Genomic DNA, 106,527 nt, shown 5'->3' with positions numbered 1-106,527 from the left:
CGGCCCCGAACTCGGCGGCGTGGGTCACCTCGTGGAACGCGATCCAGCGGCGGAACCGATCGGCGTCGACGTCGAGTTTCTCGGCGGCGTTGAGGATGTTCGGCCGGACGAAGTACAGGGCGTGGTCGTTCGCGGGCGCGTCGGCGAGCAAGAGCGGATCGTACTGGCCGAGGACGTTCCGCCCGAGAAACGAGAGAAGGACGGTCATCGTTCCCGTGTTGATCGTCCGGGCGACGCCGGGGAACGCGCCGGTGTGGGTCTCGAGGGTGCTCATGACGCGCTCGAAGGTGGCGACGTTGGCGTCGATCCAGTGGTGGCGGTTCTGGATCTCGACGGTCTCGGGAACGTCGAACTCGACGCCGGAGACCGTTCGGACGGCCGCTCGCGCGTCACGGACGTCGCGTGCGTAGGCCTCGCGTTCGCCGGACTCGAGGGCGAGCGAGCCGGGATCGGTCGCCGCCTTGGCGGCGTCGGCGGCCGAGCGCCAGTCGATCGCGTCGTCACCGGACGCTCCGGCGACGGCCCGAGCGCTACGATAGAGGTTCACGACTACGGGTACGGGAAGGAAGCGCAAAAGCGTTCGGCTCGGTCGGGTCCCGGTGCCGTCGGCCGGTTGGCGGGCCGTCGCCGGACGGTCGGCGGTCAGTTGACGATGACGTCGGGCTCCTCTTCGGGCTCGAGTTCCGGCTCCTCGTCGTCGCCCCGGAACTTCCTGACGGCGGCGGCGATCCCGACGAGGACGACCAGTGCGATCAGTGCGCCGGCGGCGCTCTTTCCTTTGCCGCCGGATTCGTCCGCGGCCGCGCTCTCGTCCGGTTCGGTCTCCGTCTCGGCGTCCGTCTCCGCTGTCGAACTCGTTCCGCCGATCGGGAGCGCCTCGCCGATCGTTCCGGGTCCGAACTGCGTGTCGCCGTCGAAGTGCAACTCGATGATGGTGAATTTCTTGTCTCCCATGACCAGTCGGTCAACGAGTGTACACTTAGCCGTTTGGTTCGCCAGCGGGACGATACCGTCCCCTCGTCGTGGTCACGGACTCGAGATGACCGTCGAACGTCACCCCGTGTCTCGCCGGGCCACGGCAGGGAGTAGCGTCCTCTCGCCGTCAGACGACGGAGTCCGGACCGGTACGATTAAGTATCCATCTCCTGCGGTGTTGCGTATGAGTGGACGACCGCTGGACGTCCTCGAGGCGTCGCTCGGCGAACGCGTTTCGGTGCGGCTCAAAAGTGGCGACGAGTACGTCGGCGAACTCGCCGGCTACGATCAACACATGAACCTGGTCCTCGAGGACGTCACGATCCCCGTCGAGGGCGGCATCGACGACGAGGCCCCAGTCGAAGACACAACCATTATACGCGGCGATAACGTCGTCTCGATCACTCCATGACTGGTGCAGGAACCCCAAGCCAAGGAAAGAAGAACAAGACGACCCACACCAAGTGTCGTCGCTGCGGAGAGAAGTCCTATCACACGAAAAAGAAAGTTTGCTCGTCGTGTGGCTTCGGCAAGTCCGCCAAACGCCGCGACTACGAGTGGCAGTCGAAGACCGGCGACAACTGATCTCTTCGTTCTCTCGTTCGGGTCACCGACTCCGAGACTCACCGCTCGCTTCGATCGCGATCGATCGCTGATCCCCGCGTCGGACTGAGCCGTCGATGGACAACCCTTAGTTCGGAGCCGCGAACATCCCAGTATGAACCCGACAGCCGCCTTTGACGGCCTCGAGTGTGTCGACTGCGGGGCCACCGTCGACGCCGCCGAGTCACACCAGTGTCCGGCGTGTGGCGGGGCGCTCGATCCGACCTACGAGTACGACGCGATCGACCTCGATCGCGAGCGGCTCGCGTCTCGGCCGTTCGACTCGCAGTGGCGCTACGCGGAACTGCTGCCCTTCGCCCGCGAGTCCGCGGTGACGACGGCGGAAGGAGCCACGCCGCTGGTCGACTGTCCCGATCTTGCCGACGAACTCGGCGTCGGACGCGTCCTGATCAAAGACGAGGCCCGGAACCCGACGGGCTCGGTCACGGATCGCGGCGCGTCGGTGGCCGTGACGGCAGCACTCGAGGACGGCGCGACCGACGTCGCGCTCCCCTCGACGGGCAACGGCGGCCAGGCCGCCGCGGCCTACGCGGCCCGCGCGGGACTCGAGGCACACGCGTATCTCCCCTCGCGGTCCGGCTTTACGAACAAGGCGATGGTCAACGTCCACGGCGGCGACATGAACGTCGTCGGCGGTCGCTTCGACGACGCCGCCGCTGCGTTCGAGGAGGGGCTGGCCGAACACGACGACTGGTACTCGCTCCGGTCGTTCGACACTCCCTACCGTCACGAGGGCGCGAAGACGCTGTTCTACGAACTCGCCGAACAGCTCGAGTGGGCGGTGCCCGACGCGATCTGTTATCCGACGGGAACCGGCACCGGACTCGTCGGCCTCGCCAAGGCCACACGGGAGTTCCGAGAACTGGGCCTGATCGACGAGACGCCGGCGCTCTACGCCGCGCAAGCGTCCGGCTGTGCGCCGATCGTCGATGCCCTCGAGGACGGCCGCGACGAACACGAACCGGTCGACCACCCGGACACGATCTGTGGCGAACTGGAGGTACCGGACCCGACTGCGAGCGCGCGGGTGCTCGAGGCGATCCGCGAGACCGACGGCGGCGCGGTCGCGACCGACGACCCCGACATCCTCGAGGCCGCCGTCCGGGTGGCCCAGACGACGGGCCTCGAACTGATCCCCAGCGCAGGGGCGGCCGCGAGCGGCGCGTGGGAGCTCGCCGAACGCGGCGCGTTCGACGGCGACGAAACCGTCGTCATCGTCAACACCGGCTCCGGGAACAAGGAGGCCGACGTGTTGCGCAGCCATCTGATGAGTCAGGGCGTCTAGTGGCGGTCCACGCCCGCACTGCAGAGTCGAACCCACCCACGCCGTCACCTCGACCGTGCTGTCGGCGCTCGCGAACGTCTCGGTTCGAGCACCGTTAGTAGCCGGTGATATCCCCGAGTATGACGGGTCGAATCGATAGCACGGGTCCACTTCGACCGCGACGACCGAACTCTTTCACCGACAAAGTCTTGACCGGGAGACGAGTAGTTCAACCGAGTTCAAATGTGTGAACATTCACCAGAGTGTTCGAACGGGGGTACCTGCCAGCTCGTCCTCGAGAACGGAGAGACCGGTCTCGAGACCGCCGAATACTACTGCAAGGCCCACCTCGTGTTGCGGATCTGGGAAGTCGAAAACGACAGCTCGCTCCGCGCTGTCAGTGCCGAACAGCTGTGACCTGACGGCGTCATCGACGCGCCGACCCACTCTGGACCCCCGACCTCGCTGGCTCCGTCTCACGAGCACTGATCCCCGCCCTCGCGAGGCGTTTCGATCGGTCTCGGTCGTCGACCGTGGTCGGGGGCGGCTCCCCCTGCCCGTCGCCCCGAGACGATCGACGGATCGTTTCGACGCCCGTCTCGATGATGGGACTCGGAACGGGGCCGTTCCGTAGCGTTTTTGCTGGTTGTCGGGAAACGACGCGGTATGACTACCCCCTGGGATGACTGGAACCATATTCTCAAGCTCGATCCGGACAAGGAGTTACCGGATGGTGTGACCTATGGCGATCTCTGTGCGACGGGCACCGACGCGATCGAAGTCGGCGGCACCATGGGCATCACCGAAGAGAACATGAGCGCCGTCATCGAGGCCTGTGCCGAACACGACGTCGCGCTCTATCAGGAGCCCTCCAACCCCGAGGTCGTCCTCGAGGACGACGCGCTGGACGGCTATCTCATTCCGACCGTCTTCAACGCCGGCTCGCCGTTCTGGATCACCGAGGCCCACAAGGAATGGGTCCGCCTCGAGGGCGACCTCGACTGGGAACGGACGACGACGGAGGCCTACATCGTGATGAACCCCGAGGCCGACGTCGCGGAGCTAACGGAGGCCAACTGCGATCTCGGCGCGGACGACGTCGCCGCCTACGCGACGGTCGCCGAGCACATGTTCGGGCAGGAGATCGTCTACGTCGAGTACTCGGGCACCCTCGGCGACGAGGGCGTCGTCGAGGCCGCGGCTCACGCCACCGACGAATCGACGCTGTTCTACGGCGGCGGGATTCACGACTACGACTCCGCGTATTCGATGGCCCAGCACGCCGACGTGATCGTCGTCGGCGACCTCGCACACGACGAGGGCATCGAGGCGGTTCGGGAAACCGTCGAAGCGGCCAACGACGCCTGACGCACGCCTCCGATTCCGTCCGAGCGCATCCCTTCACCGGTTGCGACTGTTTTGCCACGACGCGACGGCGACGCCACTCTCCGTCGGGTGCGCGAGCGAGCGCCTCGAACGCTCCGTCACTCGAGGACGAGGTCCCGTAATCGAGGGAGGCTGTCCGTCACGTCTTCGCGAGAGACGACGTCCGCGATCCCGTCGACCGGCGTCGACTCGAGGTTGAGGATGCCGACGGTCGCGCCGGTCGATGCGGCGAGTCGCGGGAGCGAGGCGGCGGGCTCGACGACGAGCGAGGAGCCGATCGCGAGGAAGACGTCGCTCTCGCGGGCGAGCGACCGGGCCCGCTGGATGACCGCCCCCGGGAGCTGCTCGCCGAAGAGGACGACGTCGGGTTTGAACACGCCACCGCAGTCACAGGTCGGCGGCAGGTCGCCGTCGGCTGCCCGTTCGAAGATCGGATCGCCGTCCCGGCTGTTCCCGCAGTCGGTACAGCGGACCCGCTGGGAGTTGCCGTGAAGCTCGAGGACGGTCGGTTCCGCGTCGCGCGCAGTGTTGGGGTCGGTCGTCTCGTCGCCGACCGCCGCCGCTGCCTCGCCGTGTAATCCGTCCGTGTTCTGGGTGAGGATGGCCTCGAGGTCGCCGTCCCGTTCCATCGCGGCCAGCACTTCGTGAGCCGCGTTCGGTTCGAAATCGCCGTCGAACATCGTCCGCTGTAACTCGACGCGGTCTTCCCAGAACCCCTCGGGATCGCGCTGGAACCGGCCGTAGGCGAACTGTCTCTCGTCGAATCGTTCCCAGACGCCGTCGTCGCCCCGGAACGTCGGCACGCCCGAGGGAGCCGAGATACCGGCCCCGGTGAAGGCGACGACCGTGTCTGCCCGGCGGACGTCGTCGGCGAGTCGCTCGAGGTCGCCCATACTTCCAAACAGTGCGTGAGGCGACAAAAATAGGACGGACGAGGACATTTGTCGACCGATGTGGAGCCGCTGGTCGAACGCGTGGGATCGCTCGAGGAGTGAATCCGATCGGCGAGACGAGCGCGACTCCGAACGGCTGGGCTTAAGTTGCGCCTGCGTCAATCGGGTGGTATGCAGGATAGAACCTACACTGCCGACGCCGAGCCGGGCGACGACGTGACGGTCGCCGGCTGGGTCCACGAGATCCGCGATCTCGGGGGCATCGCCTTCCTGATTCTCCGGGATACCTCGGGTAAGATCCAGATCAAGTTCGAGAAAGACGAGATGGACGACGAGCTCGTCGAAACGGGGCTCGACGCCTCCCGCGAGAGCGTCGTCGAAGTCTCCGGTGCCGTCGAGGAAGAGCCGCGCGCACCGACGGGCGTCGAGGTCACGCCCGAGTCCGTCGAGGTCATCGCGCCCGCCGACCCCGAACTGCCGCTCGATCCCTCGGGCAAGGTCGACGCCGACCTCTCGACGCGACTCGACAACCGCACCCTCGACCTGCGCAAGGACGAGGTGCAGGCCGTCTTCGAGATCCGCTCGGAGATCCTGCGCGCCGTGCGCGAGCAGTTCCGCGAGTTCCGCTGTACGGAGATCAACACGCCGAAGATCGTCGCGACCGGCACCGAGGGCGGCACCGAACTCTTCCCGATCACCTACTTCGGCGAGGAGGCCTTCATGAACCAATCGCCCCAGCTGTTCAAGCAGCTGATCGCCGGATCGAACGTCGAGCGGGTCTTCGAAATCGGCCCGATCTTCCGCGCCGAGGAACACAACACGCCCCGCCACCTCAACGAGGCGACCTCGATCGACTTCGAGGGTGCCTTCTGCGACCAGAACGACGCCATGGACGTCGTCGAGGGCGTCGTCCGCGCCGCCTACGAAGCGGTGGCGGACAACTGCGCCGACGAACTCGAGGCGCTGGGCCTCGAAGACGAATTCAGCGCACCCGAGGAGTCGTTCCCACGTATCAGCTACGAGGACGCCATCGAGCGGATCAACGCGACGGGCGAACTCGACGAACAGCTCGTCTGGGGCGACGACCTCTCGACGGAGGCCGAGAAGGCGCTGGGCGACGACGTCGGCGGCCACTACTTCATCACGGACTGGCCAAGCGAGATCAAGCCCTTCTACATCAAGGATCACGACGACGATCCGCAGCTGTCGACCGGCTTCGACCTGATGCATCCGCGCATGGAACTGGTCTCGGGCGGCCAGCGCGAACACCGCCACGAGAAGCTCATCGAGGGCTTCGAACAGCAGGGGCTCGATCCCGATCAGTTCGAATACTACACGAAGATGTTCAAGTACGGCATGCCGCCCCACGCCGGCTTCGGGCTCGGCGGCGAACGCCTCATCATGACGATCCTCGGACTGGACAACATCCGAGAAGCGGTCCTCTTCCCGCGAGACCGGCAGCGGCTGAGCCCGTAGGGCGAACTCTGGGAGCAAGCAAGACGACTGCAAGGAGTCTTGGCTGATCGGCAACGTCTGAGTCGTAGACGAAGACGTTGAGAGCGAGCGAAACGAGTTTCGCGTGATCGTCAGCGTTTGTCGCCGTAGGCCACAAACCCGGGAGCCAGTTCAGACTCGCGGTCACTCGGTCGTAATCCAGAGCAGATACCAGAGCAACGCGCTCCCGGCGGCGACGCCACCGAGTATCGCCGCCCCGATGACTGGCGGGGAAGCGCCGCTCTGGAGGGCGATCGAGCCGCCTGAGAGTCCGACCAACAGGACGAAGACGGCCTTGAGTTGACCGGCCCCGTCAGTCACTCCGCTCGAGCGTGGGGGGCCACGTCCCGAACCGCGACCTCGGCTCATAGGTCGTGTGGTGCGCTGACGTGCATCGTGATAAAGGCCCAGTCGGTCTCGCTCGAGTCGTCCGGATCGCGTTCGACTACCGTGGCGCTCCAGCGGCTGTCGAACCGGTAGCGTTCGCCGGTCGTCGTCTCCGTCCAGGCCATCACCACCTCGTCGGCGACCGTCGCGAACCCGTCGCGTTCGGTGACGACGAGGTGGCCGCTCTCGACGACCCACTCGTCGGTCGTCTCGGTCTGTGTCTCGAGGGCCGCGGCGACGTCGTCACCGCCGAACAGGGACTCGCTGATGCCGAACTTGACGGTCGAGTCGGCGTCCGAAAAGTAGGGGGAAAGCGGGTCGCCATCGCGGAGTGCGTCGTAGTAGTCGCGGACGACGGCCTCGGCGCTTGCGCTCGGTGGCATGGCTTTACCGTCGAAGCCCGCTCTCAAAGAGTCATCGGACGCAGACGCAGGCGACGAGGGCGGTCGGGCGTCGCTGGCGACCTGCCGAGTCGGACCCCGCTCACATGAAGCCTCGATCGACCTCGTCGGTCTCGATCAGGTCCTCGAGTTCCGCGTTCAGCAGGTCGTCGGCCTCCTCGAATCGCTCGGCGAGTTCCTCGAGTTCGTCGGGCCGGTCGTACTGGTCGTACTCCATCGGCCCGAAGGCGGGGCTCTCGAGGGCGTCCATCACGTCGTCGAAGAGGTCCTGTGGGCGGGTCGGTGCGTCCGCGTGGGTCTCGAGGACGGTCTCGAGGCGCTTCCCGACCGTCTCGGCCTGCTCCTCGTCCTCGGGGGGCGACTGGACCGCAAAGCGCCCGCCGGAATCGCGTTCGGGCATGAACGAGCCGATCTCGTCGTCGAGGTTGCGGGCGACGTGCGTGCCGACGCCGCGAACCTCGAAGGGGTTCTTCGCGTACGTCTTCAGGAAGAAGACGCCGGCCCGAGGATGCGCGAGATACATGTCTTCGCCGACGCCGCCGGCACGGTCGCCGGCGACTGCACGCCAGTCCTCCGGATCGACGGTCCGTTCGGTGACGTCTTCGAGTATATCCTGCCACTCGCGAATCCGCATACACGAGGGTTGGACTGCCGGCAGAATGAACGTATCGATTGCACCGAACGGAACCGGACGTGGACTGTTCGGTCTTCCAACAGCCGATTCGAGCCACGCGAATCAAAAGGAATACGTTGGCTCCCCCGAAGTGAGCGTAACCGACGCTTTCCCTATGTCCGGTCGCCACTCACTCTCGTTCGTCGAACTGTTTCGGGCCACCCCCGCCAAGAGCGCGCTGCTGACGCTGGCCCCGCTCTCGCTGGCGCTCGGCCAGGTATGCAATAGTTACGTCAACGGCGTCTCGCCGGCGGTCTCGATTACCTTCGCCATCATCATGGTCGGCTTTTCCGTCGTCGCGATGGGTCACCACGCCGCCGAACACCGCGTCCAGCGCCTCGAGACCGAGTACGGGTTCTAAGCACCCGGTCCGGATTCGGTCGCGACGGTTCGGGCTTCGCGGGCCTCGTAGGCGTTGTACCCCGCCAGTCCGGCGATCAAGAGCCCGGTGGCGAGCGTACTCCAGAACAGCCCGCCGGTCATCCCGAGCAGTGCGGCTGAGACGATCACCCAGACCCCGACGAGAGCGAGCAGCGAGGCGATGCCGGCGCTGAGCGGGACGTCGTTTTTCACCCGGTAGTAGTTGTAGCCGGCGGCGACGACGACGACGAGGCCGACCAGGACGTTGTTCCACAGCGACGCGGCCCCGGCGTCGAAGACCAGCACCGAGAGGGCGATCCACGCGCCGAACACGGCGACGAGGAGGCTCAGGATCGACGTGCCGCGCCGGCGCTCCTCGTTTGCGACCTGGGTGGAGTCGTGGCGCGGGTCGCTCCCCGTCTCGGTCCGGTCCCCGACGCCGGTGCCGGAGTCGATATCGGCGGACGCTTCTTCCCGTCGGTTGGGCGGGCCGTCGGGAGCGTCGGTCCCGGTATCGACTCCCGGTTCGGACTCGTCGTTCGTCCGACGATCGTCGCCGTTCGGGTCACTCATGCCATCGAACGTAGGGTTCGCGATCCCAAAAGCGCCGTGTCCGTTCCGGCCACCGTAATCGCTCGAGCGAGATCGAAACCGTCGGTAAAGCGCTGTTACCGGGATCGAGCGCCGGGCGACGGACGGGTTCGAGCCGGTTGCTCGATCGGGATCCCGTGACCGATAGCGTTTTTGATCGCTCGACCGTTGACGATAGCTGTGCACGTACGCGGAACCGTCGCGGGCGAGGTCGACGTGCGGTCGGTAGCCACGAGCTACGGTGAGAGCGAACTCGCGGAGGTGCCGCTTCGGTCGGCCGACGACGCAGGGATCGGCGAGTCACCCGCTCGCGGCGACGGCGGGACGGCGACCGTCGCGGACGGCCGCGAGACGACGACGGTAACGCTGTGGAACAAGTGGACCGAATCGGCCGAGCTGCTCGAGCCGGGGATGGACCTGCTCGTGACGAACGCCAAAGCAGAGGAGTACCAGGGGGAGACGCAGTACGCGACGACGGGCGACTCCTACGTCGTCGTCGAACCCTCCTTTCTCGTGAGCGTGACGTCGATCCGTAACTGGGTCGAGTGTCCCCGACTCTACTACCTGAACAAGCTCTCGGGAGTGCCACTGAACTATCCCGTCGTCAAGGGGACCCTCGTCCACGAGGTCTTCGGCGACCTGCTTCGTGGCCGCGACCTCGAGGAATCGATCGACGCTCGCGTCGAGGAACGCGGGCTCCAGCTCGGCCTGCTCGGGGAGACGCCCGACGCCGTGAAAGAGGAGATCAGGGAGAACGCGACGGCCATCGAGGGCTGGCTCGAGCAGGGTCGGCTGACCGAAGAAGACAGCTGGCGGTCGGAACAGCTCCTGATCAGCGAGACGTTCGGCATCCGGGGCCGGGCCGACGCCGTTCGCCGCGGCGCGCCGGTCGAACTCAAGACGGGCAAGAACCTGAAGAAAGAGCCCCGCTTCAAGGACAAGGTACAGGCCGCCTGTTACGCGCTGTTGCTCGAGGAACACGGCGGCGACGTCGACATCGGCACCCTCCTCTACACGAAGAACTCGGCGCTGGATCGCAACGAGGAGACCGGCGACCTGACCCCCGCAAAGGAGTTCACGATGGGCGATGGCCTCCTGAAGTACGTCGTCCGCCTGCGCAACGAGATCGCGGCGATGGAGACGGCGGGCGAGATTCCGACCGGCTACGAGGCCGACGCGAAGTGCGAGTACTGCTTCGAGCAGGACACCTGCATGGTCGTCTCCGGTCGGCTGGATCAGGAGTCGAAGGCCGGCCAGATCGGCCAGTCGCTGCCCGACGAGGAACTCGAGTACTTCGATCGGTTCTATCGGGCGATCGAGGAGGAGCGTCGCGAGGTCCACCGCGAGTACGCCAAACTCTGGGAGCAGACGGCCGAGGAGCGGGCCGACGACGACCGCGCGCTGATCGATCTCGAGTTCCTCGAGAAGCGGCCCCTCGAGGGCGGCCGCTGGGAACTGCGGGCCCGCCGACCAGGCGGCGCGAACTCGAAACTTCGGGAGGGGGATCTGGTGCTGGCAAGCGACGGGGATCCGGTTCGTGGGAGCTCCGAACTCGCCCGAATCGAGCGGTTGGACGACGAAATCGTCCTCACGGCTGACGAACCCGTCGAGGTCACCCGGCTCGACGTCTATCCGTCGGAGCTGACGACCGATCGCCTGCTCGTCGCGATGCACGACGCGCTCCTGAAAGGCGACGAGCGGCGCAAGGATATCCTGTTCGGCCGCGCGGACTCCGAATTCGCGGAGATCGAGGAGACGTTCATCTCCAACAACGACCGCCAGAACGAGGCCGTCACGAAGGCGGTCAGCGCGAACGACTGCGCACTGATCCACGGGCCGCCGGGGACCGGGAAGACCTACACCATCGCTCGGGCCATCCGCGCGATGGTCGAGCGCGGCGAGCGGGTCCTGCTGTCGGCCTTTACCAATCGCGCCGTCGACAACGCGCTCGAGGCCTTGCTCGAGCAACTCGAGGACGCGGACGCCCTCGACGCGGACCGGGTCGTCCGCGTGGGGTCTGAGAGCGGGGTCAGCGACGGGATGGAGCCCTACCGGCTCGAGCGCGCTGGCGAGCCTGCGGATCGGGTCGCCGAACTCGAGGACGCGCAGGTGGTGGCGGCGACGACCGCGACCTGTGGCTCGCGGGTGATGAAAGAGCAGTCGTTCGACGCCGCGCTGGTCGACGAGGCCGCCCAGCTGACCGAACCCGGGACGTGTGCGGCGATCAACCTGGCCGAGCGGTTCGTTCTGGTCGGCGATCACGAACAGCTCCCGCCGGTCGTCCGCGCCGAAAACGACCTCACCGAGTCGCTGTTCGAGCGACTCGTCGACCTTCATCCCGAGGCCGGCGTCATGTTGACCCACCAGTACCGGATGAACCAGCGGATCCAGGCCTTCGCCTCGAACGAGTTCTACGACGGCCAACTCCGGCCCGCGACGCCCGACGTCGCGGCGCGGACCCTGGACGACCTCGAGGGCGTCTCCCGGGATCGCCTCCACGAGTCGCTGCAGGATCCGGTCTCGTTCGTCGACGTCGAGGGCGATCGAGGCCAGTACACCGACAGCGCGGAGGCCGCGCGGATCGCGGCGCTGATCGAGGCCTACGAGGCGGCGGGCCTCGAGCGCTCGGAGATCGGCGTCATCGCCCCCTTCCGCGCGCAGGTCTCGGAAATCTCGACGCACGTGCCCGACGACGTCGCCGTCGACACCGTCGATCGCTTTCAAGGCTCGAGCCAGGAAGTCATCGTCGTCTCCTTTACCGCGACCGGCTCGCTCGAGGGGCCGATCTTCGAGGACTACCGACGGATCAACGTCGCCCTCACCCGACCCAAGCGCGCGCTGGTGCTGGTCGGCGACGCGGCGGCGCTGGCGTCCGATCCGGTCTACGAACGAATGCTCGAGTGGGCTCGCCGCTAGCCGAGAATCGGTCTCTACTGTCAGTACCGGTATCGTTCGGTCGTCGTACGAGTGAACGACTCCCGCGAAGCGAGTACGGATTTAGTTCCGGCGCTTCATGATAGGCTATGAGCGATAGTGGCGCTGATGGCGAGCGTGTGTCTCCACAGCAGCAGTTGACGGTGGACTACATGCAGATGGCGGGACACCGGAGTAACGTTCACGGACTCGTCGAGGTCGACGTCACCGACGCCAGAGAGCGCATCCGGACGATCGAGGAAGCGACCGGAACGAAACTCTCGTTCACCGCCTTCGTCGTCTCGTGTCTGGCTACCTGTGTCGAGGAACAACCGCACATCCAACGGTACCGTGATTGGCGGGGGCGAATCCACGAATTCGAGGACGTCGATGTGAACGTCCTCATCGAACGGGAAACCGACGGCGAACGAATCGGCATCCCCCACGTCATTCGACAAGCGAATCAACGGACAGTTCGGTCGATTCACGACGAAATTCGACGCGTCGAAACAGACACGACGGATCACCCAGAGCCCGGGCCCGCCAGACTCGCACGCCGCCTTCCCGGCGTTCTACGCCGCCAAATCTGGCGGCTCCCCCAGTGGTTCCCGACACGGTGGAAGCGCCTCGCCGGCAGCGTCGCGGTCACCTCTGTCGGCATGTTCGGCACCGGAAACGGCTGGGCCATCAGTCCCACGAACTATACCCTCCAACTCACTGTCGGTGGCATCGGCACGAAACCGCGCCTGATCGACGGCGAACTCCGTTCCCGGGAGTTCCTGAGTCTGACCGTTACCTTCGACCACGACGTCGTTGACGGAGCGCCAGCCACACGGTTCGTCCAACGCCTCAGCGAACGCCTGGAAGCCAGTCACGGTCTCGATACTGCAGCTACTGAGTAACCAAGCGCCTATCCAGGACCACGATGATCTCGCCGCTCGCTACGCTTCACGATTCCCCTCTCTACTGAATGCAACGTCGACCTCTCGTACTGGTGGCGGCTCTCCGTCTTGTTGTCTGTTCGGCATCGTTACGACCCTCGTCTCTCAGACTACCGTTCTTCGATCCCGGATTCGTTTCGAAAGCTGAAATCCGTAGTATGTGCTACTACTCGCTTCGTGAGAACCGTTGGGGCGTTGGCGAGTCATCTCACTCGGAGACAGGAGACGCCGAACCGAGGCGACGAGGCGTTCGCTTCCCGACGCTAGAAACGAAACCACGGACAAAACAGCTACGCAGCCACTTCGCCGGCCGACTCAGAGCGGTGCCCGTTCGCGGATCTCGGGCTTCTCTTCGGTCTGTCTGAACTGCTCGAGCAGGGGCTTGATGTCGTCGAACCCGTCCGCAAGGACGATGTCACCGCTGCGCAGGTCGTACTCGATGATGTCGTAATCCGCGAGCCGCGGCAGGTGGTTGTGGACCAGCGAAACGTAGACGCGCTGTCGAACGCCTTTGTCGATCGCGTCGGCACGGGCGTCGCACTCCCAGGCTGCGACCTGCGTGACGACGTCTTCGAGGTTCACCGTTCGATCGTCGGCCAACTGGTAGAGCAGGAACCGGCGTTCGGATTCCGCGAGGAGCGCACAGGCCGCTTCCATCCGGCTGGCAGTCGTCTGGTTCATACACTCTCCAGGTACCGGGTGATATTACACCTACTGCCAACACAGATTGGGGGTCCGATCCCGGCCGATCCGACACCGTCCGCGAGTACCTCGGTTGTGAACGTCGAACCCATCGATTTCGTCGAATTCGGGACGTATACTCCGTCTCGAGACTGTTTCGATGCTCGATAATTGTCAGTCAGCGCTACGAATCGAGGCCGGTCGGTCGTCCGCTCGCGTCCGCGCTGTCAGACGCTCCGGTGGTGGCCGCCGGTCCGCGAGCGAGCGTTCACCGACGGACAGCGAGGCTCGTCCTCGAGGGCCGCGTGCTCGACGGGTCCGCCGAGACACAGCACGGTGGCGCGGTCGGGGACGTGGCGAATCCCGGTGTGGTCGTGGCCGATCGGGGAGTCGGGACGGTCGAACTCCTCGAACGGTCGTCGAGGAGCGCCTCTCGGGGCGAGTTCGTCGCACGGACCGAGTACTGGCATAACTTTAAGAAACCTACACCGCCTATTACTGGTATGGCCGCTCACGGCCGGCCCGCACTGCGGGACTTGTTCGACGAGTCGCCCACGCCCCACATCGCTCATCCCCCGCGGACCCACCATCGTGACTTCTACGTCGCTACCGACGGGTCCTTCCGGGGACCGGGCGGCGGACTGGGCGCCGTTATCGAAACGCGCGACGGCACCCGCGTCGCACGCGTCGCGACTGCGGACACGCCGCCGGACAACAACGTCGCGGAGTATCGGGCGCTCCACCTCGGACTGGACGTCCTCGCCGCGCGAGCGCCACGAGACGCCTCGGTCGGCGTCCTCATCGACCACGACGCGCTCGCCAGTAACGTCAACAGTGCCATCCTCGCGACGCGACATCCGGACGGGAAGCCGCCGCGTCCCGTCTCCATCCCGACCGCGACGCGGTATCACTGGCGCGGCATTCGGGCCCGACTCAACGGGTTCGACGAAGTGCGGGCCGCCCGGATCGACAGCGACCAAAACCCCGCCCACCCGCTCGCGAACGCGCCGGACCAGTACCGCCACGTCAACCGCGAACCCGACCGCTGTGTCCTCCCCGACGTACCGGAGCCGACTGCCGCCGAGTTCCCCCCACCGTCCCGGGCGGACCGAAACGGCGGTGGCGGCGGTCGCGCGTCCGACTGATCGCCACCCGTCGGCGCTCCGTTCGATCCCGAATCGACCGGAACCGCCATCGTTTTCTCACCGCTCGAGCAAGTCGTCTCCGATGAGCCTTCGCGTCGCGGTTGCCGCCCCGTTCATCCAGAACGGGACCCGTCGCCTCAAGGAAAACGAGTTCGTCGTCGCCCTCTCGCTCGATCGGGACTGGTTCTCCCCCGATCAGGCCAAGCGACTGATCGATATCGCGACCAAGGAGGGGCTCCTCGAGCGCGACGACGACGGCCTCGCGGTCACGTTCGATCCCGTCGGCGTATCGGTGCCCGAGGAGTTCGTCCCCGACGAGGACCTTCTGCGGGAACGGTCGGCGTTCGAACGGGTGCTCGATTCGCTGGTCGCCGAGGGGATGGAGAAACACGAGGCCGTCGGCGCGATTAACACCCTCCAGCGGGAACTCGGGCTGACGATCGAGGCCGCCGCGGTGGTCTACGCCCGCCGCGAAGGCATCGACGTCGACGATCTCGTCCCGATCGCCCGGTCGGCCGTCCGCGACACCGAAGACGGTTAATCCCGCGGGACCGAGCGACGGACATGGTCGAGGATCGGATCACCGACGGTCGCCGGATCGCCGAACTCCTCTCGAGCGAAGTCGACGGCCGCGAGGACGGCCAACTCGCGTCCTTCGACGTGAGGAACGCCGATCGAGACGTCGAACCGACGCCCGACGGCGCTCGCGCCTACGACATCGCTCGCCGCGACGACCGACTCGCTCGCGTGTTCGTCCACGAGGATCGCGCCCGCCTCGAGTTCGAGGCCGGGCAGGAGACAGCGGCCGAGACGGCCAGGGAACTCGATCTTCGGGTACGACCGACGGCGACGACCCCGCCACGAACGCTCGTCTTCGTCGAACGCGGTGCCGACGTCAAACGCGCGACCGACGTCTTACAGCGAGTGAGCCGCCGACTCGAGGACGACGACGCGTAGCGAGTCGTCCGGGACATCGGCACAGTAAACCGTCTCATTCGTTGCCACCGTCGCAATCCCCTTGGCGGCGCTTCCCCTACGCCGCGATATGGCGACCGTCAGCGCGGGTGCGCGACTCCACGTCGGCTTCCAGAACCTCTCGCTCGCTCGCGACCGGCTCTACGGCGGTATCGGTATCGGACTCGCGGAGCCGCGGGTAACCGTCACCGCCGACCCCGCCGCTTCCGTCGAGGCCGACGATCCGCTAGTCCGGGAGTACGCGAACCGCGCCGCCGACGTCCTCGAGGTCCCTGGCGTCGCGGTCGCGCTCGAGGAGTCGCTGCCACGCCACGTCGGCCTCGGGAGCGGGACCCAACTCGCACTCGCCGTACTCACGGCGACGGCGCGTACCCACGGTCTCGAGGCACGAGTCCGCGAGCACGCGCCCGCGATGGGACGGGGCGGCCGCAGCGGCGTCGGGGTCGCGACGTTCGAGGGCGGCGGGTTCGTCGTCGACGCCGGCCATCCGACGAACCGATTTACGACCGAGCCGCCGGCGGCGGGCGACTGGACGGTCCCCCCGGTCGTTGCCCGCCACGAACTGCCCGCAGACTGGCGATTTCTGGTCGTCGTCCCCGACGCCGACCCCGGCCGCAGCGGCGACGACGAGGACGCGAGCATGCGGACGGTCGTCGAACGCGCGGATCCCACAATCGCCGACGAGATCGCCGGCGTCGTCACTCGACGACTGCTCCCGGCCGCGGCGGCTGGCCGCCTCGAGGCGTTCGGCGAGGCGATCGCCGAGATCGGACGCAAGAACGGCGTCTGGTACGCCGACGCCCAGGGGGGCGTCTTCCGGCCACCCGCGGGCGAACTCGTCGAATCGCTCCGGGAGTGTCCGGTTCTCTCGGGGGTCGGCCAGTCGTCGTGGGGACCGGTCGTCTACGGCGTCACCGATACCGTCCACGCCGACGAGGCCACGGCTGCGGCCGAAGACGCGCTCGCGGCCCGCGGACTCGAGGGAACGGTCGTTCTCACGGCGGCGACCGAGACCGGGGCTCGCGTTCGGCCGGACGAGTGACGCCAGCGGTCGACCCGCTCTCGACGCCCGTCAACGAAGCGGGAGTTGCCCACAACACGTAAGCGGATCCGACTGAACGGACACGTATGGAGCGGATGCCGCTGGGAATCTCGCGGCTCGATCGGATGATCGGTGGAGGGGCACCGACCGGGAGCGTCGTCCTTCTGGCGGGCGAACCCGGGGCCGGCGCGCGGGAGTTCTGTTACACGAGCGCCGCGATGACCGGGCTCATCGGTGCCGATCCCGAACTGTTCGATCTCTACTACGGCGACCTCGAGCCCGGCACGACGGTTCCCGACGACGTCCACTACGTCTCGTTTACCGACGAACGGAGTGCCGTCGTCACCGAGATGGAGTTCGTCATGGACGACGAACTCGTCCGGACGGGGATGGACGACGTGACGTACGTCGAGTTCGCCGAGGAGTACTTCCAGCTGACGCCCGTCCCGACCGACTGGTACGCCGAGAGCATGGCCGACATCACCGAACTCGGCAGTCACAACGACCGGACCGACGTCCTCGAGGCGCTGGGGGAGTACCTGACCGACCACGCGGCGGATAGCGTGGTCGTGATCGATTCGGTCACCGACCTGGTCGCGGCGGCCGACGACCGGCTCGGCTGGTCGGACCTGACCGTCCTGTTGAAAGGGCTCAAACGCGCCTCTCATCGCTGGGGCGGTTTGATCCTCCTGCTCGTCAACTCGGAGCTCCTCGAGCAGACCGAGCTCGGCCGGCTCAAGGAAGCTACCGACGGGACCCTGCTGTTCGAGTGGGAAAGCGGCGGCTCGGAACGGGCCAGAACCCTCGTCGTCGAGCAGTTCCGCGGCGTGCTCTCTCGACTCGAGGACGAGGACATCGTCCGGTTCGAAACGGAGATTCACGACGGCGGCTTCGACATCAGTAACGTCCGAAAGATCCGGTGACGGCAGGTTTCGATCGGGGGACGCCCTAAACTCTCACAAACTCTTATACGGTTGATGTCCCTACTACGAGCAGATGCCGAGTCAGGATCGCGACGAGTTCACCGACCTCCTCGCGGATGTCCGTGCTCGCGTGGTACAACTCAAGGGGGAACTCGACGACAAAGCCCCGGCCGATCACCACCACCCGGATCGAGCCGCCGCGGACGATCTCGAGGCGATCCACAGGGACCTTGCGGCCCTCGAATCGACCGTCGAGGGTGGGTTCGACAACTTCGAGATCGTCCTCGACGACCTCCTCGCGGAGACGGACGAACTCGCCGACCGATCGACGCTGCTCGCTCGGGCGGTCGTGGATCTCCGGGAGCAGCGCGAGGAACTCGCCGCACAACAGCGCCGGCAAACCGCCACGGACCGACTCAAACTGGCGGCCAACAGGCTCGGAATCACGACGGCGAACTGTGAGGACTGTGGCTCGAGCGTCGGCATCGCGTTGCTGACCGCACCCGAGTGTCCCCACTGTGCGAGCGCGTTCACCGACGTCGTGAAAAAGCCGTCCGTCTTCGGCTCCAACCGTCTGCAGACGGCCGATCCGCCGGCCTTCGAGGGCCGCGTGGAGACCGACGACGGGGCGACGACCGCGGCGGTCTTCGCGGCCGTCGAAGCGGAGGCCGAATCGGTCGGCGACGACGCCGGAGCCGTCGACGACGACACCGAGACGCCGGTTTCACCGACCGAAACGGAGGAACATCTCGATGACTGACCGTTCGGATTCTGCGGCCGAGGACCGTTTCGAATTCACGGATCCCGACGAGTCGAACCCGCCGGCGGCTGCCGATCCCGGCGAGGGCGACGACGATCCAGACCCGATGGCGGATGCCGATTCCGGCGGCGACACCGACGCTGAGGGGGGGCGTCGATCCGCTCCACTCGGTGACCTCGCCGCGAGCGCCGAGGGAGCGGCCGACGGAACCGACTCGGATCGGTCACCATCGAGTGCGCCCGACTTCGACGAGCTGTTCGACCGGCAACAGACCGGCGAAATCGACGGTGACCGTCTGTGGGCACGACTCGAGGCCGCCGACGCGGACGGGCTACCGGACGAGCCTGACGGTCGGGTGATCCGCGAGGTCGAGAAGCGATCCTACTGCCAGGGCTGTGACTACTTCTCGGACCCACCCGATGTCGCGTGCGCTCACGAGGACGCCGAGATTCTCACCGTGCCCAGCGTGTCGACGTTCCGCGTTGCGGACTGTCCGTTCGTGCTCGAGGACGAGGTACTCGAGAGGACGGAGTGAGTTTGCTGGTTGCCGGCCAACTGGTGTGTTTTTGCGTGCCGAGTTCGTAGACGGCAAGTATGCAGTTTTGCGACGACTGCGGTTCGATGATGAAAGCGCAGGGCGAGCGCATGGTCTGTACGAACGACGACTGCGGGGCCTCGAGCGAACGAGACCGCGAGCAGGAAGACGCGTTCGTCACGACGGAGTCCCAGACCGACGATGACGTGATCGAGTCGAGCGAGGAGGCCAACTTCGAGGGCAAACCGAAGGCGACGGATATCATCTGCGACGAGTGCGGTGCCGAGGAAGCTTGGTACACGCTCAAGCAGACGGCGTCGGCCGACGAACCGCCGACGCGGTTTTTCAAGTGCACCGACTGTGGGTACCGCTGGCGGGAGTACAACTGACGGCCGTCTGGCGTGCACATTCGAGACTTCTTCTCCCCGTCAGTCACGGGGCACAACGTTCACGTCCGTTCGGACGTATCGACGGGTAACGAATGTCCGACGGGCCGCGACTCCCGGGCGTCGAGGGCGAGGACGACGAGGATCGGATCGTCTGTCACGTCGACGCCGATTGCTTCTACGCTTCCTGTGAGCGGCTGCGCGAGCCCGAACTCCGGGGCGAACCCGTGGTCGTCGGCATGGGTTACGAGGCCGGCGAGACGATCGGTGCCGTCGCCACCGCCAGCTACGAGGCCCGCGAGTTCGGCGTCGAGAGCGCACAGGCGATCTCGACGGCCCTCGAGCGACTCCCCCGACGCGGAGCGTTCGAGACCGGCGAGGCCGACGGCCTCGAGCGCGAGGAGACCGGCTACTACCGCCCCGTCGACATGGACTACTACGAGTCGGTCGCGAGCGACGTCCGGGAGATCCTCCACGACTGCGCCGACGTCGTCCGCGAGGAGAGCATCGACGAGGCCTACCTCGACGTGACCGAACGGACGGCCTGGGAGGTGGCGGAGGGGTTCGCCCGGCACGTGAAAGATCGCATCCGACGGGAGGTCGGCGTCACCGTCAGCGTCGGCGTCGCATCCACGATGAGTACGGCAAAGATCGCCAGCGACTTCGACAAGCCAGACGGGCTCACCGTCGTCGACCCCGACGGTGTGCAGGCGTTCCTCGCCCCGCTCGAGGTCGACTTGCTCCACGGCGTCGGTCCCGTGACGGCCCGCGAACTGCGGGAGCTGGGGCTGGAGACGGCGGGCGACGTCGCCGAGACCGACCCGGAACCGCTGGTCGAGCGATTCGGCGAGCGCGGTCGGGAACTGTACGCCCGTGCGCGCGGCGAGGACGACCGGCGGGTCGAACCGAAAGGCGACCCCAAGAGTTTCTCACGGGAGTCGGCGTTCGCCGAACCCGTCGACGACCCGGCCCCGAAGTACGACCTGATCGAGACGCTTGCGGCCGCCGTCGCCGACCGCGCGCGGCGGGAGGGAGCGCTATACCGGACGATCGGAGTCAAAGCCGTCACGCCGCCGTACGACGTCAACACCCGCGAGCGGTCCCTGCCCGGCCCCGTCGACGACCCCGACCTCGTCGACCGCATCGCTCGCGACCTGTTCGCCGAGTTCGATCGCGAGCCCGTCCGCAAGCTCGGCGTCCGCGTGGCGAACCTCGAGTTCGCGGCCGCCGATCAGGCCAGCCTCGAGAGCTGGGAGGGCGACCGAGCGGATGAGAACACCGATCCGGACGGGGGATCGACGCCGGAGTCGGGTCCGGAACCGGTCCACGACGATCGGTCGGCCGGCCAGTCGTCGCTCGCGGATTTCTCCTAATCGGGGCGCGTTCGGCCGACGCGGTCGCAATACTCCCGGCTCCGGAGCGTGGAACCGACACCGTTGGCTATGCACCGGGGGAGCGTCGCCGGCCGGGCAGTCGAACACCTTCGATGTCGACCGCTCGGCCGTATAACCGAACTGGAAAGAACACCGAAATTATAACCCCTCCCCGCTAATCTCCGTAGCAGACCACATCGATCCCCCGCTCATATGACAGACGATTTCTACGATCTGCTGGAGATCCCGCCCGATGCCTCTCAGGACGAGATCAAGGACGCCTATCGCGACCAGGTTCGCGTCTACCACCCCGACCTGAACGACGACGATCGCGCACAGGCCCAGTTCACCGCCGTTCAGACGGCGTACGATATTCTCGGCGATCCGGTCGAGCGGCAGGCATACGATCGACTCGGCCACGAGGAGTACGTCGCGAAACGGACCAGCGGGCTCCCCTCTCCCGACGTCTGGAAGACCGACGACGGTGACGAGGACGACTCCGACGGGACGGAACTGAGCTACTCGGAATCGGAGACGGCATCCGCGTCGGCGTCCTCGGCGGCCGGCGCGAGCGGCGCGAAATCGGCGGCCGGTGTGGGGGGTGGGACCTCGTCCTCGGCAGCGACCGGTTCGAGCGCGTCGACGTCGACGGCCGGCACGACGGGTGGGACGTCGACTGGGACCGGCGGATCGGGGCGTCGCGGATCGGGATCGAGCAGTCAACGCGAGCGCAGGGACCGCGCGACTGCGAACGGAACCGGTCAGTCCCGCGGGACGCGCTCGCGATCCGCGTCTCGATCGGACGCCGAATCCTCGATCGCGGCCTGGTGGCGACGGCGGAACCTCTCGTTGCCGTTGCTCTGGCTGTCGGTGCTCGTCTACGCGGCCGGTCTCGGTCAGTTCGCCCTCGAGAATCGGGCAGCGCTCGACTCGCTTTGGGCGGCCCTGCGTGCGACCGGCGGCGATCCGGCGGCCGTCTGGACGCTGCTCTCGGAGAGCCGCCACGGTCTCGAGACGGCCGTGGGGTTCGTCCGGGCCGTCACGGTCGTGACCCCGCCACTCGAGGGGCGGCTCTGGTACGGTGTGCTAGCGGCTGTCGTCGCCCTCGCGGTCCTGGGCCTGCTCGTCGTTCGAGTGGTCCGGCGGGAGAACACGTGGGGGCCGCTGACGATCGACGAGACGATCGTCGTCGCGCTCGTGCTGGCGGCCACGACGACGCTGATCGGCGGCCCGTTGCTCGCGGGAGCGGTCCTCATGCCGCTGTTGTTCGGCGTGATCGTCCGCCACACGAGACGCGGCGCGGGCTGGACGCCGTCGTATCTCTACGTCGTTCCGGTGCTCGCACCGCTTGCTGGGTTCGGCGTGTCGCTGGCCGGCTCCGCCACGTTACCCGTCGACCTCGCCGTGTTCGCGTTTCTCCCCGTGGTGGGCGGACTGGCGCTGCCGTTGCGGGCGACGGTCCTGAAGTACGGCGGTCGCTAGCGGCCTCCCACGGCGATCCGACGGAGCCAGTTCGTCGCGACATCGATCCCGGAGTCGACTCGTGGACGGGCTCGAGTGTTGCGTGGCACGCTCGAGCCGACGCTCGGACGATCCCCGTGAGACGACCGGTCGTCGTCGGCCGTCCGGGCTACCGATTAGTTGAAATGCGACAGATGCCAAGGCCTCGCATGGCCAAATACTCGACCGGTTCGTCCGGTGGCGGTGGCGGGACGAACTGCGAACTCTGTGGTGCCGAGAGCGATTCGCTCACGCTCGCATCGGTCTCCGGAGCCGAGCTCGAGGTCTGTCCGGACTGTGCGCCACACGACGACTCGAAGACACACGGCGAGGACCGGAACCGGGCGCGCAGCGAGCAGGACGCGGGCTCCGACGACGAACCGAGCCGCCGGCAGAAGGCGGCCCAGAACGTCGCGAAAGCGAACCCCGTCTGGGACGGCGACTCCAAACACTGGGAGAGCGAGGGAACCAACTACGACGACGATCCGCTGCCGTACCTGATTTCGGACTACGGCGAGGCCCTCGTCGAGGCACGGCGGGAGGCCGGCCTCCAGCGGGAAGAACTCGCCGACGAGCTCGGGGCCCCGGAGACGGACATCCTCGCGGTCGAACAGGGTCGCGCGACGCAGGCCGGCGTCGGTGGCGGTCTGATCGAAGCCCTCGAGGAGCGACTGGACGTGACCCTTGCGGAGTAACGGGGAGCTATTCTCGACTCGGAGACGGTCTCGGCGGCCAGACTTTTAAGTGCCGACGACCCACTGTGACCGATGACCGGGCAACGGGCGGCAGCGGAGCCGTACGTCACGCGATTCGAGACCGAGGTGACGGCGATCGACGGCCGGCAGGTCTGGCTCGAGCGCAGCCACTTCTACGCCGCAGGCGGTGGACAGCCGGCCGATCGCGGGACGATCGGCGATATCGCGGTGACGGACGTCCAGTTCGTCGACGGCGAGGTCGTTCACGTGCTGGCCGCAGAGCCGTCCTTTCGGCCGGGCCAGCGCGTCCTCTGTTCGGTCGACCGGTCGTTCCGGATGTACTGCACGCGGGCCCATACCGCCGGCCACGTCCTCGTCGGGGCCGCGCGGCGACTGCTCGAGGACGCGACGGACGCCGGCCTCGAGATCGGATCGGAGACGGTTCGGGTCGACCTCGAGACGACTGCGACCCTCGACGACGAGACGCTGATCGAACTCGACGAGCGCGTCAACCGCGTCGTCTGGGAGTCGCGACCGGTGTCGTGGGACGACGTGTCGATTTCGGCGGCCCGCGAGCGCGACGACATTGGCTTCGATCCGAAGATCGACGCGGCCGCCGTCGAGAAGGGGCGGGTTCGAATCGTCACGATCGGGGCCGAAACCGACAGAGTAAGCCGAGAGGGCGTTACCGGAACGACCGCCTCGAGGGAGCCCTGGGATGCCACGGCCTGTGGCGGGACCCACGTGCGGAACACGCGCGAAGTCGGCCCCGTCGCGGTGGTCGGGTGCTCGAGCCCTGCCGAGGGCGTCCGTCGGATCGAGTTCGCCGTCGGGCCGGCGGCGATCGACCGACGCACCGCCGAAAAGCGAGCCGCCTTCGCGGCGATGGAATCGCTCGAGGTCGACCTCGAGGACGTCCGCGACGAACTCGAGCGTGGGGCGAGTCGCCGGTAACGGTCGGTGACGCCGCGCTTTCGCTCGAGGAGAGCGGGCGACCGTTGCAAGCAACGGCTTCATTCTTCTCGGGTCCGTCGTCTCGACCAGCGACGACGCCGGTACCGCGTTCACGGGAGGTGGAAACTATTACTACCTTCGGAGTGAATGTCCATCCATGGGAGTCGACTACTCACAGCTGCACGATCCGAACGCCGAGTACACGATGCGAGACCTCTCGGCAGAGACGATGGGGGTCACTCGCGAGCGCGGCGGTGGCCGGGACATCGAGATCACGGACGTCCAGACGACGATGGTCGACGGCAACTTCCCGTGGACGCTCGTGCGGATCTACACGGACGCGGGGATCGTCGGCACCGGGGAGGCCTACTGGGGGGCCGGCGCGCCGGAACTCATCGAACGGATGACGCCGTTCATACAGGGCGAAAACCCGCTGGACATCGACCGGTTGACCGAACACCTCGTCCAGAAGATGTCCGGCGAGGGCTCGATCGGCGGCGTCACCGTCACCGCGATTTCGGGGATCGAGGTCGCGCTCCACGACCTCGCCGGCAAGATCCTCGAGGTGCCGGCCTATCAGCTACTGGGCGGCAAGTACCGCGACGAGATGCGGGTCTACTGCGACTGTCACACCGAGGAAGAGGCCGATCCGATCGCCTGCGCCGACGAGGCCGAGCGCGTCGTCGAGGAACTGGGCTACGACGCCCTGAAGTTCGATCTCGACGTGCCAAGCGGCCACGAGAAGGACCGCGCGAACCGCCACCTCCGAGCGCCCGAGATCGAACACAAAGCCAGCATCGTCGAGGCGGTTACCGAACGCGTCGGCTCGCGGGCCGACGTGGCCTTCGACTGCCACTGGACCTTCTCGGGGGGCAGCGCCAAACGGCTCGCAAAACGGCTCGAGGAGTACGACGTCTGGTGGCTCGAGGACCCCGTCCCGCCGGAGAACCACGACGTCCAGCGGGAGGTCACGCAGTCGACGTCGACGCCGATCACCGTCGGCGAGAACGTCTACCGAAAACACGGCCAGCGCCGCCTGCTCGAGGAGCAGGCCGTCGACATGATCGCGCCGGACATGCCCAAGGTCGGCGGCATGCGCGAGACGCGGAAGATCGCCGACCTCGCCGATATGTACTACGTCCCGGTCGCGATGCACAACGTCGCCTCGCCGGTCGCGACGGTCGCCAGCGCCCACGTCGGTGCGGCGATCCCGAACTCGCTTGCGGTGGAGTACCACTCCTACGAGCTCGGCTGGTGGGAGGACCTCGTCGAGGAGGACGTCATCGAGGACGGCTACATCGAGCTCCCGGAGGACCCCGGTCTGGGCGTCACCCTCGACATGGACGCCGTCGAGGACCACATGGTCGAAGGCGAGGAACTCTTCGACGAGGCGTAATCAAATCCCGGCAGACGGTACTCAAACGATCGAGTCCCTGTTTCCGACGCCGAAACGAAAGCACTCGACAGCGTCTCGTCCAGCCGGTCACCTCGACGCTCCCGATCGAGAACGCGTTCGAACTCGATGTCGACGGCGAGCGCTACACCGTCGGCGGCACCGGCGCGTTCCTCGAGGACTACGAGACCCAGTCGGTCACCGTTCGCGCGCTCGAGGACTGACGCGTTGGCCCTACATTTTTTCTATTGTAAGTAAATTTCTTGAACTCGCGGTGCGCAGTCCTCTCTGTAATGTCCATCCTGTCGAAGCACGCACGGTTCGCGAACGGGCGTCGAACAACGACTACTGGGGGCGGGGCAGCCGAATGATCGAGAAACGAACTGTCCGGGACCGAATCGTCGAGGGCGGCGTTATCGCCGTCCTTCGCGGTGTCGACGAGGAGCGGATCGTGCCGGTCGCGCGCGCGATTCACGACGCCGGCGTCGACGCGCTCGAGATCACCGCGGATGGGACGCGCGCGGCCGAACAGATCGCGGCCGTCGACCGGGAACTCGCCAACACCGACGCCGTCGTCGGCGCGGGGACCGTCCTCGACGCCTCGAGCGCCCAGTCCATGATCGACGCGGGCGCATCGTTCGTCGTCTCGCCACACACCGACGCCGACGTCGTGGGGACCTGCAACCGACACGGGGTCCTCGTCGCGCCTGGGGTCATGACCCCCACGGAGGCCGTGACGGCGATGGAAGCCGGCGCGGATCTCCTCAAACTGTTTCCCGCGGCGACGGTCGGACCCAGCCACATCGGCGCGCTCGCGGGGCCGCTGGGCGACGTCGATATCGTTCCGACGGGTGGCGTCTCGCGGGACAACGTCGCCGACTTCTTCGACGCTGGGGCGGCGGCAGTCGGTGCGGGCGGTGCGATCGTCGACGATGCGGCCGTCACTGACGACGATATGGCGCAGGTCCGAGAGACGGCCGCGTCGTTCGTCGACGCGGTCGAGGCGGCACGCGGAAACTGACGTCCCGTTCTCGACCGGCACGATCCGGCAGTCCGTGGGAACGGGTGAGGACGGTTCGGGTTCGACCGCTGCCCATGCTGGTTGCCGTTTTATCCCCCTCATCGAAGTGGGATCTGGCGTGACGACAGATCCCGACCACTGTTCTCGAAGACGGCTATTGGCCGCTGCCGGGGCCGCGACAGCGTTCGGTCTCGGCGGTGTCACGACCGGCGGTGCACAGAGCGACGACGCCAGTTCGAACGAGACGACGCCGGACGAACAGGGCCCCGATCAACTCGAGAGCCAGTATTCGACCGTCTACCAGGAGACGATCGACTCGGTCGTCCTCGTCACCGTCGCCGGGACGGGGGGTCCCGGTCCCGGTGGCGGTGGTGGACTCGGATCCGGGTTCGCCGTCGACGACCAGCACATCGTGACGAACAACCACGTCGTCCAGACGGCTCCCGAGGACGGCATCGAAATTCAGTTTCGCAATCAGGAGTGGCGAACCGCGTCGATCGTCGGCACGGACGTCTACAGCGATCTCGCCGTCCTGGCGGTCGACGATATGCCGGAGATCGCCGCTGGGCTCTCGTTCGTCGAGTCCGGGGCGGTGATCGGACAGGAGGTACTGACACTCGGCAACCCGCTTGGGTTCAACGCCTCGATCTCTCAGGGGATCGTCAGTGGCATCGACCGGTCGTTGCCAAGCCCGACCGGGTTCTCGATTCCGGCCGCCATCCAGACCGATGCGGCCGTCAACGCCGGCAACAGCGGTGGCCCCCTCGTGAACCTCGAGGGCGAAGTCCTCGGCGTCGTCTTCGCCGGTGCCTCCCAGACGATCGGCTTCGCCATCTCGGCGCGGCTCGCGAACCGGGTCGTCCCCGCGCTCATCGACGACGGCGCGTACGAACACGCCTATATGGGCGTCGGGGTTCAGCCCGTCGGGCCGGAGATCGCCGAGACGGTCGATCTCGAGGAGGCGACCGGCGTCCTGGTCATGGAAATCGTCCCGGACGCGCCCGCGGACGGCGTCCTCGAGCCGGCCAGTACCGACCGACCGGGCAGTGGGGACGTGATCATCGCCGTCGACGGCCAGGCAATCCCGACCCAGGCGGCGCTCTCGTCGTATCTCGCACTCGAGACCGAACCCGGCGAGACGATCGAACTCGAGATCGTTCGGGACGGCGACCGCCAATCCGTCGAACTGACGCTCGCGGCCCGGCCGGACCCCGAACGGCCCCGTGTGCCGATCGGTGGTCGGCCGCGTGAGCGGCCCCCAGGGACGGGACCGTGATCGACGGACGGAACGGTTCCCGATTTCGACGAGCCGTGATCACGCCGTGGCCCCGATCGATCCGCTCGAGTTCGTCCTCGATCTCGGCGTCCCGTTCCGCTTCGTACTCGGTTGCTCCGTCGCGTCGCAGTCGACGTGGCTGCCACACGGACACGAAAGACAGATAAAAGACGCCGCGCTGTGAATAGACATATATGGACGTTCCGTACGACCTCACCTCGTACGTTCGGGTGCTGAAAATGGCGACCACACCCACTAGCGAGGAGTTCCTCCAGGTATCGAAAATCGCCGGTGCAGGGATCATCCTGGTTGGATTGATCGGATTCATCATCGGCACGATCATGCTGTTCCTGACCAGCGGTGGTGGCATCTAATGGGAATCTTCGCTGTCAAAACGACGGCGAGCCAGGAACGCACCGTCGCGGATATGATCATCAACCGCGAGGAAGCCGAGATTCACGCCGCGCTCGCACCCGATTCGCTGACCTCGTACGTCATGGTCGAGGCCGACGGCGATGCCGCTCTCAACCGTGTGCTCGAGGACATCCCACACGCCCAGAGCATCGTCCCCGGCGAGTCGGACATCTCCGAGGTCGAACACTTCCTCTCGCCGAAACCCGACGTCGAGGGGATCGCCGAAGGCGACATCATCGAACTCATCGCCGGGCCGTTCAAAGGCGAAAAAGCGCAGGTCCAGCGGATCGACGAAGGCAAAGATCAGGTGACGGTCGAACTGTACGAGGCGACGGTCCCGATTCCCGTCACGGTGCGGGGCGACCAGATTCGCGTGCTCGACAGTGATGAGCGCTAACGCGCTCATCAAGCAGTCAGCGCGGCGGAGCCGCGCTGAATATAGCGACGAACGATAGTTCGTCGGACCGTGCGAATCGCGTGCGGCCGTGGGTCTCGCGGACAGTAACGAGCTACCCGGCCGTATGTCCGAACTCGTCGCCACTCACTGCCGAGGTGTGGTCCCATCGGCGACGAAACCAGTACTGCGCCGAGCTGGCCGCCGTTCGCTATCTTTTTGCGAGGAGAGAATCCCGCCGTTTACCGCGGGGCGGATGTCACCCTTTCAGTTCCGTCGCGATCGCTTGCATATTCGCCTCCGACTCGATTTCCTCGAGTAGCTCCTCGCGTTCCCGGACTTCCTCGGAGCTCGCACCGTAGGCACGGACGTATTCGGCGCGGCTGTGTTCGGTAAAGGCGTGCCGAATCGCGAGATAGCCGTCGGGAACGACGGTCCCACAGACTTTGCACTCGCGGCGTTGGTGTTCCGTCGCCTGATGGACCACGGCCGATTCGACGTCCTCGTAGACTGCGCCACAGCCGTCGATCCCACATTCCCAGGCCATTCGATAGTGGAACTCGAACGGCCGTCCTAATGATCTTTTCGCAGCCCGCGTTTCGGCCAGAATATACGATCGGACGGCAGCCAGCTGGGAATCGACGACGAACCGACGGCCGTCATCGGTCGAGACGGCTGCTGGCAGGCGGCCGCCAAATCAGAATGCATAACTCGACCGTCTCGGAAGTAGTGGTCGTGACCGACGGAGTGACGTTCAGAATCGACTGTCACGTGAAGGTGCTCGACGATCGCGTCGTCGAACGGGCCAAACGGGCCAACCTCGATGCGATCGTCTACGCACCCCACTTCACCCGCCTCCCGGAGATCCGCGAGCGAGCCGCGGCCTACTCCGACGAGGAGTTGCTGGTGCTTCCCGGTCGCGAGGTCTTTACCGGCTCCTGGCGGAATCGCAAGCACGTCCTCGCGATCGGCCTCGAGGAGCCCGTCCCGGATTTCATCCCGCTCGAGGCGGCGATGGCCGAGTTCGACCGCCAGGACGCGGCAGTGGTGGTCCCCCATCCGGAGTTCGCGAACGTGAGCCTCTCCGAGACGGACCTGCGGACGTACGCCGATACCGTCGACGCCGTCGAAATTTTCAACCCGCGACACCTGCCCACGAACAATTGTCGCGCGCGTAAGCTCACTGCTGGCCTCTCTCTCCCCCCGTTTGCCTCCTCGTACGCACACATGCCGCGATCCGTCGGCGTCGCCCATACCGGGTTCGACGTGGCGCTCGAGAACGAGGCGGAGATCGTGACCGCGCTCGCGGACGGGATCGGTCGCCGAGTCGTTTACGACAACGGCCTCGAGCGCTGGACGACGACGGCGATGGAGCTCGGCCACTTCGCCTACGAGAATACCTGGAAGAAGGTCGATCGGCTCTTCCTTTCGGGCACCGAGCCGACCCATCCACACCACATCGCCTACGACGGCCGGTTCGACGACGTCGCGGTTTACTAACGCCCGAGGTTCGTTCAGGTCCGCTGGCCCGGTCGACGAGCGGTGTGGATCCGTCCTGTCGTGTTCGACGAACGCCCGTCAGCGACTGCTGTCGGTGCCGTTTCGAGTTACCGCTCCGTCTGCGACTCTCGGGCGCTCGAGAGCGTGTCCGCGACCCGGTCCCAGTGGCTGCCACGCCAGAAGTGCTGTCCGCAGTCCCGACAGCGCCACACCTCGCGGTCCGCCGGGTCGGGTGCGTACGCCGGCGTCGACGCCGTCGAAGCGACCCCCTCGAGCGGGCCGTTGCACCGCCCACAGAACTCGGGAGCAGCCGCCAGCGAGAGATCGACTCCCGCGGCGGCGAGCGCCGCGAGCCCCGTCTCGACTTCGCGTGACTCGAGGAGGATCGCATCCTCGGCACGGCCGGCGAGTTCGACGTCGCGCGTGACGACCGTCCGATCCTCGTCCCGGGCGACGGCGAGCAGGTCGTCGTCGGCCTCGAGCCCGCGGTCCCCGGCGTAGACGGTATCGTGGTTGCACATTCGCAGATAGGAGACGAGCCCGCCGCACATGACGTCGACGAGGAGGCGCATCGGGATCGTGGTTGGGTACCGAGGTCAGTGCAGGAACTCGCGCAGGGTCGGGAGCTCCCAGGTGTTGATCACGTCGTCCGGTTCGGCCCAGCCGCGCCGCGCCGTGTGGACGCCCCAGCGCATGTACTCGAGCGTCGACGGCTGGTGGGCATCGGTATTGATCGCGATCGGCGCACCAGCCTCGCGGGCGGCCTGGACGGCGCTCCCCCAGAGATCCAGCCGACGGGGATCGCTGTTGACCTCGAGGGCGGTGTCGTGTTCGGCGGCGGCCGCCCCGAGCGCGGTCGCGTCGAGTTCGAGCCCGGAGCGCTCGTTGAGCAGGCGGCCACTGGGGTGGCCGAGCACGTCGATCGCCGGGTTCTCGATCGCGTGGACGAGCCGATCCGTCGCGGTCTCTGCGTCCTGTCCGAGCGCGCTGTGGGTCGACGCGACGACCACGTCCAGCGCCTCGATCACCGCCTCGGAGAGGTCGATCTCGCCCGCGGCGTCGACGTTGGCCTCGATTCCGGCCAAGACCTCGATCTCGGCTTCCTCGCCCACCGCGTGGATCTCCTGGACCTGCTCGAGGATCTCGGTGTCGGTGAGCCCCATGTCGCCGACGATACCGGGACCCTCCGCGTGGTCCGCGATTCCGAAATAGTCGTAGCCCCGGTCGGCGGCGGCCTCGACCATCGCCTCGATCGTCGTGTTGCCGTCGGACCACTCGGTGTGGGTGTGGAGGTCGCCGCGGACGTCCTCTCGCGTGATGAGATCCGGTAAGTCGCCGCTTTCGGCGGCGTCGATCTCGCCGCGGTCTTCCCGAAGCTCCGGGGGAATCCACGGAAGTCCGAGCGCCTCGTACATTCCCGCCTCGGTCTCGCCGGCGACGCGGTCGCCGACGCGCTGGCCCGTCTCCGCAGCCGCGACTTCGCTCACGTCGAACGCGCCGTACTCGTTGAGTTTCATCCCGCGATCGATCGCGTAGTTGCGCAAGGCGACGTTGTGGTCCTTGCTCCCCGTGAAGTACTGCAGCGCGGAGCCGAATTCCTCGGGGACGACCACGCGCAAGTCCACGCGACTCTCGCCGACGCGGACGCTCGCCTTCTCGGGGCCGGACTCGATCTCGTCGTCGACCGAGTCCCACGCGACGAACCGATCGACGACCGACTCGCGGTCCTCGGTCGCCGCGAGGACGTCCACGTCGCCGATCGTCTCGCGCCACCGCCGGATCGAGCCCGCGACCTCACACCGGTCGACGTCGTCGAGGGACTCGAGGAAGGCGAGCACGTCGTCGGCGAGCGGTCGCGCCTCGCCGAGCAACTGGCGCTGGCCGACGGTGCGGGCGAACTCGAGGTTGTCGCGGATGTTTTCCTCGGTCTTAGGGCCGAACCCCTTCACGTCCCGGATCTCGCCGGCCTCGGCCGCGTCCTCGAGGTCGTCTAAGCTCTGTACGCCGAGTTCGCGGTAGAGCTTGCCCGCGGTCTTGGGGCCGACGCCCTCGATCCGCGTGATGTCGGCGATGTCGATGGGGAGGTCGGCGCGGAGGTCCTCGAGTTCCTCGATCCCGCCGGTCTCGACGTACTCGACGATCTTCGAGGCGATGGCGTCGCCCACGCCGTCGATGTTCTCGATGGCATCACGGTCACCGGCCTCGATCCGGTCGGCGATCGGCGACGGATACGATCGGATGTTCTCGGCCGCGCGACGGTACGCGCGGGGCTTGTACTCGACGTCGTCCGCCTCGAGCAGGTCGGCGAACTCCTCGAAGCGGGCGGCGAGTTCGGCGTTGGTCGTCATCGTCCCCTCCGTGCGCTGGCGTCGTCCTCCTGGCCCAGCGCCTTCTTCAGGAAGGACATCCAGCGTTTGCGATCCTGTGCCTGCTGGACCTGTTGCTCGCGTTCCAAGTCCGTCGGCCCCAGGTTCTCGAGGGCGTTCAGCGCTCGATCGATCCCGATGATGCTCCCGGCGAGTTCCTCGCCTTTCTCGCGACTGATCGTCCCCTCCTCGATCCGCTCGAGTCGCTCGAGGCGCTCCCGGCGTAGGTTCCGCTTGGCCTGCTCGACGCGCTCGCGTTCGCCGGCGGGCACCGTCTCGCGGCGCTTGATCTCGAAGACGAACGTCCGGAGGTCGATCTCCTCGCCTTGAATCTCGATCGTCTCCGGGATGTCCGCGCCGACGGTCGCGCCCTCGCGCTCGACGCGCTCGAGCAGTTGCTTGCGCTCGTACTCCTGCACACTCGAGTGTGGGGGACGGGGAGGCAAAAATGTACAGTCCGGACGCGGGTCGACCAGCCAGCAACGGCGCTTCCCGGCACTGACCGACAGCGGTCGTCTGAACGACGGCGGAAAAATCCCAAATCCCTTAGCGACGCCGAACATACCCCTGCTCAATGGCCAAGTGCGACGTGTGTGGGAAGGACGAAAACATGCCGTACAACTGTCGGCACTGCGGTGGGACCTACTGTGGCGACCACCGACTCCCCGAGAACCACGACTGTTCGGGGTTGCAAAACTGGAACGACCCCCAGGGTGTCTTCGACAGCGGCTTCGACGAGAGCGTCAACGGCGGGGGCCAGTCGCGGGCCTCGAGTCTCGCCGACAAAGTGCCGATCAATACCGGCACCGGTGGGCCGTTAGCGTACTTCCGTGGGAACGCGACCTACACGTTCCTCGCGTTGATGTGGCTCACGTTCTTCAGTCAAATCCTCGTCGATGCCATCTTCGGACCCGAGCTGGTGCAGACTCTGTTCGTCCTGCGGCCCTACTATCCGCAGTACGTCTGGACGTGGTTCACCTCGATCTTCGCACACGGCGGATTCATGCACATCGTCTTCAACAGCATCGTGATATTCTTCTTCGGCCCGCTCGTCGAGCGGTACGTCGGGTCGCGGAACTTCGCGGTTCTTTTCCTCGTGAGCGGTGCGCTTGCGGGCCTCGGTCAGATCAGTATCCAGATTCTACAATCCAGTACGATCACGCCGTTCACACAGGGTGTCGTCGGAGCGAGCGGTGCTGCACTCGCGCTCCTGGGCGTTCTAACGATCCTCAATCCCGATCTCAAGGTGTACATCTACTTCATTCTCCCCGTTCCGATCTGGGTCCTCACGGGAGGATACGCAGTGTACAGTATTTTCTTCGTCAGCACCGGCGGCGGCGGCAACGTCGCACACATGGCCCACCTGGTCGGCCTCGTGATCGGCCTCGCCTACGGACAGTACGTCAAACAGAACCAAAACGTCCACGCGCCGAACCGCCTCGAGTTCGGCGGCGGCGGGCCCGGCGGCCCCGGCGGTCCGGGTGGACCCGGACGCGGCCGGTTCTGAATCCGACGATTCCCGAAACCCCGCAACTGATTTTCACACGGCGTCTATCCCCTCCCACCCGATGAGTCAGCCCCGCCCAGATCTCGCACCCGACGCCGATCTCTCGCGCGCGGAGATGGAGTCCCTCCAGCGCGAGATCGCCGACGCCGCCGTCTTCGAGGACGACGTTTCGTTCGACCCGACGACTCTTTCCAATCCGCTCGAGGCGACCGCGAGCGGGGGCGAACCGCCGGTCGTCGTCGGTATCGACCAGTCGTTTCTCACGAACGACGAGGGCGAGCAAGACCGCGCCCTGAGCGCCGTCGTCGCGACGTGCGGCGGCGAGGTGATCGAGCGCGTCTCCGCTATAACGCCCCTCGAGATCCCCTACGTTCCCGGCTTCCTCTCCTTTCGTGAAGGCGCGCCGATCCTCGCGGCGCTCGCGAAGCTGTCGGTCGATCCCGACCTGCTCCTGTTCGACGGCAGCGGTCGGATTCACTTCCGGCAGGCCGGCATCGCGACGCACATCGGCGTGGTCAGGGACGTCCCCAGCGTCGGCGTCGCCAAGAGCCTGCTCTGTGGAACTCCCGTCGAAGACACCGACGAGCTGCCGGCGGGAACGAAAATCGCGATCGAATCGAACGCGCGAGTCGATGCACCCGACGGAACCCTGCTTGGCTACGCCGTCCAGACGCGTCAGTACGACTCTCCCAATCGGTACATCAATCCCCTCTACGTCAGCCCGGGCCACCGCGTCGGCCCCGAGACGGCAGCCGATATCGTCCTCGCGCTCGCCTCGTCGTACAAACTCCCGGAGCCGGTTCGGCTCGCGGATCGGTACGCCGACGACGCCAAACCCGGTCTCGGCGGGTAGCTACCGGGGAAGTCGTCGCGACGCCGATCTCGTTCGAATCCGAACAGTACGATCGGCGCGACAAACCGTCGATACTTAGGTATCGTCTCTCGAACCGATCACGTATGGCCACCGCTGAGGACGTCGAAGGGACAGCCGATGACGGGCTGGACGGAACCGTCGTCGAAGACGAACGCGATCGCGACGCCACCACGACGGTCGATAGCGACCGCTACACGCGAAAGCAATCGGTGCTCATCACGGGTTGCTCGTCGGGTATCGGCCGTGCAACCGCCCGTGCCTTCCTCGAGGAGGAGTGGCAAGTGTTCGCGACGGCACGAAACGTCGACGATATCGAAGCCCTCGAGGAGGCCGGCTGTGAGACGCTCGCGCTCGACGTCACCGACCCCGAGGAGGTCGCACGGGCGGTCGAGGAAACGGTCGATATCGCCGGTGCGATCGACTGTGTCGTCAACAACGCCGGCTACGCCCAGATGGGTGCGCTCGAGGACATCGCGACGGTCGATCTCCACCGACAGTTCGACGTCAACGTCTACGGTCCCCACCGACTGACCCGCGCGGCGTTACCGCATATGCGCGCACAGGGTGAGGGCCGGATCGTCAACGTCTCGAGCGTCGCCGGGCGGGTCTCCCTTCCCGGATCGGGCGCGTACTCCGGGTCGAAACACGCTCTCGAGGCGATGAGCGACTCGCTGCGGACGGAAGTCGACGAGTTCGGTATCGACGTCGTCCTCGTCGAACCCGGCCCGGTCGAGACGGGGTTCACCGAGCGCGTCGACGAGGAGCTTCCCGACGAGGAACGAACGCCCGCCTACGAGTCGCTGTACGAACTCTACGACGACGCCCAGCTGATCGGCGGCGGGAGCGGCGGTCCCTTCGCCTCCGAACCGGACGACGTCGCCGATGCCATCCTCGAGTCGGCCACCGCCCGCGATCCGCCGGCGCGGTATCCGGTCGGTCCGTTCGCCCAGTACGGGCTGTACGCCCGGTATCTGCCCGATCGGCTGCGGGATTCGGTCTACGGGCTGTTGCGAAAACTGGTCTGACCCTGGGTGCCGATTCTTCGACCGGTCACCGGTCGGGGTCGTCGTATCGCTCGGCCGCGGATTCGAACCCCAGTTCCGATCGTTCCTGGCTCCGCCGCTCCTCGAGTGCCGCGATCGCGTCGGGATCCGGTGGCGCGTCGTCGGTGATCCGCGCCCACGAGTTGTGGACTTTCGCGTGACACCATCGACAGAGGTAGATCGTGATCTCGTGGGACAGCGTCTCGCCGTCGCGTTCGTAGGAGAGGTGGTGTTCCTCGAGCAGCGGCCGCTCATCGTCGTGGGCCATCCGCTTTTCGGCGAGGCCACAGCGAACGCACTCCCGGTCGCGGTTGCGCGAGCGGAAGTGGGGACAGTCGGCCCACGACCAGTCGGTTTCGGGATCGACGACGGGGCACGCGTAGTCGTCGTCCGCGCGCTCGGTGGCGAACTGTGGGTCCTGTTGGTAGTGTTCGAAGGCGTATCGGCACTGGCCCTCGCCGGTGAGATGGTCACAGAGGCCCGCGAACTCGTAGGGGTCGTCGACGCCGACTGGGGTTCCCTGTGGCGTTTTCTCCATACCTGATTTGGTTCGAGCCGGACGGAGTTGAATGCTCCGAGCACGCCGCACATCGCGACCGCCGGCCCGTCTCCCGTCCACGGCACTCGAGTGATAAAACAAATATGTGTGTTTGCTGAACGTTGTGTATGACCGGATCGAAACCGATCGAACTCGCTGCGGTCGTCGTCGCCGGCTGGATCGTCCTCGAGGTCGCGTTGCGTCGCGGACTCGTTTCGGCTGCTGGGGCGGTCGGAGTCGACCCGCTGCTGGCTGATTATCTGGTTCTCGCGATCGGATTCCCGCTCGTCGCGGCGATCCTCAGCTGGTACGCACTCCGGCAGGGACAGCCCCGCGAAGCGTGGGACTGGAACTGGAACCTGCGGGCCCTCGGAGTGGGCCTCCTCGCTGCGGTCGTCGGGTACGGGTTGTCCGTTGGCGCTGGGCAACTCGATACGGCACTGTTCGGCCTCGGGGACGCGAGTGGGGCTATCGGCGAGAGCCTGACGGACGCGTTCGAAGCCACACCTGCGCTCGCGCTCCTCTTTCTCGTCGGGAACGGAATCGTCGTTCCAATCTCGGAGGAGCAAGTCTGGCGGGGAATCGTTCAGACGGAACTCGTCGACGACTGGGGGGTTCCCGCTGGGATCGGGGTGACGGCGGTCCTCTTCGCCCTCAAACACGTGCTCGTCGATCTGTCGGTGATCCGGCTGACGACGCTGCTGACGCTCGGACTCGTCTTCGGTGTCGTCCGTCACCGATGGGGCACTGCGAGCAGTACGGTGACGCACGTTCTGATCAACACCGTCTCCTCGGCCAGTCTCGTCGCTCTGGCGCTTCTCTGAGCGCGGAGCGCAGACGGCGATGCCGGTCCATCGTCGACGAGTCGGGCCAGCCACGAGCGAGAACGTTTTTGGTCCCACCGGGCGGACTCGTGGGCGTGCGACTCGTCCACGAACCCGCTACGGATGGCGATTCAGGTGCCCGACGGAGCCACGAGACGCTGGCATCGACCGTCGACATCGCGGATTCGATCGTGAGTCAGACGCGGGGGCTCATGTTTCGTCGCTCCCTGCCGGACGAGTACGCGTTGGCTTTCCGGTTCGAATCGACCAGAACCCGCGACCTCCACACCCTGTTCGTGTTCGTCCCCATCGACGCGGTCTGGGTCGTCGACGGCGTCGTCCAGCGGGTCGAAACCCTTCGTCCGTGGCGGGGATTCGCCCGCGAGAAGGCCGACCTGATCGTCGAACTTCCCGCCGGCACCGCGGCCGACGTCGAACCCGGCGATCGACTGCGTCTCGAGGACGGCTGATACCGTCGACGACCCGACTCGAGTCGCGTTCCGATCCCGGCGAACGTGATCCGAACCGGCGGTTTTAAGAGAGCGTGATACATTGTACCGAGATACAATGGCACGCCAGACGCCATCTGACGAGGATAGAGGAAGTCGGGGCGACCCGGCTGGGCGTGAAATTCTCCGACGAACGTAACCGCAGTAACCGTAACTCACCACTCTTGCCTGTAACTCACTCCCCCGAACAGACGATCGCATCGGATCGGACAGTGCGCCTTCTCGACACGACGCTTCGTGACGGCGAACAAGCGCCGGGTGTCTCGCTTTCACCCGACGAAAAGGTCGAGATCGCTCGGTCGCTCGAGCGTGCCGGCGTCTCCGTCATCGAGGCCGGCAGCGCCTGTACGGGCGCGGGTGAGCGACAGGCGATCTCGCGGGTGACCGACCTCGATCTCGACGCCCGCGTCACGAGCTTCTGTCGCGGGATGAAAGGCGACATCGACCTCGCGCTCGAGTGTGACGTCGACGGGGTCCACATCGTGGTACCCTCCAGCGACCGTCACATCGAAGGGAAGGTCGGTACCTCCCGCGAGGACAACCTCGAGCAAACCGCCGAACTCGTCGCCTATGCCAAAGACCACGACCTCTGGGTCGAGGTCATCGGCGAGGACGGCTCGCGGGCCGACCTCGACTACCTCGAGGAGTTGGCCGAAACGTCCCTCGAGGCGGGCGCGGATCGGTTCTGTTTCGCCGATACCGTCGGCCACACGGGGCCCGAACACACCCACGAGGCGGTCTCCCGGCTCGCCGACATCGGGCCGGTCAGTGCCCACACCCACGACGATCTCGGGCTGGGCGTGACCAACGCGCTCGCGGCCGTCTCGGCGGGGGCCGACCTCGTCCACTGTACGGTCGACGGGCTCGGCGAACGCGCCGGCAACGTCGCCTTAGAGGAGGTCGCGATCGCCCTCTCGCACGTCTACGACGTCGAGACGCTCGAACTCGAGGAGCTGTACGAACTCGCACAGACCGTCTCTCGAGCGACGGGCGTCCAGCTCCCGCCGAACAAGGCGGTCATCGGCGAGAACGCCTTCACCCACGAGAGCGGGATCCACACCGACGGGACGCTCAAAGACGACAAGATGTACGAGCCCTACGCGCCCGAAACCGTCGGCCGCGAACGTCGACTCGCACTGGGCAAACACACCGGTCGTGCGGGCGTCAAAGCAACGCTCGAGGAACACGGCGTCGAGGCCGACGACGACGAGATCGCGGCGATCGCCGACCGGGTGACCGAACTCGGCGACCGTGGCCGCAGAGTGACGGACGCCGATCTGCTGGCCATCGCCGAGGACGTCACCGGCGAGGACCGCGACCGCGTCGTCGACCTGCTCGATCTCACCGCGACCAGCGGGGGTGCCGTCCCCACTGCGAGCATCCGGCTGGCCGTCGACGGCGAGGAACGCGTCGCCAGCGGGACCGGCTCGGGCCCCGTCGACGCCGCCGTCTCCGCCGTCCGCGAGGCGCTGGGGTCGATGGCCGACGCCGAACTCGAGTCCTACCACGTCGACGCGGTCACGGGCGGCACCGACGCCGTCGTCACCGTCGAGGTGACGATGGGTCGCAACGACCGCTCGGTGACGGTCGCCCGCAGCGAGGCCGACATCACTCGCGCGAGCGTCACGGCGATGGTCGACGCGCTCGATCGACTGCTCGCGGCCGACCAGCAACCGCTCGCGCCGGCCGACGACTGAGGTCGTCGGTCTCCCGGCTCGGTTTTTCCACGACCGCCGTCCTGGCGTCGGTCGGACCCCGCCGTACGATAGTCGGTACTGCAACGATCGACACACGGATCGAAACGCTGTCGTGCGGTCAGGTGTGCGATGACGTTCAGTTGCGACTATCGTCCCGTTCCACCCGTCGACTGCGGGTCGGCGGGCATCAAACCGCCGGATTCGACCCCACAATTCAGGCGTGGACCGCCACTAGCCCTGTCGGAAGGGGTCGGTCACGACCTTCCACGGATCGAACACGTAGACGGCCGCGAGGAACAAGGACATGACGACGACGAACAGCCGCATTGCCGCGCCGATCGACGCCGGAATACCCGGCTCGAGCGTCGTCGCTATTACCGCGGCGACGCCGATCCAGATACTCCCCGCGATCAGTCGCTGACGGAGCTCCATACCGATCGTTCGACTCGAGAGATATGAAAACCGTCGATAGTCGACTGCGAGCCACCGTCGGTGTGATTGGTACCCCGTCCGACGGTGAGACGGCGTATACAGGTCGGTGGGACTACTCGTCCCGGAGTCCGAGACCGACGGTTTCGTCGTCGAGAACGTTCTGTCGCCGATCGACCATCCCGACGTCTTCGTAGGACGTCGGTCCGGGAACCTGGTGGGCTTCGGGACCCGGCGCGTTTCCGAGGTAGGTAACGTTGGGATTCGTGCCGATGTCCGCGAGGAGTTCGAACTCCTCTTCGGGCGCGTCGACGTAATCCTCGAGTCGTTCCTGGGCGACGTCTTCCCGATCGGAGACGTCGACGTCCTGGCTCGGTCCTTCGAACCCCTCGACCGTCAGCCCGAGCCGGGAGAGGACATCTTCGCTCTCGAGGTCGACGCCGCTCCCTTCGATCGCGCTCACGACCGAGAGCACCGTCTCCTCCTTGTCCGGGAGGCTATCTCCTGGTGGCGCGTCCCGTTCGTAGTCCGTCTGCGTGATTTTGACGGCCGTCGCGAGGGCGATCAAGGTTTCCGTGAGACCGTCGACGGCATCGATGACTGCGTCCAGATTCGCGTCGACGCCCTCGAGTGACGATTCGACCGAATTCGGCGACGGAAGTTCCGTAAACAGATTGATCACCGTTCGTGCCCTGGCCGGATTGGTCTCGTATCGCTGGGGGTCACTCGCGGGATTGTTCTTGTCGCCGAACTGGATCACGTTCGGCGGGCAGGCCTGTTCACAGGCGCTCGTGCCGATCAGTCCCTCGCCCATGTTGCCGTCCTGACGGGCCGGATCGAAGACGCACTTCGACATGACGCCCCGGGGAGCGCGGCGACTGACCGGCCGTCCGCGCTCGTCGTAGATTCCCTCCGAGTCCAGTTCCTCCCGGTCGACGTCGGGTTCGTCCCACTGAAAGTAGTTGACTCCGTAGGGACAGGCCACCTGGCAGTACCGACAGCCGATACAGACCTCGTAGTCGGTCAACACGAGGCCGCCCTCGTCCCGAGTGTGGCGGGCCGTCGTCGGACACACTTTTTCACACGGTGCGTCGGTACAGTGCTGGCACGGCCGGACGAGGTAATTGAAGTCGTGAACGCTCCCGAAATCGTCGGGCTCGGGTGACTCGACGTTGCCGTCCTCGAAGGCCAGAACGTACATCCAGTTCGCTCCCTCGTCCCAGTTGTGTTCCTGATTGCAGGCAGTCACACAGGAGAGACAGCCGTCGCAGTGCTCGAGGTCGATCGTCATCCCCCACTGGGTCCCTTCGTCCGCGTCCTCGACCTCGCCCGCGTCCTCGACGGCAGGCTCTGGCTCCTGCTGATCGACCGCACCCCAGCCGAGACTCGCGAATCCCACACCGGCTCCCGCCTTTTTGAGCATTTCGCGGCGGGACTCCTCGCCGCGGGCGAGTCCCAGGAGCGTCGATCCGATCCCCTCCGCCTCGCTTTCGGCGTCGTCCGGGCTGGCGATCGGGCGTTCGTCCTCGCCGAACTCCGCCAGCACGTCGTCGTGATACTTCTCGTGGAACTCCTCCTCCGAGAGTTCCCCTTTCGTGACCCGCATGGCGTCTTTCCCCATCTCCATCCCGAGTTCCGTATCGTACTCCGTCTCGTCGAGCAACTCCTCGAGATCGTCCTGCCACGCCCCACCGAGCGGGTGAAACGGCTCCTCGTCTGCCGGCGGCTCGTCGTCCGAATTCATCGCCCCCACCGATTCCCGCGTGCTGTTTCTCGAGTGGCGATCATGGTGACTCGTGTCTCCAACGCTATGCCAAGTGTTTGCATAGTGGTCCGGCTTGCGAATGATGGGAGTGCGGACGGATCGGTCGGGCCCCAGTCGTCCCGATAACGAGGGCGAGACGACGGAACAGAAAGTCGAGCTGACAGGGATCGTTGTCCATCGATGGTGAAAGACGGCCGCATCCGCGAGTTCGTCGAGCAACTCGCCCGTACGGGGATCGCCGACTCATCGACGGATCGATGGTTCCCAGGGGACTGGAGAACTCGGTCAACATAAGTACCGGCCGTCCTAACCCTCGACAGAACGCCCGTGTCGTACGATAATCACACACCAACCTCGAGGCTTCGGTCGGTGATCGATCGGGTCGGCTTTCCACACCTGCTGACCGCAACGCTCGCCCTGGTCGCCGCGACGATCCTGCTGGGTATCGCGGCGAAGGCGACGGGGTCCGGGCTGGCCTGTGAGGCCAACTGGCCCCAGTGTGACGCCGGTCCGTACAACCTGTTGCCGGGAAGCCTTCCGAGTTTCTACGAGTGGTTCCACCGGTTCGTCGCGATGTTCGCCGGCTTCGCCATCATCGGCTCCGCGCTCGCAGCCTGGCGGCTCCCCGACGTCGACCGGCGGGTGGCCGGACTGCTCGTCCTCGGGATGGTCCTGACGCCGGTGCAGGTCGCTCTCGGCCGCGAAACCGTCCAGCAGTACACGATCGATATCCTCTCGTTGCACTTCTGGACGGCCGTGCTCATCTTTACGCTGTTCCTCGTCGCCACCGTACTGGTCTGGGCACCGCGGCTGACTGGAACACACGTCATCGGGGCGCTCGCGCTCGGAATCGTGGCACTGCCTGCACACGTCGTGTTGAGTCCGGTCATCGGTTCCGAACTCTCGAGTTATTCGCCGACGATGCAGATGACCCAGTACGGCGTGACGCTCGTCCTGTTGGGTGCAGCTATCGTCGCCGCGATGATCGGCCGGCGTCGGTTTACCGGCCGTGTCCTCGTCCCGCTGCTCGCGGCACCACCGCTCGTGGTCGGCGTCCTCTTTTTCGGCCGGCAGGCGATCAATCCCGCACTCGAGACGCCGTATCTCGTCGCTGCGGCCGCGCTCCTCGTCACGTTCGTCGCCGGCATCGTCCTCGCTCGCGGTGCCGATGCCACGCGTGACACGGAGACTCCGCTCTCGCCGTAATCCGTCCTCGTTTGCCCGCGGGATTCTCCGTTCGAGCTCCTGAATCGGCCTCAGCCGACGGCCACGACGACCGCGGCCCCGACGAGTACGGCCCCGATGCCGGCCCCCAACAGCCCGTAGTTGGCGATGGGATTCGCTGCCGTCGTCACGTCGGCGGAGTAGCGACGACGGGAAAGCGGCCAGAACGGGCGGACCCCCATCGGCGTCAGCGCATCGACGAGGAGGTGGGAGCCGATCGAAACGACCCCGACGAGGAAGGCGAACGCGACGAAGCCGGCATCCGCAAACGCCGAGGATGCGTCGACCAGAACGGCAGTCAGGCCGGCGATTCCGACACCGACGAGCAACGCAAACAGGATCGTATGAGTCGGACCGCGGTGATCGATCAGTGGCACCCGGAGATCGTAGTCGGGACTCGTCGAGAGGGCGACACAGACGAGGCCGCCGACGATCGCGACTTCCCCGTGTCCCCACAGCGAGGCGATGGTGCCAAGCGGCGCGTACGCCAGGAGCGCACCACCGTAGTGCCCAACCTGATACACACGTAACAAGGTAGGACAGATGACATATAAACACTCCGCCATCGAACTCGCGACGGAGGGTCCGTCCGCCCTTCGAGCCGGACGCCGGGACCGGTGAGGTTTTGATCGCCGGTCACCTCATCCCGGCCGTGCAAACCGTCACCGACAGGACGAGTAACCCGTTCGGACTCCGACCGCCGTTCGACCGTTCCGATCCCGACGATCGGACGGCCGTGTTCGGCTACGGTGACGCCAACGCCGACTTCCACGTCATCGGCGACCACCCCGGTGTTCACGGGGGCGCATCGACCGGCGTTCCGTTTACCGAACTCGAGGACGGACTCGCGGTCCAGGACGTCCTTCGAGAGGTGGGTTTCGCGAGCGGGCCGTGGGACGCCCCCAGCCTCGAGAACTGCTTCTGGAGTTACATCCACATGTGTACGCTCCCGGACGGGCGGGCACCGACGGACGAGGAGTACGCCGACCTCGAGCGGTTTTTCGACGCCGAGCTACGCGCGATCAACGCCCACGTTCTCCTGCCTGTCGGGGCGCGTGCAACCGACCACGTCCTCCGGGAGTATACGACCCAGCGCCACCGAATCGACCTCGATATGGCGTCGCTGCACGCCCGCGACGTTCGCGGCCGTGGCTTCCTGGTCGTTCCGATCAACGCGCCCGTCGAGTGGGTCGAGGGCGACCGCGAGGCGATCGTCTCCCGGCTCGAGGCGCTGCTCGCGAGCGATTACCGACAGACGAAAGGCGTCGCGACGACGGTCGGCTGAGGGCGATCAGTCCCCCGTCTCTTTCGGTGCGAAGACGACCAGCGCCGTACTGTCCTCGACCGCGTACGGTGAGACGTCCTGATCGCCGTCGAACCGAACGACGTCCCCCGGCTCGAGGTCGTAGACGTCGTCACCGAGGGTCACCTCGACGGCACCGCTTAAAACGTGCAGGACGACGTTGGACTCCGGATGGCGATGCTTCGGGACCCGTTCGTCCGCTGTGAGTTGCAATCGAACGGTTCGTGGCGTTCGTTCCTCGAATACCTCGGCGTGGGGGGCTTTCTCGAGGTCCTCGAGCGACGTGCGTTCGGGCATGGTCGACTCGAGACGGGCCGCGGAGTTGTAGCTGGGGACGAAGACGTTCGGCCCCTCCCCGGAGACGGCTCGGAGCGAGCGAAAACCGGACCGGGTCACGGGACCGAGAGGGTGAGAACTGATTTCCGCTAGCGGTCGTGACTCTCACCATCATTAACGTATAGGTGTCTGGAACTGAAAGGTCATGACAGCCTGATGACTCCGAGACCCACCCGTCGACGACTGCTTACCCACGGCGGTGTTGCGTTGCTCACAGGGGTTGCCGGGTGTCTCACGAAGTCGTCGGATGGGGACTCCGAGACCGACGAGGGCCCCCGTTCGGCGTCCGGGACGGCCGATAGCGCGTACACGACCGTCTATTCCGAGACGATCGACTCGGTCGTGATGGTTCGACTGGAGAACGGCCGGGGAACCGGATTCGTCTTCGACGACACGCACGTCGTCACGAACGCCCACGTCGTCGGTCGCTCGTCCGCGGCCGACGTCCGATTCAACGACGGCAGTTGGCGATCGGGAACCGTCGCCGGGCGAGACCCACACAGCGACCTGGCCGCGATCTCGGTCGACGATGTCCCGTCGGCCGCGAGCCCGCTCCCGTTCGTCGACGACCAACCCAGAATCGGACGGGAAGTGGTCGCGATCGGAAACCCCTTCGACCTCGAAGGAACGGTCACGACCGGGATCATCAGCGGGACCGATCGGTCGATCCCGGCACCGACCGGCTACACCATCCCGGACGCGGTCCAGACCGACGCCGCGGTCAATCCGGGCAACAGCGGCGGCCCGCTGATGACACTCGAGGGCCGCGTCGCGGCAGTCATCAACTCCGGGGGCGGGGACAACATCGCCTTCGGCATCTCCGCGGCGCTGACCGAACGGGTCGTCCCGGCGCTCATCGAGACGGGGCGCTACGAACACGCCTACATCGGCATCTCCTTTACCGAGGTGACGCCCGACGTCGCGGCGGCCAACGACCTCAAGGAATCGGAGGGACTGCTCGTCGCCGACGTCGTCACCGGCGGGCCGGCAGACGGCTGGATCAAGCCCAGCGACGACGTTCGCTATACGACTGCAGGACGGATCCCGATCGGCGGAGACGTGATCCTCGCCATCGACGGGCAGGAACTGACGACCCAGGAGGAGCTGGGTAGCTACCTCGCACTCGAGACCCGGCCGGGCGATACCGTCGATCTGCGGGTCACCCGTGAGGGATCCGAACGGACCGTCTCGCTCGAGTTGGGCTCTCGACCCGCGCGACGCGGGCTGTTCGGGTGAGGCGATTCCGTCACAGTCGAGACCATCGGCCACGGGGCGGCTCCTCGATCCTCGCCCGGGATCATTTAAACACCTGCCGAGAACATGTTCTCGGGGAATCCCGGTTCCCGAGAACGGGATTGCCCCGTTATACGTCGGTCGTTTTTAGCTCCAGTTGTTATGAGCGATCGTATCGGTGCACCCGGACTGGGGCTATCGCGACGCGAATTCGTCGCTGCGACCGGCGGCGTGGCGGCACTGACTGGCATGGCCGGCTGTACGAGTCGGGGTGCCCAGCCGAGCGCCGAACCCACGGAGCCGTCCGAGGGGGGGACTGAGCCCTCGGGCCCGGACCTCCCGTGGACGAGCGCCCCGGAGGTCGTACAGGTCGACGAGCAGGGCGGCAGCGTGACGCTGCAGTCGGTGACAGCTCAACACGCCGTCCATCCGATGGACTCGATGGGAGGTCCAGTGGAACTCCCGCGAGTCTGGGCGTTCACGGCCGACGACGGCCAGCCGAGCGTTCCCGGACCGATCCTCCGGACGACCGAGGGCAACGACATCGAAGTGACCCTCGACAACACCGGGAACGACCACCCGCACACGCTGCACTTCCACGGCGCACAGAAGACCTGGGAGAACGACGGCGTGCCGACGACGACGGGGATCACGGTCAACCCCGGCGAGAAACACACCTACACGATCCCGGCGAACGTCCCAGGGACGCATCTCTATCACTGCCACTACCAGACTCATCGTCACATCGACATGGGGATGTACGGTATCTTCCGCGTCGATCCGAAGGGGTACGAGCCCGCGGACAAGGAGTACTTCTTCACGCTGAAGGACTGGGACTCACGGGTCAACCGACAGATAGCCGGCGAGGACGTCGACTACAGCCCCCGCAATCGCAACCCCGACGTGTTCACGATCAACGGCAAGAGCCTCCCGCGGACGCTCCATCCCGAGGAGGGGTCCCCGATCATCGTCGACCACGGCGACACCGTTCGCCTCCACATGGTCAACGCTGGCTACATGTCCCACCCGATGCACACGCACAATCACCGGTTCCGGCTCGTCGAGAAAGACGGCGGTCAGGTTCCCGAGGCCGCCCAGTACGAACAGGACGTCACCAATATCGCGCCCGCAGAACGCCACACCGTCGAGTTCGAGGCCGACGCCGACCCCGGCATCTACCTCATGCACTGCCACAAGGTCAACCACGCGATGAACGGGGACTCCTATCCCGGCGGCATGGTCAACGGCATCGTCTACCGGGACGCGATGGATACCGAGGTCTTCGCCGACCTCATGGAGTACGCGGGCTACGGATCCTAAAACCGCGAGCAAGAGCGTCCCCGGCCGTCTCGAATCGCCGGGCCGTTCGCGCGGCGCGGATCTCAGGGCCGTCCTTCGGTCCGCACGTCCGAACCGCTCGTTGCTGGTTGCACGTCCGCGAGTCGTCGGTGCCCGGTCGCGGTGATCTCGTAGCGGCGACAGCCGACCGAACGGATGCCGCCATTCTCGTGGAGGCGATCACAGGCCCCCTCGACCGTGACCGGATGTTCGTCTATCCGCGCGGCGAGATCGACGGCGTAGCGGGGCTCCCCATCGGCCAGCGCCTCGAGGACGGTCCGCTCGAGTTGTCTCCGGGACATCTATCGATCACGAGCCTCCCCGTAGGCGTTCAGTAACTCCCGGTATCGGTTCCGGACGGTCACCGAACTCACGCCGGTTTCTTCGCCGATCCGTTCCTGTGTCAGTCGGTCGTTCGTGAGCCGCGCAGCGCCGTAGATCGCCGACGCTGCGAGCCCGGCCGGACTCCGCCCGCTGTGGAGGCCCCGGCGCTTGGCCGCCTCGAGGATCTCTCGTGCGACCCGCTCTGCGTCGTCGCTGATCTCGAGTTCGGAGGCGTACTGTGGGAGGTAGTGGACGGGATCGGCGGGCTCGATCTGGAGGCCGAGCTCCGTCGAGAGATAGCGGTACGCCCGTTGAACGGGGAGTTTTTCGACGCGACTCACTGACTCGAACGCGACCAGCGTCCGTGGGGTGCCGTGCTGTCTGGCGGCCGCGTACAGACAGGCAGTCGAAACGGCCTCGATCGAGCGACCCGGTAACAGCCCGTCGTCGACGGCACGGCGATAGAGGACGCCGGCCGTCTCGCGACAGGGCTCCGGCAGTCCCAGCGCCGACGCCATGCGTTCGATCTCGCCGAAGGCCTGTTTCAGGTTCCGTTCCGCGGCGTTTTTCGACGTAAATCGCTCGTTCCACGTCCGTAACCGCTGGAGTTGCTCGCGCTTTCGCCCGGAGAGTTGATTCCCGTAGGCGTCCTCGTTTTGCCAGCCGATCGTCGTACTGAGCCCCTTGTCGTGTCGGAGCGTCGATACCGGTGGCCCGACCCGTCGTCCGTCTTCGTCGTCGAGGGTGCGCCACTCGGGGCCGTAATCGATCGCATCCGCGTCGAGTACGAGTCCACACTCCGTACACGTTCGCTCGCCGTGTTCTTCGTCGTGATCGATCGTACCCGCACACTCCGGACACTCCGACGCCCGTCGCTCGCGGTCCGTGTCGCGCTCTCCGTTCCGGGCCAGTTCGTCGGCAGTCGTATCGACGATCGTCTGAGTCATTGATCCGTGATCGCCGGAGTCCCTGCTCCGGTCGTGTGTGTTGTCTTCTCTTGGAATGGAGGGAACGGATAGTATCAACGACCGGCGGATTCCCAGTGCGTGGGAACGGGTATCGATGTCCGTTGTCCGGTTGTCCGCTCGCTGGGGTCGAGAGGGGTAACGTTTATTCGCGCGCGGACGACAGCACAGACAGATGGATGGCGATGGGGACCGAACCGAGCGCGGCGACGAGATGACTGTCGAGGCGGACGACGACCGCGTCGAACTCGGTCTGTCGCTCCTCGCTCACCTCGAGCACGAATCGCTCCCGCTCGCCGACGCCGTCGACCGGATCGAGACGGTGACGACCGATCCGACGGTGACGCGGACGATACTCGATCAGGCAGCACTCCGCGGAATCATCGAGCGCGACGACGGGATCGTCCGCCCGACGAGCCGCCAGTACGTCCGCTTCGAGCAAGACGTCGTCACGAAAGACGGGGAGTTCACCTGTCGTCGCTGTGGCTCTTCGCTCTCGACGGGACACTTCATCAGGTTCGAGGCGGGAGAACTCGGCCCCTTCGGCTCCTCGTGTATCCGAAAGGTAACCGGCCGAGACGACTAACGTCGATACTGGAACGACGACGCGTCGTTCACGTCACTACCGACCCTGTCGGAGTTCCACGATCAACTGCTCGATCGTCTGTTGTTGTCGCTCGATGACCTCGCTTTGCCGTTCGACTGCCGTCTCGAGGGCCTCGAGTCGCTCGAGGAGTTCGGGATCGGGTTGGGTCGTGGTGGCAGGAGCGGCGTCGACGGCGTCGGCGACGGCGTTGGCAGCGGCCGACTGATCCGTTTCGGTCGCTTCTTCGAAGACCGATCCGGTCTCGACCTCCGTGGCCTCGGTCGGGCTCGTTCGATCGGTCGCCTGCTCGTCGGTCGCCGGCGTCCCTCGAGTCGACGACTGCGATGACTGGCCGTCGGCTCCCGTCGTCGCCGCTTCCGTCGTGGACGCGGTATCGCTTCCGCCACCGGCAACTGGATCGGTCGAGTCATCGCTCCCTGCATCGCGTACCGCCTCGCTGGTGATGTCGTGATCGTCGGGTTCGGGGGGATCAGCATTGAGCGGATCCACGCCGCCGCCGAAGTCGACCGAGCCGCTACTGTCGGCGTCTTCTTCGTCGCTCTCGCCGATCCGTTCGTTGAGTTCCTCGAGCGAGCTGACGTCGTGATAGTCGAACAGCGCCCGCTGAAGCCGTTCCCGGAGATCGTTCGCCTCCTCGTTGGGGGCCTTGATCCGCTGGGGGCGGCCGTTGGCGATGAGGACGATCTGCGTCGCGACGCTGCCGTCCTCGAAGGAGAGGCTGGTGATATCGTCGAAGTGATACTCTTCGAAGTCGCTGTCCCAGACCGCGTTGCCGATGTGTTTGACGAGCCGATCGCTCGTGATGATCAGCGTCAGTTCGCTAAAGCGGTAGGTCTTGACGACGGTTTCGCCGGGGTCGGTGATCCCGTTGCCGTTCAACACGCCGGCGAGGACGGGATGGAGGACGTCGTCGGTTTTGCTTCCGGGAACGGTGATCGTCCGCTCGCCGTCGAGGGGATACTCGAGGGTGAACTTGGTTTTGCGTCGGCCCTCCGAGATGGTCAATCGGTCGGCGTCGTGTGGGTATTCGTCGGCCGATTCGTCGCTCAGGAGTCCGTCGGCGCGGTAGACGATCGTTCTCGTGGGGGTGATGAAGAGCTCGTCGTCGCTGCCAAGAGAGACCCGCGCCGCGATCTCCTCGCCATCGAGAGTAGAGGTGACGATACCGGGAACGCTCATGCCCCGCAGTTCGTAATACCGTGTGATAAATCCGTGGGTCCACGTTGCACGGCGACTTCGAATACAAAGGTTAAAGAAACACACCGCACTACCCGTAACCGAGCCCGGGTGGCTTAGCTGGACATAGCGCCGCACTCATAGGGTTCAGAGATTCGGTGCGGTTTCGCCTTGGAAGCCTCCGTGTCCCGCGAGGACTGCCGAGCCTCGAACCTGGGACATGCGGAGATCGAGGGTTCGGAGCCCTCCCCGGGCATTTTCGAAGGAGCCACGAACGTAGTGAGTGACGACGCCGCGAAAATACCCGGGGAGGCGGAGAACCCGGTGGTCTTCACCGAGCGAAGCGAGGTGAAGGCAGGAAAGACGAACGGAGTGAGTCTTTCCGTGGTTCGGAGCCCTCCCCGGGCATGCTTTTCACAGCCATTACCGCCCCAGTGCCGTCGGACTCGAGCGGTCAGCGGTCGCTCACCGCTCGGTCGTCTCGTCGACCGGCTGTCGCCGTTCCGGAGTACAGCGGGGCCGTCTCACTCGAGGGTTGCGAGGACCGCTGGCACCGCAGTCGCGACCTCGTCCTGGTGGACGGAAGCGGCTGCGCCCGGATCGGGGTCGGGGCCGCCATCGAGCAAGACCTGAATTGCGGTCATTCCGGCGTCGGTCGCACCGCGAACGTCGGCCTCGACCTCGTCGCCGACGTAGACCGCGTCGGCGGGGTCGACGCCCAGTTCGGCTGCGATCGCCTCGAACGCCCGCGGATCCGGTTTGCCGGCCTCGAGTTCGCCGGTGACCAGCGCGGCGTCGAACGCGTCGTCCCAGCCCAGGGTCTCGAGTTTGTCTCGTTGGGCGCGGACGGGGCCGTTCGTGAGCAAGCCGACGCGATACTCCTCGCGGAGGGCTGCAAGCATGGATTCGACGCCCGGCAGCGCTTCGAGGTCGTCGGCGATCGTCTCGCGATAGGCCGTCGCGACGGCGGCCGGATCGGCATCGCTGTCGGTGTCTGCGAGCAGGTCGGCAAAGATGGGTTCGCGCGTCTCGGTGGTGAGGTTCCGGCGGTGGGCCTCGAGATATGACTCGCGCGTGAGCGAGGGCGCACCCGCCGCGGTCGTGGCCTCCTCGAGGATGGTCGCTCGATCCCGTTCGGGAACGGCGAGCGTGTAATCGAGGTCGAAGACGACCGCCTGTGGCATAGGCGTGAGAGGGGGCTCGAGCGAGTTGAAGCTATCCCTTCCGATCGGAACCGGTGGCTGTCACGCCCTGTGTGACTGGGGACGACGGTTCCAAGCGCTCAGTCGTTCGGCGGTCGAGTCGCCCCCGCACGTCGCCGCTCGAGCAGCGAGACGGCGACGGGTTCGATCCGGCTCGAGTACTGCATGAGCGACGTACCGAGGATGCTCATGACGAGGACGTAGCCGACGGCAAAGGCGTAGAGGTCGGTGGCCGTGCCGGCCGCGATACCCGTACCTGCACCCGACAGGACGAGGCTCGCGATAATCAGGGAGAACTCGCCGCGGGTGGCCATGCCGAAGCCGACTCGGAGCGATCGGCGGTCGTCGAGGTCGTAGATTCGCCCGCCGAGATAGCCGCTGACGATCTTCGTCGGCGTCGTCACGATCACGCCGGCGACGATTATTCCGAGAATCGGGAGCGTGAACAGTCCCGGATCGGTGACGAGTCCGATCCAGAAGAAGAAGATCGCCGCGAAGGCATCGCGAAGCGGTTCGAGTAACCGTTCCAGGTCGTGGACGTGATCGGTCGCGGAGAAGGCCATACCGACGAAGAACGCGGCGACGGCTTCGCTGACGCCCAGCGCGAGCGCGATTCCGGCGACCAGGATCGTGACGCCGAGTGCCCGGACGACCACGAACTCGTTCGTCTCGGCGTCGAGAAAGCGCTGAAAGGTGCCGGTTCCGTAGGTGACGAGCGCGAGCAACGCGAGGATGACGCCGATCGCGACCGCGATCTGTCCCGTCGCGTCGCCGATATCACCGCCTCCGAGGACGAGCGCGGACACGATCGCCAGATAGACGGCGATGAACAGGTCCTCGTAGACGAGCGTCCCGAGCATCGGCTCGGACTCGTCGTTTGCGATCCAACCCAGATCGATCAGCGACTTCGTGATGATGGCACTCGAGGAGATATAGACGATCCCCGCAGTGAGAAAGGCCGCGAGGAAGCTCCCGAAGACGAAGTACCCGAAGATCAGCCCGATACCGAAGTTGATGGCCAGATCGATGGAGCCGGCCTTGCCGATCCGGTCCTTGCTCGCGATCAGTCGATTCAGGTTGAACTCGAGCCCGAGGAAGAACAACAGGAGGACGATCCCGATTTCCGCACCGACGACGATGAAGTCGGTTTCGCCGAGTGCGAGCCCGCCGAGCGCTGCGAGGAGGTCGACGCCGCCGACGGCGATCTCGGGAACGGTGACCGCGAAACCGCCGATTCCGATCTCGCTGCCCGCGAGGGTCGGAAGTTCGCCGAGCACGTTCGATCCCAGCAGGACGCCGGTGACGATGTAAAACGGGATCACCGACTGGTCGATCCGACTCGAGAGGACGCCGGCGAGTGCGACCGCGGTAAAGAGAATCCCGACGTCGACGAGCGCCGTTTCGGTCGCCACTAGCGCTCACCTCGAGCGAGGGTATCTGTCTCGATCACTCTTCGAGACCGGCACCGAGCAGGTTCTCGAACTGGGCGCAGTCCTCGCGGTCCCCGATGACGACCAAGGTGTCGCCGACCTCGAGGACGGTTTCCGGCGTCGGCGGCGAGATCAACTCCTCACCGCGCTGGATCGCGACGATAGAGACGCCCGTCCGACCGCGGATGTTCGCCTCGGAGAGGCTCTGACCTGCTATTTCGGCGCTCTCGGCGACGCCGTACCACTCGAGGTAAGTGTCGTCCGAGAGCATCGTCTCCACCTGTTCGGCTTGTACCGGTTGGAAGTACGCTCCCTCCAGGATCGTGCCGATCTTGCGGGCGAGGCGGTCCGACGCCTCGAAGATCTTCTCGCTGTCTGCGTCCGCGTCCGGTTTCAGGTACACCTCTCGTTTCCCCGTATTGTGGGTCACGATGACGAGCCGCTCGCCGTCCTCGAGTTCGACCTCGAATTTCTTCCCGACGCCGGGGAGGTCGCTCTCGTATACTGTCATACCAGTCCCTTCGAAGCCGACGCATTAAATAGCGTTCCCGTCGCGGAGACGAAATCAGTAGCTGATCCGGATCGCTCGCGTCTCGCTACCGGCTGATGGCTACTCTGCCAGTCCCTCGATGAGGAACTCCGCGGAGGCGAGGTTCGTCGCCAGCGCCGTGTCGTGGACGTCACAGATCCGCAGCAGCGCCGAGATATCGGGCTCGTGGGGCTGGGCCCGGAGCGGATCCCGGAGGAAGACGACCCCGTCGAGTTTTCCCTCCGCGATCTCCGACCCGATCATCAGGTCGCCACCGAGGGGGCCGGACTCCTTGCGTTCGACCTCGAGATCGGTCCCCTCCATGAGCCGTTTCCCCGTGGTTCCGGTCGCGATCAGGTCGTACGCTCGGAGTTGCGCTTCGTGGGCCCGTGCGAACTCGAGGAGATCCGGTTTCTTTTCGTCGTGGGCGATCAACGCGACACGCGTCATACTGATCTTTTACTCTCGCAGAAAATAAACGCTCGTCCGGGGGAACGATCGCGCTCGCTCGAGCGTCCGCGTCGGCTCCGGCGAGACGGTTCGGACCGATCAGAACTCCTCGACGTGTGGCCTGACGTCGAGTTCGAGCGTCCAGGCCGATCGATCCTGCGTGACGAGGTGCCAGTAGGAGTCGGCGATCGCGTCCGGATCGAGAGACTCCTCCTCGTCGCGGTCGGGCTGTGAGTTACGAACCCGTGGCGGTTCGATCTGCCCGTCGATCACCACGTGGGCGACGTGGATCCCCTCGGGGCCGAGTTCTCGAGCCATCGACTCGGCCAGTCCACGGACGGCGAACTTGGCGGCACTGAATCCGACCGCGCCGCCGCGACCCCGAACCGCGGAGGTCGCTCCGGTGAACACGATCGTGCCACCGCCCTCGGCGAGCATGTCGTCGACGGCCCGCTGTGAACACAACAGACCGCCCCGTGCCGAGACGCGCCACGCCCGTTCGAACTCCGCCGGCGAAATGTCCCGGATCCCCTTCCAGGACCCGCCGCTCGCGTGATTGACGAGGATATCGACGGGGCCGAAGGCGTCCCGAACCGCTCGAAACCCCGCCTCGACCGCGTCGGGATCCGTGATGTCCGTCGGAACGGCCAGTGCGTCGTCGCCGAGGTCGGCCGCCAACTCCTCGAGGAAGTCCGCCGAGCGGGCGAACAGTCCCACGCGACAGCCTTCGGCGACGAATTTCCTGGCGATCGATGCTCCGAGTCCCGGACCCACGCCGGCGATGACGGCCGTCCCTGTCATGTCGTGGCCCACGGTGGCACGATACAAAACCGTGTTCGTGGAGGCGATCGATAGCACACGGACCGCTTCGCTGTGCGAACCGGCGACGGAAGGCGGGTGACGTTTGTATTAACACGGCACGAGTCGAGACGATCACCCGAGAGCTATCCGCGCTCGCACCGACGGTTCGGTCGAATGTCGTTCGATCCTGACCGCGTCACGACGATCACGTTCGACTCTTACAGCACCATCGTCGACGTCGATGCGGCCACGCAGGCATTGGCCGATCGCGTCGACGACCCCGAGCCGGTATCGACTCTCTGGCGTTACCGGTCGCTCGAGTACACGCTCGTCGCGAACTATCTCGACGCCTACCAGCCGTTCTACGAGATGAACCGCGACGCGCTCCAGTACGCGCTGGACGTGTTCGGCGTCGACATCACCGAAGACGAACGCGACGAGATTCTGGCTGTCTACCACGAACTCGAGGTCTTCGACGACGTGCGAGACGGAATCGAGCGGCTTCGGGACGGTGGCTACGACTGTTATGTCGTCTCGAACGGCGACCCAGACATGCTGTCGTCGATGATCGACCACGCCGACATCGACGATCTCCTCGCGGACACGATCAGCGCTGACGAGATAGCGACGTTCAAACCCGCCGCCGAACTCTATCGTCACGCGGCCGCGAGGACCGGAACGCCGATCGACGAGATGGTCCACGTCACCGCCATCTGGTACGACGTCATGGGTGCCACACACGCCGGTATGCAGGGTGTGTGGGCCGATCGAAAGGGACGACCGTGGGAATCGGTCGCCGGTCGGCCGGATCTGGCCGTCGAATCGTTCCACGAGTTGGCCGACGCGCTCGGGGTGTGAACCCCGCTACCCTGCTCGATCCCCCGGCCGCTCGGGCAACGGCTGTGCAAACCCGATGCACTGCCGAGGTCCATTGAAGACGGTCCGCGGCGAACGGCCGGTACATGACTGAACAGGTCGTCCTCACGTCGACAACCGCGCCGGCTGCCGTCGATGACGTTCCGCCGAGCGCCAAACTCGTGTTGACCGTCCTCGCACACGAGGGATCGCTGACGCAATCCCAACTCGCCGAGGAAACGTTGCTCCCGACTCGAACGGTTCGCTACGCGATGAACAAACTCGAGGACCACGACCTCGTGGACTCGCAGATCTCCTTTTCGGACGCCAGACAACACGTCTACTCCCTCAACACCGATCGCTTCGCGGACGCGAGACAGGAACTGCAGTCGTGATCGACTCGAGCGACCCGCTCCCGCCCCGTGGACGACGGCCCCGAACCGCTTTCGGCGATCCGACCTCTCCCAACGACGTTGTGGGTCCCTCGAGCAACGGCACTCGGCGACACGAACCCGCCCGCATTCCGACGGACGCCGATCACTAATGCCACCGGCGTGGCAGCGCGACACGGCATGGAGTACGACCCCTGATCCGAAGTTCAGGAGACGACGATCGTTACCGTCGACGACCACGACCTCGAGGCGGCCTACAACCACGACGGCGACGGCGAGCCGGTGGTGTTCTGCCACGGCATTCCGACGTCGTCGTTCCTCTGGCACGAGGTCGCACCGCCGCTGTCGGACGAGTACAGAGTCATCGCGCCGGACATGATCGGCTACGGGAACGCGGCGATGCACGAGGCTTCGACCGTTCGATCCGGGCACAGGAGGCCACGATCGACGGTCTGCTCGAGGAACTGGGTCTCGAGACGATCACGTTCGTGGGACACGATCTCGGCGGTGGCGTGGGGCTGCGGTACGCCGCTCACAACCCCGACGCGGTCGACGATCTCGTCCTCTCGAACGCGGTCTGTTACGACTCGTGGCCGATCCAGACGATCGTCGACCTCGGCCTCCCCTCGACGATCGAGGGGATGAGCTCCGACGACTTACAGGAGTTGTTCGAGGGGCTCTTCCGGGATACCCCGGCCAGCCACGGGATTATTCCACTCGAACCGCGTACAGTCTCGTATGCCCGCGGACATTCCCGGCATTCACCACGTAACTGCCATCGGCAGCGATCCCCGCCGCAACCTCGAGTTCTACACCGAGACGCTCGGACTCCGGCTGGTGAAACGAAGCGTGAATCAGGACGACGTCTCGGTCTACCACCTGTTCTACGGCGACCACGGTGGGAGCCCCGGAACGAGCATGACGTTCTTTCCCTATCCCGACGCCCGACAGGGGCGAGTCGGCACCGGTCAGGCCAGTGCGGTCGCCTTCCTGATTCCCGAGCGGGCAGTCGAGTTCTGGACGGAGCGGCTGGCAGCAGCCGGCATCGACGCCGAAGCATACGACCGGTTCGGCGACACCGTCGTTTCCGTCGAGGATCCGGATGGCCTCCCGCTCGAACTCGTCGCTCGAGCCGACGCACCTGCCGGTGATCCGCCCAAGGGGCCGGTTCCCGACGAGCACGCGATTCGGGGCTTCTTCGGCGTGACGCTGTCGCTGGCGACGGCCGGGCCGACCCAGGAAGTCCTGCAGACGATGGGGTACAGCGAAACCGGCGCGGACGGCAGCCGCCGCCGATACGAGAGCAGCGGTGATCTCGGATACGTCGTCGATATCCTCGAAGAGCCCCAGGCACCCCGGGGCCAGCCCGGTGCCGGGACCGTCCATCACGTGGCGTTCCGGACGACTGCGGAGGACCAGCCCGAGTGGCGTGACGTCCTGTCCGGACAGGGGCTCCGGCCGACCGAAATCATCGACCGGAAGTGGTTCGAATCCGTCTACGTCCGCGAACACGGCGGCGTTCTCTTCGAATTCGCCACCGCGGAGCCGGGGTATACGGTCGACGAGGACCGCGAGGCCCTCGGCGAGCGACTCGTCCTCCCCGAGTGGCTGGAAGCCCGACGCGACGAGATCGAAGCGGGACTGCCGGAGCTGTCGGCGGCGGAACTCGCCGACGACGAGTGAGATGACCCCGACATCGACCTGTTCGGACGACCGACCGGCAGACGGAAGCGTTTTTCACGCGCGCTCGTACCACCCGACAATGGCAGATCTCAGTGCCCATCACGTCGGTATCACCGTCTCGGACCTCGAGGAGACGCTCGCGTTCTACCGGGACGTCCTCGGACTCCCGGTCGCCGATCGGTTCGGCGTCGGCGGCGAGGCGTTTTCCGACGCCGTCGGTGTCGAGGGTGCAAGCGCCGACTTCGCCCATCTCGAGGCTGACGGAACCCGGATCGAACTCGTCGAATACGAGCCCGAGGCGCGGGGCTCCCCGGCGGCGGGGCTCAATCAACCGGGCGCAACGCACGTCGGCCTCTCGGTCGACGATCTCGAGGCGTTCGCCGATGCCCTCCCCGCAGACGTTCCGACGATCAGCGGCCCCCGGACGACGGAAAGCGGGACGACGATCATGTTCCTGCGCGATCCCGAAGGGAACCTGATCGAAGTCCTCGAGCCGTCCCAGTAGACGGCGGTTTCGAAGACGGCGGTATCGACGGTCGAGAGTAGGTGGTTATCGATCGTTACAGGCCAGGGTGGACCGAACCTGGTCGACTTCCATCTCACACTGGGGGCAGACGTGCTTTTCGGTGGCGATATAGACGGCACTGCACCGAGCGCAGTGAAACAGATTGCCCTGCGACTCGACCGTGGTTTCCGTCTCGTCGTCGGAGTCCGTTCCGTTTCTCCGTTCGTTTCCGGGGCCGCGGTGCGTCGACCGGACCAGTTCACGGAGTCGGCGTGAGAGCGACACCGCGTTCTGTCGAATTCCCATACGGTAGTCGATCACGATACGAAGGAAGTAGCTGCTGTCTAAAGGATTTGGAACGGCCACTGTTCACAACACTCACGAGCGCTGATCGGTGAGACGGTCGCTCCATCGTCGAGCCGTCTCGTCAGGCGGTATAGCAACCTTTTCGACCGTCGGGAGGTCACTTCCGGCATGAACTTCTTCGATCGCTTGCACGACCGCATCCGAACGGTCGACAGCGTCGTCTCGGTTGGCCTCGATCCAGATCCGTCGCGGATTCCCGACCACCTGCAATCACGCGACCTTCCCCGGTGGGCGTTCAACCGCCGCATCATCGACGCGACCCACGAACACGCCGCCGTCTTCAAGCCGAACGCGGCCTTCTACGAGGATCCCGACGGCTGGGCCGCCCTCGAGGAAACCGTCGCCTACGCCCACGGCAAAGACGTCCCCGTCCTGCTGGACGCCAAACGCGCCGACATCGGCAACACGACCAGACAGTACGCACAGCTGCTCGAGACGGTCGACGCGATCACCGTCAATCCCTACATGGGACGGGACTCCCTGCAGCCGTTTCTGGCCGACGAAGAGTCGGGCGTCTTCGTTCTCTGCCGGACCTCGAACCCGGGCGGGGCCGACATCCAGGACCTCGAACTCGAGACGGGCGAACCCGTCTACGAGCGCGTCGCGGCGCTGGCGGATCTCTGGAACGAGAACGACAACGTCGGGCTCGTCGTCGGCGCGACCCAGCCCGAAGAGCTCGCGGAAGTGCGCGAGCAGGTGCCGGACCTCCCCTTCCTCGTTCCCGGCATCGGCGCGCAGGGGGGCGACGCCGAGGCGGCCGTCGAGTACGGCCTGGCCGACGGCGTCGGACTGGTCAACTCCTCGCGAGGAATCATCTTCGCGGGCGAAGATAGCGAGGAGTTCGCCAGCGCTAGCGGCCAGGCCGCAAAGCGGCTCAAAGAGCGGCTGAATCAGTATCGGTAGCGGCTTCGACGGCACCTCGAGTTGCCGGGTTCGACGAGAACGCTCTCGGTACTCGAAAGTGCACCGATCACGATTCACAGAGCGACTGGTTCGTCGACATCGTTGCGTGGATCTCGTCTTCCGTGATCCGGTAGTTGAGTTGGAGGCAGGTCTGCTCGTCTCCCTGTCCCAGTAGCGTTCCGGATACCTGGTTGTCGCCTGCGACGGCGTGAAATCCCGTCCACTCACGCTCTGATTCCGGTTCGATAACGACTTCGCGGTACCCAGCGGCAGCGAGCTCGAAATCGTGCCACTGGCCGAGACCGTCGTCCGCTTCCAGCGCGAAGTGAAACGTTTGCGACTCGTCTGTCCGATTCGACAACACCAGATGTACTTCCTGGAGCGAATCGGCATCCACGGAACCGCTACAGCCGGCGGTTCCGAGCAAAGAGACGGCGCTGGCAAGAGCGAATCGACGACGGCTGAAGGGCATAGTCATCACTGAAGAATACAGAACAAAAAGTTGACTGTCTGTCCGTAATCGCCGTTTCGGCACGAATTCGCCGAGTAGAACAGGACATTACGCGTCCGTTCGTCCGCCCGTCTACGAGTCAGAGCCGCGATAGGCGCGGTCTCGGTTACGAGGGCGACCCGTGCTCACGTTCCGCACTGACCACTCGCCCGACCACCCGACCGTCGACCACTCGACCGACGATCTCGACCGTCACCGGCTCCGTCGGTGGCCGCTCCTCGAGCCGCTCGAGCCCCTCGACGACGGCGATATCCAGCGGACTCGAGTCGTTCGGATGGGCGGCGACGAGCCGTCCGTCGCGCTCCTCGAGTCGGAGGCGATACGTCTCCCCGACGCCGAGCGCTTCCCGGAACCGGTCACGTATCGAGGTCATGTAGCGGACTCGGTTCGTCGTGCCGGATCAGAACCGGTTGATCTCGACGTCGTCGTTTCCGGGTCCCGGCTGGGCTTGCGAGGCACAGTCGGCACAGAGGCGCAGGCTCTCGTCGAAGTGGACCTCGCACGCGAGCGTGCCGCAGTTGGGACATCGGTTCGCTGCGGGACGGGACTCGCAGATCTGACAGAGACCGCTGACGCTCATAGGGGACGGTACGAACTCGAGGGGCTTGAAAGCGAGCCTGGCACGCTCGAACCGTTTGTCGCCGTCGAAGCAGCGACATCAGGGACGTCTGGCTGGCGCGGCTGACGGCGTCGCCGTCCGATTCGATAGCCGTAGTGTGGCAAACAGTGGCAATCCACGAGAAGCCTTTTGCCGTGTGCCCGACTACCAGGGGATATGAGCCGTGACCGGGCCCTCCTCGAGCGGGCCCTGGACCGTGGCGAACAGGACGGTGGTAACATCGAGTTCAAGGAACGACTGTCACGAGACGTCCACCTCGAGGGTGGGCGACGGGAGAGCCTGGCCGCGCAACTGCGACACCGCCTCCTTTCGGGCGACGGCGAGGCGACCTACGTCGTCGGCGTCACCGACGACGGCGGCCTGGCCGGGGTCGATCCCGACACGTTCTCCGAGACGATGGACGTCCTTTCGCTCCTCGCGGAGGAGGCCGACGCCCACATCGAAGACGTCCAGACCTGGGGCATCAACGACGGGCTGGTCGGCGTCGCACAGGTCCGGGAGGGAGGTGTCCTCGAGACGGACGACGAACACGTCGTCGTCGGAACCGCGGGCCACGTCGACCACGGGAAGAGTACCCTCGTGGGATCGCTCGTCACGGGCAAGCCCGACGACGGGGACGGCGCGACCCGCGCGTTCCTCGATGTCCAGCCCCACGAGGTCGAACGGGGCCTCTCCGCCGATCTGTCCTACGCCGTCTACGGCTTCGACGACGAGGGGCCGGTCCGGGTCCGGAACCCGAATCGTAAGGCCGACCGCGCGGAAGTCGTACAGGAAGCCGATCGGCTCGTTTCGTTCGTCGACACCGTGGGCCACGAGCCGTGGCTCCGAACGACGATTCGCGGGCTCGTCGGGCAGAAACTCGACTACGGCCTGCTGGTCGTCGCCGCCGACGACGGGCCGACGCGAACGACTCGAGAGCACCTCGGCGTGTTGCTCGCGACCGACCTCCCGACGATCGTCGCGATCACGAAGACGGACACGGTCGACGAGGAGCGCATCGAGGAAGTCGAACGCGAGGTCGAAGGGCTCCTCCGTGAGGTCGACAAGTCGCCGCTGCGGGTCGCTCGCCACGGCATCGATGCCGCCGTCGAGGAGGTCAGCGAGCGGGTCGTCCCGATCGTCGAAACCAGCGCGATCACCATGGACGGCCTCGAGACGCTCGACGAACTGTTCGACCGGCTCCCCAAGACCTCCCAGGATACCGGCGAGTTCCGAATGTACGTCGACCGCAGCTACTCGGTCACGGGCGTCGGCGCGGTCGCCTCGGGAACGGTGATGGCCGGCGAGGTCGAGGCCGGGGACGAACTCCTGATCGGGCCGATGGCCGACGGCCGCTTCCAGGAGGTCGAGGTCCGGTCGATCGAGATGCACTACCACCGGGTCGACCAGGCCCAGGCGGGCCGGATCGTCGGCATCGCACTCAAAGGCATCAAAGAGAGCGCGATCGAGCGCGGCATGGTCTTGCTGCCTCGAGACGCCGACCCCGATCCGGTCCGGGAGTTCGAGGCCGAAGTCATGGTGCTCAACCATCCCACCCGAATCGGTGAGGGGTACGAACCCGTCGTCCACCTCGAGACGATCGGCGAGGCCGCCGCCTTCTATCCCGAGAACGGCCGCCTGCTGCCGGGCGATACTGGCAAGACCACCGTCGAGTTCAAGTTCCGACCGTATCTCGTCGAGGAGGGTCAGAAGTTCGTTTTCCGAGAGGGTCGCAGCAAGGGCGTCGGGACGGTGACCGACGTCTCGCCGATGGAGTGACCGGGCGTTCGGGTTCCATTCATCGCCTCGAGCGGCCGAATGACCGGGGTTTACTCGGTCAGCGTTCGGATCGAGCAGGTTTCAAGCCCTTTCGTCCGCAAAACATATTAATTAGACGGAGCTAAACCACGACGTGACTGGTGTCGTCGTCGAGCGCCCGCAGTGGTTGCGACTCGCATGACCGGCTGGCTCGAGATCCTCGTCGCCGCGTTCGTCCTGCAGCTGTCGGTGCTCCCCGGCGAGAAGGTGCAGTTCATCATCGCGGCGCTGGCGACACGATACGATCCTCGGATCGTGGTCGCCGCCGCGGCGAGTGCCTTCGCCGGCTGGACGGTCCTCGAGATCCTCTTCGGGGCGGCGATCCAGGGCGTGTTACCGCCCGTCTACCTCGACGCGGTCACGGCGGGGTTGTTCTTGCTCTTTGCGGCGTTGCTCGTCAGGTCGGCCCCCGAGACGAGCGCGCAACCGGCGGTGGCAAACGGCGGCGCGGCGACGGCCGACGCGATCGATATTTCGATCTTCGGTTACGACGTGCCGCCGTACCTCCGCGGGTTCGTCCCGATCTTCGCCCTGATGGCTGTCGGGGAGTTCGGTGACAAGACACAGCTCGTCACGATCGGGCTCGCGGTGCAGTACGGGGCTCACCCCGCGATCTGGGCCGGCGAGATGCTCGCGATCGTGCCCGTGAGCGCGGCCAATGCCTACTTCTTCGATCGGTTTTCCCACCGCTTCGACGCCAGACTGGCCCACCTCGCCGGCGCGGGGCTCTTCCTCTTTTTCGGGCTCGATACCGTGTTGCAGATCCTGACGGGGATCTCGGTCTGGGAGACGATCATCGAGGCGATCTCCTCGGTGCTTCTCGGACTCCGCTAAGTGTGACTGCGGGGATCGAAACCAAAGTTGGTATGTCTCCCTCGGTTCCTCACCCTAGACAAGATGGTACAGACGAGCGTTATCGGTTGTGGCAACATGGGGAGCGCCCTGATCAAGGGCCTCTGGCGGGCCGGGAACCACACGGTGATCGCGTGTGATCTCGATCCCGACGCACTCGAGTCGGTCGCTGACTACGTCGACCGGACGACGGCGGACGTCTCGGAGGCGGCCGACGCCGACGTGGTGGTCGTCGCGGTGAAACCGGACATCGTCGGCGCGGTGTTGGACGATCTCGATCTCTCGCCCGAGCAGACACTGCTGACCATCGCTGCGGGCGTCTCGACGGACTACGTCGAAGCGCGGACCGACGCGAACGTCGTCCGAATCATGCCGAACCTCGCGGCCGAGACGGGCGATATGGCGGCGGCGGTGGCCGGTGACGACGTTCCCGACGAAGTACTCGAACTGCTCGACGATGTCGGCGAGTTCGCAGAGATCGACGAGAATCAGATGGACATCGCGACCGCGGTCAACGGGAGCGGCCCCGCCTTCGTCTTCTATCTCATCCAGGCGATGGCCGAAGCGGGCGTCGATGGCGGTCTCGAGGCCGACGACGCCGAGACGCTGGCCGCACAGACGTTCAAAGGGGCGGCCGAGACCGTCCTCCGCTCGGAGCGGAGCGTCGACGACCTGATCGACGCCGTCTGTTCCCCCAACGGGACGACCATCGAAGGGATGGAAGTCCTCTGGGACAGCGAGGCCAAGGCGGACGTCGTCGAGGCGGTAACGGCGGCCGAAGAACGCTCCGCGGAGATCGCGGCCGAATTCAACGATGAGTAAGGGGCTCGAGGAGGCGGCCGTCGCAGAGGCACGACGGCTGGCGGCCGACGCCGATCGCGTGATCGTCAAGGCGGGGACGAACTCCCTCACCGACGCGGACTCCAACCTGGACGACGAGAAACTCGACAAACTCGTCGACGACATCGAGGACCTCCTCTCGCGGGGCAAGCAGGTGATCCTCGTTTCGTCGGGCGCAGTCGGAGCCGGGCTGGGGCGGATCGCACAGGGTAGCGAGACCCTCGAGGAGACCCAGGCCCTCTCGACGGTCGGTCAGAGTACCCTCATGCACCGCTATACCGAGAGTTTCGCGCGATACGATCGGAAAGTGGCCCAGCTCCTCCTGACCCAGCACGACCTCGAGAACCCCGAGCGATTCACGAACTTCCGAAACACCGTCGAGACGTTGTTGGACTGGGGCGTCGTCCCGATCATCAACGAGAACGACGCCGTCGCGACCGAGGAGCTCAGGATCGGTGACAACGACATGCTCTCGGCGGCGGCGACGATGGGCGTCGACGCGGACCTGCTGGTCACGCTGACCGACGTCGGCGGCGTCTACACCGGGAACCCGAAGGAGGATCCCGACGCCGAGCGCATCGAGGCCGTCGGCCGCAACTACGATACGGTTCAGGACATCATCTCCGAGAGTACGACCGACGGGTTCGGTGGTATCCAGACGAAAGTCGAGGGGGCACGCGACGTCAGCGAACACGGGGTTCCGGCCGTCATCGCGAAGTCGACCGAGCCCGACGTGCTCGCGAAGATCGCTACTGCCAAACCCGTGGGGACCATATTCGTCCCCATCAACGGTGTGAGCGATGACTGAGACCGACATCGAACGCGACGTCGACGAGGCACAGACCGCGGCCCTCGAGCTCGCGAAACGCTCCGACGAGGAGCGGAGCGAGGCGCTTCACGAGATCGCCGACGCGATCGAAGCCCGCACCGACGAGATCCTCGCCGAAAACGAGACGGATGTCGCCGAGGGCGAACGACTGCTCGAGGACGGCGAGTACACGCAGGCGCTGGTCGACCGGCTGAAGCTCTCCGAGTCGAAGATCGAGAGCATCGCGGAGATGGTCCGCAGCGTCGCCGAGCAGACGGACCCGCTCGGAAAGACGCTCTCGGCCAGAGAGCTCGACGAGGACCTCGAACTGTACAAGGTCGCCGTCCCGATCGGCGTCGTCGGAACGGTCTTCGAGTCCCGGCCCGACGCGCTCGTCCAGATCGCCGCACTCGGCCTGAAGTCGGGGAACGCGGTCATCCTCAAGGGCGGCAGCGAGGCGCTGCATTCGAACCGAATCCTCTTCGAGATCATCGAGGAGGCCGCGGCCGACGCCGGGATCCCCGACGGCTGGGCCCAACACATCGAGGCCCGCGAGGACGTCGACGCCCTGCTCGAGATGGACGACGCTATCGACCTCCTCATGCCACGGGGCAGCTCCGAGTTCGTCAGCTATATTCAGGACAATACGAGCATCCCCGTTCTGGGCCACACGGAGGGGATCTGTCACGTCTACGTCGACGCCGAGGCCGACCTCTCGATGGCCGAAGACATCGCCTTCGACGCCAAGGTGCAGTATCCCGCGGTCTGTAACGCCGTCGAGACGCTGCTGGTCCACGAGGGCGTCGCCGAGGAGTTCCTGCCCGCGATCGCCGACCGCTACGAGAGCGCCGACGTCGAAATCCGCGGTGACGAGGCCACTCGCGAGATCGCCGACGTCGAGACCGCGACCGACGCGGACTGGGACACCGAGTACGGCGATCTGATCGTCTCGATCCGGGTCGTCGACTCGCTCGAGACCGCGATCGATCACGTCACGACCCACGGCTCGAAACACACGGAGTCGATCGTCACCGAGGACGCCGACCGCGCGAGCACGTTCATGCGCAGCCTCGACTCGGCGAGCGTCTTCCACAACGCCTCGACCCGCTTTGCCGACGGCTACCGATTCGGCCTCGGTGCCGAGGTCGGGATCAGTACGGGCAAGATCCACGCCCGCGGCCCCGTGGGCCTCGAGGGGCTGACCACCTACAAGTACCACCTGGAGGGTGACGGCCAGCTCGTCGCCACCTACGCCGGCGAGGACGCCAAACCGTTCACTCACGAGGCGTTCGACGCCGAGTGGTCGCCCGGCCGGCTCTCGGACCAGTAGCGCCTCGAGAGCCACGCTGTACAGCGAGCGGTTTTTCTACCCGCGCGTGAGTGCAACTCCGGTAGCCGTCGCCCACTCGCTCGACGAGCCCCAGCAGCACGGCCCACCGTTCGACCGGTCGTCCCGGAGCGCCCCGACAGTCAGCGTGCCGGTGTCGCTCTCGAGAACGCGAAGCGCTGCCTCGGCTCCGTAGATCCGGTTCCGGAACCGGCTTGAACTGCACGCCTACAGGTCGAAGGAGTCGACGAGCAACTCCTCGTCAGTCTCGCCGTGGACGTAGGTCGGACCGCCGATCACGTCGATCGTCACCGCTGCGGGCGCGAAGAGGTCCGAGGGAACTTCCCCGAAATCCCAGTCGAGATCGTCGAAGACCGCACCGAACGGCCGGCCGTGATCCTCGGCGGCGGTCGACGGCACCGAGTCGAAGAGATCGGCGTCCTCCCGGACGGTGAGGTGTGCGCGCCCGCCGTAGGCGATCGCGTCGTTCGTCCGCGCGATGGCCGTCCGCTCGTCGCCCGCAACGGGTGCGACCGGTGCGCGACCGGTCGCCGAGACGATGTCGAGAGGATCGTACCCCAACTCGGCGAGCCGGAACGTCGCGAGCTCGGCGGTTCGAGCGGCGTTCGTGATACTACCGGCGAGGCTCGCGGTCCGGTAGGCGAGCAGGAAGACGCTGCTCGTCTCGACCTCCGCCAGTTCGGCGACCTGCTCGGCCGCGGATTCGGTCGGTTCCTCGTCCGTCTCGACGGCCAACGCGGTCAGATCGAAAGCGTCGGTGTAGCCGACGCGCCGGAACTCCTCTTCTTTGGCCACCAGCGCTCGAGCGGGACCGCTTCCCAGGCCCTCGAAGTCTGCGGTCGTCAGCTCCCAGCCCGCCTTCTGGGAACACAGCAGCGAGAGCGCGGGCTGGTCGGTCGAGAGTTCGACGTACGGGAGGGACGCATCGCCCAACTCGCCGAGCTCGTAGCTCGGCGTCGCCATCCCAGCCGTCTGGATCTCGGTCAACAGGAGTCCGGCCTCGATACCGCCGTCGAACTCGAGGCCGAAATCCAGTACCGTCGCGTCGTTTTCGAGGTCGTAGCCGCCGATGTTCAGTTCCTCGGCGTAATCGAGGGCCTCGTCGACCAGCTCGATCGCCATCCGATTGAGACTTTCCATGGGCCGTGATTCACCCCCCGTCGTAAAACCGTTTGTCCGTTCGTGTCTGACCGCTGTCTGACGGGAGCCATCGCCGCATCCCGTCTCCAGTACCGCTTTCCCGGTGACCCGTGCGCCGGCTTGCGGGTACACCGTCAACGACTTACAGCAGATCGGATACTCGTCACTCCTCGCGACTTCGGGCCGGCCGACCGAGGTGTTCTTCGACGACGTCGACCTTTCGTGCTGCGTCGACGTCCCGCGTTCGTTTGTCGTCGATCTTCAGGACCGTACTCACGCGGTCGGCGTCGACGGCGTCGTGGGCCGCCTGTGCGGCCGCGAAGAGTTCGTCCGTCGTCTCGGCTTCGATCACCGTCCCCATCGGGTTCGTCTCGTAGCCGACGTCGTAGCCCTCGAGGGCGTCGACCGCTTTCGCGACCTCGCCGGCCATGCTGTCCTCGATCACCGGTGCGACGCTCAGTAGCGCGACTACCGTCATACCGTTCGATAACGCTCGGCGGGATCCTAAATCCGTTCCATACGACTCGTCCCGATCACCCCCTCGAGCGGGGACAACTGGACGGCGCTCGCGGTGGGCGGTGACGGTCGTGGCAAAAACGATCAGTGCTGACTCGACGCCGGCGACCGGACCCTTCAGTTGGTAGTGGGTGTCCGAGGCGTCTCCGCGGGCGGGTAGATGATAACGTCACCGTTCGCGTAGACGTACACCTCGTGCTCCAGGGCGGTAAACGCGATGTGGCCCCCCGTACGGTCGGTCCCGTCCGCCTTCGGGCTGAAGACGCGATCGAGCGCGTCGGGATCGACGCTATCGTACAGGGAAAACTCCCCCTGTGAAACGTCGGTCTCCGCGATCGAGGCGAGCGCGTGGACGATCGTGGTGGTGATCGTCGCAGTACCGTCACTGTCGTGGTGGAAGACGTAGCGGTCGTTTGGCTGGTCGTACCGGAGGTCGTCCGTGCCGTCTGCGGGTGTAGTTTCCGTCTGCATTGCTATATCTGATCGTTCAATCGTGTATTAGACTGTAGTTATCCAGGGTATAAAAGCCACTCGTAAGCGACAATGGTAATCGTATGTGAAGTAAAACTCGGTATGAGTGTGGATTAATACATACTGTGGCCATCGATCGGTCACGGTCATCGCGTTGCTCTCATCCCGCTGCTCGCGAAGTGGCGCGCGTGAGGGGGCCGACGACAACAACGGTCTTTCGTTCGCTCAATGAGTGATTCACTCGTCGAATTCGAGACGATAACGGGGAGGCCTGCCCAGCAGTGAGGATCGGCTTCTCGGTTCCCGTGACCGGGAATCGGCTTCTCGAGGGGGTCCGGCCGGCGATCCGGATCGAAGGTCCGTCGACCCCTTGCCAGGGCTGCCAAGGGGCTTATTCACGTCCGCCGCCAATCGGTACGTATGACTACCGACTCAGCCGCTCCCGTTCGTTCGGAACTCGAGTCCCTCGAGGGCGACCTCCCCGCCGGCGTCGACGAGGCGGCTATCAAGCGGATGCACGTCGTCGCTCGCGCGCTCGACGAGGGGGTTCGCGTCCCGGGAACGGAGTTCAAGATCGGACTCGATCCCCTCGTCGGGATCCTGCCGGGGGCCGGCGATGCCGCTGCGGCGGCCGTCTCGCTGTACATCGTCGTCGAGTCCGCCCGCATGGGCGTTTCCCGGTCGACGCTGGTCCGCATGCTGGCGAACATCGGCGTCGACGCCGTCGTCGGCTCCGTTCCCCTTCTGGGCGTTCTCTTCGACGCCGTCTGGAAGGCGAACAAGTGGAACCTGCGACTGGCGCTCGAAGACCTCGCCGACGGGAGCGGCGAGTCGGAACGCGGACCCGAAACCGTAACGATCGACTGAGCCGTCGGTTCGCTCGAGCCGACTGGGTCGGCAGTACGAACGCCGTACCGTATCCCCGAGCTATAGTCCCCGCTGAAACGATTTTGTCTTCAGCGAAAATGCGCTGGCTGGGATTTGAACCACGCCAGAGAACCTGCTCCCTTCGGTCGCAGAACCCCGGTCTGATTCGAATCCAGAACGATTTTCGCTGAACAGACGACTCGCTTCGCTCGTCGTTGTTGTCGTTCAGCGAAAATACGCTGGCTGGGATTTGAACAACGCGAAGAGGGTCCCGCTTGCTCACTTCGTTCGCTCTCTGGCTGCGTCTTCTCTCGTTCAAATCCAGACCGACTTCACGGCTCACGGATGGCGAGTACGCGCTACGCGGTACTCGCCGGAATTGTTCGCCGTAGAAGTGCGCTGGCTGGGATTTGAACCCAGGTTGTGACCATGGCAAGGTCACGTGATACCACTACACTACCAGCGCCCTGCTGCACTCATACCTACTGCCGGACGGATGTATAAGGGTTGCGAATCGGACCGGCATCGCCATGCTGCAGCATGCCGATTCTCGAGTAACCAGGGCGACAGTTTCCGGGAAAAACCAGCAACATAGTCCGGATACTATCTCACGCGATCGTGACTAGTCGTCACATGCGAGTGTGTGTCCGTTCGGCACGAATTCGGGGGTGTGAGCGGTTGACAGCCGGAATCGAATCCGCTATTCTTTTAAGACCCTCTCCGCAATACATCGCTACAGTCTAGTGACGCGGCGCCGAAGCGTCACGGCATGACTGTCAGCGTACTCGTGCCGTCGTCGCTCAGCCGGGAAGCCGAGGACAAACGCGAGGCCACTCGCAAACTCGGATACGTCGCCCGCGCGGCGACGATCTTCCGGGCGGATCGCCTGATCGTCTATCCCGATCGGGACGGCGAAACAGGGCGATTCGACGGCGGGTTCGTCACCACCGTGTTGCGGTACGCCGCAACGCCCCCATACCTCCGCAACGAGGCCTGGGGGATGCGGGACGAACTCGAGTACGCAGGCGTCTTGCCGCCGCTCCGCGCCATGTCACAGACCGGCTCCGAATCTACCGGTTCGGGGTCGTCAAGACAAGGAATCGTGACCGAGGTCGGACCTGAAGGGCGCGTCCGGGTCAATTGCGGACTGCAACACCCGATCTCCCTCAACGTACCGCCGAACATGGCGGTCGAGGAGGGGGAGCGCGTGACCGTCAGGATCTCTTCGCGACGACCGGTCCGGGCGAAGCTCGAAGACGTTCCCCTTCCGGGGCTCTCGATCGAGCAGACGGACCTGCGGGCAGCACTCGGCCGTGAGGACGCCGGCGTTCGTATCGCGGCCTCCCGATTCGGTGAGCATCTCACCGTCGGGCGGCTCGAGACGCTGGCCGGACGCGTCCAGCGCGACGGGATGACCGTCGCCTTCGGCGCGCCCGAGAGAGGGCTGCCGGCTATCCTCGGAATCGAGGAATCGGCCATCGACGCGTCGTCCGGACAAGACGGCGCAGTCGAACCGTCGTCCAACCGGGACGATGCAGCCGATAACGGAGTCGAACCCACCGCCGATCCGGGGTTCGACCTCTGGCTAAACACGGTTCCGGATCAGGGAAGCGAGGTCGTGCGAACGGAGGAGGCTCTGTTCGCGACCCTCGCTCCCCTCTCACTGAGAGAGTGATAGAATGCCACAAGCAAATACACCACGCAAAGGCTCACTCGGGTTCGGCCCACGAAAGCGTGCGACCAGCGAGGTCCCACGCTTCAACTCGTGGCCGGACACTGACGGACAGCCGACGCTACAGGGCTTCGCGGGCTACAAGGCCGGCATGACCCACGTCGTCATGGTCGACGATAAAGCGAACTCGCCGACCGAAGGGATGGAAGAGACCGTCCCCGTGACGATCGTGGAGACGCCGCCGATGCGCGCCGTCGCGCTGCGAGCGTACGAAGACACGCCGTATGGTATGAAGCCGATAACCGAGGTCTGGACCGACGAGTTCGTTCCCGAACTCGATCGCGTGCTGGACCTTCCCGGTGACGACTACGACACCGACGCCGCCACGGACGAGCTCCGTGGCCTCCACGAGGAGGGCCGCGTCGACGACGTCCGCGTCATCACCCACACGGTTCCGGGGGACGTTCCCTCGGTACCCAAGAAGAAACCGGACGTGATGGAAACGCGCGTCGGCGGCGGCTCCGTCGACGACCGCGTCGACTTCGCCCTCGAGACCATCGAGGACGGCGGCGAACACGTCATGAACGACGTGTTCCGCGCCGGCGAGTACGTCGACGCGAGCGGCGTCACGAAAGGGAAAGGGACGCAGGGCCCCGTCAAGCGATGGGGCGTCCAGAAACGCAAGGGCAAACACGCCCGGCAGGGCTGGCGTCGCCGTATCGGCAACCTCGGCCCCTGGAACCCGTCCCGCGTCCGCTCGACGGTCCCGCAGCAGGGCCAGATGGGCTACCATCAGCGGACGGAACTGAACAAGCGCCTCGTCGACATCGGCGACGGCGCGGACGCGACGGTCGACGGCGGCTTCGTCAACTACGGCGAAGTCGACGGACCACACGCGTTGATCAAGGGCTCGCTCCCCGGGCCACAGCAGCGTCTCGTACGCTTCCGCCCGGCGATCCGACCCGGAGACCAGCCGCGCCTCGATCCCGAGGTGCGCTACGTCTCCACCGCATCCAACCAGGGATAACACATGGACGCAACAGTACGAAACCTGGACGGCTCGGACGCGGGCACGGTCGAGCTCCCGGCGGTCTTCGAGACTACCTACCGCCCGGACTTGATCGGCCGCGCCGTGCGCGCCGCGCAGGCAAACCGAAAACAGGACTACGGTGCCGACGAGTTCGCCGGCCTTCGAACGCCGGCCGAATCGTTCGGTAGTGGCCGCGGGATGGCCCACGTTCCACGACAGGAGGGTCGCGCTCGCCGCGTACCCCAGGCCGTCAAGGGACGCAAGGCCCACCCGCCGAAAGCCGAGAAAGACCAGTCCGAATCGATCAACACGAAAGCAAAGAAACTGGCCGTTCGCAGCGCGATCGCTGCGACGACCGACGCCGAACTCGTCGCCGAGCGCGGCCACGAGTTCGACGAAGACGTCGAGATTCCCGTCGTCGTCGACGACGAGTTCGAGGACCTCCACAAGACGAAGGAGGTCGTCGACTTCCTCGAAGCAGCAGGCCTCGCGGACGACATCGAACGCGCCGACGAGGGTCGCAGCGTCCGTTCCGGTCAGGGGAAAGCCCGTGGCCGCAAGTACAAGACGCCGACGTCGATCCTCTTCGTCACATCCAGCGAGACCGGTCCCTCCCGTGCGGCCCGGAACCTCGCCGGTGCCGACGTGACGACGGCCGCGGAGGTCAACGCGGAGGATCTCGCGCCCGGCGCACAGCCAGGACGGCTGACGGTCTGGACCGAAAGCGCACTCGAGGAGGTGGCTGACCGATGAGTTCGGCCATCGAACACCCGCTCGTCACGGAGAAGGCGATGAACGACATGGACTTCGAGAACAAGCTCCAGTTCGTCGTCAACCCGGACGCGACCAAACCCGAAATTCGGGACGAGGTCGAAGAGCGGTTCGAGATCTCGGTCGAGAACATCAACACGCAAATGACGATGAAGGGCAAAAAGAAAGCGATCGTCCGCCTGAGCGAGGACGACGACGCACAGGAAGTCGCTTCGCGAATCGGGGTGTTCTGAGAATGGGACGACGCATTCAAGGACAACGACGCGGTCGCGGGAGTTCCACGTTCCGTGCCCCGTCGCACCGATACAAGGCGAAGCTCGAGCACAAAAAGGAGGAAGACGACGACACCATCCGAGGGACGGTCGTCGACATCGAACACGACCCGGCACGATCCGCACCGATCGCGGCAGTCGAGTTCGAAGACGGCGATCAGCGCCTCATCCTCGCGCCCGAAGGAATCACCGTCGGCGAGGAGCTACAGGTCGGCGTCTCCGCGGAGATCAAGCCGGGCAACACGCTCCCGCTCGCGGAAATTCCGGAGGGTGTGCCGGTCTGTAACGTCGAGGCGAACCAGGGCGACGGCGGTCGGTTCGCCCGCGCCTCGGGGACCAACGCTGACTTGATCACCCACGACCGCAACGCGGCGGTCATCCAGCTTCCCAGCGGCGAGGTCAAGCGCCTCGATCCGCAGTGTCGTGCCACCATCGGCGTCGTCGCCGGTGGCGGCCGAACCGAGAAGCCGATGGTCAAGGCAGGGAACAAGTATCACAAGATGAAGTCCCGGGGCACGAAGTGGCCTCGCGTCCGCGGTGTCGCGATGAACGCCGTCGACCACCCGTTCGGTGGCGGCGGCCGACAGCACCCCGGCAAACCCAAGTCCGTCTCGCGGGACGCCCCGCCGGGACGGAAGGTCGGTGACATCTCGTCCCGACGCACCGGTCGAGGTGGCGACAAATGAGTCAGGAGTACCGAACCGGCCGTGAAGGTGAGTTCACCTACCGCGGCTACACGCTCGAGGAGCTGCAGGAGATGGAGCTCGACGAGGTTGTGGAACTGCTCCCCGCACGACAGCGGCGAAGTATCCAGCGCGGTCTCTCCGTCGAGAAGCAAAAGCTTCTCGAGGAGGCCCGCGAGAAGGGCGAAGAAGAGACGGCGAACGACCCGATTCGAACGCACCTGCGGGATATGCCGATCCTGCCGGAGTTCGTTGGTATTACCTTCGAGGTCTACAACGGACAGGCGTTCGAGCGCGTTCGCGTCGAACCCGAAATGATCGGCCACTATCTCGGCGAGTTCCAGCTGACGCGGACCTCCGTCGAGCACGGACAGGCCGGCATCGGCGCGACCCGATCGTCGAAGTTCGTCCCACTGAAGTGATCATCGTATGGGAATCAACTACTCAGTCGACGCCGATCCCGACGCCACCGCGAAAGCGATGCTTCGGGAGCGTCACATGAGCAACAAGCACAGCAAGGAGGTCGCACGCGAGATCAAGGGCAAAACCGTCGGCGAGGCCCAGGCGTACCTTCAGGACGTAATCGACGAGACCCAATCGGTGCCGTTCAAGTCCCACAACGCCGGTGCCGGACACCGCTCCGACATCGACGGCTGGGACGCCGGCAAGTACCCCGAGAAAGTCTCCAAGGAGTTCCTCGACCTGCTCGAGAACGTCGAAGCCAACGCGGATCATCAGGGATTCGACGGCGAATCCATGGAGATCGTCCACGTCGCCGCCCACAAGGTCGGCGAGTCCGTGGGTCGCAAGCCCCGCGCGATGGGGCGAGCGTCGGCCTGGAACACACCGCAGGTCGACGTCGAGATCGTCGTCGAAGAGCCCGAAACCGAGGAGGACGATAACTAATGGCTGACGAACATCAATTCATCGAGAACGGCCTGCAGCGGTCCCAGATCGACGAGTTCTTCCAGGAAGAGCTCGGTCGTGCAGGCTACGGTGGTATGGACGTCGCCAAGACGCCGATGGGAACGCAGATCGTCCTCAAGGCCGAAAAGCCCGGGATGGTCATCGGCAAAGGCGGCGAGAACATCCGGAAGGTCACGACGGCCCTCGAGGAGCGATTCAACCTCGAGGACCCGCAGATCGACGTCCAGGAGGTCGACGAACCCGACCTCAACGCACGGATCGTCGCGGACCGACTGGCCAACGCACTCGAGCGTGGCTGGTACTTCCGGAAGGCCGGTCACACGACGATCGACCGGATCATGGAAGCCGGCGCGCTGGGCGCGGAGATCGTCCTCTCGGGGAAGGTCACCGGCGCACGATCGCGCGTCGAGAAGTTCAACCGCGGTTACATCAAGCACAACGGCGAACCCGCCGAGGAGGTCGTCGACCACGGCCAGGGCGTCGCGGTCATGAAACTCGGCACCATCGGTGTCGACGTCAAGATCATCCCGCCGGGTGCGGAACTGCCCGACGACTTCGAGGTCAACGAGGACATGGATCCGGAAGAAGTCGTTCCGGACGCCGTCGAAGTCAACGCGGAAGGCGGCGTCGAGGAACTCCTCGAGGGCGAACCCGAGGACGCCGAGGCCGCCGAGGCCGAGGCTGACGCTGCGGACGCCGACGAGCCCGACGCCGAGGCCGACCTCGACGAAGACGTCGTCGAGGAGGTCATCGAGGAGGAGGTCGAGGCCGACGCCGACGAGGAGTTCGAGGACGTCGAGGTCCCCGGCGGCGACGAAGACGTCGAGGAAGAGCTCGAAGAGCTCGAGGAAGACGTCGAGGCCGAAGCCGAAGACCTCGTCGAAGAGATGGAAGCCGAAGAGGAAGCCGACGCGGACGACGCGGACGAGGGAGGTGACGCCTGATGGCGATCCTCCACGTCGAAGAGATCCGCGACATGACGCCCGCCGAGCGGGCGGAGGAACTCGAGGAACTCGAGACCGAACTGCTGAACCAGAAGTCCGTCCTCGCAGCCGGTGGGGCTCCGGAGAACCCGGGCCGCATCGGCGAACTGGGTCGTACCGTCGCGCGGATCAAGACGATCCAGCGCGAAGAAGGCGACCTCGAAGACGACGAATAACACGACAATGGCACTGACACCCGAGACACTGCCGCGACACGAACTCAACGGGCTCCCCGTGCGAGTCGTCGAGAGCGACGACTCCTCGCGGGTCGGCCTCAAGGGGCGCGTCGTCATCGAGACGACCAAGACCCTCTCGATAGAGGTTTGCGTTCCGCCAGAGGCGGAACGGTGGCGAGGCGGTGCAACCGCCGAGCGTCGCGACGGCGAGTCTCGGGTCCTGATGGTGCCGAAGTCGGGCTCGACGTTCGAGTTCGCGATCACAGATGACGCCGCCGACGACCGTCGAGGAACCCTCGACGTCTTCCCGGACGAGGTCCGGGAACCCGAGAAGGGGTCGGGGACTGCGTCCAAACTGGCCGACACTGAACCCGCTGCGACCGAGGAACGAGCCTCGACCGTTGCGGACCGAGCCGGCGGCGACGCCGCCGGCTGTCGCGACGACGCTCCCTCCCGGGACCGCCGTCGCGTTGCTGGCGAGGACGTAGCCTACGTTACGGTCGATGGATCGCGGCTGCTCTCACGGCCCGCCCGACGCACGGAAACGAATGGTGACTCACCATGGCAATAGGACTAGACGTTGAAACCCCTCCGGAACCCGAAAACCCGGAGGAATACGACTACGAGAAATGTCCGTTCTACGGCGAACTCTCCGTTCGAGGGCAGATCCTCGAAGGGACGGTCGTCTCGACGGACATGGACAAGACCGTAGTCGTCGAGCGAGAGTACGATGTGGCGGTCCCGAAGTACGACCGACACATGAAACGACGCTCGCGCATCCCGGCACACGTACCGGGCGTGCTCGAGCCGCTCTCGGTCGGTGACACGGTCAAGATCGCAGAGACCCGACCACTGTCGAAGACGAAATCGCACGTGGTCGTCGAAGTAACCCAAGAAGCAACCGCGGAGGACGTCGCCGAACTCACGAGCCAGGCCGAGCCTGAGCCGGAGCTTTCCGACGAGGACCTCGCCGCGGCCGCAGACGAGGGTGATCAGTGATGGAGGCGATGAAAGCCGACGTCACGCAGGGCCTGAAGAAGGGCTCCCTGATCACGTGTGCCGACAACACCGGCGCGCGTGAGCTGAAGGTCATCAGCGTCGCGGGCTACCACGGCACCAAGAACCGCCAGCCGAAGGCGGGGATCGGTGACAAGGTGACCGTCTCGGTCACCAAGGGTACCCCGGAGATGCGCCGACAGGTCCTCGAGGCCGTCGTCGTCCGCCAGCGGAAGTCGATCCGCCGGCCCGACGGCACGCGGCTCAAGTTCGAGGACAACGCGGCGGTCATCATCGACGAGAACGAAGAGCCCCGCGGCACGGAGATCAAGGGGCCGATCGCCCGCGAAGTCGCAGAGCGCTTCGGAGCAATCGCCAGTACGGCGACGATGATCGTATAGATATGACTGAACAACCACACAAACAGCGAACGCAGACGAGAAACGCGCCGCTGCACGAGCGACAGAAGCAGCTCCACGCGACGCTGTCCGACGAGCTCCGCGAGGAGTACGACACCCGTCGAACCCGCGTCAACGCGGGCGACACGGTCGAGGTCATGCGCGGCGACCACGCCGGCGACGAAGGCGAGGTCATGCGCGCGATCCTCGAGGATGGGACCATCCACGTCGAGGACGTGACCGTCGAGACGGCCGACGGCGAAGAAGTGCCACGGCCGCTCGACCCCTCGAACGTCCGGATCACGGAGCTCGATCTCGAGGACGAGCGTCGCGAGGCGCGTCTCGAAGGTGATAGCGAATGACGAAACACCAGAAACGACTCTCAGTACCGAAGTCCTGGCCGGTCGAGCGAAAGACCGAGACCTTCACGGTCAAGGCCGACGCTGGTCCCCACGGCGAAGACGGCGTGCCCCTCGTCGTCCTCCTGCGGGACGTGCTCGGCTACGTGGACTCGCGCAAGGAAGCACGATACGCGCTCTCTGAGGACGCGATCCTCATCAACGGGGACGCGATCAACGACGAACAGCGCCCGATCGGCATGTTCGACATCGTTGCGTTCCCCGGACGAGACGAGTACTATCGCGTCTTCCCCGACGAGGGCGGTCGGCTCGCGCTGACCGAGATCGACGAGGAATCGGCACAGAGCCGCCTCGGCAAGATCGTGAACAAACAGCAGGTGTCGGGCGGCGACACCCAGCTGACGCTACACGATGGGACGAACGTCATCGTCGACAACGAGGAGTACACGCCGAAAGACTCGATCGTCGTCGACAACGAGGACAAGTCCGTCGTCGCGCACTTCCCCTACGAGGAAGGCGCACTCGTGACGGCCGTCCGTGGCAACCACGGCGGCAAGGTCGGCGAGATCGACGCGATCGACGTCACGCCGAGCAGTGGCTCGAACAGTGTCGGCGTCTCGACCGACGATGGTGGCTTCGAAACCGTCGAAGAGTACGTCGTCGTCATCGACGAGAACTTCACTGGTGATGCCGATGAGTGAAGCCGAATCCGGAGAGTTCCACGAGATGCGCGAACCACGCATCGAGAAAGTCGTCGTCCACATGGGCGTCGGCCAGGGTGGTCGCGAACTCGGCAAAGCCGAGGACATCATCGAGGAGGTAACGGGTCAGGAGAGCGTTCGGACCCAGGCGAAAAAGACCGAACCTGACTTCGGCATTCGCCAGGGCGACCCGATCGGTACGAAGGTCACCCTTCGTGGCGACGACGCTCACGCGTTCCTCGAGAAGTCGCTGCCGCTTGCGGACGTGTCCCCGGCGCAGTTCGACGACACGGGGAACTTCAGTTTCGGTGTCGAGGAGCACACCGACTTCCCGAGTCAGGAGTACGACCCGAGTATCGGGATCTTCGGGCTGGACGTCACCGTCAACCTGGTGCGTCCGGGCTACCGCATCGCCAAGCGCGATAAGGCCACCCGATCGATCCCGTCGAAGCACCGATTGACTCCCGAGGACGCCATCGGGTTCCTCGAGGCCAACTTCGACGTGAGCGTGGAGGCAGACGATGAGTGAAAGCGAAACGGAAGAAAACGACCGCACGGGCGAGCACGCGGCAAAGCGGACGGGACAGGTCGAGTCCTGTCAGCGCTGTGGCCGCGAGCAGGGACTCGTCGGGAAGTACGACATCAATCTCTGTCGGCAGTGCTTCCGCGAGATCGCCCGCGACATGGGATTCAAGAAGTACAGATAATATGACCGGAAACGATCCACTCAGCAACGCGCTCTCGGGACTCGATAACGCCGAGAGTGTGGGTCATCTCACCCACGAGGTAACGCCCGCCTCGAACGAAATCGGCAGCGTGCTCGAGGTCTTCTACGACCGCGGGTACATCGACGGCTTCGAGTACGTCGACGACGGTAAAGCCGGTCAGTTCGAGGTCGAATTGAAAGGAGCGATCAACGAGTGCGGCCCCATCAAGCCCCGCTACGCCGTCGGCTCCGAGGACTTCGAGAAGTGGGAGAAGCGCTATCTCCCCGCTCGAGACTTCGGTGCGCTCGTCGTCACGACGAGCAGCGGCATTATGAGCCACTACGAGGCTCGCGAGCAGGGTATTGGGGGCCAGGTGATCGCATACGTCTACTAATCATGCGAGTCGAACTGGAAATCCCCGAGAACGTATCCGTCGAGGTCGACCGTTTCGACGTCACCGTCGAGGGTCCGGAAGGCACCGTCACCCGGCGCCTCTGGTACCCCGACGTGATCGTCGAGACCGACGACGACCAGGTGGTCATCGAGAGCAGTGCCGAGGACGCGAAAACGAATTCGACCGTCGGCACCTTCGAGAGCCACATCACCAACGCCTTCCACGGCGTGACCGAGGGCTGGGAGTACGAGATGGAAGTCTTCTACTCTCACTTCCCGATGCAGGTCCGCGTGGACGGCGACGAGGTCGTCATCGAGAACTTCCTCGGCGAAAAGGCACCGCGACGAACGACTATCCACGGTGAGACTGAGGTTACCGTCGACGAGGAGCAACTCGTCCTTTCGGGCCCCAACAAGGAAGACGTCGGACAGACGGCTGCCGACATCGAGCAGCTGACGAAGGTCCGCGGCAAGGACACCCGAATCTTCCAGGACGGGGTCTACATCACCAACAAACCAGCCAAAGGAGGTGCCTGATAGATGGCAGACGACCAATCCAACGACGAACCACAGGAGCTCGAGGACATCAGCGGCGTCGGCGCGAGCAAGGCAGACGCGCTTCGTGACGCCGGCTTCGAGTCCATCCAGGACGTCAAGGAAGCAGATCAGGACGACCTCGCCGAGGCCGACGGCGTCGGGAACGCACTCGCCGCCCGTATCAAGGCCGACGTCGGTGACCTCGAGGTCACCGAGGAGACCGAGGCCGAGATCGAAGACGAAGGCGTCGAGGAGGAAGCCGAACCCGACGAAGACGTCGAGACGGAACTGCAACCCCGCGGGCTGACCGAGAAGACGCCCGAACTCTCCGACACCGAGGAACGGCTCCTCAACCGTCGGAAGAGCGAGGGGAAACCGCAGTTCAACCGACAGGACTACCACAAGAAAAAGCGGACGCCGGAATCCTGGCGTCGACCCCGCGGTCAGCTGTCCAAGCAGCGCCGCGGCGTCAAGGGCAAGGGCCCGAAAGTCCAGGCCGGCTACCGCACGCCCAAAGCCGTTCGGGGCAAACACCCCAGCGGCTTCGAGGAAGTCTACGTCGAGAACACGGACGACCTCGAGGGCGTCGACGGCTCTCGCGAGGCAGTTCGGATCTCCTCCTCGGTCGGTGCGCGCAAGCGCGAACGGATCGAGGAACTCGCCGAAGAGCAGGACGTTCGCGTCCTGAATCCGACCTACGAGGAAGTCGAGGTGGAATCCAATGACTGATCTCTCAGCACAGAAACGACTCGCTGCCGACGTCATGGACGTCGGGAAGAACCGTGTCTGGTTCGATCCGGAGGCGCAGGGAGACATCGCCGAAGCGATCACGCGCGACGAGATCCGCGAACTCGTCGACGAGGGTCGCATTCAGGCCGACGACCCCTCGGGCAACTCCCGGGGCCGCGCTCGCGAACGGAACGCGAAGCGCGCCTACGGCCACCAGAACGGCCAGGGCAAGCGCCGCGGCAAGAAAGGCGCACGCCAGAACGAGAAAGACGAATGGCAGAACAAGATTCGCGCACAGCGCCGGAAGCTGCGCGAACTCCGCGACAAGGGCGAGCTGACGCCCACGCAGTACCGCCAGCTCTACAAGAAGGCCGGCGGCGGGGAGTTCCGTAGCGTCCGGTACCTGTTGAACTACATCGACGACAACTACGGTGACCAATAATGGCGACAGGACCACGATACAAAGTACCGATGCGGCGTCGCCGTGAGGTCCGGACGGACTACCACCAGAGGTTGCGCCTGCTGAAATCGGGGAAGCCCCGCCTGGTTGCTCGCAAGAGCAACAAGCACACTACGGCGCAGCTGATCACTCCCGGACCTCAGGGAGACGAGACGCTTGCAAGCGCACACTCGAGCGATCTGGCGGAGTACGGCTGGGACGCCCCCACGAGCAACATTTCCGCGGCGTATCTGACCGGCCTGCTGGCCGGTACACGAGCCGTCGAAGCAGGCCTCGAGGAGGCGGTCCTCGATATCGGTCTCAACACGGCCACGCCCGGCAACAAGGTGTTCGCGGTACAGGAGGGCGCGATCGACGCCGGCCTCGAGATCCCGCACAACGACAGCGTGCTCGCGGACTGGTCGCGCACGCGCGGCGAGCACATCGCCGAGTACGCAGAACAGCTCGACGAGCCGCTGTACAGCGGCGATTTCGACGCAACTGACCTCCCCGAACACTTCGACGAGGTACGAGAGGCGATTCTCGAATGAGTGGAAACAACTACAACGACAGCGGATGGGAACCCGTCACCCGTCTCGGCCGGATGGTCCAGGAGGGCGAAATCGAGGACATGGAGACCGCCCTCAACTCGGGCCTCCCGCTGAAGGAACCCGAACTCGTCGACCAGCTCCTGCCTGGACTGGAAGACGAAGTGCTGGACATCAACATGGTCCAGCGGATGACCGACTCCGGACGACGCGTGAAGTTCCGTTGTGTCGTCGCCGTCGGCAACCGCGATGGCTTCATCGGCTACGCGGAAGGCCGCGACGACCAGGTCGGGTCCGCCATCCAGAAGGCGATCGGTATCGCGAAACTGAACATGATTCAGGTGCCCCGCGGCTCGGGCTCCTGGGAGGACCGTTCGGACCGGCCACACTCGCTGACCCGACGGACGACCGGCAAGGCCGGCTCCGTCGAAGTCGAGGTCATCCCCGCCCCCGAAGGGTTGGGGCTGGCCGCCAGTGACACCGTCCGCCACGTCCTCGAGCTGGCCGGCATCGAGAACGCCTGGACCAAGAGTCACGGCAACACTCGAACGACGGTCAATCTGGCGAAAGCCACCTACAACGCGCTCGAGAACGCCTCGCAGTCGCGCCACCCACAGCGACGACCCAACCGCGAGGAAGCTGAGGTGAGCGAGTGATGAAGGCGATCGTTCAGATTCGTGGCGAAGTCAATCGACAGGAAGACGTCCAGGATACCCTGAAGATGCTCAATATCCACAACGTCAACCACTGCGCGCTCGTCCCCGAGACCGACACCTACGAGGGGATGATCGCGAAGGTCAACGATTACGTCGCCGTCGGCGAGCCCGACGCCGACGTTCTCGAGACCCTACTCGCGAAGCGAGCCGAACCCCTCGAAGGCAAGCAGGCGGACGTCGACGAGGAGTGGCTGGCCGACAACACCGACTACGACGACTTCGGTGCACTCGCCGAGGCGCTCCTGGCAGAGGAGACGACGCTTCGTGACGAGGGCCTGTCACCGACGCTTCGACTTCACCCACCGCGGGGCGGTCACGATGGTATCAAAAAGCCGACCGTCGAGGGCGGCCAACTCGGAAAGCATACAACCGGGGAGATTAACGACCTCCTAGAATCGATGCGATAACCATGACGAGCAAAAAACGACGCCAGCGCGGATCGCGAACCCACAGCGGCGGTTCCCACAAGAACCGACGCGGTGCGGGCCACCGTGGTGGCCGCGGCCGTGCCGGGCGCAGCAAACACGAGTTCCACAACTACGAACCGAAGGGCAAACACGGCTTCAAGCGACCCCACGATATCCGCGAGACGGTCGCGGAGATCGACGTCCAGAAGCTAGACGAGGACGCGATCCTCTACGTCGCCGAGGACCTCGCCGAGGAAACCGACGACGGCTATCGACTCGACGCACGCGATATCGTCGAGGACGGCCACGAGGTCGACAAAGTGAAGGTCCTCGGGTCCGGTCAGGTCCGAAACACGCTCGAGGTAACGGCGGACGCCTTCTCCGATGCAGCCCAGGAGAAACTCGAGGCTGCCGGCGGTGAGGTGGTCATCTCGGAGCGTGCGCAGGCGGAGGACGACGACGAAGCCGAATCCGAACAGAACGAGGACTAACATATGGGATGGAAGGAAGCCGCTGAACCGGTCTTGACGCGGATGCCAGCAGTGCGCCGTCCGGAGGGGCACGTTCCCTTCAAGCGGAAGCTGATGTGGACGGTCGGCATCCTCATGTTGTACTTTTTCCTGACGAACGTCACCCTGTTTGGCCTGCAGGCCGGACAGGCAAACGACCTCTTCGGGGAGTTCCGTGCGATCCTCGCCGGCTCTCAGGGGTCAGTGTTGCAGGTCGGTATCGGCCCGATCGTCACCGCGAGCATCGTCTTGCAGCTGCTCGGCGGTGCGAACCTGCTCGGACTGGATACGGATGACCCGCGGGACCAGGTCCTCTATCAGGGCCTCCAGAAGCTGCTGGTCGTCCTGATGGTGATTCTGACCGGGCTCCCGATGGTGTTCGCCGGCGGCTTCCTGCCAGCCCAACAGTCGCTACAGCTCGGAGGACTATCCTTCGGTCAGACACAGGTCCAGATCCTGATGTTCGCCCAGATCTTCGTTGGCGGGGTCCTCATCCTCTACATGGACGAGGTCGTCAGCAAGTGGGGCGTCGGCAGCGGGATCGGTCTGTTCATCATCGCCGGCGTGAGCCAGCGACTGGTGACCGGGTTCATCCAGCCCGCTCAGGGTGGGTTCTTCTTCGACTGGTATCGCATCCTGACGGGACAGGTCGACGTCGGGTCGCTGCTCTCGACTGGCGGTCTGCAGACGATATTGATCGGCGACGGGCACATCATCGCCCTCCTGACGACGCTCCTGATCTTCGGGATCGTCGTCTACGCCGAATCCGTCCGGATCGAGATCCCGTTGAGCCACGCCCGGGTCAAGGGTGCGCGCGGTCGCTTCCCCGTGAAGCTCATCTACGCGAGCGTCCTGCCGATGATCCTCGTTCGTGCAGTGCAGGCGAACGTTCAGTTCCTCGGCCAGATCCTCAACCGTCAGTTAGGGAATATGCCCAGCTGGCTCGGCACCTACTCGGCGCAGGGCCAACCCACCGGCGGGTTCTTCTACTACGTCGCGCCGATCTACTCACCCAACGACTGGATGTGGTTCTCGGCGAACGTCGCCCAGGAGTGGTGGCAAGTGCTGATTCGCATCAGTATCGACGTTACCTTCATGGTCGTCGGCGGTGCGATCTTCGCCATCTTCTGGGTCGAGACCACTGACATGGGTCCCGAATCCACGGCGAAACAGATCCAGAACTCCGGGATGCAGATCCCTGGCTTCCGACAGAACGTCGGCGTCATCGAGAAGGTCATGGAGCGATACATTCCGCAGGTGACCATCATCGGCGGCGCGCTGGTCGGTCTGCTGGCCGTCTGGGCGAACATGCTCGGTACCATCGGTGGCATCAGCGGAACCGGACTGCTGCTGGCCGTCTCCATCACGTACAAACTGTACGAGGAGATCGCCGAGGAGCAGATGATGGAGATGCATCCGATGATGCGCGAGATGTTCGGCGGCGACTAACACCTCTCTCGTCCGTTCTTCTTTCGAGCCGTAACGTGGCCGTGTTTCCGAGAGAGACGTCACGAACAGCGGTACGAGACGCGTTCGCGTCGTGAGCGACGGACTCGAGGGGGCTGTCGTGGCCGATTCGAGCCAGCGTCCATCGATGCGGGCACAAACAGTTCGAACGCTCGATCTCATCGACCTACGCGGTTCCCCATCGCGTTCCGCACACGAACTCGCGAGCGATGGAACAGTGCCGTCTCGGAGTCCGACGGCGATCGGAGGCGGCTACCGCGGTGCTCAACGGGACGATTATCCAGCAACCTCGCGGGCGCACCGTCGTTCGAGACGGTATCGGCGTCTCGAGGGAGTTCGCCGTACCGACTGTGCCCGAGTACGGCACAGCCGCCGTCATCGAGTCGGTGCCCGTGATGGGCCTTGTGGGTTGTTACTGGATCACCGAGTGCGAGGCTCGTGATCGCTCGAGTGACGAGAGAGAAGTTGACTGTGAAACCGAAACGGCGAGAAATCGATTCGATGGTGCCATCGGACGGGCGAAACCGTCGCCGTGCCCTACTGGATCGAGTACCCTGCGGCGAGGGTCAGCAGGAACACCATGAACGCCGCGGTGAGCATCAGGTAGGTAACCGACCGCGGTTCGTCTCTCAGGTGCTGGAAGTAGCCGGCGATCAGTCCCACTTTGATGACTGCCAGGACCATCGTGCCGCCGACTGCTACCTGATAGTTGAAAATCTCCGGGAAGTGGAAGAAAACGAACTTCCCCGTCGCTAACAGTATCAGTGCTACGTAGATCAGGCTGTACGTCCGGATGCTCGCCATTGATTTTGAATGTGGGTGACGGATACTTATACCTTCCTCATACGATCGTTCCGGCGGTCGATTCGCACGGAAGCGACACGTAGATGGGCCGCGAGGACGAATCGCCAGCAATGAGTGTACGGTCGGCTCTCGGTCGCCGAGCCGGTATCGGTCTCGCCGTCTCGCTGGTGGTCCTCGCGGCCGGCAGCGGTGTCGTCGCCGCAAGCAACGTCGCAGCTGGCCTCTCCGGAGGTGGGTCCGACGTCAGCGTCCCGACCTGGCTCTATCTCGCGACGGGTGGCGGTACCGTCGGGGCGTCCGCGCTGTTGACGATGCTCGTTACCGACCGCGACGTGATCGGCAGCTACCACGACCGCGGCCTCGAGGCGTCCGTCGACCGACTCCTGTCTGCGGGCTCGTTATTGCTGGGCGTGGTCGGCGTCCTCGGGCTCGGATTGATCGTCGTGGCAGGTATCGCCGGACCGAACATCGGGCTGGTCAGTGCGACCGTCCTGGTGACGTTCGTCGGCGGGCGCGCGCTGTTGACGATCGTCACCTACACGGTCGGGAACCCGTGGCCGGCGCTCAACCCCTGGCGACGGATCGCCGAGGCGCTGCCCACCATCGACGAACCCTATCCGGATGCGTACCGCTCCTGGCCGGCCGTCGTGGCACTGTTGGTTTTCGTCTGGCTCGAGATCGTCGCGCCCCTGACGTCGTCGCCACGGGCGTTGCTGCTCGTCTTACTCATGTATTCGATGGGGACGATCTCGAGTGCGGTCGTGTTTTCGCCGGCGACGTGGTTCCGGCGCGGTGACCCACTGGCGCTGTGGTTTCGGCTCTACGGGGCCGTCGCGCCGATCCAGCGGACCGACGACGGCTTCGAACTCCGCTATCCGGGTTCCCGGTTGAGCGAGGCCGACCTCGTCGTCGACGGCTCGCTCGTGGCCTTCGTACTCGCGTTAGTCTGGGAACTGACCTTCAGCGGGTTCATCGTTACGCCGGTCGGCGTCGGGACGATCGAGACGCTCGTCGGGATCGGCCTCCCGCCGGCGCTCGTCTACCTGGGACTGCTCGTCGTCGGGTTCGCCCTGTTCTGGAAGATCTACTGGCTCGCCATCGATCGCACCCGCGAGCGAGCCGAGACGTACCTCTCTCGAGAGTACCTCGGACTCAGACTCGCCGCACCGCTGCTGGCGATCGCGGCCGGCTATCACTTCGCACACTACGTCGGGTTCGGGCTCTCGCTGTGGCCGTCGCTGCTCGATGCCATCGCGATGCCGCTGAATCCGCCGCCGAACCCGACCCGGTATGCGCTGCCGGGCTGGTTCGGCTACGTCGAGATCGCCGGTATCCTGTTGGGCCACGTCCTGGCAGTCTGGGTCGCACACACCGTCTCCTTCGAACTGTTTCCCGGCAAACTCCAGGCGATCAGGAGTCAGTACCCGTTGATCGTCGTGATGGTCTTCTTTACCATGGCGAGTCTGTATCTCGTCTCACAGGGGACGATGAGTCCGCCCTACGTTCCGAGTTAACGACGAACCGCCAACCACTTGCTCGCGCCGCCACAACGATCGATCGAATGGCGACCGATCGCGCGCTCGAGCGAGAGTACGAGGTGCCCACGGACGAATCCCCAGGTGCGGCCTGCCCGTACTGTGGCCGGCCGTTCCGTTCCGAGCGGTACGCAACGTTTCACGTCGGCGTCGACCACGCCGAGGAGTGTACCGACGACGAACGCGAGGCCTTCGACGACGAACGCGACGACGAGGAGTACGAACTGTTCACCTTCCACTTCAAGGCGGCCATCTCCGTCTTTCTGGTGTACTTCCTGTTTACGTTCATTTACGCGCTTGTCTGGGCGGGCTGAGTACGCGGTCCGCGTGCACTGATCGCGTCCCGCGTCGATCGAACTCGGTCCCGTCGTCCCGGTGTGACCGCCGTCTTCGTCGACGATCTCTCGAGCCAGAATGTCTTTATTCCGTGCCGTCTCAGTGACAGCATCATGGTACCTCGCCGTCCCAATCCGGTATCTCTCCCCGTTTTCGCAGTCGTCACCTGTCTGCTACTCGCGTCCGTGTTCGCGCCGGTCGTGCTCGGGTTCGGTCTCAATGACGCTTCCGCTACAGAGACCGAATCCACGGACGACGACATCGTCATCGACGATGGTCTCCCCACGAACGGAACGACCGTCGAGGCCGTCGTTCGACTCGAGGAGGCGTCGGTTCCCGAGGGCGTCGGCGAGGTCGCGGCGGAACGCCGGCTCGAGACCCACGCCGCGTCGACGCAGGAATCGCTTCTCGAGCACGTCCGGGAGACCGATGGGCTGTCCGTCGAGGAGACGTTCTGGCTGACGAACGCCGTTCTCGTCGAGGTCGATACCGGGACCGTCGACTACGAGACGTTCGAGCAGTTCGGCGCGGTCGAAGCTGTCCACGAGAACTTCGAGGTGTCGATCCCCGACTCCCCGCGGCGAGTGAACACGACGGCCTCGGTCGGATCGTCAGGGTCGACAGTGGGCGAACTGAACACGACGGCCGGCGTCGCACAGGTAAACGCACCGACTGTCTGGGAAGAGTACGACACGCGTGGCGAGGGCGTTCGCGTTGCAGTTCTCGATACCGGGGTCGACATCTCCCACCCCGACATCGACCTCGCGACCGACGATCCGTCGGATCCGACCTATCCCGGTGGGTGGGCGGAGTTCGATGCGAGCGGCCAGCGGATCTCCGGGTCGACGCCACACGATACGGGAACACACGGGACACACGTCAGCGGAACGGTCGCCGGCGGGGCGACGAGCGGCACCGCGATCGGCGTCGCCCCCGAGGCCGAGTTGCTCCACGGACTCGTCATGAGCGAGACCAGCGGCTCGTTCGCGCAGGTCGTTGCGGGGATGGAATGGGCCCTTCGGTCGGACGCCGACGTAATCAATCTCAGCCTCGGGGCGACCGGGGCGTACCCGGCACTGATCGATCCAGTGCGAAACGCACGCCACAGCGGAGCGGTCGTCGTCGGGGCGGTCGGTAACGAAGGAGCGGGAACCTCCGGCTCCCCCGGTAACGTCTACGAGACGATCAGCGTCGGTGCAGTCGACGGGGAGGGGGCCGTTCCGCCGTTCTCCGGCGGCCAACGGCTCACCCGGACCGACTGGAACGGATCGCCGTCCGACTGGGACGCTCCACCGTCGTACGTCGTCCCCGACGTCGTCGCACCCGGCGTGGCGGTCACGAGCGCCGGTCCCGACGGCGGCTATGCGACTATCCCAGGGACGTCGATGGCGGCGCCACACGTCTCGGGGACGGCTGCCCTCCTGCTGTCGGCCGAATCCGATGCCACGCCCGACGAAATCGAAACGGCGCTCACTGAGACGGCTCGAGTTCCCGAGAACCGCCACACGGAGCGCGGTGTCACGACTGCCGACGGTGATGGGCGGCTAGACACCCGGTATGGACACGGTATCGTCGACGCCAGCGCCGCCGCGGACGCGCTCGTTGCTGTGCGGGGCTCGACCGATCCGAACACGGTGAGATCGAGTGATGTCGACACGACCGACGATCCCAGCTCGACGAGCCCCCCCGTTTTTGCCGCGGGTATCGTCCTTGTCGGAGTCACTTTGACGCTCGCCCTACTGGCCCGGTATCGATTCGGCGAGCGGTGACTCGTTCGATCCGATTCGAGCCGTCACCTCGGGCGCGGAACGACCGTGCCCCACGCGAGTCGGGGAGAGCCACACTGCTATCGGTCGTGGCAGTGGGTCGACCCCGCCGCTGGAGCGGACGTAGACGGGACGGCTTTCACACCCCCGTACCGCAGTTGGCAGACTGCGAGCTGGGCCGTGGGCTGCGTCATCCCGATCGAGCAGCGCATCTCGACGGTTCTGCCGCGTTCGATCTCGAGCGTCGATTCGTCCCCATCGACGAGAAGTGGCACTGAAATCCTGTCGCTCGTAGCGGACAGGACGTGCCGTCTCACGTGGTTTTCCCGTCGAACCACGCACTCGAGTCGAGAGATGAACCGGAAAACAGCGGACCGAAACCCGTGTAGCGGCGAGCCGCTACATCAGGTAGAACAGTGGGAACAGGAAGACCCACACGATGTCGACGAAGTGCCAGTAGAGACCGAAGTACTCCACCGGCATGTGATCCTCGAGATAGGCGTCGATCGAGACGACCCGGTAGATCATGAACAGCGCGACCAGGAGGCCGAGGATGACGTGCAGCGCGTGCAGGCCGGTCGTCACGAAGTACAGCGAGTACTCGATGCCGCTGAACCAGTAGTGACCGTCCGAGAACTTGCTGCTGTACTCGAAGCCCTTGACGCCCATGAACACGAGTCCGAGCAGTACCGTCGCGCTCAACATGCCGAGTAGCCCCTTCTTGTTTCCGCGTTCGGCCATCACGTGTGCGAGGATGACCGTGAAACTCGAGGTCAGCAACACGTACGTGTTGAACAGTCCGGCATTGGTGATCGTATCGAGATGCCAGCTCCCCCAGCCCATGTGGATACGCATGAACACGTACGCACCGATCGCGGCACCGAAGACGACGACGTCCGAGGCCAGGAAGATCCAGACGCCCAGCTTCTCGTTGCTGATGCCGCCGAACGGCCAGCGTTCGGCGACGGCCATCTCGGGTGCGGTGAACTGCTCGCGACCGAACTGGAACAGCGTGACCGCAAGCATCCCCAATCCGAGTGCAATGAGGATCGGGTAGATGATGTTCTGTGCGGGTGCCGAATCGAGCGTGACGAAGTTACCGACGCCGCTGTGAATGTTTGACTCGACGAACGAGAAGACGTACGGCGTGATGCCGCTGAGTCCGAGGAAGAACGTAAACGTCGCGACGCCGATGCCAACCGGCCAGATGCTGGCGTGGTCGGCGTGTTCTTCGTCGTGACTCGCGGACGCCGTGGCGGTCGCTTCCTGTGCGACGCCGCCGTCGGTCGCGGTCGCGGCGTCGTCGACGAACTCGAGGCGGCCGCTGGCGTAGCTGGGCCGGTCGGGCCAGTTCTCGAGGGGCGGCGGCGAGGGGATCGCCCACTCGGCGGTCCGCGAGTACGTCCACGGGTTGTCGGGGGCGTCGGGACCCGAGACCAGACTCTTCCCGAGCGTGAAGAACATGATCAGGAAGGAAGCGCCGAAGACGAACGCGCCCACGGTTGCCAGCTGGTGATAGATCTGGGCACCCTCAGCGTAGTGGAAGACGCGCCGTGGCGTCTCCCAGGCCATGAACATCGGGAAGTACAGCAGGTTGAAGCCGACGAAGTAGACCGCGAAGTTGAGCTTCCCGAGTCGCTCGGAGTACATCTTGCCGGTGAGTTTCGGCCACCAGTAGTAGATGCCACCGACCAGTGCGGTGACCCCCGAGACCATCACGTAGTGGAAGTGAGCGACGACCCAGTACGTTCCGCGGAACTCGTAGTCGAGGACGACGGCCCCGAGGAAGACACCGGTGATACCTCCAAGAATGAACAATACGAGCGCCCCAAGCGAGAACAGGAACGGCGTGGTAAAGCGGACGCGCCCTTTGACCATCGTATAGATCAGCGCGAAGACCATCAGGTCGAAGGGCAGCGAGATACCGATCGTCGTCGCCATGAACAGCGTCTTGATCGGGAGGTTGATCGTCGACAGGAACATGTGGTGCATCCAGACGAGGAACGACTGGACCGCAACGAGGACCATCGCGATGATGACCCACTTGCGGCCGACGAGCCGTCGGCCGGTGAACGTCTGGAACGTCTCGAACATGATTCCCAAGGCAGGGAAGAAGACGATGTACACCTCCGGATGGCCGAAGAACCAGAAGATATGTGCCCACAGTAGACTCGATCCCTGATCGGTCGCGAAGTACTGCGTGAGGAACAGCCGATCGACCGAGAGTAACAGCACGGCTGCCAGCAGCGCCGCGAACGCGAACAGCATCATCCAGGCGGTCAGCAGCCACGACCAGGAGAACATCGGCATGTTCCACAGACCGAGCCCCTCAGCACGGGATCGGTGCATCGTGGTCAGGAAGTTGACCGTCCCCATCGTGATGGAGATACAGAACAGAACTAAGGCGAGAACCATCGAGTTCCCGCCGGTCATCGCCTGCATCGCCGGCGTATACGTCGGCACGTTCAGCGGGGCATACATCGTCCAGCCGCCGGAGAACGAGCCACCCTGGAAGAACGAGATTCCCATCAGGATTCCCGAGAACAGGTAGAACCAGTAACTCAGTGCGTTCAGACGGGGGAACGCGAGGTCCTTTGCGCCGATCTGGAGCGGGACGAAGTAGTTCGCGAACCCGCTGGCGATCGGTGACAGGAACCAGAAGACCATGATGAGCCCGTGGCCGGAAACGGACTGGTAGAACTGGTCGTTGGTGAGCAGCCCCGTCCCGCCGGCTTCCCACAGGTGAGCGCGGAACAGCAATGCGAGAGTCCCTCCGAAAAGCAGGAAGAACAGCGACGTCGCCATATAGAGGATGCCGACGTCCTTGTGGTTGGTCGTGACCAGCCACCGCTTAATCGACCGCATCGGTGGAAGATCACTCATCAGTTCTCACCTCCGCCGTTCGTTTCGTTTGCATTGGTCTCGGATTCCGTTGCGTCTAACTCGAGCGTGTAGGTTTCGCTGACCGGACCGGTCATGTCGATCTGCTCTTCGATCGGTTCGAACTGTCCGTCCGTCGGCTCGATCGACACGTTGTACTGGCCACCTTGCTCGATATCCGTGATCTCGATCGATCCGTTATCGAACTGGTCTGCCGTGTAGCTCTCCTCGAAGTCACTCTCCTGGTGCTCGAGGGTCAGTACGTAGCCGTCCGCAACGGGGGACTCGTTTTGGTCCTCCATCGTGAACGACATCGTCAGTTGATCGTCCATCCACTGGTCGTACTCTTCGGGCTCCATGACCTGGAGCGTGCCGACCATCGAGGTATGATACTCGCCACAGAGCTCGAAGCACTCGATCTCGTACTGGCCGGGTTCCTCGGCCTCGAACCACGTTTCGTCGTACTCGCCCGGAATCGCGTCGGCTTTCACCCGTTGTTCGGATATGCCGAACGCGTGCCAGACGTCGCCAGACGTCACCCGCACCCAGACTCGTTCGTCGGCGGGGACCCGAAGGGTTCCCGTCGATTCGATCCCGTTATCGTACTCGAAGAACCAGGCGAAGCTCTCGCCGGTGACATCGACGTTGAGTGCTTCTGCTTGCTCGTCCGTGCCGTCGGCTGGATCCTCGACGTACAGGAGCATCGCGTACGTCCAGATCACCAGCGAGATGACGATTACGGCGCTGATGCCGAACGAGAGAAACAGTTTCTTGCCGCCCTTTCCACCTGTCGGTAACTCCCCGACGGAGGGCAGATCCTCGTCGCCGTCGGCCTCACCGGTATCACGGTACTTGTACGCGTTGTACAAGGTGTACGCGATCACGATGACGCCGACGAGCGCACCAAGTCCTAAGAAGACCAGGAAGATCTGCTCGAACACGTCGACACGTGTCCCCTGCATCGGGGTCGTCAGTAGGTTGCTGATTGTGTTCACCTCTTTTGAACTCCGGTTATATGTCGGATGATGCTTGCTGGGTGCACTTATCTATTTGGAAACCGCCCGACTGATGCTGTCTGTCGGGTGACTGGTATGGCAGGTATCGTCTCGCGTCCCATACCGAACGGGGTGTATCGGTCCGGTGCATCACTGTTGCGTTGGGCCCGATACCCTTTTTTCTGTCGCTGTTTGGACCCCGGTCGCGTCCGCCCCTGAACGCGTTATATATAGTGTGCCGAACTGGTTCGCCTCGGGCTGACCCCGACACGAACGCGCGCTCTGCTTGGCAGGTGGATGTAGCCGGAACCGGTCACCTGCCGAGCAGCGGTGGGGGAGTGACTGCGCCGACAGCCGACGAGCCGCTCCCACAGCTGGGGCGTATTATATCCCAACGGCCCAGACGCGGATCGACGGCGGCAGATCGTACACCTCGAGGAAGACGTCGTCGACGAACTGGGCGATCCGGTTTGGATCCGCTTTCGCACTGATCCGGACGTTGACGCCCTCGGCTTCCTCGGGTCGATTTAGGTCGTCGATCTTGAACGCGGGGAACTCGTCGAGAACGCCTTTCAGTACGTCCAACTCAGCATCAGTACAGTCGAGATTGATCGTGCCGTCACTGAACTGGACCCACGGGATCCCCAGTTCGGCAGCCGATTCGTTGGCCGATTCGCTCTCGGAGTCACGGCCGACGGCCGTCTCGTCGTGGGTCTGCTCGAGGGACTCGTCGTCGGCCTCGATGACGCTGTTGTCAGCCTCGAGCGTGAGAAATCCGCTTCCACGCTCGCGGTGGGCGGTAATGGCGTCGACGTACAGTTTCCGACGGTCGGCGGGCTCGGCTGCGTCGAATCGAGTCATGGTGACATCGACGGGACCAATTCTTTAAGCCTTTACGTGCCGCCCCTGAACGGTGGCGTATGGCTCAGCCACGAATCCTGATCCTGGGTGCGCCTGGGGCAGGCAAGGGGACCCAGAGCGCAAAGATCATCGAGGAATTCGATGTCGATCACATCACGACGGGGGACGCACTCCGAGCGAACAAGGAGATGGACATCTCGGATATGGACACCGAGTACGACACGCCGGTCGAGTACATGGATCGGGGCGAACTCGTCCCGGACGCGGTCGTCAACGCGATCGTCGACGAGGCGCTCTCGCAGGCCGATGGCTTCGTCCTCGACGGCTACCCGCGGAACTTAGAACAGGCCGAAGAGCTCGAGGACATGACCGATCTCGACGTCGTACTCTACCTCGAGGTCGGCGAGGAGGAACTCGTCCACCGGCTGACTGGGCGGCGGATGGATCCGGAAACCGGCGACATCTACCACGTCGAATACAATCCCCCCGAAGACTCCGAGGTCGAGGAGCGACTCGTCCAGCGGGACGACGACACCGAAGAGACGGTCAAAGAACGGCTGTCGGTCTTCCACGAGAACACCGAACCGGTTATCGAGTACTACGAGGAACAGGGCGATCTCGAGCGAGTCAACGGTGAGCAGGCACCCGACGAGGTCTGGGAGGACGTGCGGGCGACGATCGAAGACGCGGCGTAAATCGGTTCACTCGTTTTCGATGTCGAGTTCGTGAACGCCGATCGAGAGGTAGGTCAGCCGTGGCGGGAGTACGCCGTGTCGAACGTCCGGGTCGAAGCCGGTGAGCTCCGTGTCGTGTTTGACGTCGAAGTTATTGTCGACGTACATCGGCCCAGACATGATAGTGCCATACATTTGTGCTGCCCCACCGCCACCCTCGATACAGACGTCCGGTTCCGTTCCGTTCACTTCGTGTGAGCAGTGGTCGATCCCTTCCGCCTCCGCGTACCCCTCGTCTCTGGGAGCGTACAGGATCCCCTCGAATTTCGAGTTCCCAGTCCCGACGTGGACGAGCATCGACGACGTACCGTATATCTGCAGGTCTTTGGCGTCTCCGGCGGCGTAATCACACGCGTTGACACACACTTCCTGGTTGTCCATGGACATGTTTCCGGTCGTGAACACCTGGAACGAGGCGTTTTCGTCGGCGGCGGCGGCATCCACAGTGAGGTCGTTGTTGGTGAAGTCCATATCGCCGTCGACGACGAGCGTCACGTTTCCGTCCTCCAGATCGACGGTGACGTCGTTTTGCAGGTCGAACCCATGGGGATCGTAGTAGGTGTTCCCGCCCTCGAGGGTCGTCTTGTTGTCGCCCAGCGCGATCCGTTCGCCCTCTCCTCGCTCGGCGTCCTCGACTTTGGACTCGATTACGCTATCGAACGACGGGATGGACGTATCGGCGTTCGTCGTGCTTTCGCCGGTAACAGTTCCCTTACCGTGTATCTCGCCGTCCGTGGTCACGTTCCCGTCGATCTCGGCGTTTTTATGCCCTAACTCGATTCCGCCGCCACCGGCGTACACTGCTTGACTGAAGTCGCCTTCGACCTCTGTTCGTCCGAGTTCTACGACCAGCGTGTCGTCGGATCCACATCGCTCTCTGATCGCCTGGCCCTCGGCGTTCTGGGTCTGGCCGTCGAAGTACGTCTCCCAGCCAACGCAGTACTCGCTCGTGATTTCGATCGTTACGGTGCTCTGTTCGACGTACGTTGCGTTCCTGTACGCTTCCGTGTTCGCGTGGGACATCCGGATGTCGCCCGAATTGAGCTGCGAGTCGTCGTTGACCTCGGTAATCGGGAACGAGAACGTGTTATCGTCGCTGTCGTAGGAGACGGGTGGTGCGGAGACGACCCGGGTTTCGTTGCCCGTTTCGCGGAAGACACCGCCCGCCTGATAGGCGATTCGGGTGCCGTCGTCTCCCACGTATTCGACGGCCCCGATCGGAATCTCGATCGGGTCTTCGAGTCCCTCACTGGAAATATTGATCGTTCCGGTATCCGTCATGACGACCGCGCCGCGTTCACCAGCGTCGAACTCCATCGACCGTGTGGTATCGTTGTTCGACGAGGCTATCACCATCTGCTGGCTCATCTCGACGAACGATTGCTCGACTCGCTCGTTCTCGGATTGCTGTTCCACGCTGGTCATTACGTCCCCGGCGACGAGGAGGATACCGACGCTGATGGTTGCAACCATCCCGATCAACAGCACGAGACCGAGCACCGTGGATACCCCTCTTTTCGACAGCATCGCACCTCCGTCATCGCGTCGTGAACCCATCTCTATCGACGGTTCATTGGTGAATCTCCATGATAAAAGCCCCGACCGATCAAACAGTTTATATCGTCGATCGAATCGAGAACACTACAATCGAGCTGAGTCTCTCGTTGACTGATTAGTTCCGCGCAGTATGGGCTCCGCCCACCGTCCCACCAACAGCGTGTGGGCTCTCTTACCCCCGTCTGACTCGAGGGACGTGTGGCTACCGAAGAAAAACACTTGTATACCGGACGGACCCTAGCTTCGAGCAGATGACGCGTACAGCCGAGAAGATCGACGCCCTCGTCAGCGAGGATTCCTCGATGGCGGCTGCCCTCGAGGCCATCCGAGAGGAAGCCGACAGGAACGGCGGCGAGGTCCAGTGGGCCGACGTCAGCGACGAGTTGACGAGCGGCCAGTGGGGGCGGTTGATCGAGAAAGGTGTGTTAGTCGACGGCGACCAGGGGTTCGAGATCGCCGATCGCGAGGCCTACGACCGGGCCCTCGACGGTGACGGCGATGGCGGCAGTGCTGCCGCCGATGTCGACATCGACGAGGAGGAATCGAGCTGGTCGCAATGGGACAAAATCGCCGCCGTTGGTGCGCTCCTGTTGATGCCCGGCTACTGGTTCGACTCGATTCAGAACGTCGTCGGCAGTACGGTCAACGCCGTCCTCGGCCCGCTCGATGCGGCATTACCGTTTTACGCCGTGATCCTCTCGGTCGCACTGATCACGGGCCTCTACTCGTCACTGTTGCAGGCGAACCTGATGAACACGGAGGTCATGGGCAAGTACCAAGAGCGGATGAAAGCAGTCCAAGAGGAGCAAAAGGAACTCCGTCAGGAGAAGAAAGACGCCGAGGAACGTGGCGCAAGCGACGCCGAGATCGAGCGCCTCGAGAACGAGATCGAACGCGCCCGCGAAGAGCAGATGGAAGCCATGGCGGACAACCTGGGGATGTTCAAAGAGCAGTTCCGCCCGATGGTCTGGATCATGCTGTTGACGATCCCGCTGTTCCTCTGGATGTACTGGAAGATCCGAACGGGCGGCATCGGCGGTGCAGAAGAGACCGTCGTGATGCCCCTCGTCGGCGAGATCGAATGGCAGGACGGGGTTGTCGGTCCGATGCAGGCCTGGATCGTCTGGTACTTCCTGTGTTCGATGGGGTTCTCCCAGTTGATCCGGAAGTCGCTGAACATCGATATGTCGCCGTCGAGCGCCTGACTCGACTCGGCTACTCGTCGCCGACGGTCGTTTCGGTGTCCGGTCCGCTCGCTTGCGGATTCAAAACCCATTTTACCTGCCCCCTCGCAAAGCGAGTATGTTAGTTACCGTCTCCGGCCCGCCGGGAAGCGGGAAGAGTACGACCGCGGAGTTACTCGCTGAAGCCTTCGATCTCGACCACGTCAGCGGCGGTGACATCTTTCGGGAACTGGCCGACGAACGCGGCTATACCCCACTCGAGTTCAACAAACTGGCCGAGGAAAACGACGAGATCGATCGGGACCTCGATCGACGGCTGCGTGAGATCGCCCTCGAGGAGGACGATCTGGTCCTCGAGTCCAGGCTCGCGGGCTGGCTGGCCGGCGAACAGGCCGATTTCCGCTTCTGGCTGGACGCACCGGCACGGGTTCGCGGCGAGCGCATCGCCGAGCGCGAGGAGAAGGATCCCGCGCGTGCGACCGAGGAGACGAAAGCCCGCGAGGCCAGCGAGGCCCAGCGATACGCGGAGTACTACGGGATCGACATTCGGGACCTCACGATCTACGATCTCTCCGTGAATACGGCTCGCTGGGAACCCGACGCGGTCCTCGATATGCTCGTCACTGCCGTCGAGCGCTACGACGCCGACGGCGACGAAGGGAAGGCACTCGTCGACCTCGAGACCGAGTTCTAATGACTCTGCGTGGCCCACCAGGGGAGCGCTCGCCCGCCGAGTTGCTCACCTTCGGCGTCATCAACCTCGACAAGCCGCCCGGTCCGTCCTCCCATCAGGTCAGCGGCTGGCTGCGGGACGCCGTCGCCGAGACGATGGCCGAGCGCGGCGTCGAATCGACCATCGATCGCGCGGCCCACGCCGGGACGCTCGATCCGAAAGTGACCGGCTGTCTCCCGATCATGCTCGGCGATGCGACGCGACTCGCACAGGTCTTCCTCGAAGGCGGCAAGGAGTACGTCGCCGTCCTCGAGTGTCACGCACCGGTTCCCGCCGACGCCGAATCCGTCGTCGCGGAGTTCGAGGGGCCGATCTATCAGAAACCCCCGCGCAAGAGCGCGGTCTCGCGTCGACTCCGCGTGCGGAACCTCTACGACCTCGAGGTACTCGAGACCGAGGAGCGGCGACTCCTCTTGCGGATTCGCTGTGAGAGTGGAACCTACGTCCGGAAGCTCTGCCACGATCTGGGGTTGGCGCTGGGCACCGGCGGCCACATGGGCCACCTGCGTCGCAGCGCGACCGATCCGTTCGACGACCGGACCCTCCACAGCGCCCACGACGTCCTGGATGCGCTCGGGTTCTGGCTCGAGGACGACGATCCCGAGCCCCTGTACGACGTCGTCGACCCCGCCGAACGGATTCTCGAGGGGATTCCGAGCGTCGTAATCGCGGAAAGCGCGGCCCGCGAGGTCGCCGAGGGTGCGCCCGTCTACGCACCGGGGGTCCTCGAGGTCGACGACGGAACCGATCGGGGGGCGCTGGTGGCCTGTTACACGCCCGACGACGCGGCGGTCTGTCTCGGCGAACTCGTCGGCGACGGCGACGCCGACAGCGGTGTCGTCGTCGACCTCGAGCGCGTGCTGGTCTAGGGGTCGATATCGATCACCGTCGGGTGGACCGCCCGCCGATTCGACCTCGACCGGCGTCACTCGTACGGGCAGTGCCTCGTGATCACAAACCAGTGTCACTGACTCCCTCGCCGGTCGGATCGCCATCCGGCGGGTCGAAAACGACATCCTTAAACGGTGGACGCCCATCGGTCCACGTGTGGGACCGTGGGGTAGTGGTATCCTCTGCGGATGGGGTCCGTAGGACCCGAGTTCAATTCTCGGCGGTCCCACTCGAAATTATCTAAGTGTTCAACTCTTAGCGTCTTGTACCCTCGAGACGGCCGAAAATCCAATTCTCGGTTTCGGTATATTACCACGTAGTCGACAGACCGCTCAGAGGTGGTCTGTGTGACGGTCGCCCCCTGGCCGTCGGTCGACAACTCGAGGTGCGAACACTGTGGGGATCACGTGACGGACTGGTGCCGTCGTATTTTCGGTGACGCCGACGATCTCACTTGTTGCTGTGTCGCTATGTGTGACTTCGCGCAATGAGTTAGCACAGACAACGGTTGGTAGTGTTGTTCAGCTATCGATGCGTAGAACGGATGTTCGTAACGAGTATGTTCCGCGCCCAAAATTCGGCATTGTCGTAATTGGACTGGAGCTATCCGTACTTGTGTGACTTATCGATCGCTTTGACCGCGCTGGGAACATTGCCATCGAGTTATGGATGCGATCCCGTGGAAGATCAAGTGCTGAGAGGATTGTACTCGAACCCTTCGAGGGATGGAAGCTTGTGTAGGTCATGGCTCGTCGGTAATCTTCGACCACGTCCCACGGATTGGTATACGGCCGCACATCGTAGGTGCGCGCGAGGACACGCTTAGTTAACGAAAGTACTCGAATCGGATATACGTCTTTTACATAAACAGCCCGGTAATTCCATGCCTGTTTAGCGAGTCAATAGAAAATCACCAGATGGAGTGCCTTCAAGGCCATGCTGTGCCCCTTCCAGTTGGTGCTGATTCTCAGTTCTGAAAGCCTTTGGTCCTAGAACGATCTTGACTATCAGGTAAATATATATGTACTGGGTATCCTCTCACGATTAGCATCGGTGACGACGTTCGAGAAAGTGGGGACGCAAGGTTGGTTCCGAAATCCCCTGTCCGCACCCCGCCGTTTGGGAAGGGTGCTGATAAGCTTTCTCACCGTTCACAACCGATGGATAACAAACATGGATCTGAAAGGACTCAAATCGAAACTGATAGGATCGGACGACGAACGTGCAGTCTCACCCGTCATTGGGGTCATCCTGATGGTTGCAATTACTGTCATTCTCGCAGCCGTGATCGCCGCGTTCGTGCTTGACCTTGGCGGAAGTGTGGGTCAGGAAGCGCAGGCTGGTGTCTCGATGGAAGTTGACAACTCCGCCACTGAAGTGCAAGTTGAAGTCACGTCACTTGGAAATGCAGATCACGTGAATATCACGTCAAGTGACTGGGATAACACGCCTAGCTCGAGTGAAACAGATTACCTGAAAGTTGGTGATGCGGTCACGTATAATTACGATAGTAGTAGCAGTGATGACCTTACAGAAAGCGGTCAAATGTCTGCTGTTGCTGTCATCAATGAGAGTGAGACGAAAACGCAGGTTGGCAGTGAAGAATGGGACTTTAGCTGATCTATCTCATAACACACATGGATTTCAAAAACTATAGAAACCGTCTTGTCGGCAATGACGAACAGCGAGCAGTCTCACCCGTCATCGGAGTTATCCTGATGGTGGCGATCACTGTCATTCTCGCAGCCGTGATCGCCGCGTTCGTGCTTGACCTTGGCGGAAGTGTTGGCCAAGAAGCACAGGCTGGTGTGTCAATGGAAGTTGACAATACTAACACTCAGGTCCAAGTTGAAATCACGTCCCTTGGAAATGCAGATCACGTGAATATCACGTCAAGCGACTGGGATTCAACGCCTAGCTCGAGTGATAAAGACTATCTGAAAGTTGGTGATGCTGTCACATATAATTACGACAGTAGTACTACCAGCGGAGACATTACGGCAAGTGGTCAAATGTCTGCTGTTGCCGTGATCAACGAGAGTGAGACGCAAACGCAGGTTGGCAGTGAAGAATGGGACTTTAGCTGATTGAGCTAATCCCTTATTTCCACTATGGATTTAATACAATACAGAGCTAAGCTCATCGGCAATGACGAACAGCGGGCAGTGTCTCCCGTCATCGGTGTGATACTGATGGTTGCAATCACGGTCATTCTCGCGGCTGTGATCGCAGCGTTCGTACTCGACCTCGGCGGAAGTGTCGGACAGGAAGCGCAGGCAGGTGTGTCGATAGATGTGAACGAAGAGACCGATAGAATCACCGTAGAGGTAACGTCACTCGGAAACTCTGATCACGTGAATGTCACTGGTGACCTGCGAGATACGAGTGACAGCTCCGCCGGATCAGGGACGTATGCGGAAACCTGGGATGGCACTAATGGCGTCAAAGATTCCATGTCTGAACTTGAGGTTGGGGATACAGTCACCTTCGGCCCAACCTCGAGTGCAGATGTCCAGATGGGGTCGAGTGCCAACCCTGGCACTGCAACTGTCGTTGCGGTTATTGAATCAGACGAAACCGTAACACAGGTCGCGAGCAAAGACTACGACCTCGACTGGTAACACTTTCGCCACTGTTCTCACATTTTTCGGTATGTACTTAGACATCAAATAGAGGGCACTGCCTAGTTGAGCCAGTTTTAGAAGTGAGCAGGTCGTGAAATTGCGTTGGGTTGGTGCTCGTAGACCTGTTCAGCGAGAGCTATGACGCGGATTTAGGAGAATCCTGGGAGAACGGGCGGACGGCGACGCCCGTCAGAGCGTTCGCCGTTCCCTCCACCAGACCGGCTGTTCGCTTCGGGAGACGACAACGATTCTTTCGAAATTAGGTATTGAGCGCTCTCACGGAGAGGTCTGGAACTGGGTGTGTTGGATAGCTGACATCAGATGCGACCCGCCGATGTCCACGAGAACGCTGCTCTCGTGCGACCTCTTGGATCGCTTTGCTCTCCACTGGTCGGCGGATCTTCGATTCGCCTCGACAGCAGAACGCAAAGCGTTCTGAGGACGGCGTTGCTGTCATGGGTCGCCGTCGACGAAACCGCTGTCAGGATCAACAGAGAGTGGGTCTTGGTTGTATGCTGCAATAGAGCTTGAGTCAAAGCTAATCCTTGATGTTGCATTATTTCGTCGACATGGCACTGATCTGGCGGTTGCGTTTCTGCAGAAACTCCGTGAGAAACACGGTCTCTCTGACTGAGTTTCTCGTCGATCAATTCGGCTATCGAACTGCCTTCTCCCGAGTCGGGCTGAGCGGTCGGGTCAACTATACCGACCGAAACCTCATCGAAAAGTTGTTTCGCCCCCAAATGCGGATTGACCGCTTTCATAATTCATGGGTAGGGCAGTCGGACGAGCGTCCGAGAGTGGACCGAACAGTTCGTACACTAGATAACCACCAAAGGTCGCATCATGCTCTCGGTGGAAACGTGCTAGTCGAGGTGGTACAGAACTAGACAGTGCCGGTTTCAATGTATTACCACGTAGTCGACAGACTGCGCGGCGGTAGTCGGCGTGACGGTCGAACCGCAGCCGTCGGTCTCAGTCGTCGTTCGCGTCGTTCGATCGCTCGGGGCGCTCGACTGCGTCGGGATCGGGCCAGGTGACGCTTCCGAGGAAGGGGATCCCGATCCGTTCGGCTGCACGGGCGATCATGTGCGAGCCGGTCGGAACGGTCAGGAAGAGGAAGGCGATCCCGATGAGCGCGGTCAGCCCTTCCTCGCCGGGGCCGAAGTGGGCGAACCCGGCCAGGAAGATCGCGGCAGTCCCGAGCGTCGTGGGCTTGCTCGTGGCGTGCATCCGGTTGTAGACGTTGGGCAGACGAAGCAGGCCGATCGTCCCGACGGTCAGGAAGAACGTGCCGACGACGAGCAACGCGATAACGACGATCGCGTGGATCATTCGATCACCTCGCCGTCGGTGACGAACTTGGCGACGGCGACCGTCGCTATAAACCCGATAATCGCGAGCACGAGGCTCACGGTGATAAAGAGGCCGCGATCGGTCAGCAGCGCGAACAGGACCGCGATCGCGACGACGTTCGTCGAGATGGTGTCCAGTGCGACCACGCGGTCCGGGTTCGTCGGCCCGCGAATCACGCGATAGCCACACAGGACACAGAGCCCGCTGACGAGGACCAACGCGGCCCGGATCGCTGTCTCGAGGACGGCGGGATCGGCGTCAGTCATCGTCGACACCTCCCCCTTGGCGATCCCGTCGCCTGTCTCTTTCGCCACCTGAGACGACGATTTCGGGTGCCGGATCCGATGGAGAGGCGTCTTCGTCGAAGAGTTCGAGGGCGTAGTCCTCCCAGGTCCGGATCGGTTCGGCGATGGCCTCGGGATCGCGGCCGTTGACGCCGTGGACGTACAGGGCGTTGGTCTCGTCGTCGTAGTCCAGCGTCACCGTGCCGGGCGTGATCGTGATGCTGTTCGCGATGACGGTGATCGCGATGTCGGACTCGACCCGGAGTGGCACCAGGATCACTTCGGGCTCGATTGGCATGCCCGGCGAGAGGACGCGGTAGGCGACGTCGAGGTTCGCCCGCAGCAGTTCCCAGGTAAACGCGCCGAGGTAGCGTCCGGCGTAGGGGAGTACGCGAACGCCCCGCCCGAGATCGACGTGTTTGCCGTACAGCCGCCGGAAAACGAAGGCGACCGGCAGCCCGACGACCAGTCCCGCCAGGAGTCCCCGGACGAGCGAGATGGGTGTGAGGGGGAACCCGCGGACGAACACCCACAGGACGGCGAAGACGATGCCAATGACCGGCCAGGTTCGAACTCGCATCAGTGGTCACCTCCACTCGAGGGTGCCAGTTCGCTCGGCTCGGTGGGATCGACGGCGTCGACGTATCCCTCGGTATCGAGCGCGGCCTCGGCGGCAGTTTCGGCGAACTCGTAAACGGGATCGAAGCCGACGCCGACCGTGACGATGGCTGCCGCGAGGACCACGAGGACGATCACCTGTACGGAATCGACGGTTGCCGTCTCGACGGCGTCGGTCTCGGCCCCCCAGAAGCTCTGATTCCAGAGTCGGGTCGCGTAGGCGATCGTCAGCAGGGAGCCCACGAGCAAGAGGACGATCACGGGACCGGCCCTCGCTCGAGCCGCGGCGTCGAAGACGAGGAACTTGCCGAAAAAGCCCGACAGCGGCGGGATCCCGACGAGAGCGAGCGAGCCGACGAACACGGCGATCGCCAGCGGGGGCGACCGCTTTGCCATCCCGCCGAGGTCGGCAAAGCGACTCGTCCCCGTGGCGGCTCTGACCGTCCCGACTGCGAGGAAGAGCAGTCCCTTCGCCAGCGTGTGGTTGAGCGCGTAGACCAGCGCCGCGACGATGGCGAACTGGCGCAGCGTCGGATCGATCGTCGTCGCCGCGATCGCGACCGGGATCGCGATGAACCCGACCTGCCCGATGCTCGAGTACGCGAAGACGCCTTCCATGGAGTCGCGGCCGACGGCTCCGATCCCGCCCACGAGGATGCTGGCGGCGGCCATGAGGAACAGCGCCGTGCCGACGAACGGGAGCGGGGACTCTCCCGCGATCGCCGCGTCCAGGACCGGCAGCTGTAGGTCGACGGCGACCTCCGCGCCGGCGAAGACCGTAAAGGAGAGCCGGATAATGGCGTAGATGCCGACTTTCTTCGTCGCGCCGGCCAGCAGCGCCGTTATCTGTGGCGGCGCGGCCCGGTAGGCGGTCGGGATCCAGAACTGGAATGGGACGAGGCCGGCCTTGATCGCGAACACCGAGAGGAGCAGTCCGAGGAGGCCGACGACGGGCACGGGCTCGAGGCCGTAGGCCGCCGGATCGGCGAGGCGTTGGGCGAGATCGGCCATGTTGAGCGTTCCCGTCGTCGCGTAGATCCCGCCGACGCCGAGCAGGAAGACGGCGCTGGCGAGCAGGTTGAGCGTGACGTACCAGAACGCGGCCCTGGTGTGCTGGGGGCCGCCGCTGTAGGCGACGAAGACGTAACTGGCCATCAGCATGACCTCGAACCAGACGAAGAGGTTGAACAGGTCGCCGGTGAGGAAGGCCCCGGTCACGCCCAGCGCGAGGAAGTGAAAGAGCGGGAAGTAGTAACTGCGCCCCTCCCCGCCGGGGAGATGTCTGGTCGAAAAGACCAGCGACGCGACTCCCAGCACGGCCACCATGGTGAGCATGAACGCCGAGAGGCCGTCGGCGACCAGCGTGATGCCGAAGGGGGCCGGCCAGTCGCCGACCTGGTAGGTCGCGATTCCCGGCGCGTCCGGCGCGAGGACGATATACCAGTCGATAGCCGCCACCGCGACCGCGTAGGCAGCGCCAGCGGCGAGACTCACGGCCGCTCGAGTCCGTGGATGTCGGCCAAGCAGCAGCGAGCCGACGGCCGCGGCCAGGACGATCAGCATCGGCGCGATCACGAGTTGCGATTCGGTCCCGACTGGCATCGCCGTCGTCGTCGTCATCGTCATTCACGATCACCGAGTTCCGTGACGTCTAACGTGTCGTGTTCCTCGTAGACCCGATACGACAGCACGAGCGCGAACGCGGTCATGCCGAAGCCGATGACGATCGCGGTCAACACCAGTGCCTGGACCAGCGGGTCGGCGGTCACCGGAACGTTTTCGCCGTGACCGGCGAGGATCGGCACCGAGTCGGCGGTCGCCGGTGCGATCCCGGCCATCGCAAGCAGGTAGACGTTCGCGGCCTGGCTGATGATCGCAAGCCCCCAGACGACCCGGATCAGATCCCGCCGCAGGAGCAGGAAGGTTCCGAGGGCGAACAGTGCGCCGACCGTCGCCGCGAGCACGACGCCGGTCATTCGGCTCCCACCACCGAGAGGATCGTGAGGAGGCCACCGACGACCACGCAGTAGACCCCGAAGTCGAACGCGAGCGCGCTCGCGACCTCGAGGTGGTCGTAGATCGGGATCCCCTCGAGCCTGCGGAACGTCTGCGTGAGGAACGGCCGGCCGAACAGCAGCGGCGCGAGGCCGCTGGCGACCGCGATCGCGAACCCGTAGGCGAAGAGCCGACGGTAGGCCACGACGACGCGGTCCCGCGAGGGCCCCTTGCCGGGATCGACGTCCCGGCCGAGGACGCCCCGCTCGAGGAAGTCCAGCCCGAACGCCATGTACACGATCGCGAAGGCCGTCGTCGTGAGCACGCCGCCGATGAAGCCGCCGCCGGGCAGGTTGTGGCCCTCGAAGAACAGCGAAATCGCGACGACCAGGATGATCGGGACGATCGCTCGAGCGGTCGTTCGCATGATGACCGTCGTCATTCGTCGCCACCTCCGGCGGTGTCGTCGGTGCCGTGACTCCCAGCGGCGTCGATCGGTTCCTCGTCGCTCGATTCGGTCGGTCGGTCGTCGTTGCGACCACGCATGACGACCAGCGTGAGGATCGAAATCGCGGCGAGGGCGACGACCGCGAGTTCGCCGAGGGTATCGAAGCCACGGAAGTCGACGAGGGTCACGTTGACGATGTTGGTACCGCCGCCCTGGGGAACCGCCTGTTCGGCGTAGGCCCGGGCGATGTCGGTCGGGCCGGTGGGGCGGGTCGCGGTCGTGACCAACACCGTGACGAAGGCGGTCACGCCGACTGCAACCGCGAGGACGGCGTCACGGCCGACCGCCCCCAGTCCGATCTCTTCGGATTCGGGGATCTCCTCGATGACGAGCAGGAAGAGCACGAGTACGAGCGTCTCGACGACGAGCTGGGTCAAGGCCAGATCGGGCGCGCTCGCGAGGATGTAGAAGATGGCGATCATAAAGCCGAGGATCGAGAGCGTAAGCACGCCCGCGATGTGTGAGTCCGAGAGGGCGACGGCGACGCCGCCGATCACCGCGACGAGCAACACGAGCGCGATCGGCAGCGTCACCTCGAGTCCGAACGCGACGGGCGAGATGGCACCCGCCGCGACGAAGCCGGCGAGTGCGAGCGTACAGGTCGCCGCCAACGTCCACGTCGCGTACGTCCGCA

General features: G+C 64.7%; 128 protein-coding genes, 3 tRNA genes and 3 pseudogenes (2 of these 134 running past the window's edge). 89 read left to right on the top strand and 45 right to left on the bottom strand.

The annotated features are described in order from the left end of the window. On the bottom strand, nt 1-547 hold the 5' portion of the coding sequence (locus J0X27_RS05155) for a zinc-dependent metalloprotease (protein WP_207271343.1). It extends 413 nt beyond the left edge of the window; the window shows 547 of its 960 coding nt (coding positions 1-547); it begins with the start codon at nt 545-547; the stop codon falls past the left edge of the window. Between the two features lie 95 nt (nt 548-642). Next, nucleotides 643-954, bottom strand: a complete 312-nt coding sequence (locus tag J0X27_RS05150; RefSeq protein ID WP_207271342.1) for a hypothetical protein — start codon at nt 952-954, stop codon at nt 643-645. 205 nt (nt 955-1,159) lie between these two features. On the opposite strand from J0X27_RS05150, the gene J0X27_RS05145 reads away from it, so the two are divergent. From J0X27_RS05145 to J0X27_RS05125, 5 genes are all read left to right on the top strand, one after another. Then, nucleotides 1,160-1,387 (top strand): LSM domain-containing protein, encoded by a 228-nt coding sequence (locus J0X27_RS05145; protein WP_097378186.1) that lies wholly within the window; start codon nt 1,160-1,162, stop codon nt 1,385-1,387. Then, nucleotides 1,384-1,560, top strand: a complete 177-nt coding sequence (locus tag J0X27_RS05140; protein WP_006108486.1) for a 50S ribosomal protein L37e — start codon at nt 1,384-1,386, stop codon at nt 1,558-1,560. Before J0X27_RS05145 ends, J0X27_RS05140 begins: the two co-directional genes overlap by 4 nt. A gap of 133 nt (nt 1,561-1,693) precedes the next feature. Next, nucleotides 1,694-2,884 (top strand): threonine synthase, encoded by a 1,191-nt coding sequence (locus tag J0X27_RS05135; protein ID WP_207271341.1) that lies wholly within the window; start codon nt 1,694-1,696, stop codon nt 2,882-2,884. A gap of 222 nt (nt 2,885-3,106) precedes the next feature. Beyond that, nucleotides 3,107-3,280 (top strand): hypothetical protein, encoded by a 174-nt coding sequence (locus tag J0X27_RS05130; RefSeq protein WP_169924316.1) that lies wholly within the window; start codon nt 3,107-3,109, stop codon nt 3,278-3,280. Between the two features lie 249 nt (nt 3,281-3,529). Further along, complete coding sequence (locus tag J0X27_RS05125) at nt 3,530-4,231, top strand: phosphoglycerol geranylgeranyltransferase (RefSeq protein WP_207271340.1); 702 nt, start codon at nt 3,530-3,532, stop codon at nt 4,229-4,231. Nucleotides 4,232-4,347: 116 nt separating this feature from the next. On the opposite strand, the gene J0X27_RS05120 is transcribed toward J0X27_RS05125, so the two are convergent. Next, a complete protein-coding gene (locus J0X27_RS05120) occupies nt 4,348-5,142 on the bottom strand; it encodes an SIR2 family NAD-dependent protein deacylase (protein WP_207271339.1) in 795 nt (264 codons plus the stop codon). A gap of 171 nt (nt 5,143-5,313) precedes the next feature. Between J0X27_RS05120 and aspS the strand changes: the two genes are divergently transcribed. Then, the gene (aspS, locus tag J0X27_RS05115) at nt 5,314-6,618 is read left to right on the top strand and encodes an aspartate--tRNA(Asn) ligase (protein ID WP_207271338.1); all 1,305 of its coding nucleotides are present in this window, start codon (nt 5,314-5,316) and stop codon (nt 6,616-6,618) included. Nucleotides 6,619-6,780: 162 nt separating this feature from the next. Here aspS and J0X27_RS05110 read toward each other — a convergent pair whose 3' ends face one another. The 3 genes from J0X27_RS05110 to J0X27_RS05100 form a co-directional block, all read right to left on the bottom strand. Then, the gene (locus J0X27_RS05110) at nt 6,781-7,005 is read right to left on the bottom strand and encodes a hypothetical protein (RefSeq protein WP_207271337.1); all 225 of its coding nucleotides are present in this window, start codon (nt 7,003-7,005) and stop codon (nt 6,781-6,783) included. After that, nucleotides 7,002-7,406 carry a nuclear transport factor 2-like protein gene (locus J0X27_RS05105; RefSeq protein ID WP_207271336.1) on the bottom strand — a complete coding sequence of 135 codons (405 nt, stop codon included), beginning with the start codon at nt 7,404-7,406 and terminating at the stop codon, nt 7,002-7,004. Before J0X27_RS05105 ends, J0X27_RS05110 begins: the two co-directional genes overlap by 4 nt. 100 nt (nt 7,407-7,506) lie before the next feature. Further along, nucleotides 7,507-8,058, bottom strand: coding sequence for a helix-hairpin-helix domain-containing protein (locus J0X27_RS05100; protein WP_207271335.1), 552 nt, complete (start codon nt 8,056-8,058; stop codon nt 7,507-7,509). Between the two features lie 154 nt (nt 8,059-8,212). Between J0X27_RS05100 and J0X27_RS05095 the strand changes: the two genes are divergently transcribed. After that, nucleotides 8,213-8,458 (top strand): hypothetical protein, encoded by a 246-nt coding sequence (locus tag J0X27_RS05095; RefSeq protein WP_207271334.1) that lies wholly within the window; start codon nt 8,213-8,215, stop codon nt 8,456-8,458. On the opposite strand, the gene J0X27_RS05090 is transcribed toward J0X27_RS05095, so the two are convergent. Further along, nucleotides 8,455-9,030: an SPW repeat domain-containing protein gene (locus J0X27_RS05090; protein ID WP_207271333.1), complete on the bottom strand. Its 576-nt coding sequence runs from the start codon at nt 9,028-9,030 to the stop codon at nt 8,455-8,457. The genes J0X27_RS05095 and J0X27_RS05090 overlap by 4 nt on opposite strands. A 198-nt stretch (nt 9,031-9,228) precedes the next feature. On the opposite strand from J0X27_RS05090, the gene J0X27_RS05085 reads away from it, so the two are divergent. Beyond that, complete coding sequence (locus tag J0X27_RS05085; RefSeq protein WP_207271332.1) at nt 9,229-11,964, top strand: AAA domain-containing protein; 2,736 nt, start codon at nt 9,229-9,231, stop codon at nt 11,962-11,964. Between the two features lie 107 nt (nt 11,965-12,071). Further along, a complete protein-coding gene (locus J0X27_RS05080; protein ID WP_207271331.1) occupies nt 12,072-12,863 on the top strand; it encodes a 2-oxo acid dehydrogenase subunit E2 in 792 nt (263 codons plus the stop codon). 354 nt (nt 12,864-13,217) lie between these two features. On the opposite strand, the gene J0X27_RS05075 is transcribed toward J0X27_RS05080, so the two are convergent. Further along, nucleotides 13,218-13,583, bottom strand: coding sequence for a DUF7344 domain-containing protein (locus tag J0X27_RS05075; RefSeq protein ID WP_207271330.1), 366 nt, complete (start codon nt 13,581-13,583; stop codon nt 13,218-13,220). Nucleotides 13,584-13,810: 227 nt separating this feature from the next. Beyond that, nucleotides 13,811-14,053 carry a hypothetical protein gene (locus tag J0X27_RS05070; protein WP_207271329.1) on the bottom strand — a complete coding sequence of 81 codons (243 nt, stop codon included), beginning with the start codon at nt 14,051-14,053 and terminating at the stop codon, nt 13,811-13,813. A 33-nt stretch (nt 14,054-14,086) separates the two neighbouring features. Between J0X27_RS05070 and J0X27_RS05065 the strand changes: the two genes are divergently transcribed. The 18 genes and pseudogenes from J0X27_RS05065 (at nt 14,087) to J0X27_RS04980 (ending at nt 28,372) form a co-directional block, all read left to right on the top strand. After that, a complete protein-coding gene (locus tag J0X27_RS05065; protein WP_207271328.1) occupies nt 14,087-14,728 on the top strand; it encodes a ribonuclease H family protein in 642 nt (213 codons plus the stop codon). 82 nt (nt 14,729-14,810) lie between these two features. Further along, the gene (locus tag J0X27_RS05060) at nt 14,811-15,269 is read left to right on the top strand and encodes a DUF2240 family protein (RefSeq protein WP_207271327.1); all 459 of its coding nucleotides are present in this window, start codon (nt 14,811-14,813) and stop codon (nt 15,267-15,269) included. Nucleotides 15,270-15,292: 23 nt separating this feature from the next. Further along, complete coding sequence (locus J0X27_RS05055) at nt 15,293-15,685, top strand: DUF7993 family protein (protein ID WP_207271326.1); 393 nt, start codon at nt 15,293-15,295, stop codon at nt 15,683-15,685. 88 nt (nt 15,686-15,773) lie between these two features. Beyond that, nucleotides 15,774-16,745 carry a beta-ribofuranosylaminobenzene 5'-phosphate synthase family protein gene (locus tag J0X27_RS05050; RefSeq protein ID WP_207271325.1) on the top strand — a complete coding sequence of 324 codons (972 nt, stop codon included), beginning with the start codon at nt 15,774-15,776 and terminating at the stop codon, nt 16,743-16,745. Between the two features lie 86 nt (nt 16,746-16,831). Beyond that, entirely contained in the window at nt 16,832-17,668 is an 837-nt protein-coding gene (locus J0X27_RS05045; protein ID WP_207271324.1) for an RAD55 family ATPase, read from the top strand. A 73-nt stretch (nt 17,669-17,741) separates the two neighbouring features. Further along, entirely contained in the window at nt 17,742-18,428 is a 687-nt protein-coding gene (locus tag J0X27_RS05040; RefSeq protein WP_207271323.1) for a hypothetical protein, read from the top strand. Then, a complete protein-coding gene (locus J0X27_RS05035; RefSeq protein WP_207271322.1) occupies nt 18,421-18,963 on the top strand; it encodes a DUF8135 domain-containing protein in 543 nt (180 codons plus the stop codon). Before J0X27_RS05040 ends, J0X27_RS05035 begins: the two co-directional genes overlap by 8 nt. Before the next feature lie 59 nt (nt 18,964-19,022). Beyond that, nucleotides 19,023-19,352 (top strand): transcription factor S, encoded by a 330-nt coding sequence (locus J0X27_RS05030; protein ID WP_207271321.1) that lies wholly within the window; start codon nt 19,023-19,025, stop codon nt 19,350-19,352. A 92-nt stretch (nt 19,353-19,444) separates the two neighbouring features. After that, nucleotides 19,445-20,722, top strand: coding sequence for a DNA polymerase IV (gene dinB, locus J0X27_RS05025; RefSeq protein WP_207271320.1), 1,278 nt, complete (start codon nt 19,445-19,447; stop codon nt 20,720-20,722). Nucleotides 20,723-20,935: 213 nt separating this feature from the next. Next, the gene (locus tag J0X27_RS05020; RefSeq protein ID WP_207271319.1) at nt 20,936-22,204 is read left to right on the top strand and encodes a J domain-containing protein; all 1,269 of its coding nucleotides are present in this window, start codon (nt 20,936-20,938) and stop codon (nt 22,202-22,204) included. 188 nt (nt 22,205-22,392) lie between these two features. After that, a complete protein-coding gene (locus J0X27_RS05015; protein WP_207271318.1) occupies nt 22,393-22,917 on the top strand; it encodes a helix-turn-helix domain-containing protein in 525 nt (174 codons plus the stop codon). Nucleotides 22,918-22,989: 72 nt separating this feature from the next. After that, nucleotides 22,990-23,871, top strand: coding sequence for an alanine--tRNA ligase-related protein (locus tag J0X27_RS05010; protein ID WP_207271317.1), 882 nt, complete (start codon nt 22,990-22,992; stop codon nt 23,869-23,871). Between the two features lie 157 nt (nt 23,872-24,028). After that, entirely contained in the window at nt 24,029-25,267 is a 1,239-nt protein-coding gene (locus J0X27_RS05005; RefSeq protein ID WP_207271316.1) for a mandelate racemase/muconate lactonizing enzyme family protein, read from the top strand. A gap of 65 nt (nt 25,268-25,332) precedes the next feature. Beyond that, nucleotides 25,333-25,488: pseudogene (locus J0X27_RS05000) on the top strand (TrmB family transcriptional regulator sugar-binding domain-containing protein); the annotation flags it as partial. Between the two features lie 143 nt (nt 25,489-25,631). Continuing rightward, nucleotides 25,632-26,285, top strand: coding sequence for a bifunctional 4-hydroxy-2-oxoglutarate aldolase/2-dehydro-3-deoxy-phosphogluconate aldolase (locus J0X27_RS04995; protein ID WP_207271315.1), 654 nt, complete (start codon nt 25,632-25,634; stop codon nt 26,283-26,285). A gap of 157 nt (nt 26,286-26,442) precedes the next feature. After that, nucleotides 26,443-27,561 (top strand): S1C family serine protease, encoded by a 1,119-nt coding sequence (locus tag J0X27_RS04990; RefSeq protein ID WP_224214714.1) that lies wholly within the window; start codon nt 26,443-26,445, stop codon nt 27,559-27,561. A gap of 194 nt (nt 27,562-27,755) precedes the next feature. After that, complete coding sequence (locus J0X27_RS04985) at nt 27,756-27,935, top strand: protein translocase SEC61 complex subunit gamma (protein ID WP_207271313.1); 180 nt, start codon at nt 27,756-27,758, stop codon at nt 27,933-27,935. Then, nucleotides 27,935-28,372 (top strand): transcription elongation factor Spt5, encoded by a 438-nt coding sequence (locus tag J0X27_RS04980; RefSeq protein WP_097378224.1) that lies wholly within the window; start codon nt 27,935-27,937, stop codon nt 28,370-28,372. The genes J0X27_RS04985 and J0X27_RS04980 overlap by 1 nt, the downstream gene beginning before the upstream one ends. Nucleotides 28,373-28,628: 256 nt before the next feature. On the opposite strand, the gene J0X27_RS04975 is transcribed toward J0X27_RS04980, so the two are convergent. Further along, the gene (locus J0X27_RS04975) at nt 28,629-28,916 is read right to left on the bottom strand and encodes a DUF7565 family protein (RefSeq protein WP_097378225.1); all 288 of its coding nucleotides are present in this window, start codon (nt 28,914-28,916) and stop codon (nt 28,629-28,631) included. A 200-nt stretch (nt 28,917-29,116) separates the two neighbouring features. On the opposite strand from J0X27_RS04975, the gene J0X27_RS04970 reads away from it, so the two are divergent. After that, nucleotides 29,117-29,869: a PHP domain-containing protein gene (locus tag J0X27_RS04970; RefSeq protein WP_207272034.1), complete on the top strand. Its 753-nt coding sequence runs from the start codon at nt 29,117-29,119 to the stop codon at nt 29,867-29,869. A 107-nt stretch (nt 29,870-29,976) separates the two neighbouring features. Here J0X27_RS04970 and J0X27_RS04965 read toward each other — a convergent pair whose 3' ends face one another. From J0X27_RS04965 to J0X27_RS04955, 3 genes are read right to left on the bottom strand one after another with little or no spacing between them, the layout of a single operon-like run. Then, nucleotides 29,977-30,441: a Mut7-C RNAse domain-containing protein gene (locus tag J0X27_RS04965; RefSeq protein ID WP_207271312.1), complete on the bottom strand. Its 465-nt coding sequence runs from the start codon at nt 30,439-30,441 to the stop codon at nt 29,977-29,979. Between the two features lie 24 nt (nt 30,442-30,465). Next, complete coding sequence (polX, locus tag J0X27_RS04960) at nt 30,466-32,217, bottom strand: DNA polymerase/3'-5' exonuclease PolX (RefSeq protein WP_207271311.1); 1,752 nt, start codon at nt 32,215-32,217, stop codon at nt 30,466-30,468. Beyond that, entirely contained in the window at nt 32,214-32,654 is a 441-nt protein-coding gene (locus tag J0X27_RS04955; protein ID WP_097378228.1) for a DUF5788 family protein, read from the bottom strand. Before J0X27_RS04955 ends, polX begins: the two co-directional genes overlap by 4 nt. A 155-nt stretch (nt 32,655-32,809) precedes the next feature. Here J0X27_RS04955 and J0X27_RS04950 point away from each other — a divergent pair, with 155 nt between their 5' ends. The 3 genes from J0X27_RS04950 (at nt 32,810) to J0X27_RS04940 (ending at nt 35,641) form a co-directional block, all read left to right on the top strand. Further along, entirely contained in the window at nt 32,810-33,742 is a 933-nt protein-coding gene (locus J0X27_RS04950) for a rhomboid family intramembrane serine protease (RefSeq protein WP_207271310.1), read from the top strand. 61 nt (nt 33,743-33,803) lie between these two features. Then, on the top strand, nt 33,804-34,595 hold the full coding sequence (locus J0X27_RS04945) for an endonuclease V (protein WP_207271309.1): 792 nt from the start codon (nt 33,804-33,806) through the stop codon (nt 34,593-34,595). Nucleotides 34,596-34,699: 104 nt separating this feature from the next. Further along, on the top strand, nt 34,700-35,641 hold the full coding sequence (locus J0X27_RS04940) for an SDR family oxidoreductase (RefSeq protein ID WP_207271308.1): 942 nt from the start codon (nt 34,700-34,702) through the stop codon (nt 35,639-35,641). A 25-nt stretch (nt 35,642-35,666) separates the two neighbouring features. On the opposite strand, the gene J0X27_RS04935 is transcribed toward J0X27_RS04940, so the two are convergent. After that, nucleotides 35,667-36,197, bottom strand: coding sequence for a DUF7097 family protein (locus J0X27_RS04935; RefSeq protein WP_207271307.1), 531 nt, complete (start codon nt 36,195-36,197; stop codon nt 35,667-35,669). Nucleotides 36,198-36,325: 128 nt separating this feature from the next. Between J0X27_RS04935 and J0X27_RS04930 the strand changes: the two genes are divergently transcribed. The 3 genes from J0X27_RS04930 to J0X27_RS04920 all read left to right on the top strand — a co-directional run bounded on the left by J0X27_RS04930 (nt 36,326) and on the right by J0X27_RS04920 (nt 39,227). Next, nucleotides 36,326-37,021 carry a CPBP family intramembrane glutamic endopeptidase gene (locus J0X27_RS04930; protein ID WP_207271306.1) on the top strand — a complete coding sequence of 232 codons (696 nt, stop codon included), beginning with the start codon at nt 36,326-36,328 and terminating at the stop codon, nt 37,019-37,021. 95 nt (nt 37,022-37,116) lie between these two features. Beyond that, entirely contained in the window at nt 37,117-37,491 is a 375-nt protein-coding gene (locus J0X27_RS04925) for a DUF192 domain-containing protein (protein WP_207271305.1), read from the top strand. A gap of 203 nt (nt 37,492-37,694) precedes the next feature. After that, nucleotides 37,695-39,227 (top strand): (R)-citramalate synthase, encoded by a 1,533-nt coding sequence (locus J0X27_RS04920; RefSeq protein WP_207271304.1) that lies wholly within the window; start codon nt 37,695-37,697, stop codon nt 39,225-39,227. Between the two features lie 231 nt (nt 39,228-39,458). Here J0X27_RS04920 and J0X27_RS04915 read toward each other — a convergent pair whose 3' ends face one another. Both J0X27_RS04915 and J0X27_RS04910 read right to left on the bottom strand, forming a co-directional pair. Continuing rightward, the gene (locus J0X27_RS04915; RefSeq protein ID WP_207271303.1) at nt 39,459-39,659 is read right to left on the bottom strand and encodes a hypothetical protein; all 201 of its coding nucleotides are present in this window, start codon (nt 39,657-39,659) and stop codon (nt 39,459-39,461) included. 112 nt (nt 39,660-39,771) lie between these two features. Beyond that, complete coding sequence (locus tag J0X27_RS04910; protein ID WP_207271302.1) at nt 39,772-41,400, bottom strand: 4Fe-4S ferredoxin N-terminal domain-containing protein; 1,629 nt, start codon at nt 41,398-41,400, stop codon at nt 39,772-39,774. A 348-nt stretch (nt 41,401-41,748) separates the two neighbouring features. Between J0X27_RS04910 and J0X27_RS04905 the strand changes: the two genes are divergently transcribed. Continuing rightward, the gene (locus tag J0X27_RS04905) at nt 41,749-42,627 is read left to right on the top strand and encodes a COX15/CtaA family protein (RefSeq protein WP_207271301.1); all 879 of its coding nucleotides are present in this window, start codon (nt 41,749-41,751) and stop codon (nt 42,625-42,627) included. A 50-nt stretch (nt 42,628-42,677) separates the two neighbouring features. Here J0X27_RS04905 and J0X27_RS04900 read toward each other — a convergent pair whose 3' ends face one another. After that, nucleotides 42,678-43,169, bottom strand: a complete 492-nt coding sequence (locus J0X27_RS04900) for a metal-dependent hydrolase (RefSeq protein ID WP_207271300.1) — start codon at nt 43,167-43,169, stop codon at nt 42,678-42,680. Nucleotides 43,170-43,297: 128 nt separating this feature from the next. Between J0X27_RS04900 and J0X27_RS04895 the strand changes: the two genes are divergently transcribed. Then, a complete protein-coding gene (locus tag J0X27_RS04895) occupies nt 43,298-43,930 on the top strand; it encodes a uracil-DNA glycosylase family protein (RefSeq protein ID WP_207271299.1) in 633 nt (210 codons plus the stop codon). 6 nt (nt 43,931-43,936) lie between these two features. Here J0X27_RS04895 and J0X27_RS04890 read toward each other — a convergent pair whose 3' ends face one another. Then, nucleotides 43,937-44,245, bottom strand: coding sequence for a cupin domain-containing protein (locus tag J0X27_RS04890; protein WP_207271298.1), 309 nt, complete (start codon nt 44,243-44,245; stop codon nt 43,937-43,939). Between the two features lie 195 nt (nt 44,246-44,440). Here J0X27_RS04890 and J0X27_RS04885 point away from each other — a divergent pair, with 195 nt between their 5' ends. Both J0X27_RS04885 and J0X27_RS04880 read left to right on the top strand, forming a co-directional pair. Further along, nucleotides 44,441-45,520 carry a S1C family serine protease gene (locus J0X27_RS04885; protein WP_207271297.1) on the top strand — a complete coding sequence of 360 codons (1,080 nt, stop codon included), beginning with the start codon at nt 44,441-44,443 and terminating at the stop codon, nt 45,518-45,520. A gap of 159 nt (nt 45,521-45,679) precedes the next feature. Beyond that, a complete protein-coding gene (locus J0X27_RS04880; RefSeq protein ID WP_207271296.1) occupies nt 45,680-46,837 on the top strand; it encodes a multicopper oxidase domain-containing protein in 1,158 nt (385 codons plus the stop codon). 62 nt (nt 46,838-46,899) lie between these two features. Here J0X27_RS04880 and J0X27_RS04875 read toward each other — a convergent pair whose 3' ends face one another. Together J0X27_RS04875 and J0X27_RS04870 are read right to left on the bottom strand one after the other, a co-directional pair. Beyond that, the gene (locus tag J0X27_RS04875; protein ID WP_207271295.1) at nt 46,900-47,157 is read right to left on the bottom strand and encodes a MarR family transcriptional regulator; all 258 of its coding nucleotides are present in this window, start codon (nt 47,155-47,157) and stop codon (nt 46,900-46,902) included. Continuing rightward, entirely contained in the window at nt 47,158-48,126 is a 969-nt protein-coding gene (locus J0X27_RS04870) for a transcription initiation factor IIB (protein ID WP_207271294.1), read from the bottom strand. Between the two features lie 193 nt (nt 48,127-48,319). Here J0X27_RS04870 and J0X27_RS04865 point away from each other — a divergent pair, with 193 nt between their 5' ends. Continuing rightward, nucleotides 48,320-48,730, top strand: coding sequence for a DUF5830 family protein (locus tag J0X27_RS04865; RefSeq protein ID WP_207271293.1), 411 nt, complete (start codon nt 48,320-48,322; stop codon nt 48,728-48,730). Nucleotides 48,731-48,766: 36 nt separating this feature from the next. On the opposite strand, the gene J0X27_RS04860 is transcribed toward J0X27_RS04865, so the two are convergent. After that, complete coding sequence (locus J0X27_RS04860) at nt 48,767-49,930, bottom strand: DUF7115 domain-containing protein (RefSeq protein WP_207271292.1); 1,164 nt, start codon at nt 49,928-49,930, stop codon at nt 48,767-48,769. Between the two features lie 102 nt (nt 49,931-50,032). On the opposite strand from J0X27_RS04860, the gene J0X27_RS04855 reads away from it, so the two are divergent. Then, nucleotides 50,033-50,183, top strand: a tRNA-Met gene (locus J0X27_RS04855). Between the two features lie 268 nt (nt 50,184-50,451). Here J0X27_RS04855 and J0X27_RS04850 read toward each other — a convergent pair. The 5 genes from J0X27_RS04850 to J0X27_RS04830 form a co-directional block, all read right to left on the bottom strand. After that, nucleotides 50,452-51,111, bottom strand: a complete 660-nt coding sequence (locus tag J0X27_RS04850) for an HAD family hydrolase (protein WP_207271291.1) — start codon at nt 51,109-51,111, stop codon at nt 50,452-50,454. Nucleotides 51,112-51,209: 98 nt separating this feature from the next. Next, entirely contained in the window at nt 51,210-52,541 is a 1,332-nt protein-coding gene (locus tag J0X27_RS04845; protein WP_207271290.1) for a cation:proton antiporter, read from the bottom strand. Nucleotides 52,542-52,575: 34 nt separating this feature from the next. Continuing rightward, the gene (locus J0X27_RS04840) at nt 52,576-53,070 is read right to left on the bottom strand and encodes a cation:proton antiporter regulatory subunit (protein WP_207271289.1); all 495 of its coding nucleotides are present in this window, start codon (nt 53,068-53,070) and stop codon (nt 52,576-52,578) included. 99 nt (nt 53,071-53,169) lie between these two features. Then, nucleotides 53,170-53,538: a methylglyoxal synthase gene (locus J0X27_RS04835; RefSeq protein WP_207271288.1), complete on the bottom strand. Its 369-nt coding sequence runs from the start codon at nt 53,536-53,538 to the stop codon at nt 53,170-53,172. Nucleotides 53,539-53,637: 99 nt separating this feature from the next. Then, a complete protein-coding gene (locus J0X27_RS04830; RefSeq protein WP_207271287.1) occupies nt 53,638-54,339 on the bottom strand; it encodes an SDR family NAD(P)-dependent oxidoreductase in 702 nt (233 codons plus the stop codon). Between the two features lie 174 nt (nt 54,340-54,513). Here J0X27_RS04830 and J0X27_RS04825 point away from each other — a divergent pair, with 174 nt between their 5' ends. From J0X27_RS04825 to pyrF, 6 genes and pseudogenes are all read left to right on the top strand, one after another. Then, nucleotides 54,514-55,197: a haloacid dehalogenase type II gene (locus tag J0X27_RS04825; protein ID WP_207271286.1), complete on the top strand. Its 684-nt coding sequence runs from the start codon at nt 54,514-54,516 to the stop codon at nt 55,195-55,197. Between the two features lie 104 nt (nt 55,198-55,301). Next, complete coding sequence (locus tag J0X27_RS04820) at nt 55,302-55,589, top strand: MarR family transcriptional regulator (protein ID WP_207271285.1); 288 nt, start codon at nt 55,302-55,304, stop codon at nt 55,587-55,589. Nucleotides 55,590-55,805: 216 nt separating this feature from the next. After that, nucleotides 55,806-56,278: pseudogene (locus J0X27_RS04815) on the top strand (alpha/beta fold hydrolase); the annotation flags it as partial. Nucleotides 56,279-56,324: 46 nt separating this feature from the next. Continuing rightward, on the top strand, nt 56,325-57,269 hold the full coding sequence (locus tag J0X27_RS04810; RefSeq protein ID WP_207271284.1) for a ring-cleaving dioxygenase: 945 nt from the start codon (nt 56,325-56,327) through the stop codon (nt 57,267-57,269). Nucleotides 57,270-57,348: 79 nt separating this feature from the next. Continuing rightward, nucleotides 57,349-57,774, top strand: a complete 426-nt coding sequence (locus J0X27_RS04805) for a VOC family protein (protein WP_207271283.1) — start codon at nt 57,349-57,351, stop codon at nt 57,772-57,774. 474 nt (nt 57,775-58,248) lie between these two features. Further along, nucleotides 58,249-59,043, top strand: a complete 795-nt coding sequence (gene pyrF / locus J0X27_RS04800) for an orotidine-5'-phosphate decarboxylase (RefSeq protein ID WP_207271282.1) — start codon at nt 58,249-58,251, stop codon at nt 59,041-59,043. A gap of 67 nt (nt 59,044-59,110) precedes the next feature. Here the strand turns inward: pyrF and J0X27_RS04795 are convergent, their stop codons facing one another. The 3 genes from J0X27_RS04795 to J0X27_RS04785 form a co-directional block, all read right to left on the bottom strand. Then, nucleotides 59,111-59,515, bottom strand: a complete 405-nt coding sequence (locus J0X27_RS04795) for a hypothetical protein (protein WP_207271281.1) — start codon at nt 59,513-59,515, stop codon at nt 59,111-59,113. Nucleotides 59,516-59,660: 145 nt separating this feature from the next. Then, the gene (locus J0X27_RS04790; RefSeq protein WP_207271280.1) at nt 59,661-59,927 is read right to left on the bottom strand and encodes a hypothetical protein; all 267 of its coding nucleotides are present in this window, start codon (nt 59,925-59,927) and stop codon (nt 59,661-59,663) included. A gap of 27 nt (nt 59,928-59,954) precedes the next feature. Further along, complete coding sequence (locus J0X27_RS04785) at nt 59,955-60,134, bottom strand: hypothetical protein (protein ID WP_207271279.1); 180 nt, start codon at nt 60,132-60,134, stop codon at nt 59,955-59,957. Between the two features lie 195 nt (nt 60,135-60,329). On the opposite strand from J0X27_RS04785, the gene J0X27_RS04780 reads away from it, so the two are divergent. The 5 genes from J0X27_RS04780 (at nt 60,330) to J0X27_RS04760 (ending at nt 65,800) form a co-directional block, all read left to right on the top strand. Next, nucleotides 60,330-61,931: a GTPBP1 family GTP-binding protein gene (locus J0X27_RS04780; RefSeq protein ID WP_207271278.1), complete on the top strand. Its 1,602-nt coding sequence runs from the start codon at nt 60,330-60,332 to the stop codon at nt 61,929-61,931. Nucleotides 61,932-62,108: 177 nt separating this feature from the next. Next, complete coding sequence (locus J0X27_RS04775) at nt 62,109-62,804, top strand: TMEM165/GDT1 family protein (protein WP_207272033.1); 696 nt, start codon at nt 62,109-62,111, stop codon at nt 62,802-62,804. 63 nt (nt 62,805-62,867) lie between these two features. Then, on the top strand, nt 62,868-63,644 hold the full coding sequence (gene proC, locus J0X27_RS04770) for a pyrroline-5-carboxylate reductase (RefSeq protein ID WP_207271277.1): 777 nt from the start codon (nt 62,868-62,870) through the stop codon (nt 63,642-63,644). Continuing rightward, complete coding sequence (proB, locus tag J0X27_RS04765; protein WP_207271276.1) at nt 63,637-64,470, top strand: glutamate 5-kinase; 834 nt, start codon at nt 63,637-63,639, stop codon at nt 64,468-64,470. The genes proC and proB overlap by 8 nt, the downstream gene beginning before the upstream one ends. Next, on the top strand, nt 64,463-65,800 hold the full coding sequence (locus J0X27_RS04760; RefSeq protein ID WP_207271275.1) for a glutamate-5-semialdehyde dehydrogenase: 1,338 nt from the start codon (nt 64,463-64,465) through the stop codon (nt 65,798-65,800). The genes proB and J0X27_RS04760 overlap by 8 nt, the downstream gene beginning before the upstream one ends. Nucleotides 65,801-66,025: 225 nt before the next feature. On the opposite strand, the gene mch is transcribed toward J0X27_RS04760, so the two are convergent. The 3 genes from mch to J0X27_RS04745 form a co-directional block, all read right to left on the bottom strand. After that, on the bottom strand, nt 66,026-66,958 hold the full coding sequence (gene mch / locus J0X27_RS04755) for a methenyltetrahydromethanopterin cyclohydrolase (protein ID WP_207271274.1): 933 nt from the start codon (nt 66,956-66,958) through the stop codon (nt 66,026-66,028). Between the two features lie 163 nt (nt 66,959-67,121). Further along, the gene (locus tag J0X27_RS04750; protein ID WP_207271273.1) at nt 67,122-67,436 is read right to left on the bottom strand and encodes an MTH1187 family thiamine-binding protein; all 315 of its coding nucleotides are present in this window, start codon (nt 67,434-67,436) and stop codon (nt 67,122-67,124) included. A 155-nt stretch (nt 67,437-67,591) separates the two neighbouring features. After that, nucleotides 67,592-67,945 (bottom strand): HalOD1 output domain-containing protein, encoded by a 354-nt coding sequence (locus tag J0X27_RS04745; RefSeq protein ID WP_207271272.1) that lies wholly within the window; start codon nt 67,943-67,945, stop codon nt 67,592-67,594. Nucleotides 67,946-68,365: 420 nt separating this feature from the next. Here J0X27_RS04745 and J0X27_RS04740 point away from each other — a divergent pair, with 420 nt between their 5' ends. Further along, entirely contained in the window at nt 68,366-68,812 is a 447-nt protein-coding gene (locus tag J0X27_RS04740) for a DUF4112 domain-containing protein (protein WP_207271271.1), read from the top strand. 395 nt (nt 68,813-69,207) lie between these two features. Here the strand turns inward: J0X27_RS04740 and J0X27_RS04735 are convergent. Beyond that, a tRNA-Gly gene (locus tag J0X27_RS04735) sits at nt 69,208-69,278 on the bottom strand. 303 nt (nt 69,279-69,581) lie between these two features. Here J0X27_RS04735 and J0X27_RS04730 point away from each other — a divergent pair. From J0X27_RS04730 to secY, 25 genes are read left to right on the top strand one after another with little or no spacing between them, the layout of a single operon-like run. Continuing rightward, nucleotides 69,582-70,487: a putative RNA uridine N3 methyltransferase gene (locus J0X27_RS04730; protein WP_097378318.1), complete on the top strand. Its 906-nt coding sequence runs from the start codon at nt 69,582-69,584 to the stop codon at nt 70,485-70,487. 4 nt (nt 70,488-70,491) lie between these two features. Further along, on the top strand, nt 70,492-71,511 hold the full coding sequence (locus J0X27_RS04725) for a 50S ribosomal protein L3 (RefSeq protein WP_097378319.1): 1,020 nt from the start codon (nt 70,492-70,494) through the stop codon (nt 71,509-71,511). Nucleotides 71,512-71,514: 3 nt separating this feature from the next. Continuing rightward, on the top strand, nt 71,515-72,267 hold the full coding sequence (gene rpl4p / locus J0X27_RS04720) for a 50S ribosomal protein L4 (RefSeq protein ID WP_207271270.1): 753 nt from the start codon (nt 71,515-71,517) through the stop codon (nt 72,265-72,267). Further along, nucleotides 72,264-72,518, top strand: a complete 255-nt coding sequence (locus tag J0X27_RS04715) for a 50S ribosomal protein L23 (RefSeq protein WP_097378321.1) — start codon at nt 72,264-72,266, stop codon at nt 72,516-72,518. The genes rpl4p and J0X27_RS04715 overlap by 4 nt, the downstream gene beginning before the upstream one ends. A 2-nt stretch (nt 72,519-72,520) precedes the next feature. After that, complete coding sequence (locus J0X27_RS04710) at nt 72,521-73,243, top strand: 50S ribosomal protein L2 (protein ID WP_207271269.1); 723 nt, start codon at nt 72,521-72,523, stop codon at nt 73,241-73,243. Then, nucleotides 73,240-73,662 (top strand): 30S ribosomal protein S19, encoded by a 423-nt coding sequence (locus J0X27_RS04705; RefSeq protein WP_207271268.1) that lies wholly within the window; start codon nt 73,240-73,242, stop codon nt 73,660-73,662. The genes J0X27_RS04710 and J0X27_RS04705 overlap by 4 nt, the downstream gene beginning before the upstream one ends. A 7-nt stretch (nt 73,663-73,669) precedes the next feature. Beyond that, nucleotides 73,670-74,146: a 50S ribosomal protein L22 gene (locus J0X27_RS04700; RefSeq protein WP_207271267.1), complete on the top strand. Its 477-nt coding sequence runs from the start codon at nt 73,670-73,672 to the stop codon at nt 74,144-74,146. Then, a complete protein-coding gene (locus J0X27_RS04695; protein WP_207271266.1) occupies nt 74,146-75,111 on the top strand; it encodes a 30S ribosomal protein S3 in 966 nt (321 codons plus the stop codon). The genes J0X27_RS04700 and J0X27_RS04695 overlap by 1 nt, the downstream gene beginning before the upstream one ends. Further along, entirely contained in the window at nt 75,111-75,326 is a 216-nt protein-coding gene (gene rpmC / locus J0X27_RS04690; RefSeq protein WP_097378326.1) for a 50S ribosomal protein L29, read from the top strand. The genes J0X27_RS04695 and rpmC overlap by 1 nt, the downstream gene beginning before the upstream one ends. 7 nt (nt 75,327-75,333) lie before the next feature. Continuing rightward, nucleotides 75,334-75,897: a ribonuclease P protein component 1 gene (locus tag J0X27_RS04685; protein ID WP_207271265.1), complete on the top strand. Its 564-nt coding sequence runs from the start codon at nt 75,334-75,336 to the stop codon at nt 75,895-75,897. Then, complete coding sequence (locus tag J0X27_RS04680; RefSeq protein WP_097378328.1) at nt 75,888-76,325, top strand: 30S ribosomal protein S17; 438 nt, start codon at nt 75,888-75,890, stop codon at nt 76,323-76,325. The genes J0X27_RS04685 and J0X27_RS04680 overlap by 10 nt, the downstream gene beginning before the upstream one ends. Further along, entirely contained in the window at nt 76,325-76,723 is a 399-nt protein-coding gene (locus tag J0X27_RS04675; protein ID WP_006430978.1) for a 50S ribosomal protein L14, read from the top strand. The genes J0X27_RS04680 and J0X27_RS04675 overlap by 1 nt, the downstream gene beginning before the upstream one ends. Before the next feature lie 2 nt (nt 76,724-76,725). Then, the gene (gene rplX / locus J0X27_RS04670; protein ID WP_097378329.1) at nt 76,726-77,082 is read left to right on the top strand and encodes a 50S ribosomal protein L24; all 357 of its coding nucleotides are present in this window, start codon (nt 76,726-76,728) and stop codon (nt 77,080-77,082) included. Next, nucleotides 77,079-77,780: a 30S ribosomal protein S4e gene (locus tag J0X27_RS04665; protein ID WP_207271264.1), complete on the top strand. Its 702-nt coding sequence runs from the start codon at nt 77,079-77,081 to the stop codon at nt 77,778-77,780. The genes rplX and J0X27_RS04665 overlap by 4 nt, the downstream gene beginning before the upstream one ends. After that, nucleotides 77,773-78,309, top strand: coding sequence for a 50S ribosomal protein L5 (locus tag J0X27_RS04660; RefSeq protein ID WP_207271263.1), 537 nt, complete (start codon nt 77,773-77,775; stop codon nt 78,307-78,309). The genes J0X27_RS04665 and J0X27_RS04660 overlap by 8 nt, the downstream gene beginning before the upstream one ends. Beyond that, on the top strand, nt 78,302-78,487 hold the full coding sequence (locus J0X27_RS04655; protein ID WP_207271262.1) for a 30S ribosomal protein S14: 186 nt from the start codon (nt 78,302-78,304) through the stop codon (nt 78,485-78,487). The genes J0X27_RS04660 and J0X27_RS04655 overlap by 8 nt, the downstream gene beginning before the upstream one ends. Before the next feature lies 1 nt (nt 78,488). Beyond that, entirely contained in the window at nt 78,489-78,881 is a 393-nt protein-coding gene (locus J0X27_RS04650) for a 30S ribosomal protein S8 (protein ID WP_097378332.1), read from the top strand. 2 nt (nt 78,882-78,883) lie between these two features. After that, on the top strand, nt 78,884-79,417 hold the full coding sequence (locus J0X27_RS04645; protein ID WP_207271261.1) for a 50S ribosomal protein L6: 534 nt from the start codon (nt 78,884-78,886) through the stop codon (nt 79,415-79,417). Nucleotides 79,418-79,420: 3 nt separating this feature from the next. Further along, nucleotides 79,421-80,146 (top strand): 50S ribosomal protein L32e, encoded by a 726-nt coding sequence (locus tag J0X27_RS04640; protein WP_207271260.1) that lies wholly within the window; start codon nt 79,421-79,423, stop codon nt 80,144-80,146. Next, a complete protein-coding gene (locus J0X27_RS04635; RefSeq protein ID WP_097378335.1) occupies nt 80,139-80,588 on the top strand; it encodes a 50S ribosomal protein L19e in 450 nt (149 codons plus the stop codon). Before J0X27_RS04640 ends, J0X27_RS04635 begins: the two co-directional genes overlap by 8 nt. Continuing rightward, the gene (locus J0X27_RS04630) at nt 80,588-81,136 is read left to right on the top strand and encodes a 50S ribosomal protein L18 (protein ID WP_097378336.1); all 549 of its coding nucleotides are present in this window, start codon (nt 80,588-80,590) and stop codon (nt 81,134-81,136) included. The genes J0X27_RS04635 and J0X27_RS04630 overlap by 1 nt, the downstream gene beginning before the upstream one ends. Further along, nucleotides 81,133-81,789: a 30S ribosomal protein S5 gene (locus J0X27_RS04625; protein WP_097378337.1), complete on the top strand. Its 657-nt coding sequence runs from the start codon at nt 81,133-81,135 to the stop codon at nt 81,787-81,789. Before J0X27_RS04630 ends, J0X27_RS04625 begins: the two co-directional genes overlap by 4 nt. Beyond that, entirely contained in the window at nt 81,789-82,256 is a 468-nt protein-coding gene (locus J0X27_RS04620; RefSeq protein WP_207271259.1) for a 50S ribosomal protein L30, read from the top strand. Before J0X27_RS04625 ends, J0X27_RS04620 begins: the two co-directional genes overlap by 1 nt. Before the next feature lie 2 nt (nt 82,257-82,258). Beyond that, nucleotides 82,259-82,747: an uL15m family ribosomal protein gene (locus J0X27_RS04615; protein ID WP_207271258.1), complete on the top strand. Its 489-nt coding sequence runs from the start codon at nt 82,259-82,261 to the stop codon at nt 82,745-82,747. Nucleotides 82,748-82,750: 3 nt separating this feature from the next. Beyond that, the gene (gene secY / locus J0X27_RS04610) at nt 82,751-84,214 is read left to right on the top strand and encodes a preprotein translocase subunit SecY (protein ID WP_207271257.1); all 1,464 of its coding nucleotides are present in this window, start codon (nt 82,751-82,753) and stop codon (nt 84,212-84,214) included. Between the two features lie 555 nt (nt 84,215-84,769). Here secY and J0X27_RS04605 read toward each other — a convergent pair. After that, complete coding sequence (locus J0X27_RS04605; RefSeq protein WP_207271256.1) at nt 84,770-85,036, bottom strand: cytochrome C oxidase subunit IV family protein; 267 nt, start codon at nt 85,034-85,036, stop codon at nt 84,770-84,772. A gap of 110 nt (nt 85,037-85,146) precedes the next feature. On the opposite strand from J0X27_RS04605, the gene J0X27_RS04600 reads away from it, so the two are divergent. The 3 genes from J0X27_RS04600 (at nt 85,147) to J0X27_RS04590 (ending at nt 88,676) form a co-directional block, all read left to right on the top strand. After that, nucleotides 85,147-86,550 carry a hypothetical protein gene (locus tag J0X27_RS04600; RefSeq protein WP_425491940.1) on the top strand — a complete coding sequence of 468 codons (1,404 nt, stop codon included), beginning with the start codon at nt 85,147-85,149 and terminating at the stop codon, nt 86,548-86,550. Between the two features lie 47 nt (nt 86,551-86,597). Then, entirely contained in the window at nt 86,598-86,885 is a 288-nt protein-coding gene (locus J0X27_RS04595; RefSeq protein ID WP_207271254.1) for a DUF7410 domain-containing protein, read from the top strand. 135 nt (nt 86,886-87,020) lie between these two features. After that, on the top strand, nt 87,021-88,676 hold the full coding sequence (locus J0X27_RS04590; protein ID WP_207271253.1) for a S8 family serine peptidase: 1,656 nt from the start codon (nt 87,021-87,023) through the stop codon (nt 88,674-88,676). A 396-nt stretch (nt 88,677-89,072) separates the two neighbouring features. Here J0X27_RS04590 and J0X27_RS04585 read toward each other — a convergent pair whose 3' ends face one another. The 3 genes from J0X27_RS04585 to J0X27_RS04575 all read right to left on the bottom strand — a co-directional run bounded on the left by J0X27_RS04585 (nt 89,073) and on the right by J0X27_RS04575 (nt 93,409). Continuing rightward, nucleotides 89,073-91,556, bottom strand: coding sequence for a cbb3-type cytochrome c oxidase subunit I (locus J0X27_RS04585; RefSeq protein WP_207271252.1), 2,484 nt, complete (start codon nt 91,554-91,556; stop codon nt 89,073-89,075). Continuing rightward, a complete protein-coding gene (coxB, locus tag J0X27_RS04580) occupies nt 91,556-92,515 on the bottom strand; it encodes a cytochrome c oxidase subunit II (RefSeq protein WP_207272032.1) in 960 nt (319 codons plus the stop codon). The genes J0X27_RS04585 and coxB overlap by 1 nt, the downstream gene beginning before the upstream one ends. 417 nt (nt 92,516-92,932) lie before the next feature. After that, on the bottom strand, nt 92,933-93,409 hold the full coding sequence (locus J0X27_RS04575) for a DUF7975 family protein (protein ID WP_207271251.1): 477 nt from the start codon (nt 93,407-93,409) through the stop codon (nt 92,933-92,935). Between the two features lie 59 nt (nt 93,410-93,468). Between J0X27_RS04575 and J0X27_RS04570 the strand changes: the two genes are divergently transcribed. Then, nucleotides 93,469-94,104, top strand: a complete 636-nt coding sequence (locus J0X27_RS04570; RefSeq protein ID WP_207271250.1) for an adenylate kinase — start codon at nt 93,469-93,471, stop codon at nt 94,102-94,104. Between the two features lie 6 nt (nt 94,105-94,110). Here J0X27_RS04570 and J0X27_RS04565 read toward each other — a convergent pair whose 3' ends face one another. Next, nucleotides 94,111-95,670, bottom strand: a complete 1,560-nt coding sequence (locus J0X27_RS04565) for a DUF7289 family protein (protein WP_224214655.1) — start codon at nt 95,668-95,670, stop codon at nt 94,111-94,113. A gap of 281 nt (nt 95,671-95,951) precedes the next feature. On the opposite strand from J0X27_RS04565, the gene J0X27_RS04560 reads away from it, so the two are divergent. The 8 genes and pseudogenes from J0X27_RS04560 to J0X27_RS18200 all read left to right on the top strand — a co-directional run bounded on the left by J0X27_RS04560 (nt 95,952) and on the right by J0X27_RS18200 (nt 102,022). Continuing rightward, nucleotides 95,952-96,905, top strand: coding sequence for a DUF106 domain-containing protein (locus tag J0X27_RS04560; RefSeq protein WP_097378348.1), 954 nt, complete (start codon nt 95,952-95,954; stop codon nt 96,903-96,905). A gap of 97 nt (nt 96,906-97,002) precedes the next feature. Beyond that, complete coding sequence (gene cmk / locus J0X27_RS04555; RefSeq protein ID WP_207271249.1) at nt 97,003-97,578, top strand: (d)CMP kinase; 576 nt, start codon at nt 97,003-97,005, stop codon at nt 97,576-97,578. Then, on the top strand, nt 97,578-98,486 hold the full coding sequence (locus J0X27_RS04550; protein ID WP_207271248.1) for an RNA-guided pseudouridylation complex pseudouridine synthase subunit Cbf5: 909 nt from the start codon (nt 97,578-97,580) through the stop codon (nt 98,484-98,486). The genes cmk and J0X27_RS04550 overlap by 1 nt, the downstream gene beginning before the upstream one ends. A gap of 180 nt (nt 98,487-98,666) precedes the next feature. Next, nucleotides 98,667-98,737 (top strand) — tRNA-Pro (locus tag J0X27_RS04545). A gap of 944 nt (nt 98,738-99,681) precedes the next feature. Then, entirely contained in the window at nt 99,682-100,128 is a 447-nt protein-coding gene (locus tag J0X27_RS04540) for a type IV pilin domain-containing protein (RefSeq protein WP_207272030.1), read from the top strand. Nucleotides 100,129-100,145: 17 nt separating this feature from the next. Beyond that, entirely contained in the window at nt 100,146-100,595 is a 450-nt protein-coding gene (locus J0X27_RS04535) for a type IV pilin domain-containing protein (RefSeq protein WP_207271247.1), read from the top strand. A 24-nt stretch (nt 100,596-100,619) separates the two neighbouring features. Beyond that, nucleotides 100,620-101,129: a type IV pilin domain-containing protein gene (locus J0X27_RS04530; RefSeq protein ID WP_207271246.1), complete on the top strand. Its 510-nt coding sequence runs from the start codon at nt 100,620-100,622 to the stop codon at nt 101,127-101,129. A gap of 113 nt (nt 101,130-101,242) precedes the next feature. After that, nucleotides 101,243-102,022, top strand: a pseudogene (locus tag J0X27_RS18200) (IS6 family transposase). A gap of 85 nt (nt 102,023-102,107) precedes the next feature. On the opposite strand, the gene mnhG reads toward J0X27_RS18200, so the two are convergent. The 7 genes in view from mnhG to mbhE are tightly spaced (each overlapping or abutting the next) and all read right to left on the bottom strand, a layout consistent with a single transcriptional unit that may run on beyond the window. Then, nucleotides 102,108-102,467, bottom strand: a complete 360-nt coding sequence (gene mnhG, locus J0X27_RS04520; RefSeq protein WP_207271245.1) for a monovalent cation/H(+) antiporter subunit G — start codon at nt 102,465-102,467, stop codon at nt 102,108-102,110. Beyond that, nucleotides 102,464-102,754 (bottom strand): MrpF/PhaF family protein, encoded by a 291-nt coding sequence (locus J0X27_RS04515; RefSeq protein ID WP_207271244.1) that lies wholly within the window; start codon nt 102,752-102,754, stop codon nt 102,464-102,466. Before J0X27_RS04515 ends, mnhG begins: the two co-directional genes overlap by 4 nt. After that, a complete protein-coding gene (locus J0X27_RS04510; protein ID WP_207271243.1) occupies nt 102,747-103,352 on the bottom strand; it encodes a Na+/H+ antiporter subunit E in 606 nt (201 codons plus the stop codon). Before J0X27_RS04510 ends, J0X27_RS04515 begins: the two co-directional genes overlap by 8 nt. Next, nucleotides 103,352-105,016 carry a complex I subunit 5 family protein gene (locus J0X27_RS04505; protein WP_207271242.1) on the bottom strand — a complete coding sequence of 555 codons (1,665 nt, stop codon included), beginning with the start codon at nt 105,014-105,016 and terminating at the stop codon, nt 103,352-103,354. The genes J0X27_RS04510 and J0X27_RS04505 overlap by 1 nt, the downstream gene beginning before the upstream one ends. Then, complete coding sequence (locus J0X27_RS04500; RefSeq protein WP_207271241.1) at nt 105,013-105,366, bottom strand: sodium:proton antiporter; 354 nt, start codon at nt 105,364-105,366, stop codon at nt 105,013-105,015. The genes J0X27_RS04505 and J0X27_RS04500 overlap by 4 nt, the downstream gene beginning before the upstream one ends. Next, entirely contained in the window at nt 105,363-105,827 is a 465-nt protein-coding gene (locus J0X27_RS04495) for an MnhB domain-containing protein (RefSeq protein ID WP_207271240.1), read from the bottom strand. The genes J0X27_RS04500 and J0X27_RS04495 overlap by 4 nt, the downstream gene beginning before the upstream one ends. Next, nucleotides 105,824-106,527: the end of a hydrogen gas-evolving membrane-bound hydrogenase subunit E gene (gene mbhE, locus J0X27_RS04490; RefSeq protein ID WP_207271239.1), read on the bottom strand. 1,744 nt of this gene lie beyond the right edge of the window; only the last 704 of its 2,448 coding nucleotides appear in the window; its start codon lies beyond the right edge, outside the window; its stop codon occupies nt 105,824-105,826. The genes J0X27_RS04495 and mbhE overlap by 4 nt, the downstream gene beginning before the upstream one ends.

It is taken from the genome of Natrinema longum (assembly GCF_017352095.1).
Taxonomy (GTDB): Archaea; Halobacteriota; Halobacteria; order Halobacteriales; family Natrialbaceae; genus Natrinema; species Natrinema longum.
The sequence above is the reverse complement of the archived record's forward strand: the minus strand, read 5'-3'. Positions and strand labels throughout refer to the sequence as shown.

What these genes read in the sequence shown, in the direction of transcription:
- J0X27_RS04805 (WP_207271283.1), top strand. Translation starts at nt 57,349, where the DNA reads ATGGCAGATCTCAGTGCCCATCACGTCGGTATCACCGTCTCGGACCTC.
- J0X27_RS04865 (WP_207271293.1), top strand. Translation starts at nt 48,320, where the DNA reads ATGGATGGCGATGGGGACCGAACCGAGCGCGGCGACGAGATGACTGTC.
- J0X27_RS04650 (WP_097378332.1), top strand. Translation starts at nt 78,489, where the DNA reads ATGACCGGAAACGATCCACTCAGCAACGCGCTCTCGGGACTCGATAAC.
- J0X27_RS05100 (WP_207271335.1), bottom strand. Translation starts at nt 8,058, where the DNA reads ATGCGGATTCGCGAGTGGCAGGATATACTCGAAGACGTCACCGAACGG.
- J0X27_RS04785 (WP_207271279.1), bottom strand. Translation starts at nt 60,134, where the DNA reads ATGAGCGTCAGCGGTCTCTGTCAGATCTGCGAGTCCCGTCCCGCAGCG.
- J0X27_RS04495 (WP_207271240.1), bottom strand. Translation starts at nt 105,827, where the DNA reads ATGACGACGGTCATCATGCGAACGACCGCTCGAGCGATCGTCCCGATC.
- cmk (WP_207271249.1), top strand. Translation starts at nt 97,003, where the DNA reads ATGTTAGTTACCGTCTCCGGCCCGCCGGGAAGCGGGAAGAGTACGACC.
- J0X27_RS05060 (WP_207271327.1), top strand. Translation starts at nt 14,811, where the DNA reads ATGAGCCTTCGCGTCGCGGTTGCCGCCCCGTTCATCCAGAACGGGACC.
- J0X27_RS04705 (WP_207271268.1), top strand. Translation starts at nt 73,240, where the DNA reads ATGAGTCAGGAGTACCGAACCGGCCGTGAAGGTGAGTTCACCTACCGC.
- J0X27_RS04750 (WP_207271273.1), bottom strand. Translation starts at nt 67,436, where the DNA reads ATGACGGTAGTCGCGCTACTGAGCGTCGCACCGGTGATCGAGGACAGC.
- J0X27_RS04645 (WP_207271261.1), top strand. Translation starts at nt 78,884, where the DNA reads ATGCGAGTCGAACTGGAAATCCCCGAGAACGTATCCGTCGAGGTCGAC.
- J0X27_RS04935 (WP_207271307.1), bottom strand. Translation starts at nt 36,197, where the DNA reads ATGGAGAAAACGCCACAGGGAACCCCAGTCGGCGTCGACGACCCCTAC.
- rplX (WP_097378329.1), top strand. Translation starts at nt 76,726, where the DNA reads ATGACTGAACAACCACACAAACAGCGAACGCAGACGAGAAACGCGCCG.
- J0X27_RS04860 (WP_207271292.1), bottom strand. Translation starts at nt 49,930, where the DNA reads ATGAGCGTTCCCGGTATCGTCACCTCTACTCTCGATGGCGAGGAGATC.
- J0X27_RS04980 (WP_097378224.1), top strand. Translation starts at nt 27,935, where the DNA reads ATGGGAATCTTCGCTGTCAAAACGACGGCGAGCCAGGAACGCACCGTC.
- J0X27_RS04740 (WP_207271271.1), top strand. Translation starts at nt 68,366, where the DNA reads ATGACTACCGACTCAGCCGCTCCCGTTCGTTCGGAACTCGAGTCCCTC.
- J0X27_RS05020 (WP_207271319.1), top strand. Translation starts at nt 20,936, where the DNA reads ATGACAGACGATTTCTACGATCTGCTGGAGATCCCGCCCGATGCCTCT.
- secY (WP_207271257.1), top strand. Translation starts at nt 82,751, where the DNA reads ATGGGATGGAAGGAAGCCGCTGAACCGGTCTTGACGCGGATGCCAGCA.
- J0X27_RS04835 (WP_207271288.1), bottom strand. Translation starts at nt 53,538, where the DNA reads ATGACGCGTGTCGCGTTGATCGCCCACGACGAAAAGAAACCGGATCTC.
- J0X27_RS04975 (WP_097378225.1), bottom strand. Translation starts at nt 28,916, where the DNA reads ATGGCCTGGGAATGTGGGATCGACGGCTGTGGCGCAGTCTACGAGGAC.
- aspS (WP_207271338.1), top strand. Translation starts at nt 5,314, where the DNA reads ATGCAGGATAGAACCTACACTGCCGACGCCGAGCCGGGCGACGACGTG.
- J0X27_RS04830 (WP_207271287.1), bottom strand. Translation starts at nt 54,339, where the DNA reads ATGACAGGGACGGCCGTCATCGCCGGCGTGGGTCCGGGACTCGGAGCA.
- J0X27_RS05045 (WP_207271324.1), top strand. Translation starts at nt 16,832, where the DNA reads ATGGAGCGGATGCCGCTGGGAATCTCGCGGCTCGATCGGATGATCGGT.
- J0X27_RS04600 (WP_425491940.1), top strand. Translation starts at nt 85,147, where the DNA reads ATGAGTGTACGGTCGGCTCTCGGTCGCCGAGCCGGTATCGGTCTCGCC.
- J0X27_RS05110 (WP_207271337.1), bottom strand. Translation starts at nt 7,005, where the DNA reads ATGAGCCGAGGTCGCGGTTCGGGACGTGGCCCCCCACGCTCGAGCGGA.
- J0X27_RS05140 (WP_006108486.1), top strand. Translation starts at nt 1,384, where the DNA reads ATGACTGGTGCAGGAACCCCAAGCCAAGGAAAGAAGAACAAGACGACC.
- J0X27_RS04505 (WP_207271242.1), bottom strand. Translation starts at nt 105,016, where the DNA reads ATGACGATGACGACGACGACGGCGATGCCAGTCGGGACCGAATCGCAA.
- J0X27_RS04780 (WP_207271278.1), top strand. Translation starts at nt 60,330, where the DNA reads ATGAGCCGTGACCGGGCCCTCCTCGAGCGGGCCCTGGACCGTGGCGAA.
- J0X27_RS04985 (WP_207271313.1), top strand. Translation starts at nt 27,756, where the DNA reads ATGGACGTTCCGTACGACCTCACCTCGTACGTTCGGGTGCTGAAAATG.
- J0X27_RS04550 (WP_207271248.1), top strand. Translation starts at nt 97,578, where the DNA reads ATGACTCTGCGTGGCCCACCAGGGGAGCGCTCGCCCGCCGAGTTGCTC.
- J0X27_RS04715 (WP_097378321.1), top strand. Translation starts at nt 72,264, where the DNA reads ATGAGTTCGGCCATCGAACACCCGCTCGTCACGGAGAAGGCGATGAAC.
- J0X27_RS05130 (WP_169924316.1), top strand. Translation starts at nt 3,107, where the DNA reads ATGTGTGAACATTCACCAGAGTGTTCGAACGGGGGTACCTGCCAGCTC.
- J0X27_RS04565 (WP_224214655.1), bottom strand. Translation starts at nt 95,670, where the DNA reads ATGCTGTCGAAAAGAGGGGTATCCACGGTGCTCGGTCTCGTGCTGTTG.
- J0X27_RS04930 (WP_207271306.1), top strand. Translation starts at nt 36,326, where the DNA reads ATGACCGGATCGAAACCGATCGAACTCGCTGCGGTCGTCGTCGCCGGC.
- J0X27_RS05135 (WP_207271341.1), top strand. Translation starts at nt 1,694, where the DNA reads ATGAACCCGACAGCCGCCTTTGACGGCCTCGAGTGTGTCGACTGCGGG.
- J0X27_RS05055 (WP_207271326.1), top strand. Translation starts at nt 15,293, where the DNA reads ATGGTCGAGGATCGGATCACCGACGGTCGCCGGATCGCCGAACTCCTC.
- J0X27_RS04640 (WP_207271260.1), top strand. Translation starts at nt 79,421, where the DNA reads ATGGCAGACGACCAATCCAACGACGAACCACAGGAGCTCGAGGACATC.
- J0X27_RS04535 (WP_207271247.1), top strand. Translation starts at nt 100,146, where the DNA reads ATGGATTTCAAAAACTATAGAAACCGTCTTGTCGGCAATGACGAACAG.
- J0X27_RS04540 (WP_207272030.1), top strand. Translation starts at nt 99,682, where the DNA reads ATGGATCTGAAAGGACTCAAATCGAAACTGATAGGATCGGACGACGAA.
- J0X27_RS05005 (WP_207271316.1), top strand. Translation starts at nt 24,029, where the DNA reads ATGGGAGTCGACTACTCACAGCTGCACGATCCGAACGCCGAGTACACG.
- J0X27_RS04685 (WP_207271265.1), top strand. Translation starts at nt 75,334, where the DNA reads ATGGCACTGACACCCGAGACACTGCCGCGACACGAACTCAACGGGCTC.
- J0X27_RS04630 (WP_097378336.1), top strand. Translation starts at nt 80,588, where the DNA reads ATGGCGACAGGACCACGATACAAAGTACCGATGCGGCGTCGCCGTGAG.
- J0X27_RS04615 (WP_207271258.1), top strand. Translation starts at nt 82,259, where the DNA reads ATGACGAGCAAAAAACGACGCCAGCGCGGATCGCGAACCCACAGCGGC.
- J0X27_RS04910 (WP_207271302.1), bottom strand. Translation starts at nt 41,400, where the DNA reads ATGAATTCGGACGACGAGCCGCCGGCAGACGAGGAGCCGTTTCACCCG.
- J0X27_RS04660 (WP_207271263.1), top strand. Translation starts at nt 77,773, where the DNA reads ATGAGTGAAGCCGAATCCGGAGAGTTCCACGAGATGCGCGAACCACGC.
- J0X27_RS04790 (WP_207271280.1), bottom strand. Translation starts at nt 59,927, where the DNA reads ATGACCTCGATACGTGACCGGTTCCGGGAAGCGCTCGGCGTCGGGGAG.
- J0X27_RS04595 (WP_207271254.1), top strand. Translation starts at nt 86,598, where the DNA reads ATGGCGACCGATCGCGCGCTCGAGCGAGAGTACGAGGTGCCCACGGAC.
- pyrF (WP_207271282.1), top strand. Translation starts at nt 58,249, where the DNA reads ATGAACTTCTTCGATCGCTTGCACGACCGCATCCGAACGGTCGACAGC.
- J0X27_RS04825 (WP_207271286.1), top strand. Translation starts at nt 54,514, where the DNA reads ATGTCGTTCGATCCTGACCGCGTCACGACGATCACGTTCGACTCTTAC.
- J0X27_RS04890 (WP_207271298.1), bottom strand. Translation starts at nt 44,245, where the DNA reads ATGCCCGAACGCACGTCGCTCGAGGACCTCGAGAAAGCCCCCCACGCC.
- J0X27_RS05050 (WP_207271325.1), top strand. Translation starts at nt 15,774, where the DNA reads ATGGCGACCGTCAGCGCGGGTGCGCGACTCCACGTCGGCTTCCAGAAC.
- rpmC (WP_097378326.1), top strand. Translation starts at nt 75,111, where the DNA reads ATGGCGATCCTCCACGTCGAAGAGATCCGCGACATGACGCCCGCCGAG.
- J0X27_RS05040 (WP_207271323.1), top strand. Translation starts at nt 17,742, where the DNA reads ATGCCGAGTCAGGATCGCGACGAGTTCACCGACCTCCTCGCGGATGTC.
- J0X27_RS04880 (WP_207271296.1), top strand. Translation starts at nt 45,680, where the DNA reads ATGAGCGATCGTATCGGTGCACCCGGACTGGGGCTATCGCGACGCGAA.
- J0X27_RS04680 (WP_097378328.1), top strand. Translation starts at nt 75,888, where the DNA reads ATGGCAATAGGACTAGACGTTGAAACCCCTCCGGAACCCGAAAACCCG.
- J0X27_RS04605 (WP_207271256.1), bottom strand. Translation starts at nt 85,036, where the DNA reads ATGGCGAGCATCCGGACGTACAGCCTGATCTACGTAGCACTGATACTG.
- mch (WP_207271274.1), bottom strand. Translation starts at nt 66,958, where the DNA reads ATGGAAAGTCTCAATCGGATGGCGATCGAGCTGGTCGACGAGGCCCTC.
- J0X27_RS04915 (WP_207271303.1), bottom strand. Translation starts at nt 39,659, where the DNA reads ATGGAGCTCCGTCAGCGACTGATCGCGGGGAGTATCTGGATCGGCGTC.
- J0X27_RS04850 (WP_207271291.1), bottom strand. Translation starts at nt 51,111, where the DNA reads ATGCCACAGGCGGTCGTCTTCGACCTCGATTACACGCTCGCCGTTCCC.
- J0X27_RS04885 (WP_207271297.1), top strand. Translation starts at nt 44,441, where the DNA reads ATGACTCCGAGACCCACCCGTCGACGACTGCTTACCCACGGCGGTGTT.
- J0X27_RS05030 (WP_207271321.1), top strand. Translation starts at nt 19,023, where the DNA reads ATGCAGTTTTGCGACGACTGCGGTTCGATGATGAAAGCGCAGGGCGAG.
- coxB (WP_207272032.1), bottom strand. Translation starts at nt 92,515, where the DNA reads ATGCAGGGGACACGTGTCGACGTGTTCGAGCAGATCTTCCTGGTCTTC.
- rpl4p (WP_207271270.1), top strand. Translation starts at nt 71,515, where the DNA reads ATGGACGCAACAGTACGAAACCTGGACGGCTCGGACGCGGGCACGGTC.
- J0X27_RS04665 (WP_207271264.1), top strand. Translation starts at nt 77,079, where the DNA reads ATGACGAAACACCAGAAACGACTCTCAGTACCGAAGTCCTGGCCGGTC.
- J0X27_RS04820 (WP_207271285.1), top strand. Translation starts at nt 55,302, where the DNA reads ATGACTGAACAGGTCGTCCTCACGTCGACAACCGCGCCGGCTGCCGTC.
- J0X27_RS05120 (WP_207271339.1), bottom strand. Translation starts at nt 5,142, where the DNA reads ATGGGCGACCTCGAGCGACTCGCCGACGACGTCCGCCGGGCAGACACG.
- J0X27_RS05035 (WP_207271322.1), top strand. Translation starts at nt 18,421, where the DNA reads ATGACTGACCGTTCGGATTCTGCGGCCGAGGACCGTTTCGAATTCACG.
- J0X27_RS04945 (WP_207271309.1), top strand. Translation starts at nt 33,804, where the DNA reads ATGAGTCAGCCCCGCCCAGATCTCGCACCCGACGCCGATCTCTCGCGC.
- J0X27_RS04575 (WP_207271251.1), bottom strand. Translation starts at nt 93,409, where the DNA reads ATGACTCGATTCGACGCAGCCGAGCCCGCCGACCGTCGGAAACTGTAC.
- J0X27_RS05015 (WP_207271318.1), top strand. Translation starts at nt 22,393, where the DNA reads ATGGCCAAATACTCGACCGGTTCGTCCGGTGGCGGTGGCGGGACGAAC.
- J0X27_RS04510 (WP_207271243.1), bottom strand. Translation starts at nt 103,352, where the DNA reads ATGCGAGTTCGAACCTGGCCGGTCATTGGCATCGTCTTCGCCGTCCTG.
- J0X27_RS04795 (WP_207271281.1), bottom strand. Translation starts at nt 59,515, where the DNA reads ATGCCCTTCAGCCGTCGTCGATTCGCTCTTGCCAGCGCCGTCTCTTTG.
- J0X27_RS04675 (WP_006430978.1), top strand. Translation starts at nt 76,325, where the DNA reads ATGGAGGCGATGAAAGCCGACGTCACGCAGGGCCTGAAGAAGGGCTCC.
- J0X27_RS04730 (WP_097378318.1), top strand. Translation starts at nt 69,582, where the DNA reads ATGACTGTCAGCGTACTCGTGCCGTCGTCGCTCAGCCGGGAAGCCGAG.
- J0X27_RS04710 (WP_207271269.1), top strand. Translation starts at nt 72,521, where the DNA reads ATGGGACGACGCATTCAAGGACAACGACGCGGTCGCGGGAGTTCCACG.
- J0X27_RS05070 (WP_207271329.1), bottom strand. Translation starts at nt 14,053, where the DNA reads ATGCCAGTACTCGGTCCGTGCGACGAACTCGCCCCGAGAGGCGCTCCT.
- J0X27_RS04725 (WP_097378319.1), top strand. Translation starts at nt 70,492, where the DNA reads ATGCCACAAGCAAATACACCACGCAAAGGCTCACTCGGGTTCGGCCCA.
- J0X27_RS04500 (WP_207271241.1), bottom strand. Translation starts at nt 105,366, where the DNA reads ATGACCGGCGTCGTGCTCGCGGCGACGGTCGGCGCACTGTTCGCCCTC.
- J0X27_RS05010 (WP_207271317.1), top strand. Translation starts at nt 22,990, where the DNA reads ATGACCGGGCAACGGGCGGCAGCGGAGCCGTACGTCACGCGATTCGAG.
- J0X27_RS04590 (WP_207271253.1), top strand. Translation starts at nt 87,021, where the DNA reads ATGGTACCTCGCCGTCCCAATCCGGTATCTCTCCCCGTTTTCGCAGTC.
- J0X27_RS05125 (WP_207271340.1), top strand. Translation starts at nt 3,530, where the DNA reads ATGACTACCCCCTGGGATGACTGGAACCATATTCTCAAGCTCGATCCG.
- J0X27_RS04950 (WP_207271310.1), top strand. Translation starts at nt 32,810, where the DNA reads ATGGCCAAGTGCGACGTGTGTGGGAAGGACGAAAACATGCCGTACAAC.
- J0X27_RS04695 (WP_207271266.1), top strand. Translation starts at nt 74,146, where the DNA reads ATGGCTGACGAACATCAATTCATCGAGAACGGCCTGCAGCGGTCCCAG.
- J0X27_RS05105 (WP_207271336.1), bottom strand. Translation starts at nt 7,406, where the DNA reads ATGCCACCGAGCGCAAGCGCCGAGGCCGTCGTCCGCGACTACTACGAC.
- J0X27_RS04760 (WP_207271275.1), top strand. Translation starts at nt 64,463, where the DNA reads ATGACTGAGACCGACATCGAACGCGACGTCGACGAGGCACAGACCGCG.
- J0X27_RS05065 (WP_207271328.1), top strand. Translation starts at nt 14,087, where the DNA reads ATGGCCGCTCACGGCCGGCCCGCACTGCGGGACTTGTTCGACGAGTCG.
- polX (WP_207271311.1), bottom strand. Translation starts at nt 32,217, where the DNA reads ATGACGACCAACGCCGAACTCGCCGCCCGCTTCGAGGAGTTCGCCGAC.
- J0X27_RS04700 (WP_207271267.1), top strand. Translation starts at nt 73,670, where the DNA reads ATGGGAATCAACTACTCAGTCGACGCCGATCCCGACGCCACCGCGAAA.
- J0X27_RS04775 (WP_207272033.1), top strand. Translation starts at nt 62,109, where the DNA reads ATGACCGGCTGGCTCGAGATCCTCGTCGCCGCGTTCGTCCTGCAGCTG.
- J0X27_RS04635 (WP_097378335.1), top strand. Translation starts at nt 80,139, where the DNA reads ATGACTGATCTCTCAGCACAGAAACGACTCGCTGCCGACGTCATGGAC.
- J0X27_RS04940 (WP_207271308.1), top strand. Translation starts at nt 34,700, where the DNA reads ATGGCCACCGCTGAGGACGTCGAAGGGACAGCCGATGACGGGCTGGAC.
- J0X27_RS04875 (WP_207271295.1), bottom strand. Translation starts at nt 47,157, where the DNA reads ATGTCCCGGAGACAACTCGAGCGGACCGTCCTCGAGGCGCTGGCCGAT.
- proC (WP_207271277.1), top strand. Translation starts at nt 62,868, where the DNA reads ATGGTACAGACGAGCGTTATCGGTTGTGGCAACATGGGGAGCGCCCTG.
- J0X27_RS04810 (WP_207271284.1), top strand. Translation starts at nt 56,325, where the DNA reads ATGCCCGCGGACATTCCCGGCATTCACCACGTAACTGCCATCGGCAGC.
- proB (WP_207271276.1), top strand. Translation starts at nt 63,637, where the DNA reads ATGAGTAAGGGGCTCGAGGAGGCGGCCGTCGCAGAGGCACGACGGCTG.
- J0X27_RS04965 (WP_207271312.1), bottom strand. Translation starts at nt 30,441, where the DNA reads ATGCGCCTCCTCGTCGACGTCATGTGCGGCGGGCTCGTCTCCTATCTG.
- J0X27_RS05095 (WP_207271334.1), top strand. Translation starts at nt 8,213, where the DNA reads ATGTCCGGTCGCCACTCACTCTCGTTCGTCGAACTGTTTCGGGCCACC.
- J0X27_RS04625 (WP_097378337.1), top strand. Translation starts at nt 81,133, where the DNA reads ATGAGTGGAAACAACTACAACGACAGCGGATGGGAACCCGTCACCCGT.
- J0X27_RS04745 (WP_207271272.1), bottom strand. Translation starts at nt 67,945, where the DNA reads ATGCAGACGGAAACTACACCCGCAGACGGCACGGACGACCTCCGGTAC.
- J0X27_RS04570 (WP_207271250.1), top strand. Translation starts at nt 93,469, where the DNA reads ATGGCTCAGCCACGAATCCTGATCCTGGGTGCGCCTGGGGCAGGCAAG.
- J0X27_RS04620 (WP_207271259.1), top strand. Translation starts at nt 81,789, where the DNA reads ATGAAGGCGATCGTTCAGATTCGTGGCGAAGTCAATCGACAGGAAGAC.
- J0X27_RS04585 (WP_207271252.1), bottom strand. Translation starts at nt 91,556, where the DNA reads ATGAGTGATCTTCCACCGATGCGGTCGATTAAGCGGTGGCTGGTCACG.
- J0X27_RS04995 (WP_207271315.1), top strand. Translation starts at nt 25,632, where the DNA reads ATGATCGAGAAACGAACTGTCCGGGACCGAATCGTCGAGGGCGGCGTT.
- J0X27_RS04515 (WP_207271244.1), bottom strand. Translation starts at nt 102,754, where the DNA reads ATGACTGACGCCGATCCCGCCGTCCTCGAGACAGCGATCCGGGCCGCG.
- J0X27_RS05090 (WP_207271333.1), bottom strand. Translation starts at nt 9,030, where the DNA reads ATGAGTGACCCGAACGGCGACGATCGTCGGACGAACGACGAGTCCGAA.
- J0X27_RS04840 (WP_207271289.1), bottom strand. Translation starts at nt 53,070, where the DNA reads ATGACAGTATACGAGAGCGACCTCCCCGGCGTCGGGAAGAAATTCGAG.
- J0X27_RS05150 (WP_207271342.1), bottom strand. Translation starts at nt 954, where the DNA reads ATGGGAGACAAGAAATTCACCATCATCGAGTTGCACTTCGACGGCGAC.
- J0X27_RS05080 (WP_207271331.1), top strand. Translation starts at nt 12,072, where the DNA reads ATGAGCGATAGTGGCGCTGATGGCGAGCGTGTGTCTCCACAGCAGCAG.
- J0X27_RS05075 (WP_207271330.1), bottom strand. Translation starts at nt 13,583, where the DNA reads ATGAACCAGACGACTGCCAGCCGGATGGAAGCGGCCTGTGCGCTCCTC.
- J0X27_RS04655 (WP_207271262.1), top strand. Translation starts at nt 78,302, where the DNA reads ATGAGTGAAAGCGAAACGGAAGAAAACGACCGCACGGGCGAGCACGCG.
- J0X27_RS04870 (WP_207271294.1), bottom strand. Translation starts at nt 48,126, where the DNA reads ATGACTCAGACGATCGTCGATACGACTGCCGACGAACTGGCCCGGAAC.
- J0X27_RS04560 (WP_097378348.1), top strand. Translation starts at nt 95,952, where the DNA reads ATGACGCGTACAGCCGAGAAGATCGACGCCCTCGTCAGCGAGGATTCC.
- mnhG (WP_207271245.1), bottom strand. Translation starts at nt 102,467, where the DNA reads ATGATCCACGCGATCGTCGTTATCGCGTTGCTCGTCGTCGGCACGTTC.
- J0X27_RS05145 (WP_097378186.1), top strand. Translation starts at nt 1,160, where the DNA reads ATGAGTGGACGACCGCTGGACGTCCTCGAGGCGTCGCTCGGCGAACGC.
- J0X27_RS04530 (WP_207271246.1), top strand. Translation starts at nt 100,620, where the DNA reads ATGGATTTAATACAATACAGAGCTAAGCTCATCGGCAATGACGAACAG.
- dinB (WP_207271320.1), top strand. Translation starts at nt 19,445, where the DNA reads ATGTCCGACGGGCCGCGACTCCCGGGCGTCGAGGGCGAGGACGACGAG.